The organism is Paraburkholderia sp. GV068 (assembly GCF_003058125.1).
Lineage (GTDB): Bacteria > Pseudomonadota > Gammaproteobacteria > Burkholderiales > Burkholderiaceae > Paraburkholderia > Paraburkholderia graminis.
Genome location: NZ_QBUB01000013.1, coordinates 114255 through 229597, shown reverse-complemented (window position 1 = coordinate 229597; position 115343 = coordinate 114255). Strand labels below are relative to the sequence as shown.

Here is a 115343-nt window from a genome sequence, read left to right as displayed (position 1 = left end):
TACTGGACGGCGGCCAGAATCACCATGAATTCGCCGACAAAACCCGAGGTGCCCGGCAAGCCGCAATTGGCCATCGAGAACAGCATCACGAACGCCGCGAATTTCGGCATGACGTTGACAACGCCGCCGTAGTCCGCGATCTGACGCGAGTGCATGCGGTCGTACAGCACGCCGATGCTAAGGAACATCGCGCCCGACACGAAGCCGTGCGAGATCATCTGAACGATCGCGCCTTCCACGCCGAGCTGATTGAAGATAAAGAAGCCGAGCGTGACGAAGCCCATGTGCGCGATCGACGAATACGCGACCAGCTTCTTCATGTCCGCCTGCACCATCGCGACGAGGCCGATGTAGATCACGGCGATCAGCGACAGCGTAATGACGACCGGCGCGAGGAAGTGGCTTGCGTCCGGTGCGATCGGCAGCGAGAAGCGCAGGAAACCGTATGCGCCGAGCTTCAGCATGATCGCGGCCAGCACGACGGAGCCGCCGGTCGGCGCTTCCACGTGGGCGTCAGGCAACCACGTGTGCACCGGCCACATCGGCACCTTCACGGCGAACGCCATGAAGAACGCTATGAACAGCAACACCTGCGGCGTCATCGCGATCTGCGCATGCTGCCAGGTGGCGAGATCGAACGTGCCGGTCTGGACGTACAGATAGAGCAACGCGACCAGCATCAGGAGCGAGCCCATCAGCGTGTACAGGAAGAACTTGAACGCCGCGTACACGCGGTTCGCCCCGCCCCACACGCCGATGATGATGTACATCGGAATCAGCGTCGCTTCGAAGAACACATAGAACAGCATGCCGTCGGCCGCGCTGAACACGCCGACCATGATGCCCGACAGGATCAGGAACGAGGCCAGATACTGGCCCACGTTCTTCGTGATGACTTCCCATCCGGCGATCACCACGATCACCGTGATCAATGCGGTCAACACGACGAACCACATCGAGATGCCGTCGACACCGAGGTGATACGTAATGTTGAATCGTTCGATCCAGTTGGCCTGTTCGACGAACTGAAGATCGGCGCTGCTCGAATCAAAACCGGTGATCAGCGGAATCGTGACGATGAAGCTGACGATCGAGCCAATCAGTGCGACCCAGCGCGCGGGGCCGGGGTTACGGTCGGAGCCGATGGCCAGAACCAGCAGGCCGCAAAGGATCGGCAACCAGATGGCGAGACTGAGAATCGGATAAGCGTGCATTAGTGTCCCTCGCCTTATTTGCCGCCGAGCGTTACAAACAGGGTCAGGAGCCCCAACATGCCGATAATCATGGCGAACGCGTAGTGGTAGATGTAGCCGGATTGGAGGAAGCGGATCACGCCGGCGAACCAGCCGATAAAGCGTGCGCTGCCGTTGACGATGCCGTCGATCACGACGACGTCGCCCTCCTTCCAGAGACCACGGCCAATCGCCACGGCGCCCCGCGCAAACACGACTTCGTTGATCTTGTCCATGTAGTACTTGTTATCGAGCAGCGTGTAGATCGGCCCGAACGCGCGCTTGATGGTAGCCGGCAGTTCAGGACGAACCAGATACAGGAACCACGCGACGAGCACACCCGCGAGCGCGAGCCACACCGGCAGGCCCGCGACCGAGTGCAGGCCCATTGCCGCCCAGCCGTGGAACTCTTCGGCCATCTCATGCAGCGCCGGATGGTTTTCGCCGATGAAGATCACCTTCTCGAACGCCACGCCGTGCTGGAAGAAGTCGCCGAACAGCATCGGGCCGACCGCGATCGCGCCGATCACGACAGACGGAATCGCCAGCAGCACCAGCGGCAGCCACACGACCCACGGCGTTTCATGCGGTTCGTGCGCGTGACCGTGATCGTCGTGACCATGCGCGTCGTGACCATGTGCGTCATGGCCGTTGCCATGACCGTGGGCCGCGGCTTCGGCGCCCATCGGTGAATCCGGATGCTTCGGATCGCGGAAGCGCTCCTTGCCGTGGAACACCATGAAATACATACGGAACGAATACAGCGCGGTGACGAACACGCTTGCCACCACGGCGAAATAGGCAAAGCCCGAACCCGGCAGATGCGACAGCTTCACTGCGTCGATGATCGAATCTTTCGAGTAGAAGCCCGAGAAGAACGGCGTGCCGATCAGCGCCAGCGAACCGATCAGCGACGTGATCCACGTGATCGGCATGTATTTGCGCAGGCCGCCCATGTTGCGCATGTCCTGATCGTGGTGCATGCCGATGATCACGGAACCCGCACCGAGGAACAGCAGCGCCTTGAAGAACGCGTGCGTCATCAGGTGGAACACGCCGACCGGATAAGCCGACACGCCGAGCGCGACCGTCATGTAGCCGAGCTGCGAGAGCGTGGAGTAAGCCACCACGCGCTTGATGTCGTTCTGGACAATCCCGAGGAAGCCCATGAACAGCGCGGTAATGGCGCCGATCACCGTGACGAACGACAGCGCACTATCCGACAGTTCGAACAGCGGCGACATGCGCGTGACCATGAAGATACCGGCCGTCACCATGGTTGCCGCGTGAATCAGCGCGGAAATCGGCGTCGGGCCTTCCATCGAATCCGGCAGCCATACGTGCAGCGGAAACTGCGCCGACTTACCCATTGCGCCGATGAAAAGGCAGATACACGCCACCGTCAGCAGGCCCCAATCGGTACCCGGAAAGCTCAATGCGGCCAGTTCAGTGCGCTTGGCAAACACGTCGCCGTAGTTCATCGAACCGGCAAACGCGAACAGCAGGCCGATACCCAGCAGAAAGCCGAAGTCGCCGACGCGGTTCACGATGAACGCCTTCATGTTCGCGTAGATCGCCGACTCGCGCGTGTAGTAGAAACCGATCAGCAGGTACGACACGAGACCCACTGCTTCCCAGCCGAAGAACAGCTGCAGGAAGTTGTTGCTCATCACGAGCATCAACATCGAAAACGTGAAGAGCGAGATGTACGAGAAGAAGCGCTGGTAGCCGTCGTCGTCGGCCATGTAGCCGATCGTATAGATGTGCACCATCAGCGACACGAAGGTCACGACGCACATCATCATGGCCGTGAGCGAATCGACGAGGAAGCCGACTTCGAACTTGGTCTTGCCGATGGACATCCATTCGTAGACGGTGGCGTTGAAGCTCGCGCCGTCCAGCACCTGGAAGAACACCATCATCGACAGAACGAACGAGATGGCAACGCCGAGGATCGTGACCGAGTGCGCACCCGCGCGCCCTACCGCCTTCCCGAACAGCCCCGCGATCAGGCAACCGGCCAGCGGTGCCAGCGGAATCGCCAGCAGCAGGTTTTCATTGAGTATCGTGGACATAACCGCTTTTCCTGAGATTAACCTTTGAGCTGATCGAGATCTTCGACATTGATCGTGTCGAGGCTACGGAACAGGGTCACCAGAATTGCGAGGCCGATCGCTGCTTCCGCTGCCGCTACGGTCAGCACGAAGAACACGAAAATCTGGCCATGCACGTCGCCGAGATAATGCGAGAAGGCGACGAAATTGGTATTCACCGCGAGCAGCATCAGTTCGATCGCCATCAGGATGATGATGACGTTGCGACGGTTCAGGAAAATACCGACGATGCTGATCGCAAACAGAATCGCGCCGAGCACGAGGTAATGGGCAAGGGTCAACATGATTTCTATCTCCTGTCCGCTCAGCTGTTCTTCGCAGACGCCGATTCGGCTGCTGCGGCCGCCGCTGCGGCTTCTTCCGCCGCGACGGTCGCCGGGCTCTTTTCCGACGGCATCTTCACGACGCGCACGCGATCCTGCGCACGCACCTTGACCTGGTCGCTGATCTTCTGGCGCTTGCTGTCCTTCTTGTGGCTCGTGGTCAGCGCGATAGCCGCGATGATCGCCACCAGCAGCACGAGGCCGGCCACTTCGAACGCGAAGATGTAGTCGGTGTAAATCACTTTGCCGATCAGGCGGGTGTTCGACCAGTCGCCCATGCCGCCCGCCGCGGCGGTCGTGTCGGGCACCACCGTGCTCGTCGCACCGTAGCCGTGCCACAGGATCAGCGCGGTTTCGAGCACGATGATCGCGCCCACCACCGTGGCCATCGGCACAAAGCGCCTGAAGTCCTTGCGCAGCACGTCGAGGTTGATGTCCAGCATCATCACGACGAACAGGAACAGCACCATCACCGCGCCCACATAGACCAGCACCAGCAGGATGGCGAGGAACTCGGCCTGCAGCAGCATCCAGATAGCCGCTGCGTTGAAGAACGCCAGCACGAGAAACAGTGCGGACGACACCGGGTTGCGCGAGGTGATCACCTTCAGCCCTGAAACCACCAGGAGCAGCGCGAAGATGTAGAACAGTACGGTCGTGAATTCCATGATTACCGGTTCATCGTTAGGCCATCGTCAGGCATTTTCTTTGGCACGGGCGTCCGGCCACAGCGTGACAACCGCCGGAACAGACGCACGCGTGCGCCGTGCCGCGGCTTGCATACCGCGGCGCTCGGCCCGACAACAGGCCGTATTACTGCTGCATTGACTTGATGCGCTACTGCCGCACCTACTGCTTGTACTTGGACGCTTTAACGATACGGTGCGTCGGCAGCCTTGTTCGCGGCGATCTCCGCTTCGTAACGATCGCCCACGGCCAGCAGCATGTCCTTCGTGAAGTACAGATCGCCGCGCTTTTCGCCGTGATATTCGAGAATGTGCGTCTCGACAATCGAATCGACCGGGCAGCTTTCTTCGCAGAAACCGCAGAAGATGCACTTGGTCAGGTCGATGTCGTAACGTGTGGTGCGGCGCGTGTTGTCTTCGCGCGTTTCCGACTCGATCGTGATGGCGAGCGCCGGGCACACCGCTTCGCACAGCTTGCACGCGATACAGCGCTCTTCGCCATTCTCATAACGTCGCAGCGCATGCAGTCCGCGAAAACGCGGCGAAATGGGCGTCTTCTCTTCCGGGAACTGCACGGTCACCTTGCGCTGGAACGTATAACGTCCGGTCAACGCGAGGCCCTTGATGAGTTCCGTCAAAAAGAAGGTCTTGAAAAAATTTTGGATTGCGGTCATGAGTTCATCCGCCCTTTATTTCCAGATATTCCACGGCGACATGATCCAGAAGCCGACCACCACCAGCCACACCACGCACACCGGAATGAAAATCTTCCAGCCGAGACGCATGATCTGGTCATAGCGGTAGCGCGGGAACGTGGCACGCGCCCAGATGAACACCGACAGCAGCAGGAAAACCTTGAGGACGAGCCAGAAGATGCCGGGGATAAACGACAGGAAGCCGAACGGAGCACTCCAGCCGCCGAGAAACAGCGTCGACGCCAGCGCCGAGATCACGATCATGTTGATGTACTCGGCGAGGAAGAACAGCGCGAACGCCATACCCGAGTAATCGATCATGTGACCCGCGACGATTTCCGATTCGCCTTCCACCACGTCGAACGGATGGCGGTTCGTTTCCGCGATGCCCGAGATGAAGTACACGACGAACATCGGCAACAGCGGCAGCCAGTTCCACGACAGGAAGTTCAGGCCGTGTGCGGCGAAGAAGCCGCGTTCCTGCGAACCGACGATGTCCGACAGATTCAGCGTGCCCGCCGTCATCAGCACGACGACCAGCGCGAAGCCCATCGAAATTTCGTACGACACCATTTGCGCCGCGGCCCGCATCGCGCCGAGGAACGCGTACTTCGAGTTCGACGCCCAGCCGGCCAGAATCACGCCGTACACGCCGATCGACGAAATCGCGATCGCATACAGCAGACCCGCGTTGATGTCGCCGAGCACCGCGCCCGCCTGGAACGGAATCACCGCCCAGACCGCGAAAGCCGGCACCACCACCATGATCGGCGCGATCATGTAGATCCAGCGGCTTGCCTGGGTCGGCTGAATCACTTCTTTCAGCAACAGCTTCAGCACGTCGGCGATAGGCTGCAAAAGACCTGCGGGGCCGACGCGGTTCGGGCCGAGACGCACGTGCATCCAGCCGATCAGCTTACGCTCCCACAGAATCAGGTAAGCCACGCACAGCAGGATCACGACGGCCACCACCAGGATGCGCACCAGTGCCCACACCGTGGGCCATGCCACACCGAGAAGCTGGGTGCCGCCCGAGTTGATCGTATCGAACAAGCTCATTTACGCCTTCTCCACCACCAGTTCACCGAACAGGCTGCCCAGCGCTGCACCGGCAGGCGTGGCCGCCGATACGCGGACGACCGTCTCCGCAAGATTCGCGTCGCGCACGGCCGGCAACTGCACCGATTGCTCGCCCTGGCGCACGCGCACCGCGTCGCCTTCCTTCAAACCCAGTTTGTCGAACAGCGCGGCCGGCAGGCCGACGTTGTTCGCGGCACGCGCGGCTGCGGTCAGATGCAGCGATTCCGCGCGACGAACCAGCGCGTCGGCATGGTAGATCGGCACGTCGGCGATGCGCTCGAACTTGCCTTCCGCTGCCTTCGCCGTCTTGCCGCGAGCAACCGTTACGCCCGTGCGGTTCGACAGGCGCGATTGCAGTTCGCCGTCGCCGAGCGCCGCGTTGCGCACTTCTTCCGCCGTGTCGTACTCGAAGCCGGGCGCGCCCAGCAGGCTGCCCAGCACGCGCAACACCTTCCATGCGGGGCGCGTCTCGCCAAGCGGACGCACGACGCCGTTAAACGTCTGCACCGTGCCTTCCGCGTTGACGAACGTACCGGCCGTTTCAGTGAACGGCGCGATCGGCAGCAGCACGTCCGCGTATTCGGCGCCCGTCTGGAACGGCGACATCACGACGACCATCTCAGCCTGGTTCAACGCAGCCAAAGCCTGCGCCGGATTGGCCGTGTCGAACTCCGGTTCGAAGTTCATCAGCACATAACCCTTGCGCGGTTGTTCGAAGACTTCGCGAGCGTTCAGGCCGCCTTCGCCCGGCAATGCGTTCACCAGATGCGCGCCGACCGTGTTCGCGCCTTCCGTCAGGAAGCCGAGCGTTGCGCCGGTTGCGTCTGCGATCCACTGAGCCGCTGCATGAATGACCGCGAAATCCGGATGACGCACCGCGCCGTTGCCGAGCAGCACCAGGCGACGCTCGCCCGTAGCCAGCGACCTGGCGACTTCCTTGTCGGCGTCCGACGCTTGTGCGCCAGAGAACGCTTCCGGCAGCGCCGTGCCGTTCGCTTGCGAGACCGCCGACGCGATGCCGGCGAGTGCCTCGAGCCATGCCGACGGCGCCGCAGCGATACGCCGCGCTTGCGGGATCAGCGCGTCGTCGCCGGTGGCTTGCACCAGCGTGAGCTTCGCGCCGCCCTTGGCCGCCTGACGCAGACGCGCGGCGAACAGCGGATGATCGCGGCGCAGATCGGAACCGATCACGAGCGCCGAGTCGATATTCGACAGGTCCGCAATAGCAGTGCCGAGCCACGGCGTGCCGTTGACCGGCGCCGAGAAGTCCGACTGACGCAGACGGAAGTCGACGTTAGGCGTGCCGACCGCTTGCGCCAGTTGCTTCAGCAGGAACAGTTCTTCGACCGTGCTGTGCGCGCTGCCAAGCGCGGCCAGCGCGTTTGCGCCGTGGTCGCCCTTGATGCCCTTCAGACCTTTGACCACGTAGTCGAGCGCGGTCTGCCAGTCGGTCTCGACCCACTTGCCGCCCTGCTTCAGCATGGGCTGCGTCAGACGTTCGGGGCTGTTCAGGCCTTCGTACGAGAAGCGGTCCTTGTCCGAAATCCAGCATTCGTTGATTGCTTCGTTTTCGAACGGCAGAACCCGCATCACGCGGTTGTTCTTCACCTGCACGACGAGATTGGCGCCGACGGAATCGTGCGGGCTTACCGACTTGCGGCGCGACAGTTCCCACGTACGCGCGCTGTAGCGGAACGGCTTGCTGGTCAGCGCGCCGACCGGGCACAGGTCGATCATGTTGCCCGACAGTTCGGAGTCGACCGTCTTGCCGACGAACGACGTGATTTCCGAATGCTCGCCGCGGCCCAGCATGCCCAGTTCCATCACGCCGGCCACTTCCTGGCCGAAGCGCACACAGCGCGTGCAGTGGATGCAACGGGACATCTCTTCCATCGAGATCAGCGGGCCGACGTTCTTGTGGAACACGACGCGCTTTTCTTCGCTATAACGCGACGACGACTTGCCGTAGCCCACCGCCAGATCCTGCAACTGACACTCGCCGCCCTGATCGCAAATCGGGCAATCCAGCGGGTGGTTGATCAGCAGGAATTCCATCACGGATTGCTGGCCCTTCACCGCCTTTTCGGACCTCGTGCGCACGATCATGCCGGCCGACACGGGCGTCGCGCATGCGGGCACGGCCTTCGGCATCTTTTCGACATCGACGAGACACATCCGGCAGTTGGCCGCAATCGACAGCTTCTTGTGATAGCAGAAGTGAGGAATGTACGTGTCGACCTTATGCGCAGCCTGGATCACCATGCTGCCTTCGGGCACTTCTACTTTCTTGCCGTCTATTTCAAGTTCAACCATGATGGTCAATCTTCCTTAACCTGTTACCGCTCAATCGTTCGCCCCGTTCATCGCCCGCTCGGCAATGAATCCCGTGGTTGACGTGTTCTGGTGCATACCTGTCCGGCGTGCCGCTTGTCCGGGAGCTTGCCCGAGCGCCTGTCCGTGCGCGCCTCGGGCGACTTGCGAGGTCGCTCAGCAACCTCGCTCAGGCAGCCACTGTTTCCGCTGCCGCCGCAGCGCCCGCATGACCGCCGACGAGGCAATGCTTGTGGGCGACGTGATATTCGAATTCGTCCCAGTAGTGCTTGAGCATGCCGCGAACCGGCATGGCCGCCGCATCGCCGAGCGCGCAGATCGTGCGGCCCATGATGTTTTCCGCGACCGAGTTCAGTAAATCCAGATCTTCCGGACGGCCAAGACCGTGCTCGATACGATGCACGACGCGATACAGCCAGCCCGTGCCTTCGCGGCAAGGCGTGCATTGACCGCACGACTCTTCGTAATAGAAGTACGACAGACGCAGCAGCGAACGCACCATGCAACGCGTTTCGTCCATGACGATGACCGCGCCCGAGCCGAGCATCGAGCCCGCCTTGGCGATCGAGTCATAGTCGAGGTCGGTCTGCATCATGATGTCGCCCGGAATGACCGGTGCCGACGAACCGCCAGGAATCACGGCCTTGATCTTGCGGCCGCCGCGCATGCCGCCGGCGAGATCCATCAGCGTGGCGAACGGCGTGCCGAGCGGAACTTCGTAATTGCCCGGACGTTCAACGTCGCCCGAGATCGAGAAGATCTTCGTGCCGCCGTTGTTCGGCTTGCCGATTTCCAGGTAATTTTGCGGGCCGATGGCGAGCAGGAACGGCACCGCGGCAAACGTCTCGGTGTTGTTGATCGTGGTCGGCTTGCCGTACACGCCGAAGCTCGCCGGGAACGGCGGCTTGAAGCGCGGCTGGCCTTTCTTGCCTTCGAGCGACTCGAGCAACGCGGTTTCTTCGCCGCAGATGTAGGCGCCGTAACCGTGATGCGCATGTAGCTCGAACGAGAAGCCCGAACCCATGATGTTTTCGCCGAGGAACCCGGCGCGGCGAGCTTCGTCCAACGCTTCTTCAAAGCGTTTGTAGACTTCCCAGATTTCGCCGTGGATGTAGTTGTAGCCGACCGTAATGCCCATTGCGTACGCGCCAATGGCCATGCCTTCGATCAGCGAATGCGGATTGAAGCGCAGGATGTCGCGGTCTTTGAACGTGCCCGGCTCGCCTTCGTCCGAATTGCAGACGAGGTACTTCTGGCCCGGGAACTGACGCGGCATGAAGCTCCACTTCAGGCCGGTCGGGAAGCCCGCGCCGCCACGGCCGCGCAGACCCGACGCCTTGACGTCGGCGATCACCTGCTCGGGCGGAATTTTTTCTTCCAGAATGCGGCGCAGCTGGGCGTAACCGCCGCGCGCCACATAGTCTTCGAGATGCCAGTTGTCGCCGTTCAGGCCGGCGAGAATCAGCGGTTTGATGTGACGATCGTGTAAAGACGTCATTTCGAAAGTTCCTCGAGCAGCTGGTCGATCTTCTCGCGGCTCATGAAGCTGCACATGCGATGGTTGTTCACCAGCATCACCGGCGCGTCGCCGCACGAACCCATGCATTCGCCTTCTTTCAAGGTGAATTTGCCGTCGGCCGTGGTTTCGCCGAAGTCGATGCCGAGCTTCTGCTTCAGATATTCAGCGGCGCTGTCCGAGCCGCCGTCCGGGCCGAGTTGACACGGCAGGTTCGTGCAGAGCGTGATCTTGTGCTTGCCGACCGGCGACGTCTCGTACATCGTGTAGAAGGTGGCGACCTCCTGCACGGCGACTGCCGGCATGCCGAGATAGTCCGCGACGAACTGCATGAGTTCGGGCGACAGCCAGCCATGCTCTTCCTGAGCAGTGGCCAACGCCGACATCACGGCGGACTGTTTCTGATCGGCGGGATACTTCGCGATCGCACGATCGATTTCTTTCAGGCCTTCAGCTGAGATCATTTTCAGACACGACTCTTTCAATTCCTACCGAACGAAAACCCGTCGCTCACTTCGTGCTGCGACAGACCCGGCGTTCCTTTGCTTGACGCGCGCTTCGGACCTGCATGAAGACGCGCGCCGATGAATACGTCCTAGCGATCTACTTCGCCGAACACGATGTCTTGCGTGCCGATGATCGTCACGGCGTCGGCGATCATGTGGCCGCGCGCCATTTCGTCGAGCGCGGACAGATGCGCATAGCCCGGCGCGCGAATCTTGAGGCGATACGGCTTGTTCGCGCCGTCGGAAATCAGGTAGATGCCGAATTCGCCCTTCGGATGCTCGACGGCGGCATACGACTCGCCTTCCGGCACGTGGAAGCCTTCAGTGAACAGCTTGAAGTGGTGAATCAGCTCTTCCATGTTCGACTTCATGCCCACGCGCGACGGCGGCGCAACCTTGTGATTGTCGATCATCACAGGGCCCGGATTCTTGCGCAGCCACTCAATGCACTGTTTCACGATGCGCGTGGATTGACGCATTTCTTCGACACGGACCAGATAGCGGTCGTAGCAGTCGCCATTCACGCCGACCGGAATGTCGAAGTCCAGCTTTTCGTACACTTCGTACGGCTGCTTCTTGCGCAGATCCCACTCGATACCCGAGCCGCGCAGCATTGCGCCGGACATGCCCATTTGCAGCGCGCGCTCCGGGCTGACCACGCCGATGCCGACCAGACGCTGCTTCCAGATCCGGTTGTCGGTGAGCAGCGTTTCGTATTCGTCGACGCACTTCGGGAAGCGCGTGAAGAAGTCGTCGATAAAGTCGAGCAACGAGCCCTGACGGTTCTCGTTCATCCTCGACAATGCCTTCGCATTGCGAATCTTCGACGCCTTGTATTGCGGCATTGCGTCAGGCAGATCGCGATAAACGCCGCCCGGGCGGTAATACGCCGCATGCATGCGCGCGCCGGACACCGCTTCGTACACGTCCATCAGATCTTCACGCTCGCGGAACGCGTACAGGAACACGGCCATTGCGCCAACGTCGAGCGCGTGCGCGCCGATCCACATCAGGTGGTTCAGCACGCGCGTGACTTCGTCGAACATCACGCGGATGTATTGGGCGCGCACCGGCACGTCGATGCCGAGCAGCTTTTCGATCGCCATCACGTAGCCGTGCTCGTTGACCATCATCGACACATAGTCGAGACGGTCCATGTACGGCACCGACTGAATGAACGTTTTCGTTTCGGCGAGCTTTTCAGTCGCGCGATGCAGCAGGCCGATGTGCGGATCGGCGCGCTGGATGACTTCGCCGTCGAGTTCCAGCACGAGGCGCAGCACGCCGTGCGCTGCCGGGTGCTGAGGGCCGAAGTTGAGCGTGTAGTTCTTAATCTCTGCCATGGCGTTCTCTTAGTGTTTCAGACCGCCATAGCGATCTTCGCGGATCACGCGCGGCGTGATTTCCCGCGGCTCGATCGTCACAGGCTGATAGACGACGCGCTTCTCTTCCGGGTCGTAACGCATTTCGACGTAACCGGAGACGGGGAAATCTTTACGGAACGGGTGACCAATAAAACCGTAGTCGGTCAGAATGCGGCGCAGATCCGGGTGGCCTTCGAAGACGATGCCGTAAAGGTCGAACGCCTCGCGCTCGTACCAGTTCGCCGAATTCCAGATATCGACGACGGACGGCAGAATGGGCATGTCGTCATTCGGCGCGAACACGCGAAGCCGCAGACGCCAGTTATTCTGCACCGACAACAAATGCAGAACGGCCGCGAAACGCGGACCGTCGTAAGCGCCGTCGGCATAGGTTTGATAGTCGACGCCGCACAGGTCCATCATCTGCTCGAAACCGAGCGAGCGGTCGTCGCGCAGACGCGTTGCCACGTTGAGGTAGTCGCTCGCTTTCACGACGATCGTCAACTCACCGATTGCCTCGGTAGTGCTCAACAGGAGGCCGCCAAAGGCCGCCTCGAGGTTCGCTTTCAGGGTCTCGAGTTTGCTTGCCATATTGTGGGGAGAGGCGTTGCCTTATTGACGGGCGATTGTGTTGGTGCGGCGAATCTTGGCCTGCAACTGGATCACGCCGTAGACCAGCGCTTCCGCTGTCGGCGGGCAACCCGGCACGTAGACGTCGACCGGCACGATGCGATCACAACCGCGCACTACCGAATACGAGTAGTGGTAATAGCCGCCGCCGTTCGCGCACGAACCCATCGAAATCACCCAGCGCGGCTCGGCCATCTGGTCGTACACCTTGCGCAGAGCCGGCGCCATTTTGTTGCACAGCGTGCCGGCGACGATCATCACGTCCGACTGACGCGGACTCGGACGAAACACCACGCCGAAACGGTCGAGGTCATAACGGGCCGCGCCCGCATGCATCATCTCGACCGCGCAGCACGCCAGACCAAACGTCATCGGCCACAGCGAACCGGTGCGCGTCCAGTTGATCAGTTTGTCAGCCGTCGTGGTGACAAACCCTTCCTTCAAGACCCCTTCGATACTCATTTGCTTTCCACTCCAGACGGGGCGGCAAGCCTTGGCCACCCACGCAAACCGGCGATTAAACCATCATTCCCAGTCGAGGCCGCCCTTCTTCCAGATATAGGCGAAGCCCAGCAGGAATTCGAGCAGGAAAATCATCATCGCCATGAAGCCAGGCCAGCCGATGTCGCGCAGGGCGACGCCCCACGGGAACAGGAACGCGGTTTCAAGATCGAAAATGATGAAGAGAATGGCGACGAGGTAATAGCGCACGTCGAACTTCATGCGCGCATCTTCGAATGCTTCGAAGCCGCACTCGTACGGTGCGTTTTTCTCGGTATCGGGCTTGTTGGGACCGAGGATCTTGCCGATACTGACCAGTGCTACGCCTAAACCGGTGCCCACAACGAGGAACATCAAGACGGGGAAATAGGCTGCGAGGTTCAAGACTATCCTCAATCGGTTGGTTCTGAATGCCGTCAGGAGCATAGCACCCCTGACGCGAAATCACTTCTGAGACGTACACGCCGCAGACCAACGCAAACCGCGCGCCAGAAGTGAAAATGCCAGCCGAAGCGAAGCAAGCGGCTGGCATTAGATAACATTTGGTGCCGACGGCGAGACTCGAACTCGCACAGCTTTCGCCACTACCCCCTCAAGATAGCGTGTCTACCAATTTCACCACGTCGGCACTGTATGCAATCCGGGAAAACAACTTATAAAACCCGCGAATCGCTTCAAGACTTAGATTCTAACCGGTTCAAACAGTTTGTTCAACGCACAAAAGCACTTTCTACGAAAAATTTTATTTCGGTACGTCGGTGGCCGGGACCGATGCAGCCGACGCCGCGAGCGCAGCCGAACCGCCTGCCGGAGCGGACCCAGCCGGTGCCGCCGAAGCCGCCACGGGCGCGGTAACCGCGGCGCCCAGCACGCCGGCTGAAGGCTTGGCCCGATAAGCGCCGAGGTACGTGAGCGTCAGCGTGGTGACGAAAAACACCGCGGCGAGCACTGCGGTTGTACGCGACAGGAAGTTTGCCGAGCCGGTCGCGCCGAACAGGCTGCCCGATGCACCGCTACCAAAAGCCGCGCCCATATCGGCGCCTTTGCCGTGCTGCAGCAAAACGAGGCCGATGACCCCGAGTGCCGACAACAGCTGAACGACGATAATCAAAGTTTTCAAATACAGCATTGCACTCACCTGAGTCTTTTATTTAGCCGAAACCCGCGGACTGCGGGCCCGGAATGGGTCATTCCGAGAGGCGCCCTGCTCAACCAGCGGCTGTCGTTGCAGCCGCCGCCTTGCAGATCGCCAGAAAATCCTGGTCCTTCAGCGACGCGCCGCCGATCAGGCCGCCGTCGATGTCCTGCTGACGGAATAATTCTTCCGAGTTGTCCGGCTTCACGCTGCCGCCGTACAGCAACGGCACGCTTGCAACCTCCGCGCCCTTGGCCGCGAGACGCCCGCGCAGGAACGCATGCACCGCTTGCGCCTGGCCGGCCGTCGCGCTCTTGCCGGTGCCGATCGCCCAGACCGGCTCGTATGCGACAACGATACGCGCCGCTTCCTGCACCGACAATTTGGCCAGCACTTCGTCCAGTTGCGCGCCGACCACCTGCTCTGTCGCCCCGGCCTCGCGCTCGTCGAGCGTTTCGCCGACGCAGACGATCGGCGTCAAACCGGCTTCGAGCGCACGCTGCGTCTTCACTGCGACAAGCTCAGCGCTTTCACGGTGATACGCGCGGCGCTCCGAATGCCCGACGATGGCAAACGTCGCGGCAAAATCCGTCACCATTTGCGCCGAGACTTCGCCGGTGTACGCGCCTTGCGTGAACGCGGAAACGTCCTGCACGCCCCACATCACCCGGCTGCCATCGAGCAACGACTGCGCTTGCGCGAGATACGGCGTCGGCACGCACACACCTACGCGCACATCAGCCGGCAGTTCACCCGCGCCTTTCGCTACGGCCTGCAGCAGCGCCGCGTTTTCGGCGAGGCGCCCATGCATCTTCCAGTTACCGACTACCAGTTTGGCTCGTTGTGTCGACATCGTCTCGTCTTGTCTTGGCGGCGGGCCGTATTGCGCTAGTCGTTCGCGCTTACAGTCCGCCTATCGGATTCATGCGGCGCGCGCAAAACGCGCAATTTTACTTCGTGGGGGAGATCGGGTCAAACAAACCGGCGCGCACCGACTCCCGCCGACGGCCGCGCATCAGGCGTCGTCGCCCCAGGTCAGCACGATCTTGCCGACGTGCGTGCTGCTCTCCATCAGCGCGTGGGCGTCGGCGGCCTGCGCGGCCGGAAACACGCGATGCACGACAGGCTTGATCCGCCCGCCCTCGAGATGGGGCCACACCTGCTCCTTGAGCTGTGCGGCGATTTTCGCCTTGAATTCGATTGGCCGCGGACGAAGCGTCGAACCGGTCACGGTCAGACGGCGGCGCAGCACCTCGTTCAAATTCAGTTCCGCCTTCGCGCCGCCCAGAAGCGCAATCAGCACGATGCGTCCGCCGTCCGCCAGCGCGGTCAACTCGCGCGACACGTAGCTGCCCGCCACCATGTCGAGGACCACGTCGACGCCGCGGTCGTTGGTCAACGACTTGATGACTTCGACGAAATCTTCCGTCTTGTAGTTGATCGCCCGCTCGGCGCCCAGCGCTTCGCACGCGCGGCACTTGTCGTCCGAGCCGGCGGTTGCGAACACACGAAAGCCCAGCGCATGCGCAATCTGGATCGCGGTCACGCCGATGCCGCTCGAGCCGCCCTGCACCAGCAAGGTTTCGTTCGGCCCGCCCTCGCCCTTGCCGAGCTGCGCGCGATCGAACACGTTGCTCCAGACCGTGAAGAAGGTTTCCGGCAGCGACGCCGCCTCGACATCCGACAAACCGCCCGGCACCGGCAAGCATTGCAATAGGGGCGCGACGGCATACTCGGCATAGCCGCCGCCCGCCAGCAGCGCGCACACGCGATCGCCGATTTTCAGACCGAACGGATTATTCTTCCCGTCGATGTCGCCGCCGACGATTTCCCCCGCCACTTCCAGCCCCGGCAGGTCCGACGCGCCCGGAGGCGGCGCATACGCGCCCTTGCGCTGAAACACGTCGGGACGGTTGATGCCGGAAGCCGCCACCTTGATCAGCACCTCGCCCGCTTTCGGCTGCGGCGTGGGCCGCTCCGCGAGCTTGAGAACTTCCGGCGCTCCGAATTCCGTGATTTCGATCGCTTTCATCTGCGTCAACTCCAAGATTGGATTGCGTTGCCTACTGCGTTCGTCCGCGCTTGCCGGGACCTCATTCGCATTGTCGCCGGATCGCGGCAATCACGTGCGACACGCGCGAAAAGCGCGATTTTCGAGAGGCCACGCGATGCAAGCAGCGTACCCCTTGCACCACGCTTCAGCATCCATTTGCAACGCAATCCACCCTGTCCACCATGAAAAACGGCCGGCGCGCATTCGCGCTGCCGGCCGTTGTCCCTCTACCGCTTTACTGCGGCGTCGGTTCGCCTTGCGGCGCGCTCGACGCGCCGTCGTTCAGCAACGCCTTCGCCGACAAACGCACACGACCCTTCTCGTCCGTCTGGATGACCTTGACCTTCACTTGCTGGCCGTCCTTCAGGTAGTCGTTGATGTCCTTGATGCGCTCGTTCGCGATCTCGGAGATATGCAACAGACCGTCCTTGCCCGGCAGAATGTTCACGATCGCGCCGAAATCCAGCAGCTTCAGCACCGTGCCTTCGTACACCTGGCCCACTTCGACTTCGAGCGTGATGTTCTCGATACGCTTCTTCGCTTCGGCCATGCCTTCGCTGCTCGTGCTGGCGATGGTCACGACGCCGTCGTCGGAAATATCGATCGTCGTGCCGGTTTCTTCCGTCAGCGCGCGGATCACCGAACCGCCCTTGCCGATCACGTCGCGGATCTTTTCCGGATTGATCTTGATGGTGATCATGCGCGGCGCGAACTCGGACAGTTGCGTGTTAGCACCCGACACGGCCGACGTCATCTTGCCGAGGATATGCATGCGGCCTTCCTTCGCTTGCGCGAGAGCGACCTGCATGATTTCCTTCGTGATGCCCTGGATCTTGATGTCCATCTGCAGCGCGGTCACGCCTTGTTCCGTGCCCGCCACCTTGAAGTCCATGTCGCCGAGGTGATCTTCGTCGCCGAGAATGTCGGTCAGCACGGCAAACTTGTTGCCTTCGAGAATCAGGCCCATCGCGATGCCGGCGACGTGCGCCTTCATCGGCACGCCGGCGTCCATGAGCGCGAGGCAGCCGCCGCACACTGAAGCCATTGACGACGAACCGTTCGATTCCGTGATTTCCGACACGACGCGAATCGAGTAGCCGAATTCGTCGGCGCTCGGCAGGCATGCGGCCAGCGCGCGCTTGGCGAGACGGCCGTGACCGATTTCACGGCGCTTCGGCGAACCGACGCGGCCCGTTTCGCCGGTCGCGAACGGCGGCATGTTGTAGTGGAGCATGAAGCGCTCGCGGTACTCGCCTTCGAGTGCGTCGATGTTCTGCTCGTCGCCCTTCGTGCCGAGCGTGGCCACCACCAGCGCCTGCGTTTCGCCGCGCGTGAACAGCGCCGAACCGTGGGTACGCGGCAGCACGCCGGTACGGATTTCGATCGGGCGCACGGTGCGCGTGTCGCGGCCGTCGATACGCGGTTCGCCGTTCAGGATCTGCGTACGGACGATCTTCGCTTCGATGTCGAACAGCACATTGCCGACCGTTGCCTTGTCGGCCGCCACGGTGCCGCTTGCCGCGGCTTCTTCTTCCAGCTTCGCCGAAACGGCTGCGTAGACTTCCTTCAGCTTGCTCGAACGTGCCTGCTTGTCGCGAATCTGGTAAGCCGCGAGCAGTTCGGCTTGCGCCAGTTCCGTCACGCGTGCGATCAGCGGCTCGTTCTTCGCGGCCGGCTGCCAATCCCATTCCGGCTTGCCGCCTTCACGGACCAGATCGTGGATCGCGTCGATCGCGATCTGCATTTGCTCGTGGCCGAACACCACGCCGCCGAGCATCACTTCTTCGCTCAGTTGCTGCGCTTCGGATTCCACCATCAGCACCGCGCGTTCCGTACCGGCGACGATCAGGTCGAGCGCCGATTCCTTCATTTGCGGACGCGTCGGATTCAGCACGTATTCGTTGTTGATGTAAGCCACGCGCGCTGCGCCGACCGGGCCGTTGAACGGCAGACCGGACACGGCCAGTGCCGCCGACGCGCCGATCAGCGCGGGAATGTCAGCGGGAACGTCCGGATTCAGCGACAGAACGTGAATCACAACCTGGACTTCGTTGTAGAAGCCTTCCGGGAACAGCGGACGCAGCGGACGGTCGATCAGGCGCGAGATCAGCGTTTCGCCTTCCGACGGACGGCCTTCGCGACGGAAGAAGCCGCCCGGAATCTTGCCGGCGGCGTAAGTCTTCTCGAGATAGTCGACGGTCAGCGGGAAGAAGTCCTGGCCCGGCTTGGCGGTCTTGGCGCCGACCACGGTCGCCAGGATAACGGTGTCTTCGACGTCGACGATCACCGCGCCGCTCGCCTGGCGAGCGATTTCGCCGGTTTCCAGGCGAACGTTATGTTGTCCCCACTTAAATTCTTTGACGATCTTGCTGAACATAGTCATTGCTTTTCCTCATCGTAATGCCGCGCGGACCAGAAGCGGCGCGGCAACGCCAGAACCGGCGCCGCATGGGAAGAGGTGTGTTATGCCATTCCAGAGAGCCACGCGCCGCGCCGCCTGCATGGCGAACGCGCGCGAACCGCTGGAATGACACAAAGCTCCGCCCTGAAGCCCGGCCATGTTTCTATTTCTGCTTCTTCTGCTTGCTCTACTGCTGCTTTTCTACTGCATTTGTCGTGCTTATTACTGCATTTACCGCTTCCTGCCCCGCCGCGCGAACCAGCACGCCGCCGCGGAATTCAGGCAGTGCGCGTCACACGAAGCGCACCGTGCAAAAACAAAATGCCTGCATCAGCGGAACTGACACAGGCATCTTGCTGAACGACTGGCCGATTACTTACGCAGACCCAGCTTCTCGATCAGTGCGCGGTAACGATCCGCGTCCTTACCCTTCAGGTAGTCGAGCAGCTTGCGACGGCGGCTCACCATGCGCAGCAGACCGCGGCGGCTGTGGTGATCTTTCGCGTGTGCCTTGAAGTGAACGGTCAGTTCGTTGATGCGGGTCGTGAGCAGCGCGACCTGAACTTCGGGGGAGCCGGTGTCGTTAGCTGCGCGTGCGAATTGCGCGACGACTTCGGACTTCTTGCTTGTATCAACTGCGGACATGTCGATTTCCTTGAGAACTAGACAGGCGGTCACGGAAGAAAGGCCGTGCCGTGGGTTACCCGTGCAACCGGCGCCGCAAAGCGCTCTTTTGGAGAGCTTGCCGACGTCCAGCACCGCAACGGGACGCGTATTGTAGCACAGTGCGATCCCGCCGCGAATCCCGCGGCGCCGGGCTCAGTGGCGGTTCCAGACGGCCTGGCGACGACGCAGCGCAGCGGCCGATCTGGCCACTCACGGCCTTTTCATCTTGCAGACGGTCGGCGGCACCGTGCGTTCCGCCGGCAACGCCAGCACCGTGCGAAACCCGAAGCCCGAGCCTTCGTTATCGAAATGCACGCCGCGCGTGCCGGCTTTATCCATCTCCATCACGTAAAGGGGCTGGATCAGTTGATGATCGTCCGCCCTCATCCACGATGCGTGAAAGCCGTTGTCGAAGCGGATGCCTTCGAGCGCCCGCGCAACCGCCGTGGGATCGGCGCTCTGCGCGCGGTTCATCGCGGCGGCGAGCGTTTCGATCATCAGCGGCATGCGCAATACCGGGTAGTCGTCCTGCGCGGCCGGGAAACGCGCGCGGAACGCTTCGTACCACGCATCAGAGGCCGCGCCGCCCGCGTTCGGATGCCAGTCGGCCACGGCGATCACGCGTCCCACGCCCGCCTCGCCGAGCGCCGCCGGCGCGCCGAGACTGTTGCCATAGAACGTGTAGAACTTCGCATCGAAACCTTGTTCGCGCGCCGCCTTCACGAGCAGCGTCAGGTCGTTGCCCCAGTTGCCGGTGATCACCGCATCGGCGCCGCTCGCGCGCATTTTCGCGACGTACGGCGCGAAGTCCTTGACGCGGCCAATCGGATGGAATTCGTCGCCGACCACGGCGATGTCCGGGCGCTTCGCTCGCAGCGCGAAACGCGCCAGGCTGCTGACGTCATGGCCGAAACTGTAGTCCTGGTTCAGCAGATACACCTTCTTCACGGCCTTGTCGCGCTGGATCACGTCGGCGAGCGCGTCCATGCGCATGCCCGCGTGCGCGTCGAAGCGAAAGTGCCAGAAACTGCAGTTGGCGTTGGTCAGCGCGGGGTCGTCGGCGGAATAATTGAGAAACAGCTCGCGGTTGCCCGGCTCGCGGCTGTTCTGCTTGTCGATCGCGCCGATGAGCGCCGCCGCCACCGCCGAGCTGTTGCCCTGCAGGATGTAGCCGATGTGACGATCCGCCGCCGCGCGCAGTTGCGTGAGTGCCTCTTCGGTACCGCCCTTGCTGTCGAGCACGACGAGTTCCAGCGGATGCGCGCCGTCGGCGAGCTTCACGCCGCCGCGCGCGTTGACCTGCTCGACGCCAAAGCGCAGATTGCGCTCCACGGCCGCGCCGGCGTTCGCGAACGGACCGGACATGCCCTCGATCAACGCGAGCTGGATCGGCGCGCCGGCGGGCCTGGGCGCCGTTTCGGCCGCGACGGCGCAGGTTGCCGACATCGCCGAGATCGCCGCCATTGCCACCGACATTGCCACCGATACCGCCGCCGTCTTGCTGTGCCAGTTCGCCATCGTCCGCATCCGTCTGATTCGTCAAAGCGCGGATCATAGGGCGCGCGCGATGGAATAAGCAAGCCGCGCGAGCCGTTATCGTGCAAGCCGGCCAACCGGCGCGCGGGCGGGCACATGTTCCCGGCGCCGCGTGTCAAAATGTTCTGTATCGACAAGAAAAACCGCCACTCAAGCCATTGGAGGAAGTCATGTTCAACCGCCATCACCGCAAGGCGGCCTCGACCGGGGCGCCCGCTGACGCGCGCGGGCGCGGGCGCGTGCGCCGCGCGGCGCTCGTGTGCCTGAGCGTGCTCGCGCTCGCCGGCTGCGCGCAGCCCTGGCAGCAATATCAGGCCGGCGCGGATGAATCGACGATCGTCGCGCGCCTCGGCCCGCCGCGCGAAAGCTACGACCTGCCGAACGGCGGCAAGCGGCTGATGTGGCCCACGCAGCCGATGGGCGAAACCACCACCGCGGCCGACATCGACGCGTCCGGCAAGATCGTCAATGTGCGCCAGGTTTTGCAGCCGAACGAGTTCTACCGCGCCGAAGTCGGCAAATGGACGAGGGGCGAGGTGCTGGTGAATTTCGGCCGCCCGGTGGAAACGTCCTACTTCCCGTTGATGAAGCGCGAGGTCTGGACCTATCGCTATCTCGAGGACAACTACTGGTACATGATGTTCAGCTTCTATTTCGACGACCAGGGTGTGCTGCGTCTCACGCAGAAAACGCCCGATCCGCTGCACGATCCAGATCGCCGGAACCTGTTCTAGCCCGCGCTGTCATTCACTACGCACGAATCTCCAAAAGCCGCTCATCCAAGCGGCTTTTTTTTATTTATTTCGCATCACGACGAATTTTATTTCACACACAGACGATTAATTTTTTGATAGAAAGGCTTTTGTAAGCATTGAACCGGTGCTGGTCGATCTGCTCAACGACGAGCGCGACCACACGGCACGGCCGTGATTCCTGCACCGGACGATGCGCCCCTTTTTGGAGCCGCTATCGATGAATCGTCCTAAACGTCTTCTCGTCGCCAACGTCGCATGGGCACACGACACCGCCGAGCGCAACCCCGAGTTCTTCCGTGAACTGGCGCGCGGTCAGAATCCGCATGTGCTGTGGATCGGCTGCTCGGACAGCCGCGTGCCCGCCGAAACCATCACGCATTGCGAGCCGGGCGACCTGTTCGTCCATCGCAATATCGCCAACCTCTTCAATCCCGACGACGACAACTCCGCCAGCGTTCTCGAATACGCGGTGCGCGTGCTGAAGGTCGCTCACGTGATCGTCTGCGGACATTACGGCTGCGGCGGCGTGCGTGCGTCGCTGCTGCCGCCCGATCCGAGCCTGCCGCATGTGAACCGCCGCATCGCGCCGCTCTGCTCGCTCGCGAGGACCCATCACGACGAACTGGACGCGCGCGCAAGCGAACGTGAGCGCGTCGACCGCCTGGCCGAACTGAACGTGCTCGAACAGGTGCGCCAGCTTCGCGCGAATCCGATCGTGCGCGACGCGGAGCAGGCGCCGCTTGTGCACGGCTGGATCTTCGCGCTCGAAGACGGACGCCTCAAGGTGCTCACGTCCGGCTACGAGGCCGACGACGCGATGACCTGCGAGACAGCCGCCCACAGCGCGGCGTAGCGCGCAGCGCAAGCGTGGCACGCGTCCGTGCCGCCGCCGCGCGCATGCCTATCCGGTTCAGCCTTCGCCTCTTACCAGGCCTCACCTATTTCTGCACCGACACCATGAATCTTCGAGCTTATTTTTCGACATTTCAGCGCGACATGCTTGCGGGCATCGTCGTTTTTCTGGTGGCTCTACCGCTATGCCTCGGCATTGCGAACGCGTCGGGCGTCGAGCCGTTTGCCGGGCTCGTCTCGGGCATCGTCGGCGGGCTGGTCGTCGCGGTTCTGAGCGGCTCGCGCCTGAGCGTGAGCGGACCGGCGGCGGGTCTTGTCGTGATCGTCGTCGACGGAATCGCGCAGCTCGGCAGCTTTTCCGCGTTCCTCGCGGCCGTGCTGTTGTCCGGCGCGATCCAGTTCGGCTTCGGCGTGCTGAAGGCGGGGCGCTTTGCCGCGTATGTGCCGTCGCCGGTCATCAAGGGCATGCTTGCCGCGATCGGCATTCTGCTGATCGTCAAGCAGTTCCCGCTCGCGCTTGGGCTCGTCAACGGCCAAGCGCCGGGCGCCGCGCCAGCAGGCGGCACGATCATGGCGCCGTTCGGCGCGGTGTCGCTGGTCGCGTGCGTGATCACGCTGCTGTCGCTCGCGATCCTGATGGCCTGGGAAACGCGGCCGATGCGCCGCTTCGCGCTGGTGCGCATCGTGCCCGCGCCGCTTGCGGTCGTCCTGCTCGGGATCGGCGCAACGTTGCTGCTGACGATGCTCGCGCCGTCGCTCGCGCCGGCCGCCGAGCATCGCGTGGCGTTGCCGTCGCTCGAATCGTTCGCGGCGTTGAGCGTGGCGCTCGAGTGGGCCGATTTCGGGCCGCATTTCGCGCAGCTCGTCAATCCGGACGTGTGGCGCGTCGCGATCACGCTCGCCATCGTCGCCAGTCTCGAAACCTTGCTGAGCCTCGAGGCGGTCGAGCAGATCGACCCCGAACGCCGTCCCGCGCCGCCGGATCGCGAGCTCAAGGCACAAGGCGTGGGCAATCTGATTGCGGGTGCGATCGGCGGGCTGCCGATCACCGCGGTGATCGTGCGCAGTTCCGCGAACGTGCATGCCGGCGCGCAAAGCCGTCTGTCGGCGATCATTCACGGCGTACTGCTGCTGGTCAGCGTGTTTGCGTTGACGAGCGTCATCAACCTGATTCCGCTCGCCTGTCTCGCGGCCATTCTTATTTTCACGGGCGTGAAGCTCGCCAAGCCGTCGCTGTTCGTCGCGGTCGCGAAGCAAGGGTTCGCGCCCTTCGCACCGTTTATCGTCACGCTGGTCGGCGTGCTCGCGACCGACCTGCTGATCGGCATCGTGCTCGGCATTCTGTGCAGCGTGCTGCTCGCGCTGTATGCGAATCTGCGCCGCCCTATCGTGCTCGCGCAACACGGCGATCATTTTCTGCTGTCGTTTCGCAAGGACGTGTCGTTTCTCGGCAAAGTGCCGCTCAAACACTACCTGCAGCAGATTCCCGACGGCGCGACGCTGATCGTCGATGCGACGCGCGCGGATTTCGTCGATCACGACGTGCGTGAACTGCTCGACAGCTTCGTCGAGGATGCGCCTCGCCGCGGCATTTCCGTCGAAGTGCGGCATCAGGTGCGCACGCAGGCGCGCGCGGCGCGCGGCTGGTCGATGCGGCGCCCCGCCACGGAGTAACGTGGGGAGACCGCGGCGTGCGAGCGGCATGCGCACGCCGCATTAAAAAAGCCCCGCGCCATTGAAGGCGCGGGGCTTCATCTTTCTATCTATCGACAAGCACTCTGTGCGAGCTCACTCCGACCGCTGCGGATTCAGCTTGTCCGAGTTCGAATGCAGTTTGTTGAGCGCCGAGATATACGCCTTCGCCGACGCAGCCACGATGTCCGGATCGGTGCCGACGCCATTGACGATACGCCCGCTCTTCGAAAGCCGCACCGTCACTTCGCCCTGCGCCTGCGTGCCGGTGGTGATCGCGTTCACCGAGTAAAGCAGCAACTCCGAACCGCTGCCGACTTCGGTTTCGATTGCGTTGAGCGTGGCATCCACGGGACCGTTGCCGCGCGCCTCGCCGGTGATCTCCTTGCCGTCCACCGCGAACACGATCTTCGCGTGCGGCTGCTCGCCGGTCTCCGAATGCTGCGACAGCGACACGAACTTGTAGTGCTCTTTCTGCTGCGCCTCAGCCGATTCCTCGGTGACGATCGCAATGATGTCCTCGTCGAAAATCTCCGACTTGCGGTCCGCGAGTTCCTTGAAGCGTGCGAATGCCGTGTTGAGTTCAGATTCGCTGTCGAGCGCGATACCCAGTTCCTGCAGACGCTGCTTGAACGCATTGCGGCCCGACAATTTGCCGAGCACGATCTTGTTCGCACTCCAGCCCACGTCTTCCGCGCGCATGATTTCGTAGGTGTCGCGCGCCTTCAAAACACCGTCCTGGTGGATGCCAGACGCGTGCGCGAACGCGTTTGCGCCGACCACAGCCTTGTTCGGCTGCACGACGAAACCGGTGATTTGCGACACAAGCTTGGAAGCCGGCACGATCTGCGTCGTATCGAGGCCGAGTTCGAGCCCGAAATAATCCTTGCGCGTTTTCACGGCCATCACGATTTCCTCGAGCGACGTATTGCCCGCCCGCTCGCCGAGACCATTGATCGTGCACTCGACCTGACGCGCACCGCCGATCTGCACGCCCGCAAGCGAATTGGCAACCGCCATGCCGAGGTCGTTATGACAATGCACCGAGAACACCGCCTTGTGCGAGTTCGGAATGCGCTCGCGCAGCGTCTTGACGAGATTGCCGTACAGCTCCGGCACGCCGTAACCGACCGTATCGGCGATATTGATGGTGGTTGCGCCTTCCGCAATCACCGCTTCGAGCACGCGGCACAGGAAGTCCATGTCCGAGCGGCTGCCGTCTTCCGGCGAAAACTCCACGTCGTCCGTGAATTTGCGTGCGAAGCGCACGGCAAGCTTCGCTTGCTCGAACACCTGGTCGGGCGTCATGCGCAGCTTCTTTTCCATGTGCAACGGCGACGTCGCGATAAACGTGTGAATGCGGAAACGCTCGGCGGGCTTGAGCGCGTCGGCCGCGCGCTGGATGTCCTTGTCGTTCGCGCGGGCGAGCGAGCAGACGGTGCTCTCCTTGATCAACCCGGCGATGGTCTGGATCGAGTCGAAGTCGCCGTTCGAACTCGCCGCGAAGCCTGCCTCGATCACATCCACTTTCATCCGCTCGAGTTGCTTGGCGATGCGGATTTTTTCTTCTTTCGTCATCGATGCGCCAGGCGATTGTTCGCCGTCACGCAGCGTCGTGTCGAATATGATCAGTTTGTCGGACATGAGGAGTCTCCTGCGGAGTCGTTCGATTGTGGGAGTCGGATATTGGAATGGATGCGGTTGCCGTTAGCGCTCCGAGGCACTCGACCGCGGACCGCGAGCCGCGACTCTAGCGGTTGGCGCGTCGACACACGGCGCACGCACGGTTAGCTGACTTTATTCTGCGATTCAAACTGCGGCTTGCATTACGCTCGGCGCGCACTGCACTGCCATTCGCCGAACCGCCTGGCCTCGCGCCGTTGCTGCGGAAGAAAGCATCGCCGGCACAGTCATCCAACGACTATAGCGGCATTCCACCCGCCGTGCAATTCACGCCAGGCGCGGCTGGCAAGCGCCTCGCCGGTGTCCGCGGACAGCATCGCAATGGTGGCTTGCCAAAGAACAAACGGCGCCCCGAAGGACGCCGTTCTCTCATGCAGCACAAGCTTCGAGCGACACGCGCGCGAGGCGGCCGGCTACCTGTCGTGCGCGACCGAACGAGCGGGATTGCCCCGGCCACGCAGCACCTGGTAACCCCAGAACACATAGCCGGACAAACCGTACAGCACGAACAGGCCGAACAGCATCAGCGGCGGATCGGACGAAACCAGCACGAACGCGACCACCACGAGCAGAATCACGCCGAACGGCACGCGATGCCGCACGTCGAGCGCCTTGCCGCTATAGAACGGCGCGTTCGAGACCATGGTCACGCCCGCATAGATGGTCAGCACGAACGCGACCCACGGCAGCCAGACGAGCTTGAGCGGCACGCGGTTGTCGGTGGCGAGCCACACGAAGCCCGCAATCAGCGCCGCCGCCGCCGGGCTCGGCATGCCCTGGAAGAACCGCTTGTCGACCACGCCGATGTTCGTGTTGAAGCGCGCGAGGCGCAACGCCGCGCCCGAGCAATAGACGAACGCCGCGAGCCAGCCCCATCGGCCGAGGTCTTTCAGAATCCACTCATACATGACGAGCGCCGGCGCGACGCCGAACGACACCATGTCGGACAGACTGTCGAACTGCTCGCCGAATGCGCTTTGCGTATGCGTCATACGGGCGACGCGGCCGTCCATGCCGTCGAGCACCATGGCCACGAAGATCGCGATGGCCGCGATTTCGAAGCGCACGTTCATGGCCTGCACGACGGCGAAGAAACCGCAGAACAGCGCGGCCGTGGTGAACGCGTTCGGCAGCAGATAAATGCCGCGCTTTCTCAGGAATTGCTGACGCTGCGCGCGCCGGCTGTCCACCGCCGGCGACTCCGCGACGATCGGCTTGTTGCGACGGAACGGACGCGGCAGCGGTCCACTGTTGCGCGGTCGGCGCGGTTTGAATGCGGCCATTCGGACAATCTCCTTTGTGCCGCTTTACAGGTCAGCGAGAATCGTGGACGACGCCGACACCTTCTCGCCGATCGACACACGCGGACGGCTGCCCACCGGCAAATAAACGTCGACACGCGAGCCGAAGCGGATAAAGCCATACCGTTGACCGCGCGTAAGCGGCTCGCCTGCACGGACGTAGCAAAGAATACGCCGCGCGATCAAACCGGCAATCTGCACGGACGTCACCGTTTGCCCGCCGGCCATTTCGATCACGATCGCATTGCGCTCGTTTTCGAGCGAGGCCTTGTCCACCGCGGCGTTCAGATACGCGCCGGGGAAATATTCGACCTTCGAGATCGCGCCGTCCACGGGCGAGCGCTGCGAATGCACGTTGAATACGTTCATGAACACGCTGATTTTCAGCGCTTCACGATTGGCATACGGATCGTGCGCGGTTTCCACTGCGACGATGCGGCCGTCCGCGGGACACAGCACGGCATTGGCCTGCGTCGGAATCGGGCGCGCCGGATCGCGGAAGAACTGCACGACGAAGATCAGGATCAGCCAGAAGATCCAAGCAAAGCCGAACCCCGCGAAAGCGTGAACCAGTAAGGCAACAACGGCCGCGATGGCGATAAACGGCCAGCCTTCTCGCGCGATGATCGGATGTGGGTAATTCATGGATGGCTTCAGTATTTTTGTAAAACCGTAGGATAGCAAAAGCCGCCCGGGGTTCAGCACCCTCGGGCGGCTTTTTGCATGACCGGCGCATGCGGCGGTGCGCCGCGCCGGTTTCAGGCGATAAAACGGACTTCTTAGTTCTTCGACTGGTCGACCAGCTTGTTCTTCGCGATCCACGGCATCATGGCGCGCAGCTTCGAGCCGACCTGCTCGATCTGGTGCTCGGCCGTCAGACGGCGGCGCGATTGCAGCGTCGGTGCGCCGGCCTTGTTCTCGATGATGAAGCTCTTCGCGTACTCGCCCGTCTGGATGTCGGTCAGCACGGCCTTCATCGCCTTCTTCGTTTCAGCCGTCACGATGCGCGGACCCGTCACGTACTCGCCGTATTCGGCGTTGTTCGAGATCGAGTAGTTCATGTTCGCGATGCCGCCTTCGTAGATCAGGTCGACGATCAGCTTCAGTTCGTGCAGGCATTCGAAGTACGCCATTTCCGGCGCGTAGCCCGCTTCCACCAGCGTTTCGAAGCCGGCCTTGATCAGGTCGACCGTACCGCCGCACAGCACGGCTTGTTCGCCGAACAGGTCGGTTTCCGTTTCTTCGCGGAAGTTCGTTTCGATGATGCCGGCACGGCCGCCGCCGTTCGCCGCCGCGTACGACAGCGCGATGTCACGTGCTGCGCCCGACTTGTCCTGCGCAACCGCGATCAGGTGCGGCACGCCGCCGCCTTGCGAGTAGGTGCCGCGAACCGTGTGGCCCGGCGCCTTCGGCGCGATCATGATGACGTCGAGGTCGGCGCGCGGAATCACCTGGCCGTAGTGCACGTTAAAGCCGTGCGCGAATGCCAGCGCTGCGCCTTGCTTGGCGTTTGCGTGCACTTCCTTTGCGTAGACTTCTGCGATCTGCTCATCGGGCAGCAGCATCATGACGACGTCCGCGCCCTTCACGGCTTCCGCCACTTCCTTGACTTGCAGGCCGGCATTCTCAGCCTTGCTCCACGATGCGCCGCCCTTGCGCAGACCGACCGTGATGTTCACGCCGCTTTCCTTCAGATTCAGCGCGTGCGCATGGCCTTGCGAGCCATAGCCGATGATGGTGACCTGCTTGCCCTTGATGAGGGAGAGATCGGCGTCCTTGTCGTAGAAAACTTTCATGTCGGTTCCTTGGCTAAATTCGATGATTCGAGAGATTCAGATACTGCGAATGTTGTGCTGCAAGGCCGGATAGTGATGAGCGCCACCGGCCCGGATCGGACGCTGCGCGTTACACCTTCAGAATGCGCTCGCCGCGGCCGATGCCCGAACTGCCCGTGCGGACCGTTTCGAGAATTGCCGTGGAGTCGAGTCCTTCGATGAAGGCGTCGAGCTTGTCGCTCGCGCCCGTCAGTTCGATCGTGTAGGTCTTTTCGGTGACGTCGATGATGCGGCCGCGGAAAATATCCGACATCCGCTTCATCTCTTCACGTTCCTTGCCGACCGCCCTCACCTTGATCAGCATCAGCTCGCGCTCGATGTGGGCGCCCTCGGTAAGGTCGACCACTTTCACCACCTCGATCAGGCGGTTCAGATGCTTCGTGATCTGTTCGATCACGTCGTCCGAGCCAATGGAGACGATGGTCATGCGCGACAGCGAACGGTCTTCGGTCGGAGCCACCGTCAAGGTTTCGATGTTGTAGCCGCGTGCCGAGAAGAGACCGACGACGCGCGACAACGCGCCCGGTTCGTTTTCGAGCAGGACGGAAATAATGTGTCTCATGATTCGCTTCTTCCAGATGTTTTGTCGATGTCTGCGAACAGTACGGCGCCGCTTCGTCCGACTGCGTCTTTTTTGAAGACGTTCGTGACGAAGCCGGCGCTACAAACCGTCGTTATAGATCTTCCGAACCCATGAGCATCTCGGTGATGCCCTTGCCGGCCTGGACCATCGGCCAGACGTTTTCGGTGGGGTCGGTCTGGAAGTCGAGAAACACGGTGCGATCTTTCAGGCGCAGCGCTTCCTTGAGCGCCGGCTCGACGTCGGCCGTGCGTTCGATACGCATGCCCACGTGGCCGTACGCTTCGGCGAGCTTCACGAAATCGGGCAGCGCGTCCATGTACGAATGCGAATAGCGCTTGCTGTACTCGATCTGCTGCCACTGGCGCACCATGCCCAGATAGCGGTTATTCAGCGAGATGATCTTCACGGGCGTGGCGTACTGCTTGCAGGTGGACAGCTCCTGAATGCACATCTGAATGGAGCCTTCGCCCGTGATGCACAGCACGTCGTCGTCCGGGTGCGCCATCTTCACGCCCATCGCCGCCGGCAGGCCGAAGCCCATCGTGCCCAGGCCGCCCGAGTTGATCCAGCGGCGCGGCTTGTTGAAGCGATAGAACTGGGCCGCCCACATCTGATGCTGGCCGACGTCGGAGCAGACGAACGCGTTGCCGTCAGTCAGTTCCCACGCCTTTTCCACCACGTACTGCGGCTTGATGATGTCGCTCTTGCGGTCGAACTTCAGGCAGTCTTTCGCGCGCCAGGCTTCGATGTCCTTCCACCAGTCGGCGAGCGCCGCGGTGTCCGGGCCATGCTCGGCTGTTTGCAACTGCTCGATCAGCTCCTTCAACACTTCCTTCACGTCGCCGACGATAGGAATGTCGACCTTGACGCGCTTGGAAATGGAAGAAGGATCGATGTCGATATGGATGATCTTGCGCGGACGCGACGCGAAGTGCGCCGGGTCGCCGATCACACGGTCGTCGAAGCGCGCGCCGATGGCGATCAGCACGTCGCAGTGCTGCATGGCCATGTTGGCTTCGTACGTGCCGTGCATGCCGAGCATGCCGAGGAATTTCTTGTCGCTCGCGCGGTAGCCGCCCAGACCCATCAACGTATTGGTGACGGGATAGCCGAGCAGATCGGCGAACTGGTTCAACTCACGCGATGCGTCCGCGAGAATGATGCCGCCGCCGGTGTAGATGTACGGGCGCTTCGCCGACAGCAGCAGCGACACGGCCTTGCGAATCTGGCCGGAGTGGCCCTTCGTGACCGGGTTGTACGAGCGCAGCGACACGCTCTTGAGCGGCTCGTACTGGCAAGGCGCCTTCGACACGTCTTTCGGAATGTCGATCAGCACCGGGCCGGGACGGCCGGTACGGGCAATATAGAAGGCTTTCTTGACGGTGGCGGCGAGGTCGCGCACGTCCTTCACGAGGAAGTTGTGCTTCACGCAAGGACGCGTGATGCCGACCGTATCGCACTCCTGGAACGCATCCTGGCCGATCGCGGCAGTCGGCACCTGGCCGCTGATCACGACCATCGGGATCGAATCCATATAGGCGGTGGCGATGCCGGTCACCGCATTGGTGACGCCGGGGCCGGAGGTCACGAGGCACACACCGACCTTGCCGGTGGAACGCGCATACGCGTCGGCGGCGTGAACCGCGGCCTGTTCGTGGCGCACGAGGATGTGCTCGAACTTGTCCTGCTTGTACAGCTCGTCGTAAATGTAGAGTACCGAGCCGCCGGGATAGCCCCAAACAAATTCGACGTCTTCGTCGGCCAGTGCCTTCATGAGCACGGTGGCGCCGATAGAGTCAGCTTCGTGTTGTGGAGTGGTATCCGACGTGGAGAATTCCGCGCTGGGCATATTCATTTGATTCACCTTTCGAATTTTCGGCAAAAAATTGATCGGGTGCTCTCTGCCGGGCTTGTGGCTCGGGTTCAAGCGGCGCGTCCAGTTGACAGGTGAGCTTCTTGGGCCACACCTCAATGAGACAAGTCACTTATATTGCGAACCAGCGACGATAGCGGCAGACGTCCGCGCGGTCAAGCAAATATTGCCCCAACGCCCGCCGGGACGCCCTTTAATGACCGACGCGCCGCCTCGCGACGACAGCGGCGGTCCCACGTTTCGCCCCTGCTCGCGCAAAAATTTGTTAGCATCCGCGGGTTTTACGACATTTTTCGACCGATTACGCGCACGCTCGCTGCGCCGACCCCCAAACGGATGGCATCAGACAAGGAACTCGCCGACTTTCTGGCGGGCGTCGAAAGGCGCGCATTCAAGCAGACGGTCTACGCCGTGCGGGACGACGACGCCTCGCTGGATATCGTGCAGGACGCGATGATCAAGCTCGCCGAAAAATATGGCGACCGTCCCGCGGCCGAGCTTCCGCTGCTGTTTCAGCGTATTCTGCAGAATGCGATGCACGACTATTTCCGTCGTGCGAAAGTGCGCAATACGTGGGTGAGCCTGTTTTCGTCGTTCGGTAATGCCGACGACGACGAATTCGATCCGCTGGAAACCTTCGAGGCGCAGCAAGGCTCGGCCGGCGCCGAGAGCAACGAGCAGAAACTCGAGCGCGAACAGGTCTTGCAAATGATCGACGACGAGATCCAAAAGTTGCCGGCACGTCAACGGGAGGCGTTTCTCATGCGTTATTGGGAAGATATGGATGTCGCCGAGACTGCCGCCGCCATGGGCTGCTCCGAAGGCAGTGTGAAGACGCACTGCTCGCGGGCCACCCACACGCTGGCGCAAGCGCTCAAGGCCAAAGGAATCACGCTATGAGCTCCCTCGAAACAAAAGAACTCGAGTTCGCCCGCCAGGTGCGCCGCGCGCTCGACGAAAACGCGGCCGGCATTCCGTCCGCCGCCGTCGACCGGCTGGCCGCCGCCCGCCGTGCCGCGCTTGCCCGCAAGAAGCCCGAAACCGCCGCCGCGCCGGTGTTCGTCCCGTCGTTTGCGGGCGTGCCGTCCGGTCTGCCGGATGAACAACGCCCAGAGCGCCGCCGTTCGCCGCTGCGCCGCTTCGCGCTGGCGTGGCCGCTCGCCGCGCTGGTCGTGAGCCTCGTCGGCATTGCCTACTGGGAAGACCAGCAACGCACGGCCGAACTCGCCGATATCGATGCCGCCATGTTAAGCGACGACCTGCCGCTCAATGCCTATCTCGACCACGGCTTCAACGCGTATCTTTCGCGCGCCCACTGAGCGGGAGATCGTTCGGGTGAGCTACAAGCGCGGTCTGGCCGTTGTTTTCGGATGTGCGATAGCGGCGCTCGTGTCGTTTGCCGCCACGTATCCGCGCTTCTACCCGAGCCCCTCGCCCGCCGGCGCGCCCGTTGCGAACAGCAACGGCGCGGCGCCCGCGCCCGCACCCACGCTCGGCGTCGAATTGCCGAGCCTGCCCGGCAGTAAAAGCCCGATGGCCTGGTCGCGCCTGAGCGCGGCCGAGCATATCGCGCTCGCGCCGTTCGAGGCGCAGTGGGATTCGTTCAGCGACGAGCGCAAGCGCAAGTGGCTGAAAATCGCGTCGCGTTACTCGAAGCTGTCGCCCGAAGCACAAAAACGCCTGCACGACCGGATGACCGAATGGGTCCGCATGACGCCCGATCAGCGGCGCGTTGCGCGCGAGAACTATCAGGTCTCGAAGCAGTTGCCGCGCGAAGCGCGTCAGAACGCGTGGAAGGCGTATCAGGAACTGCCCGAGGAACAGAAGCAGCGGCTCGCCGCAAGCGAGCATAAGCGGCGTCCGAGTGTGGTGAGCGCACCGCCGTCGGGCCGCAGCGAGATCAAGGGGCTCGACCGTCTGGTCAATGCGCGTGAGCGCGCCGCGAGCGGCACGCCGTCGGCGAGCGCGGCCGCTGCGGCCGCGTCGTTGCCGAGCCCGGCGTCGCTGCCGGGCATTCCGGCGGCCGGCAGCTTCGTGCCGGCCACGCCGCTGCCGGTTTCGCCGGCGGAAGCGCCGTCCATCTTCAACGGTTCGTGAGCGGCGCTGCCCGTGTCCGAGCCGCGCGCCACTTCCGCCACCGTCAATCCCGATTCGGGCACCGCGTCCAGCGCGAGTTCGCCCGCGGCCGTGTCCGCTTTACCAGGCAAATCGCCGAGCGTTCGCCGCCGCCTCGCCGCGCTGCTTTACGAAGCGCTGCTGCTGTTCGGCGTCGTGTTTATCGCGGGCTATCTGTTCAGCACGCTCACGCAGCAGCGCAACGGGCTCACGCATCACAACGTGATGGCGGCGTGGATCGGGCTCGTCGTCGGCCTGTATTTCGTCTGGTTCTGGACCCACGGCGGCCAGACGCTGCCGATGAAAACCTGGCGCCTGCGCGTCGTCACAGCGAATGGCGCGCCGCTCTCCGCGTGGCGCGCCGTCGCGCGATATGGGCTGGCGTGGCTATGGTTTCTGCCGCCGCTCGCGCTTCATCCGCTGCTCGGGCTGCGCTTGCCGCAAACTCTTGCGATCGCCGGAATCTGGTTCGTGCTGTGGGCGGCCACGGGGCGCCTCGGCGCGAGCCGCCAGTTTCTGCATGACCGGCTCGCCGGCACGCGCGTGATCGAAGTCGCGCGCTAGACATTGCGAGCCGCGCGTCGCGCAGTCGACCGCGCACTGAACCGCGCATCCACCACGCGAAGCAAACGCTTCGCCATCGCCTCATCTCGCCTCATCTCGCATCACATCGCCTCACCTCCCATCGCTCCCGCAGTAATAAGAACTTCTCGTGACTGTCACGGCACCGTCACGCGTGGTAGGCCCAATACGGGCACTGCAACTCGACGCGTGAGCCATGGACTCCAAAACGTCCGCGACTTCCCTGTTCCGCCAGACCGGCCCGAGCGTCGACCCTGTCGCGTTCCGTCCGGAATCCAGCCCTAGCCACGGCTTCGCGCTGCCCGCCGTGCCCCAGCCGATCGACACCGAGACGCCGCAGCACGACGACGAGCACGCCGAGCCGCACCGCTACCGCACGATCTGGCTGTCGGACATCCACCTCGGCTCGAGCGGCTGCCAGGCGCCGTATCTGCTCGACTTCCTGCGCCATAACGAGTCGGAATACCTGTATCTGGTGGGCGACATCATCGACGGCTGGCAGTTGAAGAAAGGCTGGTACTGGCCGCAGGCGCACAACGACGTCGTGCAGAAGGTGCTGCGCAAGGCGCGCAAAGGCACGCAAGTGATCTACGTGCCCGGCAATCACGACGAAGCCGCGCGTCAGTTCTGCGACCTCGCGTTCGGCGACATCCACGTGCGCGGCGAGGCGTTTCACACGACGCTCGCCGGCAAGCGCCTGTGGATCGTCCACGGCGATCTGTTCGACGGCGTGATCCAGCACGCGAAATGGCTCGCGTATCTCGGCGACACGCTCTACACGATGATCCTGATCCTGAACCGCTGGTTCAACCGGATCCGCAGCCGGCTCGGCTTTCCATACTGGTCGCTGTCGCAATACCTGAAGCACCAGGTCAAGAACGCGGTGAACTTCATCTCGTCGTTCGAACGCGTGATGACCGACGAAGCGCGCCGCCGCGGCTGCGACGGCGTGGTCTGCGGACACATCCACAAAGCCGAGATTCGCGACATCGACGGCGTGCTGTATTGCAACGACGGCGACTGGGTCGAAAGCCTGTCGGCGCTCGTCGAAACCTATGAAGGCGAACTCAAGGTGATCTACTGGACCGCGATGCGCAGCCCGCAAGCCGGCGTGCAAAAAGCCCGGGCGACCGCCTGACGCAACGCCGCACTCCAATCCGCTGGGCTGAATCGACGAACCATCCGAGGAGCAAACCGATGAAGATCATGATCGTCACCGACGCATGGGAACCGCAGGTCAACGGCGTCGTGCGCACGCTCAAGAACACCACGCGCGAGCTGACCGAACTCGGCCATCGCGTCGATCTGCTGACGCCGCTCGAATTCAGGACGATTCCGTGCCCGACGTATCCCGAGATCCGCTTGTCGCTGATGCCGCGCCGCAAGCTGCGTCAGCGTATCGGCGAGTTCGCACCGGACGCGCTGCATATCGCCACCGAAGGTCCGCTCGGCATGGCCGCGCGCGCCTACGCGATCCAGCACAAGCTGCCGTTCACGACCGCTTATCACACGCGCTTTCCCGAGTATGTGCAGGCGCGCTTCGGCATTCCGCTCGCCGCGACGTACAAGTTCCTGCACTGGTTCCACAAGCCGTCGCTCGCGGTGATGGCGCCGACGCCCGTGGTCAGGAACGACCTCGAGAAATTCGGCTTCACGAACGTCGTGCTGTGGACGCGCGGCGTCGATCTCGAGATTTTTCATCCGATGGACTCGAAGGTGCTCAACACCGCACGGCCGATCTTTCTGTATGTGGGGCGTGTGGCCGTCGAGAAAAACGTCGAGGCATTCTTGAAGCTCGATTTGCCCGGCTCGAAGTGGGTCGCCGGCGAAGGCCCCGCGCTCGCGGAACTGAAGTCGCGCTATCCGCAAGCGAATTATCTCGGCGTGCTGTCGCAGGCTGAACTCGCGAAAGTCTACGCGGCCGCCGATGTATTCGTGTTCCCGAGCCGCACCGACACGTTCGGTCTCGTGCTGCTCGAGGCGCTCGCCTGCGGCACGCCGGTGGCGGCGTATCCGGTCACCGGCCCGATCGACGTGCTCGGCGACGGCGGCGCCGGCGCGATGGACGAAGACCTGCGCGAAGCCTGTCTCGAAGCGCTGAAAATCGACCGCGCGCATGCACGCGCGTGGGCCGAGCGCTTCTCGTGGGCCGCGGCCTCCGAGCAGTTCGCCGCGCATCTAAAGCCGTTGCCGCGCGCGTCGTATCGCGAGGAAAGCGCAGCCGCGTGACGCGGCGCGCCGGGTTGTCCATGCGAAGCCGATCTTCTCCTGCAAGCCGCGCGTCCGTGAACGGCGCGCTGCGCGCCGCGCACGCCGGCAGCGATGCTCACGACGCTCGCGTCAACCATGATGACCGCGACGATCATGATGACCACGAAGCCGCGAGCGTCGAGCCGTTCGATAGCATTAGCGAGTCCGCCGCCATGAACCATGCAGAAGCCCATCGCATGAGCGGCCACGAAGGCCACGCGCGCCACAGCCGTGTCGACGGCGACGGCGATGAAAGCGCGGGCATCAACCGGCACGGCTCACACGCCGCAGCCGAGATCCAGCACGAGCCGCTCAGCCCCGACGATCCGCTCGCGCCGCTGCCGTTCAATCCGTACAAGGGCAATCGCGGCCTCACCCGCGCGTGGCACGCGATGAAAAACTCGCTCGCGGGTTTTCGCGTGGCGATCCGCGAGGAAAGCGCGTTTCGTCAGGAGCTGACGCTGGCCGCGATTCTGCTGCCGTGCGGCGTGCTGGTTCCGGTTGAGCCCGTCTCGCGCGTGTTGCTGCTCGGCTCGGTGCTGCTCGTGCTGATTGTCGAACTGCTGAATTCGAGCGTGGAAGCGGCCATCGACCGTATCTCGCTCGAGCGGCACGAGCTGTCGCGCCGCGCGAAAGACCTGGGCAGCGCCGCGGTGATGGTCGCGCTCGGCATGTGCGTGATGACGTGGGGGCTGATCGTCGGCCCGCTCGGCGTTGATTGGGTGAAAGCGTGGCTGTGAAGCTCATGGAAACCCTGAGTACCCGCTAGAGATTCGAACGCTCGGTTTATAATCGTCCGGCAGTCTTAAAAAACAGCAACCGCGTCCGGGTGGACCTACAGCAGCGGCACGCCGCCGCGCGCCCAACCCGGCGTAACCAGGGCCGGACGACATGGAAGCCAAACCTCCCCGCCGCACGCGCGAACGGATACTCGAACTGTCGTTGAAACTGTTCAACGAAATCGGCGAGCCGAACGTCACGACGACGACGATCGCCGAGGAAATGGAAATCAGTCCAGGCAACCTGTACTACCACTTCCGCAACAAAGACGACATCATCAACAGCATCTTCAGCCAGTTCGAGCAGGAGATCGAAAAGCGTCTGCGTTTTCCCGACGACCATCGCGCGACCATCGACGAAATGTGGTCCTATCTGCAGTACATGGTCGATTTCACGTGGCGCTACCGCTTCCTGTATCGCGATCTGAACGATCTGCTCGCACGCAACCGCACGCTCGAAACGCACTTCAAGCAGATCATCAGCCATAAGGTGCGCTTTGCGAGCCAGTTCTGCGATCAGCTCGTGGCCGACGGCGAAATGGTCGCCACGCCGGACGAGTTGCAGGTGATCGCCACGAACATCGGTGTGATCGCAACGTACTGGCTGTCGTATCAGTTCGTGATGAATCCGCGCAAATACAACGAGCAGGAGACGATTCGCGCGGAACTGCATCAGGTGAGCGTGCAGATCGTGTCGTTGATGGCGCCTTATCTGCGCGGCCGCTCACGGCAAATTTTCGACGATCTCGTATCGGGCAAGCTCGAGAAACGCGAGTTCTACGACTATCTGCCGCCGAAGGAAGGCGCCGCGCCTCGCAACGAATAGGACGTTTTTCATGAAGTCGGTGTGTGTGTATTGCGGCTCCGCGAATGGAGCCAAACCGTTGTATGCGGAGGCCGCGCGTGCGTTCGGCCGCGCGCTGGTCGAAGCCGATCTGGCGCTTGTGTATGGCGGCGGCAAGGTCGGGCTGATGGGCGTGATCGCCGACACGGTGATGGCCGAAGGCGGCCGCGCGATCGGCGTGATTCCCGAGCTGCTGGTCAACAAGGAAGTCGGTCATAACGGCCTGACGGAGTTGCACGTCGTGCCCGACATGCATCATCGCAAGAAGATGATGGCCGATCTCTCGGATGCGTTTGTCGCGATGCCGGGCGGCGCGGGCACGCTCGAAGAGTTCTTCGAGGTCTACACGTGGGCGCAGCTCGGCTACCACCACAAACCGGTGGCGCTCCTGAATATCGACGGCTTTTACGATCCGTTGATGAAGCTCTTGCAGCACACCGTGGACGAAGGCTTCATGCGGCAGACGTATGTCGACATCCTGCAGATCGACTCCGATGCGGCCACGCTGATCGGCAAGCTCCAACGGTATCAGCCGCCGGTTGCGGATAAGTGGGCGGTTAAGCGGGAAGCGGTTTGAGCGGGGGCGGCGGCGCTTGCGGCTGAGAGCGCCGCGGGTTTCTCCGCGCGTTCTCGGCTTTGCTCTCGTTTTTTAGCTTCGCTTTCTGCCTCGCTTTTCGTTGGTTTTTTTCCCGCTGCGTTTTTTCCCGCTGCGTTTCCAGCGCTCACCCTACTTTGCATGTCGAGGTTGCGATGACTCAGACCGTTCTCATCACCGGCGGCAGCCGCGGCATCGGCCGCGCGACCGCGCGCTTGCTTGGCGCGCGCGGCTGGTCGGTGGGCGTGAACTACGCGCGGAATCTCGCGGCCGCCGAGGAAACCGTCGCTGAAGTCGAGCGAGCCGGCGGACGCGCGCTGCCGATTGCCGGCGACGTCGCGAACGAAGCCGACGTCATCGCCATGTTCGACGCGGTTGTGCAGAAGTTCGGCCGGCTCGACGCGCTCGTCAACAACGCGGGTATCGTCGCGCCGTCCATGCCGCTTGCCGACATGGATCTCGCGCGCCTCACGCGCATGTTCGACGTCAACGTGCTCGGCGCTTATCTGTGCGCGCGCGAAGCCGCGCGGCGCATGTCGACGGATCGCGGCGGCGCGGGCGGCGTGATCGTGAATGTGTCGTCGGCGGCGGCGCGTTTGGGTTCGCCCAACGAATACGTCGACTACGCAGGCTCCAAAGGCGCAGTCGATACGATGACGCTCGGTCTCGCGAAGGAACTCGGGCCGCGCGGCGTGCGTGTCAATGCAGTGCGGCCTGGTCTCATCGATACCGAAATCCACGCGAGCGGCGGCAAGCCCGAGCGTGCGGCGCAACTCGGAGCGGCCACGCCATTGGGCCGTCCGGGCCGGGCTGATGAAGTGGCTGAGACCATCGTGTGGTTGTTGAGTGATGCCGCGTCGTATGTCACTGGGGCGCTTGTGGATGTCGCTGGGGGGCGTTAGGCGGGGCGATTGGTCTGCTGTTGTTCGGCGTTCGTTCTTTCGCCTTCGTTCTTTCGCCTTCGTTCTTCTGCATTCGTTCTTTCGCCTTCGTTCCGCATTTCTTCCGCGTTTCGTTGCAATCTTTCCGGTTTTTTTTCGCCTTACTTCGGCGCTCTTTCTGCAATGCATTCGGCTTTTCTCCGCCTCCGTTAAGCGCTCCTTCCTCATCCCTTCCGCCCTCTTTCCGCTCTCCGTCCGTCGGCTCACGCGGCGCTCCTAGATAAGCCTCGCGTTGCTTCCACTGCCCGCTATATCCACCGCCACGGCAGGCGCAATCGCCGCATCCGTGCGCCGTCGCACGTGTAATCGGTCGTAATAATCGGAGACTACAATCGCGGGAATCGCGCGGCCTCGTGCGACGCAAGCCAGAACATCGTGCGCGCGATGCTGCCGCGCACCGCGACCAGAGATTCGTTTCATGCAAGAAAAACCTTCCGCACCGTGGCGCAACGGGAACGCCGCGGCAGCGGTGTCCGCGCCGGCCGGCGTTGTCGATAGCGCGCAGCAAGTGCGCGTGGCCGGCCTGATCGATAGCGCGCAGCAAGCGCACATGACCGGCGCCATCGACAGCGCACAGCAGGCGCACATGGCCAGCCTCATCGACAACGCGCCGCAAGCGCACATGGCCGGTCTCATCGACAGTGCCGAGCATGCGCGCTCGGCCGACCTTGCCGCAAACAGTCCCAATACGGCCCAAGCCCTGACCGCCGAGGCCGCGGCCCCAGCCCGACCAGCCAAGCCCTCCAAACCTCACGCACCCGCCGCAGGCAACGAACCCACCATCGGCTCACCGCCTGCGGACCACTCAAACGACAGCAACAGCAACGGCAACAGCCGCGCCCCGCGCTGGCACACGCTCAGCGCCTCACGCCCGCTAACGTACCTGATCGCCCTCGCCATCCTCTGCGCGTGGCTGCTGCCCGGCACCCTGGGACACGATCCCTGGAAACAGGACGAGACGTACACGTTCGGCATCGTCCAGCACATGCTCGACACCGGCGATCTCGTCGTGCCGACCAACGCCGGGCAGCCGTTCGTCGAAAAACCGCCTGTCTACGACTGGGTGGCCGCGAGCTTCGCGTGGATGTTCGGCCGCTACCTGCCCTTGCACGACGCGGCGCGGCTCGCGAGTGCGCTGTTCGCGGGCCTGACGGTCTACTACACGGCCCGCGTCGCGCGCCGCGCGGTGAATGCGCCGAGCTGGTTCGACCTGCGCGTGATCGGCACGCTGGCGCTGTTCGGCGGCACGCTCGTCGTCGTCAAGCATGTGCACGACATGATGACCGACGTCGCGTTGATGGCCGGCGCGGCGATCGGCTTCTGCGGATTGTTCGAACTCGTGCTCGCGCATCTTCGTTACGACGGCCATCAAGAGCGCCTTTCCGCCGACGCCGCGCGCGAGCGCCGGCACGCGATTCTGAGCGGCGCGGCGATGTTCGGCGCGGGCGTCGGCGTATCGTTTCTCGCCAAGGGCCTGTTCGTGCCGCTGGTTTTCGGCGCGACCGTCTGCGCAGTGTTCGCGCTCTACCGCGCGTGCCGCAGCCGCAGTTTCGCCGCCGCGCTCGGCGTCGCGGCGCTCGTCTGCACGCCGTTCGCGCTGATCTGGCCGATCTGCTTCTATCTGCGCTCCGAGGCGCTCTTCAAGGTCTGGCTGTGGGATAACAACGTCGGCCGCTTTTTCGGTTTTTCGGTCGCCGAACTCGGCTCCGAAAGCGAAAGCCGGCTGTTCGTGCTGCGCACGGTCCTAAGCGTCGGCTTCCCAGTCGCGCCGCTTGTGCTGGCCGCGCTCGGCGGCGGCGCATGGCAGCGCTGGCGCGATCCGCGCGTCGCCTTGCCGGCGATCTTCGCGGGTGTCGGCTTCGCCGTGCTGCAAAGCTCGGCGACGATCCGCGAGCTGTACATCCTGCCGTTCATCGCGCCGCTCGCATTGCTGGCGATGCAAGGCGTCGAGCGCCTGCCGCCGCGTCTGCATGTGGTGTGGGACATGGCGAGCCGCGTGCTGTTCGGCAGCGTGGCGGCGCTCGCGTGGATCGTGTGGTCGATCATGAGCAGTCCGGCGAACACGCATGCTTCGCTGCACCGGCTCGGCCGATGGCTGCCGCTCGACTGGGTCTTGCCGATGAAACCCGCGCTGATCGCCGCGGCATTAGTGATGACGCTCGGCTGGCTCTGGCTGCTGCCCGCCTTCAAGTACGCGGGCAAATGGCGCGGTGTGCTGAGCTGGTGCGCGGGCGCGATCGTCGCGTGGGGACTCGTGAGCACGCTGCTGCTGCCGTGGCTCGACTACGCGAAAAGCTACCGCTCGGTGTTCGAGAACCTCGGCGCCGCGCTGAGCGCGCAATGGAACGACGGCGATTGCATGGCGAGCGTCGGGCTCGGCGAATCCGAGGCGCCGATGCTCGACTACTACACGGACATCGAGCATCAGCCGACCGCGAACCCGCGCACGACCGAGTGCACATGGCTGATCGTCGAAAGCCGCCGCAACAACGCACTTCAACCGACGGGCGACTGGCGGCTATTCTGGTCGGGCGCGCGTCCCGGCGATACCGACGAGTTGTTGCGCGTCTTTGTGCGCACGCCGACGGTGCCGGCTGTGGTTGATGGTCGGTAACCTGACGCCGGGTGGCGCTGCGCGGCACGCCGCTAACTACCGCGCGCCCGCTTCCTCGCCCGCCGCGACTGAAACGACGACCCTGGCTCGCGCAAAAACGCGATTTCCTCCGCCGTCGATTCCCGCCCAAGCACCGCATTGCGATGCGGAAAGCGCCCAAAGCGCTCGACGATCTCCGCATGCCTAACGGCGAACGAATAATACGACTCGCCACCAGGCTCCCCGGCGAGCGCTTTAAAAAGACGCAGCGACTCCCGCTGGCTCGCCGGCGCCTCGTCGTGTTCGAACGGCAGATAGGCAAACGCGCGATGATGCGCGCTCGGCAACAGCCGATCCGCGCCGCTCGCCACCATCTGCTGCGCGATCTCCACCGCTTTGTGATCCGCTGCAAACGCACGCGCCGTGTCGCGATGGCAGTTGCGCGAAAACTGATCGAGCACGATCACGAGCGCAAGCGCGCCGAGCGGCGTGGCCGTCCAACTGTCGAGGCGCGAGTCGCGCGCCGCATCGATAAGGGTTCCGAAACGTTCGCGCAGCATCGCGTCGAACGATTCGTCGGCGGAAAACCACTGCTTGCGCGCCTCGCCGAAGCCCGGCACATCGGGCACGCCGAACCAGCAGTCGAGCACCTCGCGCGCTCGCGGATCGAGCGCGCTGTAAGCAGCGAGATCCGCCGGCGTGCGAGGCGGCGCCGCACGTTCAGCGTCAACCATTGCGATTGCGCATCCAGTCGGCTGTTTCAAAGAACGAACCAAGCAGGCGCTCTCTGAGCGGCTCGTCAAGCCCGATGTCTTCCATCGCCCAGGCCATGCAGCGCAGCCACTGATCGCGTTCGCTCGATGCAATCGCGAACGGCAAATGCCGCGCGCGCAACCGCGGATGCCCGAAGCGGCTGATGTAATGATCAGGGCCGCCCAGCCATCCGCACAGAAACCAGAACAGCTTGTCGCGCGAACCGTCCATCGATTCGGGATGCAGCGCGCGAATGCCGGCGAACTCGGCTTCAAGGTCCATCAGGTCGTAAAAACGGTCGACGAGTTCGCGCACGCGCGCTTCGCCGCCGACCAGTTCGAAGGCCGTCGGCTGCGCCGCGGAGACTTCGTTGTCGATCTCACTCATAACCACTCATCAACGGAAAATAATCAGGCGTCCCGCAGCGATTGCAACGCGGGACGCGACAACACATGCCGCAAGCTCAGCCAGCCGCCGACCGCCGCACACGCGATGCCGGCCGCGACTCCCGCCGGCAGCAGCCACGGGTTGAAGTCCAGATAGAACTGGAACACGCGCGTGGCCAGAATCCAGCCGATCACCTGCGCGCCGATCGCGGCCATCAGGCCGGCGAGCGCGCCGACCGCGACGAACTCGGCGATCTGCACCGCGCGCACCTGGCGATGCGACGCGCCCAGCGCCCGCAGCAGCGCGGATTCTCGCATACGCTCGTCGCGCGTGCCGGCGAGCGCGGCGTACAACACCAGCACGCCCGCGGCGAGCGTGAACGCGAACAGGAACTGCACCGCGCCGATCACCTGCTGCAGCACGCGCTGCACCTGCGCGAGAATCGGACCGGTGTCGATGGCCGTCAGGTTCGGATAGGCGGCGATCAGACCGTCGATAGTCGCGCGTTTTTCCGGGGGCAAATGGAAACTGGTGATGAACGTAGCCGGGAAATCCTGCAACGCGGCGGGCGGCATCAGCACGAAGAAGTTGACCTTGAACGAACCCCAGTCGAGCTTGCGCACGCTCGTCACCGGTGCATCGATCTGCAAGCCGGTCACGTCGAAACGCAGCACATCGCCGGGCTTCACGTTGATGAGCTTGGCGAGCCCCTCTTCGATCGAAATCTGCGGAGCCTTCGTGTCGCCATACCAGGTGCCGGCGGAAATGCGATTGTCGTCCGGCAACTGCGTCGTGTACGACAGATTGAATTCGCGGTCGACGAGCCGTCGCGCGTCGTCGCCCTTGAACGAATCCGGATTGACCGGCTTGCCGTTGATCGCGGTGAGCCGGCCGCGCACCATCGGCGAGAGCACCGTGCCGGGCACGCCGTGCGTGTCGAGATAGTGCGTGACCGGTTCGCGCTGATCCGGCTGAATGTCGATGATGAATTCGTTCGGCGCATCAGGCGGCGTCGATTTGCGCCACCCGGCCACGAGGTCGTTACGCGTCATCGCGATCAGCAGCAGGCACATCAGGCCGATGCCGAGCGCCGTGATCTGCAGCGCGCTCGCGCCGCTGCGCCGCTCCAGCGACGCCAGCGCGTAACGCCAGCCGATTCCCGCGTTCACGCGCTCGCTGCGCACCGCGCGCGCCGCCGCCCACAACGCGAGCCGCGCGATGCACGCAAACACCAGCAGCCCGCCCGCGAACCCGCCCGCGACGATGCCGCCGAGCTTCAACTCGCCCGCCGCGACGATCAGGAGCGCCGCGAACAACACGATGCCGAGCGCGTACGCGGCCCACGCGGTGCGCCCCGCCTCGCCCCACTCGCGGCGCAGCACGCGCACCGGCGGCACGCGCGTCAGCGGCAGCAGCGGCGGCAGCGCGAAACCGAGCAGCAGCACGAGACCGGCCGCAATGCCCTGGAGCGCGGGCCATGCCGTCGGGTACGGCAATTCGACGTCGATCAGACTGCCGAGCGACGTCAGCAACGCGAGATGGCCGAGAAAGCCGAGCGCCACGCCGAGCGCGCCGCCCGCCACGCCGACGCCCACGAATTCCAGCGTAAACAGCGCCCGCAGTGTGGACTGACTGACGCCGAGACAGCGCATCGCCGCGCAGCCGTCCAGATGGCGGCGCATGTACCGATGCGCGGCCATCGCAATCGCCACGGCCGCGAGCAGCGCGGTCAACAGCGACACGAGCGTGAGGAAATGACCGGCGCGATCGAGCGTCTGACGCACTTGCGGCTGGCCGTCCTGCAACGATTCGAGCGCGACGCCGCGCATCTTGCCGCCGTCCACCCTGCCGTGTGCGAACTGCGCGAAACGCGCGACCGCTGGATCCGCGCCCGCCACCAGCAGCCGGTACGTCACGCGGCTGCCGAACGTGATGAGGCCGGTGGACTGCGCGTCATCGGCGCGCATCATCAGGCGCGGCGAGAAGTTGACGAACGAGAAGCCGCGGTCGAGTTCGCGCGTGATCATCGCGCCGATCGTGAAGCTGCGGTTGCCGACCTTCACGGTGTCGCCAACGCGCACCTTCAGCGCGTCGAGCAATTGCTGATCGACCCACACGGTACCCGGCGGCGGAATGGATTGCGCGGCGCGATCCGGAGCGCCCGGTCCCGGCGCGATGCGCAGCGCGCCGCGCAACGGATAACCCGGCGACACGGCCTTGATCGCGGCGAGCCGCGACACCGGCTGCGCGCCGCTCGAGTTGATCATGCTGGGGAAAATCGCCGTGGTGGCGGTGTTCAGGCCGAGCGCCGCGGCCTCGCGCGCGAACTGCGGATCGACCGGATGATCGGCGCGCACGATGAAGTCGGCGGCGATCATGCGTCTCGCGTCGCGCTCCAGGCCCTGGTGCAAGCGGTCGGCGAGAAAGCCGACGCTCGCGAGCGCCGCCACGGCGAGCACGAGCGCGAGCAGCAGCATCGTGAGTTCGCCGGCGCGCCAGTCGCGCGCCGTCATGCGCAGCGCCTGGCGCAGCAGATCGCCGACGCTAAAGCGGCGCGCCGCAGGGACGGCGACCCGCGCCGTGGAACGTCCGGCCGTATCGCTCAATCGTGCCTGCTCCTCGCAAGGCGCGACACCATATGCGTCGCCATGCCGCGAAAACCGCCCTGCACGCCGCGCCACAGACGCGGCAAAACCCAGCCGGCGAGCACCAGAAAGCCCACGATCAGCACCAGAAACAGCAGCGGCACAAATAGCGCGAGCAGAATGCCGCCGAACACGAAACCATCTTCAGCCGTCGACGTGACGACGTTCGACACCGGTTCCGGCGACAGATTGATGAGCGCGCGCGTGCCCGCTTTCGTCAGATGCGCGGTGCCCGCCAGTGTGCCGCCCGCGAGCGCGGCGACCGTCAGCAGCGCCGGATCGGCATGGCCCAACGCGCCGGCTGCGAGCACGGCGCCGGCCGGAATGCGGATGAAGGTGTGAATCGCGTCCCATAGCGAATCGAACGCGGGAATCTTGTCGGCGAGAAATTCGGTGACGGTCAGCACGCCCGCCACGCCGATCACCCACGGCGAGGACAGCGCGGACAACGTATCGGGAAGATGAATCAGACCGAGGCGCTCGAACACGCCGGCCAGCAGAACCGTCAGATAGAGGCGCAGGCCGCTGCCCCATGAGAGCCCCGCAGCAAGCGAAAGTGATTCAAGCATGGCCGCCTCCAGGCGCGCTGTGCGTGCCGGGCGCTTCGGGGGCAATCAGGGATGAGCCGCCGCACCGAAGTCGTCAGACCCGCGCCAAGCCGGCCGCGCCGGGCAGGCCGCGGGCAATTTCAGATTGGTTTCCATCTCATTATAGCCACGTTAATTCGCAGAACGCAGAGTGGCTTGCAAATTGGCGGACTATGCAGCAGAGGCAAAGGCCGCGCCGGTGGCGGCCGGCGCGTGAGTATGCCGATGCGCGTTCTGATGCAGCGCGCTTAATGCCCGGACGAGAGCTTGAGCCCGATCAGCCCGACGACGATCAGCGCCGCGCTCGCCACGCGCGCGGCCGTGAGCGCTTCACCCATCATCACGATGCCGAAAACGAAGGCGCCGACGGCGCCGATGCCGGTCCAGACCGCGTAGGCGGTGCCGAGCGGCAACTGCCGCATCGCCATCGCAAGCAGGATAAAGCTGCCGAGCGCCGTGACGATGGTGAAGACAGAAGGCCACAGCCGGGTGAAACCGTCGGAACTCTTGAGACCGGCCGCCCAGGCGACTTCGAGCAGACCGGCGATGAACAGAAGAATCCAGGACATGAAACAGCTCCATGATCAGATGGGGCCGTCCCCGTTTGTAAATGGCGTAAGGTCGTCCTTACGGTCCGTAATTATAACGACGCCTGCACCATCTTGCTGCGCGGCCGCAAGTCGCCGCCTGCTCACAGGACGCCGACCAGCCGATAGCCGACGCCCGTCTCCGTGACGATATGCTCGGGCTGCGCCGGATCGCGCTCGAGCTTGCCGCGCAGATGCGCCATGTAAATGCGCAGATAGTGATAGCTCTCCACGTGCGACGGCCCCCACACGTCGCGCAACAGTTGCCGGTGCGTCAGCACGCGGCCGGCGTGGCGCACCAGCGTCGCGAGCAGCCGGTATTCGATCGGCGTCAGATGGACCGCCGCGCCGTCGCGCGTGACCTGGCGCAACGCGAGGTCGACGCTCACCGCGCCGAAGCGCACCTGCGGCGATTCGTTCGCGCCGCCCTGATTGCGCCGCCGAAGGTGCGCGCGAATCCGCGCGAGCAGTTCCGAGACGCCGAACGGCTTGGTCAGGTAATCGTCGGCGCCGGCATCGAGCGCCGCGACTTTCTCGCTTTCCTGCGTGCGCGCCGACAGCACGATCACCGGCAGTTCGCTCCAGCCGCGCAATTCGCGGATCACGTCCAAGCCGTCGGTGTCGGGCAGGCCGAGATCGACGATCACGAGGTCGGGCTTGCGCGTCGCGGCCTCCACGAGACCCTGCTTGCCGGTCTCGGCGTCATGCACGACGATGCCCTCGTCTTCGAGCGCGGTCCGCACGAAACGGCGGATCTGCTTTTCGTCTTCGATCAGAACGACGGTGATGCTCGGGTCACTCATGGGTCGGTTTGGCAAGCGGGTTCGGGTTCATGTTGTCGGCGGATTGGTCTTCGGCGGATTGGTCTTGCAGTGCGTCGGGCGCATCTGGCGCGTCGGCGGCTTCGGGCAGATCGGGCACGTCCGGCGGCGTTTCAACCGGCAGCGTAAACCAGAAACGCGCGCCTTCGACGCGGCTTCTAGCCGCCTCGTCCGTTGCTGCCGACATGCGATTCACCGCCCCAATGCTGCCGCCATGCGCTTCGACAATCGCGCGGCAAATCGCGAGACCGAGCCCGATGCCCGGCTTCGCCGATTCCTTCTCGCCGCGCGTGAACTTCTCAAACACGCGAGTCTCCATGCCGGCGGGCAAACCCGGCCCATTATCGTCGATGGTCACGCGCACGAACGACTTGCCGTCCGCGTCGAAACGCTGCGCGCCGATCGTCAACGGCGTGCCCGTCGACGTGTATTTCGCCGCGTTCTCGAAGAGGTTCGAGAAGAGCCGCTCCATCAGCACGGCGTCGAGCTGCAGCAGCGGCAAATCCGCGGCGAGTTCGACCCGCACCGGATGCCCGCTCAGCACGCGCTTGCACGCACGCAGCGCGGCGCCCACGGTTTCCTCGAGCAGCGTCCATTGCCGGTTCAATTGCAGACTGCCCGCCTGCAGGCGCGCCATGTCGAGCAGATTGGTCACGATGCCGGTCATGCGCAGTGCTTCTTCATGGATCGCGTCCACGAGCTCGTCGTCGCGCCGCGCGTCGGCCGCGTGTTCGCGCGATTGCGCCAGCATCGACGAAAAGCCGACGATGGTCGTGAGCGGCGTACGCAAATCGTGCGAAATCGCGGACAGCAACGAGTTTCGCAAACGTTCGGATTCCATATTGACGAGCGCGTCGCGTGCGATGTCCACGTAATGCACGCGCTCGAGCGCGAGCGCGATTTGCGCGGCGAACGCGTCGAGCATGCGCTGCTGCTCGGGCGCGTTCAGCTCGCGCTCGTCGCGCAGCACGGCCGCGAGCACGCCGCGCGTGCGCATCGGCGCCTTCAGCGGCAGATACAGCGCGGCGGCCGCCGGCAGCGTGTCGGTGCCGTGACCGGCCGGCTTCTCGTGATCGTAGACCCACTGGCCGACATCGGTATCGAGCAGTTCGCCTTCGAGCGTGATGGCCGCGTCGGGGTCTTCGATCTTCTGCTTCACGCGGTCCGCGCTGTCCGGCAACAGGATCGCGACGCGCGCGCCGAACACTTCGCTCACGTGACGGCTGCCGATGCCGACGATCTGCTCGGTGGTCAGCGCCGCCGCGAGTTCGCGCGCCATCGCATACATCGCGCCGGTGCGCTGCTCGCGACGCCGCGCGATCCGCGCTTCGCGCCGCAAGCTCGACGTGAGATGGCTGATCACGAGCGAAGTCAGCAACATGCCGAAGAACGTCAGCAGATATTGCGTGTCCGACACCGACAACGACAGGCGCGGCGGCACGAAGAAAAAGTCGAACGCGGCGACGCTCATGAACGACAGCAGCACGCCGGGCCCGCGTCCGAGTTTCACCGCCGCGAAGATCACGCCGAGCAGATACAGCATGACGAGGTTCGTCAGATCGATGCGCTCGTTCAGTTGGCTCGCCACCGCGGTGATGCCCGCGCATATCGCGAGCGCCCAACCGTACGCACGCGGCGGCGAGCGGCGCTCGCGCGCGGCGCTCAACGCGTCGCGCCATGCGTTGGCCGTCGTACTCAGCAGGCGGCGCTCGTGGTCGCCGCCGCTATCGGACGAAGCGCGGATCAGCGTGACGTCCGCATGACCGCCGTGTTCGGCGAGACGCTCGCCAAGCGGCCGGCGCAGCCAGCGCCGGATGCCGGTGCGTGCCGATGCGCCCGCCACCAGCTTCGACACATTGCGCGCCTGCGCATAACCGGTCAGCGCGGCCACCGCGTCAGCGCCGGCGAGCGTCGCGGTTTCCGCGCCGAGTTCCGCGGCGAGCTTCAATGCGTTGAGCGTGCGTTCGCGGCGCGCGTCGGGCAAACGCTGCAGCGCGGGCGTTTCGACATAGACGGCGATCCAGTCGGCCTTGAGGCTCGCGGCAAGACGCGCCGCCGCGCGCACCAGCATCGGCGCTTCGGGACCGGGGCCGACGCACACCAGCAAGCGCTCACGCGCCTGCCAGATTCGCTCGATCGAACGGTCCGCGCGATATTCACGCATTTGCGCGTCGACGCGATCGGCCGTACGGCGCAACGCAAGCTCGCGCAGCGCGATCAGATTGCCTTTGCGAAAGAAGTTGCGCACCGCGCGCTCGGCCTGCTGCGCGAGATACACCTTGCCGTCGCGCATGCGGTCGAGCAGCTCTTCGGCGGGCAGATCGACCAGCGTGACTTCGTCGGCGCGATCGAACACGCGGTCGGGCACCGTCTCCCACACGCGAATGCCGGTGATCTGCCCCACCACGTCGTTAAGGCTCTCGAGGTGCTGAACGTTGACGGTCGTGTACACATCAATGCCGGCGTCGAGCAGTTCATACACGTCTTGCCAGCGCTTCAGATGCCGCGCGCCTTGCACATTCGAATGCGCGAGTTCGTCGACGAGTATCAGTTGCGGCTTGCGCGCCAGCGCCGCGTCGAGGTCGAACTCGCCGAGCTTGCGACCGCGATATTCGATGTGCGCGAGCGGCAGCACGTCGAGACCTTCGAGCAGCGCCGCCGTTTCGCCACGCCCATGCGTTTCGGCGATGCCGACCACCACGTCCGCACCTTCGTCGCGACGGCGACGCGCCGCCTGCAACATCGCATACGTCTTGCCGACGCCCGCCGATGCGCCGAAGAAAATCTTCAGCTTGCCGCGCTGACGCTTTTGTTCGTCGCGCTGCAGCTTGTCGAGCAGTTCGTCAGGATCGGGGCGGTTCATGCGTGAATGCTTTGATGTTTTGATGGTGGGCGCGCGGCGGTGCGTGCAATGGTGGCACGGCGGCGGCCCGGCCGCAAATCAGATGCGAATGGGCTTGGGCGACGCCGCGTGCAACCGCCGGCATTGTGCGTCAACGACGCGCTCAGCCGCGCTTCATCTCATCCAGCGCAAGATTCAGTTGCAGCACGTTCACGCGCCGCTCGCCGAGCATGCCCAATTGCCGCCCGCTCGTATAACGGTCGACCAGCGCCTCTACTTCGTTCGGCGCAAGTCCGCGCGCTTTCGCGACGCGTCCGATCTGATACGCGGCAGCCGCCGGGCTGATCTCAGGATCGAGTCCGCTTCCCGACGATGTCACAAGATCGACCGGCACGGGTGCCGACATGTCGGTGCCCGCTGCCTTCAACGCGTCGATGCGGCCTTTGACTTCATCGAGCAACGCCGGATTCGTCGGCCCGAGATTCGAGCCGCCCGAAGCCTGCGCGTTATACGGCATCGGGCTCGTCGCCGACAGACGTCCCCAGAAGTACTGCGGCGCGTCGAACTGCTGACCGATCAGCTTCGAGCCGACGACCTTGCCGTCGCGCTCGATCAGACTGCCGTTCGCCTGGTCGCGAAAGAGCGTTTGACCCACTGCGGTCATCACCGCCGGATAAGCGAGACCGGTCACGGCGCTCAGCACCGCAAAAATAACGAGCAACGGACGCAACGAATTCTTCATGACGATCACTCCTTCAAGACAAGCCGCTTCAAACCCAGCCGAATGCGGCCAGCACCATATCGATCAACTTGATGCCGATGAACGGCACCACGATTCCGCCGAGTCCGTACACGAGCAGATTGCGTCGCAACAGAACGGCCGCGCCGAGCGCGCGATAGCGCACGCCCTTTAACGCGAGCGGAATCAGCAGCACGATGATCAGCGCATTGAAAATCACCGCCGACATGATCGCGGACGCGGGTGTCGCGAGATGCATGACGTTCAGCGCATTGAGCGCCGGGTAGGTGGTCGCGAACGCGGCCGGAATGATCGCGAAGTACTTCGCGAGATCGTTGGCAATCGAGAACGTGGTGAGCGAGCCGCGCGTCATCAGCATCTGCTTGCCGATCTCGACGATCTCGATCAGCTTGGTCGGATTCGAATCGAGGTCGACCATGTTGCCCGCTTCTTTCGCGGCCTGCGTGCCGGTGTTCATCGCGACGGCGACGTCGGCCTGCGCGAGCGCGGGGGCGTCGTTGGTGCCGTCGCCAGTCATCGCGACGAGCCGGCCTTCCGCCTGATGCGCGCGAATCGTCGCGAGCTTCGCCTCGGGCGTGGCTTCCGCGAGGAAATCGTCGACGCCGGCTTCCGCCGCAATCGCCGCAGCCGTCAGCCGGTTGTCGCCCGTCACCATCACGGTCTTGATGCCCATTTTGCGCAGCTCGGCAAAGCGCTCCTTGATGCCGCCTTTCACCACGTCCTTCAGCTCGATCACACCGAGCACGCGCGCGCCCTGCTCGCCTTTCTCCGCGACGACAAGCGGCGTGCTGCCGCGCCGCGCGACTTCGGCCACCGCCTGACTCACTTCGTTCGGAAAACGGCCGCCGTTGGCTTCGACGTAATGCTTGACCGCGTCCGCGGCGCCCTTGCGAATCTCGCGGCGAGACGCATCGGCAGACGTGCCTTTTGGTGCAAGATCGACGCCGCTCATCCGTGTTTGCGCGGTGAACGCGAGAAACTCCGCGTGCAGCGAGGCCATATCGCGCTGCCGGATATTGAAGCGCTGCTTCGCCAGCACGACGATGCTGCGGCCTTCAGGCGTTTCGTCGGCCAGCGACGAAAGCTGCGCCGCGTCCGCGAGCGCTTCTTCGGTCAAACCCGGCGCAGGAATAAAGAGCGACGCCTGACGGTTGCCGAGCGTGATCGTGCCGGTCTTGTCGAGCAGCAGCACGTCGACGTCGCCGGCCGCTTCGACCGCGCGGCCCGAGGTCGCGATCACGTTCGCCTGCATCATGCGGCTCATGCCGGCCACGCCGATGGCCGACAACAATCCGCCGATGGTGGTCGGAATCAGGCACACGAGCAGCGCGACCAATGCGGTAATCGTCACCACGTGGCCCGCCGAATTGGGCAGATGCGCGGCTTCCACGGAGAAGATCGAGAACGGCAACAGCGTCGCGGTCGCGAGCAGCATCACGATCGTCAGCGCGACCAGCAGGATGGTCAGCGCGATTTCGTTCGGCGTCTTCTGACGCTTCGCGCCTTCGACCATCGCGATCATGCGGTCGAGAAACGCCTCGCCGGGATTCGCCGTGACGCGCACGACGATCCAGTCGGACAGCACGCGCGTGCCGCCCGTCACCGACGAAAAGTCGCCGCCCGACTCGCGAATCACGGGCGCGGATTCGCCCGTAATCGCCGATTCGTCGACCGAAGCGACGCCGTCGACCACTTCGCCGTCGGCGGGAATCACGTCGCCGGTTTCGATCAGCACCACGTCGCCACGGCGCAAGTCCGAGGCCGTGACAATGCGGATCGGCGACTTCGGATGCGGCTCGTTGAGCTTTTTCGCCATCACGTCTTTCTTCGCGCTGCGAAGCGACGCGGCCTGCGCTTTCGAGCGGCCTTCCGCGAGGGCTTCGGCGAAGTTCGCGAACAGCACCGTGAACCACAGCCACAGCGTGACCGCGAGAATGAAACCCGCGGGCGCCTCGGCCTGGCCGGCGAGCGCGGCGATCCAGAGAACCGTCGTCAGAATACTGCCCACGTACACGCAGAACATCACCGGGTTGCGGAATTGCGTGCGCGGCGTGAGCTTCCTGAATGAATCCGCGATCGCCGGGCGCAGCAGCGCCGGGTCGAACATGGACATCGTTGCATTGTGTTCAGTCATTGAATCCTCGAATGTCGCGTTGACTCATGGCCGCGTCAATGCGCGCCCATCATCATCAGATGTTCGACGCCGGGCCCGAGCGCAAGCGCGGGCACGTACGTCAGCGCGCCGACCAGCAGCACCGTGCCGAGCAGCAGCACGACGAAGAGCGGTCCATGCGTCGGCAGCGTGCCGCCCGTCACGCCGATGCGCTTCTTTGCGGCGAGCGAGCCGGCAATCGCGAGCACGGGAACGATCGTGCCGAAGCGGCCGAACCACATCGCGATGGCGGTCAGCCAGTTGTAGAACGGCGTGCCCACCGTGAGGCCCGCGAACGCGCTGCCGTTGTTGTTCGCCGCCGAACTGAACGCGTAGAGGATTTCGGAGAAGCCATGCGGGCCCGGATTGGCGATACCGGCCTTGCCCGCTTCGCTCAGCACCGCGATCGACGTGCCCACCAGCACGAGCAACGGCGTCAGCAGCACGACGATGGAGACCATCTTCATCTCATACGCTTCGATCTTCTTGCCGACATACTCGGGCGTGCGGCCGATCATCAAACCCGCGACGAACACCGCGAGCAGCGCGAACACGAGCATGCCGTACAGACCCGAGCCGACCCCGCCGAAGATGACCTCGCCAAGCTGCATCAACAGCAGCGGATAGAGGCCGCCGATCGGCGTCAACGAGTCGTGCGTATTCGCGACTGCGCCGCACGAAGCCGCCGTCGTCGCAATCGTGAAGATGCCGGATTGCGCGATGCCGAAGCGCGTTTCCTTGCCTTCCGCGTTGCCGCCCGACTGCATCGCGTTCGCCGACTGATCGACGTGCAACGCGGCAAACGCCGGATTGCCGCTCTGTTCGGCGCCGATTTCGCCGAACACGCAGACGCCGAATGCAATCGTCATCGCGGCCAGCACCGCGACGCCCTGCTTGCGATCCGCGATCATGCGGCCGAACACCAAAGCGAGCGCCGATGGAATGATCAGGATGGCGAATATTTGCAGGAAGTTCGATAACGGCGTCGGGTTCTCATACGGATGCGCCGAATTGCCGTTGAAGAAACCGCCGCCATTCGTGCCGATCATCTTGATCGCTTCCTGCGACGCAACCGGGCCCATCGCGATGGTCTGCGTTTTAACCGGCGTGTCGACGGTCAGCGCATTGCCCTTGGCATCCTTCAACGGATTGCCTTGTGCATCGAGTTTCGGCGCGGCGTAAGTCGTCGCCTGCAACGTGGGAATGTCTTCGTAACTCTTGAAGTTCTGGATCACGCCCTGGCTCATCAGCAGCGCTGCAAACACGACCGACATCGGCAGCAGCACGTAAAGCGTCACGCGCGTCAGGTCGACCCAGAAGTTGCCGATGGTTTGCGCGGTATGGCGCGCGAAGCCGCGAATCAGCGCGATCACGACGACGATGCCGGTTGCCGCCGACAAAAAGTTCTGCACGGTCAGGCCGAGCATCTGCGTGAGATAACCGACTGTCTGCTCCGGCGTGTAGTCCTGCCAGTTCGTGTTGGTCACGAAACTGACCGCCGTATTGAACGCACCGTCGACGGTCATCGCGCCAAGCTGCTGCGGATTGCCGGGCAGCCAGCCCTGCACGCGCAACAGCGCATACAGAAACACGACGCCCAGCACGTTGAACGCGATCACGGCGACCGCGTAGTGCTTCCAGCTCATTTCGCTCGACGGATCGACGCCGGCCGCGCGATACAACAGGCGCTCGATTGGTCCGCCGACGCGCAGCACGCGCGAACTCCCGTCCATCACGCCGCAGAGATAGCGCGACAGCGGCACGGCCGCAGCGAGCAGCACGACGATAAAGAGCCCGGCTTGCAGGACATTGTTCGAATTCATTCGATGTCCTCCGCGCGCAACAGCGCATAGACCAGGTACGCGAACAGCAGCGCGGTCGCCGCACCCGACATCCACAGCATCCAGTTCATGAGCGCGCTCCCTGTCTGCGGGAGAGCAGCAGCTTCTCGCAACCGGCGATCAATGCAAAGGTCAGCGCGGCAAAGAGCGCGATGGCTCCGACGTACAGCACATCCATTGTTGTTCTCCATTGACGGACTTTGGATAGCCGCAACGATAGGCGCGCGCGCGTAAAGGCCCGATCAAAGCTTGTACAGGCCGTATAAAAATCGCGTAAACGGAGAGACTCGCAATGCAAAGGGCCGCTCCATCGCGAGATGGAGCGGCCCTTCCTGTGAAACGCGAAACTTCGGGAAAACTAAAACTACGGCAGCAGTATCGTCGAACCCGTGGTCTTGCGCGCCTCGAGGTCCGCATGCGCCTGACCGACGTCGGCAAGCGCGTAGCGCTGGTTGATGTTCGTCTTCACCTTGCCGGAGACCAGCACGTCAAAGAGTTCGGCGGCCATCGCTTCGTAGTCGCTGCGTTTGCCCATATACGTGAACAACGTCGGGCGCGTGAAGAACAGCGAGCCACGTCCGGCGAATTCCGACGAGTCGATCGGCGGCAACGGCCCCGACGCATTGCCGAAGCTCACGAACATGCCGAGCGGCGCGAGGCAATCGAGCGAGCCGGCAAACGTATCTTTACCGATGGAGTCGTACACCACCGGCACGCCCGCGCCGTTGGTGATCTCGCGCACGCGCTTCGTGAAGTTTTCGCGCGTATAGACAATCGCATGGTCACAGCCGTGCGCTCTCGCGATCTCCGCTTTCTCGTCCGAGCCGACGGTGCCGATCACCGTCGCGCCGAGCGCCTTCGCCCACTGGCACACCAGGAGCCCGACGCCGCCCGCCGCGGCCTGGATCAGGATCGTGTCGCCGGCCTTCACCCGATACGTGCGCCGCAGCAGATATTGCGCGGTGAGACCTTGCAGCATCACCGAGGCGGCCTGTTCGTCGCTGACCGCATCCGGCAGTTTGATGACCTGCGCCGCCGGCAGCACGCGCTCCTGCGCATATGCGCCGGGCGGCCTCGCCACGTAGGCGACGCGGTCGCCCGTTTTCAGATCGCTCACGCCCGAGCCGAGCGCGATCACTTCGCCGGCGGCTTCCATGCCGAGGCCGCCCGGCAACGGCAGCGGATACAGGCCGGTGCGGAAGTACACGTCGATATAGTTGAGCCCGACCGCCGTTTGACGAATGCGAATCTCGCCGGGGCCGGGGTCGCCCACTTCGACGTCGACCCATTTCATGACCTCGGGACCGCCGGTTTGATCGAATCGGATTGCCTTGACCATTCACGTCTCCTTGATGGAATGCCGGCTATTTATGTTGCCGTTGAATGTTGCCAATGAGTGTTTGCCGATCAGCCGCGCGCGTGCGGCGTCAAACCTGCTGCGTGATACGCAGCGTGAGCGCGTCGAGCACCATGCGCGCCGTCGAAATGTTCGTCGCGCACGGAATGTTGTGCACGTCGCACGCCCGCACGAGCGCGTTGATGTCCGGCTCGTGCGGTTGCGGCGTCATCGGATCGCGCAGAAAGATCACCATGTCCACGCGCCCTTCCGCGAGTTGCGCACCGATCTGCAAGTCGCCGCCGTGCGGGCCCGACAGCATGCGCTCGACCTGCAGCCCATGCGCGTCGCTGATGCGTCCGCCCGTCGTGCCGGTCGCGATGATGTCGCAGCGCCGCAGCGTGTCGACGTATTCGCCGGCCAGCGCGACGATGTCGTCCTTCTTGTGATCGTGCGCGATCAGCGCAATGCGGGTGGTCATGTCGTAAGACTCCTGAAACCGTTGTGATTGTCGTTGTTGTGATGCTGCTTGAATTGCTGACTGCTGGGCTGCTTGTCGGGCAGGCGCTGCGAAGAAGACGACTGCACGCGCCTAGAAAGTGCCCGGATACGCGCCGCCGTCGATCAGCCAGTTCTGTCCCGTGATGTAGCCCGCATGCACGCTGCACAGAAACGCGCAGGCGCGGCCGAACTCGTCGCGCGTGCCGAAGCGGCCCGCGGGAATCGCTTTCATGCGCTGCTCGCGCGCCTGATCGACGGAAATGTTTTGCGATTTTGCGGTCGCCGCCATCGTGACGGCGATGCGATCCGTGTCGAACATGCCCGGCAGCAGGTTGTTGATCGTGACGCCGGTCGGCGCCATCTTGCGCGCGAGGCCCGCGACGAAACCGGTCAGGCCCGAACGCGCGCCGTTTGAGAGGCCCAGCACGTCGATAGGCGCCTTCACCGCCGAACTCGTGATGTTGACGATGCGCCCGAAGCCGCGCGCGCTCATCGAGTCGATGGTCGCGCGGATCAGTTCGATCGGCGTCAACATGTTGCTTTCGAGCGCGCGAATCCAGTCGTCGTGCGTGAAGTTGCGGAAGTCGCCCGGCGGCGGGCCGCCCGCATTGTTGACGAGAATGTCGGGCTGCGGACAGGCGGCGAGCGCCGCGGCCCGGCCCTCGGGCGTGGTGATGTCGCACGCGACCGTGTTCACCTGCACGCCGCTTTGCCGGCGAATCTCGTCGGCCGTCGCCTCGAGCGTCTCGGCGGTGCGCGCGACGATCGTCAGGTTGACGCCTTCGGCGGCGAGCGCTTCCGCGCAGCCGCGCCCCAGGCCCTTGCTCGCCGCGCAAACCAGCGCCGTGCGTCCTGCGATTCCCATGTCCATGTGTGCGTTCTCCTCGCTGGCGTCTTGCCGATGGTTGCAAAGTTTCCCCCGATTCTAGAAGAATCGGTGCCAGGCTGCGCCGGCCCGCTGCAATCTTCGGTATCTTCGGGTGGCACTCTTTCGGTAAACTTGCGCCGTGGCGCGTTCGCCGGTCGTCGCAAGTTGTGTTTGCCGGCCGGGCGAAGCGCCGAACCGATCTCCGAATCGGCCTCGAATCGATCTCTTACCCGCCGCGTGTGCCCCCGCCATGACTCAGGACAGCCGTTTCCCCAATCTTTTCATCCTCGATCACCCGCTGATCCAGCACAAGCTGTCGCACATGCGCGACCGGGACACGTCCACGCGCACGTTCCGCGAGCTGCTGCGCGAGATCACGCTTTTGATGGGCTACGAAATCACCCGCAATCTACCGATGACCACGCGCCGCCTGAACACGCCGCTCGTCGAGATCGACGCGCCGGTGATCGCCGGCAAGAAGCTCGCGATCGTGCCGGTGCTGCGCGCGGGCATCGGCATGTCGGACGGTTTGCTCGAACTGGTGCCGTCGGCGCGTGTGGGCCACATCGGCGTGTATCGGGCCGAGGACCATCGGCCGGTCGAATATCTGGTGCGTCTGCCCGATCTCGAAGACCGCGTGTTCATTCTGTGCGATCCGATGGTCGCGACCGGCTACTCCGCCGTGCATGCGGTCGACGTGCTCAAGCGCCGCAACGTGGCCGGCGAGAACATCCTGTTCCTCGCGCTCGTCGCCGCGCCCGAGGGCGTGCAGGTGTTCCAGGACGCGCATCCGGACGTGAAGCTCTTCGTCGCGTCGCTCGATTCGCATCTGAACGAGCACGCGTACATCGTGCCGGGCTTGGGCGACGCGGGCGACCGGCTGTTCGGCACGAAGAACTGAACGTTGTCGAAAAAGCCGGTGCGCGGCGCCTGGTTCGCGCCGCGCACGCATACTTTTCCTGCAATGTCGGGCCATCCCGGGCGACGGCGGCCGCTGCCGCACCCCCGCGGCGTGATAAAATTCGAATCCACTCGAAGCGCGGCCTCGCGCGCAGCGCGAGGCGCGGCGGGCATTTCGGTGCGCCATGCAGCGCAGGCAATCAGCCAGGACCGGCGGCGCGCAGCCGGGCAGAACGGCCGGCACGAATTTGACATCGAGGCGCCTTGACGAGCGCCTGAAAAATCGCAACGACAATTGCACACTGCGCGCCCCGCTGGCGCGCGCGACGGAGAAAGGTATGGCGGGTCATTCGAAATGGGCCAACATCAAGCATAAGAAAGCAGCGGCCGATGCCAAGCGCGGCAAGGTCTGGACGCGGCTCATCAAGGAAATTCAGGTCGCGGCGCGCATGGGCGGCGGCGACATCGACTCGAATCCGCGTCTGCGGCTCGCCGTCGAAAAGGCGTACGACGCCAACATGCCGAAAGACAACGTCAACCGCGCGATCCAGCGCGGCGTGGGCGGCGTCGACGGTGCGAACTACGAAGAAATCCGCTACGAAGGCTACGGCATCGGCGGTGCGGCGGTGATCGTCGACACCATGACCGACAACCGCACGCGCACGGTCGCGGAAGTGCGTCACGCGTTCTCGAAGAACGGCGGCAACATGGGCACTGACGGCTCGGTGTCGTTCATGTTCGACCACGTCGGCCAGTTCCTGTTTGCGCCCGGCACGCCCGAAGACAAGCTGATGGAAGCGGCGCTCGAAGCCGGCGCCGACGACGTGGTGACGAACGAGGACGGCAGCATCGAAGTGCTCTGCCCGCCGAACGATTTCCCGAAGGTGAAGACCGCGCTCGAAGCCGCGGGCTTCAAGGCCGAAGTGGCCGAGGTCACGATGAAACCTCAGACGGAAGTCGAGTTCACCGGCGACGACGCCGTGAAAATGCAGAAGCTGCTCGACGCGCTGGAAAATCTGGACGACGTGCAGGAAGTCTATACAAACGCCGCGATCGCCGACGAATGAAGCCGCTGGCCGGGCAAGCCGCCTTTGTGCGCATGCCGCCGGCCGGTTTCAACGTTGCTGCTGAACGGGCCTGGCCGGGACGGCGCTGAGGCGTCCTGTCGCGCTGCCCTCGTCCGGGTTCGCCATGCGTTGCGCCGCCACAACCGGCTGCGAACATGGCGGAACTCACTGTTATTGCACGGCTCGCCGCCGCACAGGGCGGCCGCCGTTTTTGGTTTTTAAGTCTCGGGGATTCACATGAAGTTACTCGTCGTCGGTTCCGGCGGTCGCGAACATGCGCTCGCATGGAAGCTCGCGCAATCGCCGCGGGTCCAGCTCGTCTACGTGGCTCCTGGCAACGGCGGCACCGCCCAGGACGAGCGCCTGCGCAACGTCGACATCACCGAGCCGGCTGCGCTCGCCGATTTCGTCGAGAAGGAACAGATCGCCTTCACGCTGGTCGGGCCGGAAGCGCCGCTCGCCGCGGGCATCGTCAATCTGTTCCGCTCGCGCGGTCTGAAGATTTTCGGACCGACGAAGGAAGCGGCGCAGCTCGAAAGCTCGAAAGACTTTGCGAAGGCGTTCATGAAACGCCACGCGATTCCGACGGCCGAGTACGAAACGTTCGCCGATGTCGCCGCCGCGCACGCGTATCTCGATGCGAAGGGCGCGCCGATCGTCATCAAGGCCGATGGCCTGGCTGCCGGCAAGGGCGTGGTCGTCGCGCAGACGCTGGAAGAAGCGCACGCCGCCGTCGACATGATGCTGTCGGACAACAAGCTCGGCGACGCCGGCGCGCGCGTCGTGATCGAAGAGTTTCTGGCGGGCGAGGAAGCGAGCTTCATCGTGATGGTCGACGGCAAGCATGTGCTGCCGCTCGCGTCGAGCCAGGACCACAAGCGTTTGCTCGACGGCGATCAGGGCCCGAACACCGGCGGCATGGGCGCGTACTCGCCCGCGCCTATCGTCACGCCGCAACTGCACGCGCGCGTGATGCGCGAAATCATCCTGCCGACAGTGCGCGGCATGGAGAAGGAAGGCATCCGCTACACGGGTTTCCTGTACGCCGGTCTGATGATCGACGCGCAAGGCAATCCGAAGACGCTCGAGTTCAACTGCCGCATGGGCGACCCGGAAACGCAGCCGATCATGGCGCGTCTGAAGGGCGACTATTCGAAGGTGGTCGAGCAGGCGATTGCCGGCACGCTCGATACGGTCGAACTGGAGTGGGACCGCCGCACCGCGCTCGGCGTGGTGCTCGCCGCGTACAACTATCCGGACACGCCGCGCAAGGGCGACCGCATCAACGACATTCCGGCCGAAACGGCGGATTCGGTCACCTTCCATGCGGGCACGACTTACGCGGACGGCAAGCTGGTCACGTCGGGCGGCCGTGTGCTGTGCGTGGTGGGTCTGGCCGATTCCGTGCGCAGCGCGCAGTCGGTCGCGTACGAAACGATCAACCAGATTTCGTTCGACGGCATGCAGTACCGGCGCGACATCGGCTATCGCGCATTGAACCGCAAGCACGACGCCAGGACCGAAGGCAAGCACTGAAGCGCCAGTCCGCCATGCCGCCCTGCCCGTGTGCCGCGCCAACGGCGCTACACTGCGGGTTGGCGGCGGCTCGTTGCCGCGCGGCGGCAATCCGCACTGAACGGCCGCACCTTTGCGGCAACCTCCGCCCCACCCAGCGCGGCGCTTCACGACGAACCCGCGGCACCGGCGTGCCGCCTTCAGCACCTGCATTGATGACCGATTCGAGCTACGACGCACAAGCCGTGCGCACCTGGCTGCAAGGCCTGCAAACGCAGATTGCGGACACCCTGGGCGCCTTCGACGGCAAGCCCTTCGCCACCGACGCATGGCAGCGCACGCCCGGCGAAAAACTGCGCGGCGGCGGCTGCACGCGGATTCTCGAAGGCGGCGACTTCTTCGAGCGCGCGGGCATCGGCTTTTCGGACGTCGCGGGCGACGCGTTGCCGGGCTCCGCGAGCGCGGCGCGTCCGCAACTGGCCGGGCGCGGCTTCGAGGCAATGGGCGTGTCGCTCGTGCTGCACCCGCACAATCCGCACTGCCCGACCGTGCATATGAACGTGCGCCTGCTGATCGCGACCAAGCCCGGCGAAGAGCCGGTGTTCTGGTTCGGCGGCGGCATGGACCTGACGCCGTACTACGGTTACGAAGACGACGCGCGGCATTTTCATCGCGTGTGCCGCGATGCGCTCGAGCCTTATGGCGCCGACCTCTATCCGAGTTTCAAGCGCTGGTGCGACGAGTATTTCTTCCTCAAGCACAGGAACGAGCCGCGCGGCATCGGCGGGATTTTTTTCGACGATTACTCGGCGCCGGGCTTCGATCAATCGTTCGCGATGATGAGAAGCGTGGGTGAGGGATTCCTCAAAGCCTACCTGCCGATCATCGAAAAGCGCCGCAACATTCCGTACGGCCAGGCCGAGCGCGATTTCCAGGCTTACCGGCGCGGACGCTACGTCGAGTTCAATCTGGTCTTCGACCGTGGCACACTGTTTGGGCTGCAGAGCGGCGGACGCACCGAATCGATTCTGATGTCGATGCCGCCTGTGGTGAACTGGCGCTACAACTGGCAGCCCGAGCCGGGCACGCCGGAAGCGCGCCTTTATAGCGATTTTCTCGTGCCGCGCGAGTGGGTTTGAGTGCTGTGAGCGCCCCGCAATTCCGGAAGCCCGCACTGCCCGCCACGTCACGACAAAGGATCTTTACCTGAAGCCGAACGCTCATCCCGTTGCGCTGCCTCGCCGGATCGGTCTGCTCGGCGGCACCTTCGACCCGATCCACGACGGCCACCTCGCGCTCGCGCGGCGTTTCGCCCACGTGCTGCGCCTGACCGAGCTCGTGCTGCTGCCGGCCGGCCAGCCGTGGCAGAAAGCGGACGTGTCGCCCGCCGAGCATCGGCTTGCAATGACGCGCGCGGCGGCAAGCGAACTGAAGCTGCCCGGCGTCGAGGTGCGAGTCGCCACCGACGAAATCGAGCACGAAGGCCCGACGTACACCGTCGACACGCTGCAACACTGGCGCGAACGCGAAGGCAACGAGACGTCCATTGCGTTGCTGATCGGCGCGGATCAACTGGTGAAGCTCGACACATGGCGCGACTGGCGGCGCCTGTTCGACTTCGCGCACATCTGCGCGGCCACGCGGCCCGGATTCGATCTCGCGTCGATTCCGCCCGCCGTCGCGCAGGAAATCGACGCGCGCCGCGCCGGCGCCGAGGTTCTGCAAGCCACGCCTTGCGGCCACTTGCTGATCGACACGACGCTCGCGTTCAACGTTTCGGCCACCGACATTCGCGCGCATCTGCGCGAACAGGTGAGCCAGCGGCTTGCCCATGTAGGCGGCGAACAGCACGGCGAGGCCGCAAGCCACGTCCCCACCGCGGTGTGGGACTACATTCTTCAACATCATCTGTACCACCGGTAACCTCATGGATATTCGCAAACTGCAACGCGTGATCGTCGACGCTCTCGAAGACGTCAAGGCGCAAGACATCAAGGTGTTCAACACCAGCCACCTGACCGCGCTGTTCGATCGCGTGATCGTCGCGAGTGGCACCTCGAACCGGCAAACCAAGGCGCTCGCCTCGAGCGTGCGCGAAGGCGTGAAGGAAGCCGGCGGCGACATCATCAGCACCGAGGGCGAGGACATCGGCGAATGGGTGCTGGTGGATTGCGGCGACGCGATCGTCCACATCCTGCAACCGGCGCTGCGCCAGTACTACAACCTCGAGGAAATCTGGGGCGACAAGCCGGTGCGTCTGAAGCTGTCGACGCCTGATCCGTTCGGCGGCGCGCGTTCGAGCGAGCCCGACGAAGAAGACGAGGACGACGAAGCGCCGGCCGTCAAAAAGCCCGCGCGCAAGACCGCCACGCGACGCAAGTGAGCGGGCTTTGCCCGGTTCTCTTCGATCCGTTCACTGTAGACGTCCGCGAGCAGCGCTCTAAAGCTCGATGAAACTGCACATTCTCGCCGTCGGCCACAAGATGCCGGACTGGATCGCGACGGGCTTCGACGAATACGCGAAACGCATGCCGCCCGAGCTGCGCATCGAACTGCGCGAGATCAAGCCGGAGCAGCGTTCGTCCGCGCGCTCGGCCGAAAGCGTGATGGCCGCCGAGCGCGTGAAGATCGAAGCCGCGCTGCCGAAGAACGCGCGCATTGTCGCGCTCGACGAACGCGGCAAGGACTGGACCACCATGCAGCTTGCGGGCGCCCTGCCCGGCTGGCAGCAGGACGGCCGCGACGTCGCGTTTCTGATCGGCGGCGCTGACGGACTCGACCCCGAACTGAAGGCGCGCGCCGACCTGCTGCTGCGCGTGTCGAGCCTCACGCTGCCTCACGCGATGGTGCGCGTGCTGCTCGCCGAACAGCTTTACCGCGCGTGGACCATCACGCAAAATCACCCCTATCATCGCGTGTGAGCAGACGCGGACGGTGACGCGCCACGTCCCGCGCCGCATCGTATTGCATCACCACTCGGCGCACGCGACGCATTGCTTCAATGGCGTCCGTCCCCGCGCCTTTGCACGCGAGCGCAGCGCGATAACGCCTGTCCGCACTTCGCGCCCGACATCATCGCGCTACCGCTAATCCGTTCCAACGAGACTCGTTATGCCAACGTCCGCTGCCTCGCTGCATCCTTTCGTCTATCTCGCGTCGCAGAGTCCGCGCCGTCAGGAGTTGTTGCAACAGATCGGCGTGCGCTTCGAGTTGCTGCTGCCGCGCCCCGACGAAGATGCCGAAGCGCTCGAAGCCGAACTGCCAGGTGAGCGTGCGCGCGACTATGTGCAGCGCGTGTGCGTGGCTAAAGCGCGCGCCGCGCATGCGCGTCTCGTAGCCGGCGCTCATGCCGCGCGACCGATTCTGGTTGCGGATACAACGGTCACCATCGACGACGCGATTCTCGGCAAACCGCTCGACGCCGACGACGCCGCCGCGATGCTCACGCGCCTCGCGGGCCGCGATCACGAAGTGCTGACCGCGGTTGCCGTCGTCGATGCACAGGGTGAGTTGTTGCCGGCCGCGCTGTCCGTGTCGAAGGTGCGCTTTGCTGCGCTGCACGCGGACGCGATTCGCCGCTACGTGGCGAGCGGCGAACCGCTCGGCAAGGCGGGCGCCTATGGCGTGCAAGGGCGCGCCGCGGAGTTTATCGAGCATATCGACGGGTCCTATTCAGGTATCATGGGTTTGCCGCTTTTTGAAACCGCTGCCCTTCTGCGTGCAGCGCGCATCGACTTCTAGAACAACACCATGAATGAAGAAATCCTGATTAATGTCACGCCGCAGGAAACGCGCGTCGCGCTCGTCCAGCAAGGCGCCGTCCAGGAACTTCACGTCGAACGAACGCTGTCGCGGGGCCGCGTCGGCAACGTCTATCTCGGCAAGGTCGTGCGCGTGTTGCCGGGTATGCAATCGGCGTTTATCGACATCGGTCTCGAACGTGCCGCGTTTTTGCATGTCGCGGATATATGGCATCCGCGCATTGCCGGTGAGCCGCAACATCAAACGCCGCACCAGCCGATCGAAAAGATCGTGTTCGAAGGTCAGACGCTGATGGTCCAGGTGGTGAAGGACCCGATCGGCACGAAGGGCGCGCGGCTTTCCACGCAAGTGAGCATTGCCGGCCGCACGCTCGTGTATCTGCCGCAGGAACCGCATATCGGCATTTCGCAAAAGATCGAGAGCGAAGCCGAGCGCGAAGCGGTGCGCGCGCGTCTGACCGCCGTGCTGCCCGCCGATGAGAAAGGCGGCTACATCGTTCGCACCATTGCCGAAGATGCGACGAGCGAAGAGCTTGCCGCGGACGTCGCGTATCTGCGCAAGACGTGGGCGACGATTCTGTCGCAAGGTCAGCGCATGCCGCCGACCAGTTTGCTCTATCAGGATCTGAATCTCGCGCAACGCGTGCTGCGCGATTTCGTCAACGACGAGACGTCGCGCATCCAGGTCGATTCGCGCGAGACGTATCAGATGCTGGCCGATTTCGCTGCCGAATTCACGCCTGCCGTGTCCTCGAAACTGCACCACTACACGGGCGAGCGGCCGCTCTTCGATCTGTACAACATCGAGGCGGAAATTCAGCGCGCGCTATCGCGCCGTGTCGACCTGAAGTCGGGCGGCTACCTGGTGATCGACCAGACCGAGGCGATGACCACCATCGACGTGAATACGGGCGGCTACGTCGGCGCGCGCAATTTCGACGACACGATCTTCAAGACCAACCTCGAAGCGGCGCATACCATTGCGCGCCAATTGCGGCTGCGCAATCTGGGCGGCGTGATCATCATCGACTTCATCGACATGGAAAACGTCGAGCATCGCGACCAGGTGCTGAGCGAGCTGAAGCGAGCGTTGTCGCGCGACCGTACGCGCGTGACCGTGAACGGTTTTTCGCAACTTGGGCTCGTTGAGATGACGCGCAAGCGCACACGCGAGTCGCTCGCGCATGTGCTGTGCGAACCCTGCCCCGTTTGCCAGGGCAAGGGCCAGGTGAAGACGCCGCGCACGGTCTGCTACGACGTGCTGCGCGAGATTTTGCGCGAGTCGCGGCAGTTCAATCCGCGCGAGTTTCGCGTGGTGGCGTCGCAGCAGGTGATCGATCTTTTCCTCGAGGAAGAGTCGCAGCATCTGGCGATGCTGATCGACTTTATCGGCAAGCCGGTGTCGTTGCAGGTGGAGTCGAATCTGAGTCAGGAGCAGTACGATATCGTGCTGATGTAGCTCCACCTACGGCCGAGGCGTTCCGCGCAGACATCGAAAAACTGCGCGCACTGCGGCCAGCGCAGCAGTTCCAGCAAGGCTGCCCGCTCGCGAGCCTTCACACAGACACACTGTGCCGCGTTTCAATCGTCGGTCAGAAAGTCCGGATGACTGGTGCGAATCTGCTCGATCTGATGCAGGGTTCCCGACAGATGCCCGCGCAGCGCCGCCTGCGCCGCGGTCGCGTCGCCGCGTTCGATAGCATCGACAATTTCTGTGTGCTCCTGCACCACCGCCATCGTCTTGCCCTCGACGGGCAAATGCAAACGACGCAACCGGTCGATATGGCCGCTCAGCCTGCGCACCAGGTCCCACAACTGCGGCACGCCCGCGGCCTCGTACATCTGACGATGAAACGTCTGGTCGAATAACGCGAACCGCTCGTAGTTGTTCAGGTCCAGTAGTTCGGTTTGCCTCGCGATGGTGGCGCGCAACGCCGCGATAAGCGCGGCATCGTGCTGCTCGGCGAGGGTCCGCACCACTTCCAGTTCTATCGAACGGCGCAGGAAATGCGCCTGCAACGCGGAGCTCACGTTGATCTGACTGACGACGGTCGCGTGCTGGGGAAAGATGTCGACGAGGCCTTCTTCACCGAGCTTCATCAGCGCGTCGCGCACCGGCGTCTGGCTCAAACCATAGCGGTTTGCGAGCTCAGCGCGCGAGAGCACCGTGCCCGGTGTCAGTTCGAGTGAAAGGATCATTTCGCGCAGTCGTTCGAATACTTGCGGCGCGGCATGGCGGGACCGGTCGAGCCGGGTCACCACGGAAGAGCTGGCGTTGTTTTTCATGGCAAACCGAAGCGCTAAAAGCGGGAAAGCGGGCGCAGCCGGCAAAGGACACTGGCTAAGACATTAGTACTATAGCCGACGCCCGCCCCTTCCAGTAAGGCCTCGGCGCGTTGCCGCGCCGGCCGCGCCTGAGTAGTTACCCTACTGACGCACTAATACATTAGTGCTTTACCATCGCGTCACCTTGTTCGCTTTCTTCATTGAAGACCTTCACGCCATGACTCGCGACATCACCATCACGCAGGTTCGAATCACTCCGATCGCCTTTCGCGACGGCCCGCTGCTGAACGCCGCCGGGATTCACGAACCTTGGGCGTTGCGCGCCATTCTGGAACTGGAAACGAGCGACGGCCGCGTCGGCATCTCCGAAACTTACGGCGACGAGCCCATGCTGCGCGTGCTCGAAGAGGCCAGGGCGCTCGTGACTGGCCTCTCGCCGTTCGACCTGAACCGCCTGGAAGAACGCGTGCGAGGCGCGATCAAGGCGAGTCCCGGCGCGGTTGAGTTCGAACTGGCGCCCGGCTCCCATTCGGCGAAAAACGCGCCAAAAGTAATCAGCGCGCTCGAAGTCGCCATGCTCGACCTGCAAGGGCAGATTGTCGGCGCGCCGGTCGTGGATCTGCTGGGAGGCAAGGTTCGCGATGCCGTCCCGTACAGCGCCTACCTCTTCTTCAAGTACGCGGAGCACGTCGATAAACCCTATGCGCCCGACGCCTGGGGCGAAGGCCTGAGCCCGGAGCAGATCGTCGCGCAGGCGCGCCGCATGATCGGCCTGTACGGTTTTCAGAGCATCAAGCTGAAGGGCGGCGTATTCGAGCCGAAGCACGAAATAGCATGCATGCGCGCGCTGCACGACGCGTTCCCCGGCATGCCGCTGCGGCTCGACCCGAATGCGAACTGGACGCTCGAAACGAGCATCGCGGCCGCGCCTGAACTCGACGACCTGCTCGAGTATTACGAAGATCCGTGCCCCGGCCTCGCCGGCATGGCGGAACTCGCCAGGCACACGCGCCTGCCGCTCGCGACCAACATGGTGATCACGACCATGGAAGATTTCCGGCGCGGCGCCGAAATGGGCTCGGTCAAGGTGCTGCTGTCGGACCATCACTACTGGGGCGGGCTGCGCGCAACACAGACGCTCGCGCGCATGTGCAAGCTGTGGGATCTCGGCATGTCGATGCACTCGAACTCGCATCTCGGCATCAGCCTGATGGCGATGACGCATGTCGCCGCAAGCATCCCGAACCTGACCTACGCGTGCGATACGCACTATCCGTGGCAGGAAGAAGAAGTCATCAAGGGCGGCCGCGTGAAGTTCGATAACGGCACGGTCCACGTACCGGACACGCCGGGCCTTGGCGTCGAACTCGACCGCGAGCGGCTCGCGGAGTTGCACGCGCAGTACCTGTCGTGCGGCGTGCGCAATCGCGACGACCTGGCGCAGATGCGAAAGTACGACCCGGCCTTTAGCGGCAAGAACCCGCGCTTTTAAAGGACCGTTCGCACCGTGCGTTATGCGGCTTTCCCGACCGCGCGCCGGCGCAACCATCCTCAAGACCTCCGGAGACACAATGAAAATAATGGAAGCCCAAGCCGCCGGCGCGCAAAGCGCGGTCGGCCGCTATAGATGGACGATCTGCGCGCTGATCTTCTTTGCGACGACGATCAACTACATGGATCGTCAGATGCTCGGCCTGCTCGCGCCGCTGCTGCAGAAGGACATCGGCTGGAATCAGGTTCAGTATGCGCAGACCGTCATGGTGTTCACTGTCGCCTATGCGGTCGGCCTCGCGATTTTTGGCCGGATCGCGGACCGCTTCAGCACGAAGGCCGTGTACGGCAGCGCAATGGCAATGTGGAGTCTCGCCGCAATGCTGCACGCGGTGGCGTCGAGCGTACCGGGCTTTGCGGCTGTGCGAGGTCTGCTCGGTTTTGGCGAAGCGGCCAACTTTCCGGTCGCGATCCGCACCACGGCCACGTGGTTTCCGAAGAAAGAGCGCGCGTTGGCGACGGGCCTCTGGAACATGGGCGCCACCATCGGCGGAATCGTCGCGCCGGCTTTCGTGCCGATCGCCGCGGTAATGTGGGGCTGGCGCGCGACCTTCATCGCGGGCGGCGCCACGGGTTTCATCTGGCTCGCGGTGTGGCTGTTCGTGTACCGGCAGCCTGCGCAGCATCCGTCGGTGTCGAAGAGCGAACTCGATTACATCAATTCGGACCGCGACGAAGCCGTCGAACAATCGGTCAGTTGGCTTTCCGTGCTGAAGTATCGGGAGACGTGGGCTTTTATCGTCGGCAAGCTGCTGACCGATCCCGTGTGGTGGTTTTATCTGTTCTGGCTGCCCAAGTGGCTCAATGAATCGAGGCACATCGACATCCGCAATCTGGGCTTGCCGCTGATCGCGATCTACACGATGGCGTCGGTCGGCAGCGTGGCCGGCGGGTGGCTCTCGTCGCACCTGATGGCGCGATATAACAAGCCCAACTTTGCGCGCAAGATCTCGATGGGAATCTGCGCGGTGTGCGTCGTGCCGATTGCCACCCTCTCACATTTCCAAAGCCTTTGGTACGCGGTCTTCGCAGTGGGTCTGGCCGCCGCGGCGCACCAGGGATGGTCGGCGAACCTCGTCACGCTGGTAGGTGATGTGTTCCCGCGCCGCCTGGTGGGCACGGTGGTCGGCATCGGCGGCGTCGCGGGCATGGTCGGCTCGTTCTTCTACTCGGGCGTGATCGGCGAGACGCTGCAGCGCACCGGCCAGTATTGGGCGCTCTTCGCGGTTGGCGCATCGGCCTATCTGGTCGCGCTCGGCATCATCCATCTGCTCATGCCACGCATGGCGCCGGTGAAATTGCGCGATTGAAAAACCCTTTGCAGTAAAACGCGGAGCCTGTGCGGCATGTCGATTCCCGCACTGGTTCCGTTTCGCGACTGGTCAGCAAGCGGCGCGCATATCGAGCGTGCGCGCCGTCGCCTGAATGAATGAGTGAATGAATGGCAGCGTCAGATCGCGAGCCCGCCTGACACCTCGATGCGTTGAGCGTTGATCCAGCGATTGTCCTCCGACAGAAGCGAGGCAATCATCGGGCCGATGTCGTCGGGCACGCCGGGGCGGCCGAGCGCGGTCATCTCCCCGATGCGCCGGTTCATCTCCGGGTTGTCGCGCACGATGCCGCCGCTGAAGTCCGTCTCGACAGCGCCCGGCGCGACCACATTGACCGCGATGCGGCGCGGCCCGAGTTCCTTCGCCAGATACCTGGTCAGCGTTTCGACGGCGGCCTTCATCGAACCGTAGGGCCCGCTCTCCGGTACGATGATGCGCGTGAGTCCGCTCGAAACGTTGACGATTCTGCCTCCATCGCGAATCAGCGGCAGCAGCTTCTGCGTCAGAAAGAACACGCCCTTGAAGTGGATGTTGTAGAGTGCGTCCAGCTCGGCTTCAGTCGTGTTTTCGATGCGGTTATGATGCGAGTTCCCTGCATTGTTGACGAGGTAGTCGAAGCGGTCGGCGCCCCATTCCCTCAGCGTGTCGCGCAGCGTCGTGACGAATGCATCGAACGCACTGGCGTCGCCGGTATCGAGCTTCAAGGCCGCCGATCTGCTCCCCGTGGCGCGGGCTTTGGCGAGCACTTCGTCGGCGGCCGCGCGATTCACGTGATACGTAAAGACAGTGTCGATGCTGCGCTCCGCGAGCCTCAGCACCGTGTTGCGGCCTAGGCCCCGGCTGCCGCCGGTGACGATTGCGATCTTACTTGCTGGCATGGCGATTCCTCCATTGAACATGCGTCGATCGTAATGACCGGCATGCCGGACGATAAGCCTGCGCACACCGCACGGGCTGTGCGGAATAGACGAACAATGACCATTGCACCGAACATCAAGGATTTGACGGCGTTCGTCGCCGTGATAGAAGCTGGCGGTTTCCGCGACGCTGCGCGCGCAATCGGCAGCAGTCCGTCCGCCGTCAGCGAAGCGGTGCGCCGCCTCGAAACGCGCACCGGCGTGCGGCTGCTGCATCGCACGACGCGCAGCGTCGCTGCGACTGAAGCGGGCACGCGCCTGCTGTCGCAGCTCAAGCCCGCACTCGACGGACTGGAAGCGGCGCTCGACGTGGTCAATCAATTCCGCGACAAGCCGTTCGGCAAGCTCAAGCTGAACGTGCCGGTGGTCGCCGCGCGGCTCATCCTGCCGCGGATACTGCCGGCGTTCCTGTCGATGTATCCGGAGATCGAACTGGAAGTCGTCGCTGACGACAGCTTCGTCGATCTGTTGTCCGCAGGCTGCGACGCGGGCATCCGGTACGGTGAAAGCCTCCAGCAGGACATGATCGCGGTGCCTATCGGCCCGCGCGAGCAGCGCATGGCGCTCGGCGCCTCACCGGCGTATCTGGCACGGCACGGACGGCCCGAACATCCCGACGATCTTGTGCGGCATGCCTGTCTGCGGCACCGCTTCTCAAGCGGCGCAATAGCCGAATGGCTCTTCGAACGCGACGGCAAAACCGTGCGGATCGAGCCGCAGGGGCCGTTGATCGTGCGCACGGGGAGCTCCGCAGAACTGTCGGTCGACGTCGCGCTCGCGGGCAACGGCATCGTGCAGTTATTCGACGACTGGCTCCGTCCGCACTTTGAAAGCGGCGCCCTCGAACCGGTGTTGGAGCCGTGGTGGTTGCGCTTTCCCGGGCCCTATCTTTACTATCCGGGACGCCGCTACCTGCCCGCGCCGCTGCGCGCGTTCGTCGACTTCGTCAAGGCCGAATGCGAGCGCGCATGAATGTAGTTGATGGTTCGATGAGCCGCGAACGCGGCGACCGAATCGGGCTCGCCATATCGCCCGAGATATTGCGGAGATGCGCAGGTCGCATCTAAAACTGAACAGTACGATATCGTGCTGATGTAGCTCCGCCCGACCAATAGTTCGCGATTTCCGAAGCCAACAGGACTACACTTGAGGTACTGAATTCCGGGAGCAGCGCAATGGACGACTCTACCTCTCGAGGCACCTTTCGCGGTCTCCCATTGACTCCCGAGCAGGACGCGGAAGTCAGGCACTATATAAAGACGAAAAGCCGGCGAGGCGAGCCGTGGGACACGCCGGAGCTGGAGCTTCTACTCAAAGACATGCTTGTGCCGCCGTTAGACGAAGACACAGAAGCCGGCGCGACCGTCGACGAAGTGAGATCCGCCGCCGAACGCGCGACAACCTTTTCCGACGAAACAATGGACCCGATTGAAGCAAGCGAGGAGCGCAATGCCGCTATGGAAGCGGAGGGAATGAAAGGCCCGAGGCACTGATCCTGGCTCACGCCGGTAATGCGCGTGGCAATTAAATTGGTGAATCGACAGATACCTGCATATCTGCACGCGTCGAGTCGAACACTGTGAAAGTCTTACATAAAAAAGGAAGTCATCATGAGCAAAGCCCACGACGCGAAAAAGACGGAAAAGAAAGTCGCTACAAAAACGCCGAAGGAAAAGAAAGACGCGAAGAAGCTGAAGAAGGAGGCTTCGAAGCGTCAATAAGTATGACTATGCCAGGAGCACCGCTGAACTCACACTCACGGCGGGTTAAGCGGCGCTCCTGCCAGCATTGGTGCCGCGACGGTAAAAACGGCAGCAGCCGTTACGGTCGCCTGGGCGGTGTACTGCCACTCTGCGAGCCCCGATTGTAGGGCTGTGGTTGGGACGATCGGCCGTCCGCTCCTTCGTCCTTGCGCGTGCTGTTATCGGCGGCATTATTCTTTTTGTTTGGCGCAGCAGTCGGGGCCGTGCGGTTCAAGGTTTGCAGTTGCAGCAGCTTCAAGAGGCGGTCGTCCGCGTGCGCAGTGGCCGTAGCGGCCATGCAGCTCGCGACAAGCAGTCCCATCGTCACTCGTGATCTAAGTATCGTAGTCATCGACGTCTCCCATCGAACGGCAATCGCCAGCGTATTCATCAGGAATGCCGCGCATGAACCGCGCCTGCCCGCTGACGACCGTTTGCCAGTTCCGCTTTCCATAGTACTCGCTGATGTAACCGGTGCAGCAGCACCGCGGAAATTCATCGCTTGCTATTAATCACATAGCCGATGCCGCGGACCGTCTGAATAGCATGTGGTCGACATGTGAGGGAAAAAACACGCGGGCATTTTCACGTGCATGTTTTGTTCGTGACAGACATTGCCGTCGTAATCGACGATCTGTCCGCGAGTAACCGGATCGCGCGTCGCCGGGTGCCTCACATCCTGTGCCGCGCAACCAGTCAGGATCACTACGCATTGCAGCGTAATCAGGAAGCGCTTCATTTCGTGTTTGGTAACTCGCGGCTCTTATTGAGCGTGAGCGCCCGACGCAATGCGGGCTGACGGCGCGGCGGTGCCCGAGCTCGACACGCCGTGCACCATCCCGTCATACTGTTCCTTCGATACCCCGCGCTCGGCGTAGATAAACGCCGCCACCTGCCAGAGCGTCTGGTCAGACTGCGTCTTGCCGAACGACGGCATCGCCGTCATGTTGACGCCATGCTTGATGACCCAGAACATCAGCTCCGGCTTATTGCGGCGTTGCGCAGCCAGCAGCGAGGGCGCGGCCGGCTGAATGCCTTGACCCACCGCGCTCAGCGGACGGTCCGGCGCGCCGTGACAGGTCGCACAGTTGGCGTCGTACATGCGCGCACCGGCCCGAACGTTTTCGAGCGACAGTAGATCGCCAGGTGCGATGTCGCGTCCCCCATGCCGGTGCAGAGACGCTTCGTAGGTCGCATGCAGCGTCGCGGCGAGGTACGGATTGTCTTTCGAACTCGCCGATACGTCGTAAATTCCCGAACGGACGAATGCAAGCGCGCCGCCGCCGATCAGCACGAGCAGACCGACGGCGGTGGCAACAATCTTTGCAAGCGTGGAATGAAGAAAACGCATGACGTGTCTGCCGATAAAGGTTCGAAGACCTCTCATTATCGGCAGCGTTGCTTGCCGGACGCCGTCGTCTGTATTACCGATTTGTCATCAAACCAGCGCGACCGGCCTAGGCACTCCGCGTCGTCACGCGCGCCGCTGCGTCACTGCGTCTTCCCAACCCGTGCGCGCCTCGACCCATTCCGCCAACGCCAGCAAGCCGGCGTCATTCTGCGCGGCGCCCACCAGTTGCGCGCCGAGCGGCAAGCCCGACGGCCCAAATCGCATCGGCACCGTCACAGCGGGCACGCCGAGGAAAGTCCACGGCGCGCAGAACGAGGCGTCGCCCGTATAGTCGAGCCCGCGCGGCGGCTCGCCGGTAGCGGGCGCGACCAGCAGCGCGTCGAGCGTCATGGTTTGCGTCAGCCATGCATGAAAGCGCTGCGCCATCGGCACCTGCGCCGCCTTGATCCGCGCGTAGGTGGTGGCCGGCAACTTGCGCCCTTCATCGACGAGACCGCGCATCGCCGGACTCACGAGTTCGGGCGTGCGCTCGACCAGTTCGCCATGTGTGATCGCGGCTTCCACCGCCATCAGTTGCAGCGCATACGCGGGCGTCGCGAAGACTTCCTCCGGCAAATCCACCGCGACGATCTCCGCGCCGTCGCGCGCGAGTTGCGCCGCCAGCACGTCGAGCGCGGCTTGCTGCGCCGGCTCTATCGCGCCGCCTGCCTGCTTCGACAACACGCCGATGCGCCGCTTGCCTGCGCTATGCGCGACGGCGGCCACATGCGACGCGTGCGGGTCCGCGACGTCGACGCCCGCGACGAGCTTCAGCACATACGCCACGTCGGCGACGCGTCGCGCGAACAGTCCAACGTGATCGAGCGACCACGCCAGCGGCAACACCCCGGTTCGCGCAATCGTGCCGTACGTAGGCTTGAATCCGACGATGCCGCAATAAGCCGCCGGCCGGATCACCGAGCCCTGCGTCTGCGTGCCGAGCGCGAGCGGCACGATACCGGCCGCCACCGCCGCCGCCGAACCGCTGGACGATCCGCCCGGCGTGAACGCGCCATTCCACGGATTAACCGTCGGTCCCGGATGGCGCCACGCGAACTCGGTCGTCACCGTCTTGCCGATAACCGTCGCGCCGGCGGCCCGCAAGCGCGCCACCACCCACGCATCGCGCTCGGGACGCCGTCCCTTGTACGCCGCCGAGTTGAATTCGGTCGGCATGTCGGCGGTATCGATGACATCCTTCACCGCGACCGGCACGCCGGCGAGCGGCGCGGTTGCATCGGCGAACGTATCCGGCGGTGCGTCGGGCAGATAACAGAACGCGTGCAACGTCGCCTGCGAATGCCGCGCGGCCTCGTAAGCGTCCGAAACATATTGCGCAGGCGTGGCGTCACCGGCGGCGAGCGCCGCGCGTATTTCGCCGATGGTCGGTGCTTGATTGAATAGGGTCATGAGAGCGTCGGAAAGCAGTTTATTTCGCGGCAAGCGCGGGCTGGATATAACTGTGGACGACGAACGTATCGTACTTCGGCTGCTGCTTCAGATTGCCAAGCGCGATTTGCGTATCCATTGCAACGGCCAGCGCTTTCGGCGTGATGTCGACGCTCTTCGGATACACGCCTTCGGTCAGCATGCGCTTGACGGCCGCATCCACCACGGCCGCATCGAGCGTCGGGAATTCCTTGCGCGCGATCGCCTGCGTTTCCGCCGGATTGCTTTGCATGTAGCGCAGCGCGTTTTGCAGGCCCTTCACGAAGCGTGCGGCCGCATCGGGATCGACGCCGCGCTTCGCCGAAATCGACGAAAACGCGTACTCGCCATAGAGCTTCGGAAAGCCGAGCACGACTTTCATGCCTTTTGCCACGGCCTGGTCGAGGCCCGGCTCATACATCACCGCGATCTTCGACTGCCCGGCCACGAGCGGTCCAATCTCGGAACCGAGCGGCACCTGGATCAGCTTGACGTCGCTCTGCGACATGCCGTTTTCCTTCAGCAGCTTGAAGAACAAAGAGGTGCTGGTGGTCGGCATCTGTCCGGACACGACGACCTGGTCCTTCACGTCCTTGATGCTGTCGAATTTGACGCCGGGCGCGGTGGCAATCCATACCGCCGCGCCGTTCACGACGTTGGCGATGATGTCGACATCGGCGCCCTTCTCCGCGGCGACCGCCGTCCACTCCGGTCCGTGCAGCGAGAAATCGGCGCTGCCCGACAGCACGGCCGAAAGCGCCGCGCTCGGGCTGCCCGCCGTTTGCTTGGTGACGTCGAGTCCTTCCTTCGTGAAGAAGCCGCCGTCGATCGCGACATAGAGCGGCAGATAAAGCATCGACTGGAACGCCTGCGAAATCGTCACTTTTTTGTCGGCGGCAAATGCCGGCGATGAAACGGATGCAACGCTCAGCGTGAAAACCGTGGTCAGCGCGGCGAGCGCTTTTTTTGCTGTGAATGCCATCGTCCTGTCCTGGGATAAAAGTGATTGGACTGCGGGAATGCGTTTAAACCTTCAGCGTGCTCGTATTCGACGCCTGCCGCCAGGGCAGCAACTTGCGCTCGACGAGATCGATCAGGAAGTACAGCACGAAGCCGATCGCCATCAGCACGAAGAGCCCTTCCCATACGGTGTTGAGGTCGTACAGGCTCGACGCGGTGAAGATCATGTGCCCGAGCCCTTTCTCCGACGAAATGAATTCCCCCACCACGGCGCCGACCAGACCGAAGCCGACGTTGATGCGAAACGTGGAGATCACATACGGCAGCGTGAACGGCACCACGACTTTCATGAACACGTCGTTCTTGTCGGCGCCGAGCGTGACGAGCAGCGCCTGCAGATCGGGATCGGCGTCTTTCGCGGCCTCGTAGGCGGCAATCAACGCGACGATCGCAGTCAGCGAAATCGCCAGCGCGACTTTCGATATCAGGCCGGTGCCGAACCACAAGATCACGATGGGCGCGAACGCGATCTTCGGCACGCTATTGATCGCGACGATGAACGGCTCGATCAGCCGCGCGACGAATGGCGAGTACCAGAGCGCGAGCCCGCACACCGAGCCGACCGCGGTGCCGAACACAAAGCCAAGAATGGCTTCGAAGAGCGTATAGCCGGTGTCGACGAACAACTGATAAGAGCGGATGTCGCGCAGCAGCGCGTCGAAAATTTTCGCTGGCGAGCCGACCAGAAAATTCGATACCCAGCCAAGGCGCGCCGCCCCTTCCCAGATCGCGAAGAAAGCGACCACCGCCGCGAGTTGCAGCAGCGAGCGGCCCCAGCCGCTGTCGAGCACGAGCCGCCGCGCGCGTGCGCGAGGCGCGCGCCGCGCCCCAGCGCTTCTATCGATGGAAACGGATTGCGTCATGCCGCCCTCACCTCGGTCTGAATATCCAGTTCGCCGCACAACGCGTGGAAATAGCCCGCGAAGTTCGGATCGCTGCGCGCGCCGATCGGCGAACGCGCGGCAATGTCGATGTCGTAGACCTTCTTCACCTGCGAAGGCCGACCGCCGAGCACGACGACGCGCTTCGACAACGCGACGGCTTCGTCGATATCGTGCGTGACCAGCACCACGGTCTTGTGGAACGTCTCGACCGCTTCCATCAACACGCCCTCCAGATACAGGCGCGTTTGATAGTCGAGCGCGGAGAACGGCTCATCGAGCAGAATGATGTCGGGATCGTTGATCAACGTGCGGATCAACGCCACGCGTTGGCGCATGCCGCCCGACAACATGCGCGGATAAGCGTTCTCGAAGCCGGCAAGGCCATACGTGTTGAGATACTCCATCGCCATTTCATGCGCTTCGGCCGCCGGCATGCCGGAAAGCTCGGGGCCGATCAGCACGTTCTGCAGCACGGTGCGCCACGGCAACAACAAATCGCGCTGCATCATGTAGCCGACCTTGCCGCGCAATCCGTCCACGGCTTGCCCGCGATAGACGATCTCGCCGCTGTCCGCCTCGAGCAGCCCGGCGATCACATTGAACACCGTCGTCTTGCCGCAGCCCGACGGTCCGATGATGCTGACGAAATCGCGTTCGTGGATGTCGAACGTGAGACCGCCGAGTACGTCCACCGAACCCAGTTTGTTCGAAAACGATTTACGGATATTGCGTAACGCGAGTTGAACTGACATGCATGCTCCTCGATCACGATTCATGGTGCGTCGGCAGAAGCCGCGGCCGTCGCGTCACACACCCTGCGGCGCGGCAAGAAAACGGCGGCGCATCGGTTTGAGCACGGCAATCGCGAGCAGCGCGGTCACGATGTCGAGCGTGATCGCCGTCGAGAACACCGGCACCCAGCTTCCCGCGTGTTGATGCATCAGCGCCGCGAGCGGCCCGCCGAAGATCGAGCCGATGCCCTGCGAGATGTACAGCCAGCCGTAGTTCTCGGTGGCATGACGGGTGCCGAAGGTGTCGGTGAGCGTCGACGGGAACAGCGAAAAAATCTCGCCCCAGCCGAAGAACACCACGCCCGACAGCAGCACGAACAGCACCGCGTTATCGCGCGTGAAAAGCCACAGCGCCATCGCGACGCCTTCAAGCGCGAATGCGATGAACATCGTGTTTTCGCGGCCCAGCTTGTCGGACACCCAGCCGAACAGCGGCCGCGTGAGGCCGTTCGTGAAGCGGTCGATGGTCAGCGCGAGCGGCAGCGCCGCCATGCCGAATACAAGCACCTGGGTCACGCCGAAGTCGGCGGCGAAGGTGGCCATTTGCGAGGTGACCATCAGGCCCGATGTGGACATCATCGTCATCATCGCGAACATCAGCCAGAAGACGGGCGTCTTCAGCGTTTGTGACGGACGCAGATTCGCCACCGCCGAAACGCCGGAGCCGGCTGCGCTCGCAGCGACGCTTTCGTGCGAAGGCGGCACGCGCAACCCTTGCGACGCCAGCAAGCCGACCAGCGCGAACGCAATGCCGAACATCCACAACGTGGCGTCGATGCCGCGAGCCTGCAACGACGTCGCAATCGGAAACGTCGTGACGATCGCGCCCATGCCGTAGCCGGCCGCCACGGCGCCCGCCGCGAAGCCGCGCTGCTTCGGGAACCAGCGCACCATCAGACCCACGACGCCAACATAGACGATGCCGGTTCCCAATCCGCCGACCACGCCATACGTCAGGTAAAGCATCGGCGCGCTGTGCACCTGCGAAGCCAGCACCCAGCTCAAACCCGACATGACCGTGCCGATGGAGATCAGCACACGCGGACCGAAGCGGTCGATCAGCTTGCCCTGGAACGGCGAGAAGAAAGTTTGCAGAATGATCAGCAGCGAGAACGTCACCTGCAGTTCGGGCAGCGCAACGCCCAGCTTCGCGGCGAGCGGTTTGGTCATCAGCGTCCAGACGTATTGCGGGCTCGAGATCGCCATCATGCAGACGAGACCGAGTCCAAGCTGTAGCCAGCGGTTGTGCGCGGCGGACGTCGAGACGTCCCCTATTTCCGCGGATGTCATGGGTTGAGAGCGTGTGTTCATCGTGACTCCGGTTACTGAGCGAATGCCCGCCGGTAATCGGCGGACGTGCAGCGTCCTCCGGGCCGATAGGCCGGACCTGCGGTTCGATTGAAAAAACGCCTGTAGGCTTACCAGCCCGCGGCGGCGCCGTCACTGCGCGGATCGTGGCCCGCTTCGATCAATCCATTGGGATACCGAACGATTGCGCCGGCATGTCCCATTGCTTCGTCGTAAGGCTGCATCGTCTCGACCTCGTGGCCCAGCGCTTGAAGCCGCGCCACGGTGCCCGGTGCAAAGCGCGCCTCCAGCTTGAGCGTGTCAGTCGATTGGCCCCATGTGCGGCCGAGCAGCCAGCGCGGCGCGTCGATCGCGGCCTGCGGATTCCAGCCGAAGTTGGCGATGCGGGAGAACACCGCGCTCTGCGATTGCGGCTGACCGTCGCCGCCCATGTTTCCGTAGACCATCGTGCGGCCGTCGTCGAAACATGCGAGCGCCGGATTCAACGTATGAAATGGCCTGCGCAACGGCGTCAGCGGATTGAGCGCGCCTTCGTCGAGCGAGAAACTGCAGCCGCGGTTCTGCCAGTTGACGCCCGATTCCGGCAGCACGATGCCGCTGCCGAACTCGTGATAAATGCTCTGGATGAAGCTCACCGACACGCCGTCGCTATCGGTGACGCCAAGCCACACCGTGTCGCCCGGTCCGCGGCCGGCGCCCCACGGCGCGGCCTGCGTCGGCGACATGCGCGCGGCCATTGCGTCGAGCGCGGTGGGTTCGAGAAACGCGCGCGGATCGGCGCGCATGTGGTCCGGATCGGTGATCGCGGTGTCGCGCACGGCGAAGGCCAGCTTGGTCGCCTCGACGCACGCATGCACGAACTCGGGACCGAGCGGGTCCATGTCGTTCGTCAGCACGCGGTCGAGCATGCCGAGAATCAGCAGCGACACGAGCCCTTGCGTGGGCGGCGGCATGTTGTAGATCGTTCCGAGCGAGTGCTTGAGCGCAAGCGGCGTACGAAACCGCGCCTCGTGCCGTTCGAGATCCGCGAGCGTGAGCAGCGAGCCGGCCGATTGCAGATCGCCCGCCATGCTGCGGGCGAGATCGCCGCGATAAAAATCGTCGAGGCCGACATCGGCGAGATGCTGCAAGGTCGCGGCAAGGCGCGGCGCAATGAACAACTCACCGGTGGCCGGCACGCGCTCGCCATGCAAAAACGTTTCGGCGAAGCCGGCAACCGGACGCAATTCATCGAGCCGGCTCGCGACGCACTGCGACTGGCTGCGCGTGACCGGCACGCCGTGTCGCGCGTAATGGATCGCGTCTTCGAGCAGACGCTTGACCGGCATCTTGCCGCCGAGCGTGTCCGCCGACCAGCGATGCGCGAGTTGCCAACCCGACACGGTGCCTGCCACGGTATTGGCCGCGAGCGGTCCGCGCGTCGGAATCGCTGTGAGCCCGCGCGAACGGTATTCGTCGATGGTCGCGGCAAGCGCCGCCGCACCGCACGCCTCGATCGCGACCGGCGCCGCGCCTGGGCGCGAGATCAGCCAGAAACCGTCGCCGCCGATGCTGTTCATGTGCGGATAGACCACGGCGATCGTCGCGGCGGCGCAGATCATCGCCTCGACCGCGTTGCCGCCGTCGCGCAGGACCGCGAGCGCGCTTTGGGCGGCGAGCGCGTGCGGCGCGACCGCCATGCCGCGAGTCGCGCGCGTTGAATTCAGTTGTTCGGACGACATGTTTTCCCGGCAGATTTGCTTGTATACATGCAGATCAGATATGCGAGAACCATGCCAATAAGCGCCGCGGAGTGAAACGTCCGCTACATAAGGCTTCCGGCGAATCGGCGCTCAGTAGGTGATGACTAGGTGATGACCCTAGGTAGTGCGGCGCGACCTGGGTGGTGCATACGGAGCGCCGTGCGGCTCCATTGCGGTGCGCGCATGTTGCAGGCGTTCGGCGGTCAGGCCGCGCACTTCCGAGCGGCTGCCTTCTATATGACGGCCGACCAACGCGACGCTCTGCTCGGTCTCGCGATTGCGGATCGCGTCGAGAATCGCAATGTGTTCGTCGTAAGTTTCGTCGATGCAGTCGCCATAGACGAGATCGAGCCGCCGCATCACGCGGATGCGATCCGTCACGCGCTGCATCGCGGCGCTCAGTTCCGCGTTGTCGGCGGCGATCACAAGCGCCTGATGGAAGGCTTCGTCGAGCGCGACCATCTCGCGTCCGTCGCGGATACGCTGTGCACGGGGCACTTTCCAAGTTGCATCGAGCCGATCGAGCACTTGCTGCACGCTGCCCGACAACGACGAATCGGCGGCGACCAGCCGGCCCACCGCGAAGGTTTCGATCAGCTTGCGCATCTCGTACAGGTCTTCGAAGCGCTTGAGATCGATCGGTACGACTTCCCAGCCGCCACGCACATAGCCGCGCATGAGGCCGTCGCTTTGCAGACGCTGCAGCGCCTCGCGCGCGGGCGTGCGCGATACGCCGAAGCGTTCGGCGATGCTGCCTTCCGTGAGCCGGTCGCCCGGCAACAGACGCATCTCGAAGATATCGTCGCGCACGCTGTAGTAGACGTGATCAGCGCGCGATGAGGAAGAGCGGGTTGTGTCGTTCACGCACGGAGCCTGGAATTAACGGATCTTTTGGGCCCCGACTATCGTTCAGTGCGGAAAGATTCGTCAATAGAAAATAAAATCGGGCGCCGGCGTGATCGTCATGCTCCAGTAGATCTTACGAATCGGCTTTGGATACGCTCATCGTCGGCGCCGTTCGACGCACGACACTCGCGCCCGCCTGTCTGCGCCGATAGTGGCTGTCGCGCGAAGCGAGCCAATAATACAGCGGCGACGTCAGCAACAAACCGATTAGCCAGGACAGATCCGCGCCGTCCAGATACTTCGGCACCGGGCCCGCATACATCGGCGTATTCATGAACGGAATCTGCACGACGATGCCCACCGCGTACGCAATCAGCGCCTGCGGATTGAAGCGGCCGTAGATGCCGCCGTCCACCTGGAAGATCGACTGAATGTCGTATTTGCCCTTGTGAATGACATAGAAGTCGATCAGGTTGATTGCCGTCCACGGCACCAGCACCACCAGAAGCGCGAGCACGAGGTCGACCAGGTTGCCGACGAAGTTCGTCGAAGCGCCAATCGCGCCGTAGCAGCATGCAAGCAGAATCACAATGGACAACACCGCGCGCGCCTTCGCCGTGGGAACCCAGCGATAGGCAAACGTCTGCATCGACGTAATCGTAGCCAGCACGGCGCCGTACAGATTGAGTGCGTTGTGGCTGATCACGCTCAACAGGAACAGCACGAGCATCGGCAAGCCGAGCGGGCCGGTGGCCTGCTTGACCGCGTCCATTGCGTCGACGCCGGGCGGCACTGCGAGCACCGCCACCGCGCCGAATGCAAACGCGAGCGTCGAGCCGATCGTGCATCCGAGGTAGGTTGCCCAGAACGTCGACGCGACTCGCACGTTCGCCGGCAAATAGCGCGAATAGTCGGACACGTACGGAGCAAAAGCAATTTGCCAAAGAGCCGACAGCGACACAGTCGCGAGCCAGCCGGCGAAATTGAATCCGCCGCGAGTCAGAAAGTCGCCAGTGGAAATATGCGTGAAGATATAGCCGAAGCCGATAACAATGCCGACGCCGAGCACCCACGTTCCAATGCGGTTCAGGATATGAATGAACCGATAGCCGATGATTCCGATCAGCCCCGAACCCACCGCGCCAATCACAATGCCGATGGGCACCGGCACGCCGGCTTCAATGCCATGCAGGGACTTTCCGGCAAGCACGATATTGGATGCGAAGAAGCCGACGTACATCACACCTGCAATCACAGTGACGAGCAGCGCGCCCCATGAACCGAATTGCGCGCGGCTCTGGATCATCTGCGGAATGCCCATTTGCGGACCTTGCGCGGAATGCAGCGCCATCAGCACGCCGCCCACCGCCTGGCCGACGATAATCGCCACGATGCCCCACCCCAGGTTCAAGTGGAATATCTGCACGCCGAGCGCGCCGGTCACGATCGGCAACGGAGCAATGTTGCCGCCGAACCATAGCGTGAAGAGATCGCGCACCTTGCCATGACGTTCTTCAGGCGGCACATAACCAATGGTGTGCTTTTCAATCAACGGTGATGCGTTCGCTTGCGAAGTATTCAAGTTTGTCTCCTAAGCGGCGGAAAGATGGTCCGCGAGGCGGGTCAACATTGCGTCGCAGGCGCTCAGTTGCTCGCTCGTGATGAATTCATCGGGCTTGTGTCCCTGGTCCATGCTGCCGGGTCCGCAGACCACGGTCGGGATGCCCGCCTCGTCGAAAAGTCCGCCTTCGGTGCCGAACGCGACCGTGCCGAATTCGTTCGATCCGCTAATCAATGCGAGAAGACGCGCCGCTTCGCTATCGGGCGAAGTAGCGAGGCCCGGATAAGCGGACAGCGAATGAAAGCGGATGTCCGCGTCTGACTTCACGGCACGCATTTTCGGCAGCAGTTCGCCTTCGGCGTAGGTCTGCAATTCGTCGGCTACCTGGTGAGCATTGAAGCCCGGCAGCGCGCGCACTTCGAAATCGAATTCGCACTCCGCCGGCACGATGTTCAGCGCGCGGCCGCCTTTGATCACGCCTGTCTGCACGGTTGAAAACGGCGGATCGAAGCGCTCGTCGTGATGCTCGGGCTGCGCCAGTTGTTCGCCAATTTCCTCGAGACGGCCGATCATGCGCGCCGCGTACTGAATGGCATTGACGCCGTAGGGCGCATACGCCGAATGGCACGGCGCGCCCTTCACATGGCAGCGCATTGCGAGCTTGCCTTTATGGCCGAGCACGGGCTTGAGTTCCGTTGGCTCGCCGATCAAACACAAGGCCGGCTTCGGCGTACGCCGCTGGAGTTCCGCGAGCATCGGCCGCACGCCGAGGCATCCGACTTCCTCGTCGTACGAAAAGGCGAGGTGTACGGGCAGCGTCAATTTGCGTTCGAGAAACGTAGGCACTGCCGCCAGTACCGACGCGATAAAACCCTTCATGTCGGCCGTGCCGCGACCATACAGCCGTCCATCGCGCTCGGTGAGACGGAAGGCATCCACGGTCCACGCCTGGCCTTCCACGGGTACCACGTCAGTGTGGCCGGACAGCACGATGCCGCCTCGCTCGCGCGGTCCGATGGTCGCGAACAGATTGGCCTTGGTGCGCTCGGCGTTGTAGAAAAGCTCGCTTTCGACGCCGAGTTCAGCGAGGTATTGTCGAACGAACTCGATCATGTCCAGATTCGATTCGCGGCTGACCGTGTCAAAGCCGATCAACTCGGCGAGCAGCGCGCGGCTGGATCTGTCATTCATTGCCGGGCACTCCGTAGCTCGGCGCGGCGGTCGGGTTCAACGCCCGCATCAGGTAGTCCTGCATTTGCGGCCGATATGCGCGCCACAAACCGTCGAGTTGACCGATAGGATCGTCGTCGGCCCAATCGACCCGCAAGTCGACCATCGGCCAGCTCACGTCGCCCACTATCTTGAGCGCCGCCGAATGCACGGGCCCCGCCTCGCCGCCGGCGGCCATCGCCGCATGCATCGCGGCGAGCAATCTGTCGGCAAGCGCGCCGGAGGTCTGCTCGAACGCCGGGACCATCGCCTCGATCACGTGGACGCCGGCGAGCATGTTGCCCGCGGCGACGCATTGCATTCCCGCGACGGCGTGATACGTGCCCAACGCTTCCTTGCCGCTGAAGAATGCGACGCGGCCCTGGCTATCGACCACCGTCACCTGCCGGTATTCGCTCCACTCGCTCGCGCCGAGCGCGCGGTCGAGCGCGGCGGCGGGATCGAATTGTCCGCTCGCGAGAAGATCGAGAACCTGCGGGCCAAGCGCGGGCAGCGTGACGTTCTGCGTCGCCACCGCGCCGACGCCGGCCCGCACCCACGGGCAGCGCGCGCCTACCGCGATGCTCGAAGAACTGATCGCGATACCGAGTTGCCCCGTTTGCTGACAACGTCCGACAATAGAGAATGTCATGTCCCGCTCCTTACGCTTGCGGCCGCGTCCATCCATCCGGAATCACGGCGATGACGTCGATTTCCATCAGCCATTGCGGTTGCCCCAACGCGACCACGACGAGGCCTGTCGAAATGGGAAACACGCCTTTGAGCCACTTCCCGACTTCCTGATAAACCGGCTCGCGATAGCGGACGTCGGTTAGATACGTCGTCGTCTTGACGACGTGAGAGAGATCGCTGCCGGCTTCTTCCAGCAATTGCTTGAGGTTCTTCATCGCCTGCTCGGCTTGCGCGCGCGGATCGCCGAGTCCGACGAGGCGCCCTTCGAAATCCGTGCCGACCTGGCCGCGCACATAGACGGTGTTGCCGGCGCGCACAGCCTGGCAAAGATCGTTATCGAGCGTCTGGTTCGGATACGTGTCCTTCGTGTTGAACATGCGGATACGGGTATGCGTCGGTTGGCTCATCAATGCACCTTTGAATGCTGGAAATGCAGGGAGAAATGGATCGCGGGTCGGCGTTGGCGTAGCGATCAGCTCACGCCGATCTCGCTGACTTTATGAACGCGTGAAGCGGCGGATGCATCGTTCGAACTATCCGCATCATCCGCGTTGCTGATCGAAGCCTGAGGTTGCGGCCCATCGTAATACGCCAGATATTTGCGCTGCGTGGCGATGTGATCGGCGATGTGCTTCGCGTCGTGCCACACGCCCCAGATAAACGCCGAGCCGCGGCGCGACAACCACGGCAAGCCGAGAAAATAGATGCCCGGCTCTTTCGATACGCCGCGCTGATGCGTCGGCTTACCCTTTTCATCGAACGCGTTGACCTTCAGCCAGTTGAAGTCCACTGCATAGCCGGTCGCCCACACAATCGACGTGACGCCCGCTTCAGCCAGAGCCAGATCGTGCAGCGGATGCGTGACGCACTCCGGGTCGGCGGGAATGATGCGCGCCTCCGGTTCTTGCGGAAGATCGAGACCGTTGCGCTGGGCGTACGCGTCGGCGGCGTCAAGCAGCGACAGATAGTTTTCGTCGCCACGTCTGATGTTTGCTGCGAGATCGTCTTCGAAGGTCACGACGCCGTCGTTGAACGACTTCGTCAGACCAACCAGTGTGACGCCCTGATGCGCGAGACGCCGGAAGTCGACGGTATGACCGCCGCGCGATCCGCTCACCGCAATCGTGACGTGTTCCCGGCCGGGCTTCATCACTTCGGCGTCCCATTCGCCGAGCACGCCCAGCCACCAGCAGAAGTCGCGGCCGCGATAGGCGCGCGGCGGACGATCATGCGCGCCGACCGACAAATAGACGCGCCGGCCCGCACGCTGCAATTCGTCCGCGATCTGCACGCCCGACGATCCCGCGCCCACCACCAGCACGCCGCCTTCAGGCAATTGCGCGGGATTGCGATAGTCGGCGGAATGAATCTGCGTGAGCGCGGCGTCTTGCGGCGCAATCGGCGGAATGACGGGGCGCTGAAACGGACCCGTGGCGACCACCACGCGGTTGGCCTGAATGATTCCGTCCGACGTTTCCACGGTGAAGCCAGGCCGCCCCGCATTGCGCACGACCTGCTTCACTTCCACGCCGGTGCGGATCGGCGCGTCGAACTTTTTTGCATATGCAACGAAATAGTCCGCGACCTGCTCCTTGCCCGCGAACGCGTCGGGGTCGACGTCGGCGAACTCCATATTAGGGAAACGATCGTGCCACGCGGGACCGTTGGCAACCAGCGAATCCCAGCGTCCTGTGCGCCAGCGCTCGGCGATACGCGCACGTTCAAGCACGAGGTGCGGCACGCCGAGCTTGCTCAGATGTTCGCTCATCGCGACGCCGGCCTGGCCGGCGCCGACCACCAGCGTATCGATTGACGTTGTTTCCACTGTCATGACTGTGTCCTTCTGAAGAGGCGGAAATACTTTCGTGAAAATCTACTCGCCGGATCAGAATCTGAAAAACATATTAAAAAAATGCAGCGCATCGGTTTTCCCTATGCAGCACTTTTTGACGACCTCACAATTGGACGATTGAGAACCTTGAAGAGAGGGAGCGTTGTCGATGGAGAGTCACCCGTTGCGCTACTCATTGCGCCAGTTGCGCTACTTCGTCGTCACGGCGGAAGCGCTGTCTTTCACGGCGGCCGCGAAGCGTCTGCACATCTCGCAGCCGTCGATCTCGACGGCGCTCGCGGACCTGGAAGTGTCGTTCGGCGTGCAACTTTTCATACGGCATCACGCGAGCGGTTTGTCGCTCACGCAAGCGGGGCGCGACCTGCTCGGGCAAGCGCGCAATCTTCTGAAGATCGCGGAAGAACTGCAAACCACCGCGAAGGAAATGGACGGCGGCATGACCGGCGCCATCGCGCTCGGCTGTCTCGTGTCGCTTGCGCCGCCGCTCATGCCGGGGCTTATCAGCCGCTTTACCGGCGAGCATGCGGGCATTTCGTTTCGCACGGTGGAGGCGCATCAGGACGGGCTCTTGCGGGGACTGCACGACGGTTCGCTCGATATCGCCCTCACCTATAGCCTGGATCTGACTGAAGACATCGCCTTCACGCCGCTGCTCTCGCTGCCGCCTTACGCGATCCTGCCGCGGACGCATCGTCTTGCACGCGCACGCAAGGTGTCGCTCGCCGACCTGCTGCCCGAGCCTTATGTGATGCTCGATCTGCCGCACAGCCGCGAGTATTTCGCCGCACTGTTCGACGCGGTGGGCAGCCGCCCGGTGCCCGCGTTCCGCTCGTCGCAGCCGGAAGTGGTGCGCGGCATGGTGGCCAACGGTCTCGGCTATAGCCTGCTCAACTTTCCGCTCAAATCGAATCGCACCGTGGATGGCGAAGAGTTTGTCATCAAGCGCTTCAAGGACAACGTCAACGCAACCATGCTCGGCATCGCGCAATCGCGCACGATGAAGCCGCGCCAGGTCGTGCATCGCTTCGCATCGTTCTGCGAAAACTACATTCGCCGGCTGCACATCGACGCATGATTTGAAGCATGCAATCGCCGCCTTCCAGTACGGCGCGCGCTGCATAGTCAAAACCTTTGCTTTGTATCTGAAAACAATATTTCGGCTTCTAAATTGGCTTGATAGATTGGTGTCCATGTCGAGCGCCACACCGCGAGAACCCGCACCGGCGCGCTCTTATCGTGACAAACCGAGGGGAACACCATGACCGACCCGGCAACGACGATCGCAGTGCAAGCGCTGGTCGACGACCTGCAAGCGGGTTGCGAAAGGCCCTTCGGCGATGCGCATTCGATGCCGCCCGGCGTCTACACGTCGCCCGAATTTCTGGCGCTTGAAGAGCGCGCGATCTTCCAGCGCGAATGGCAATGCGTCGGCCGCGCGAGTTCGCTCAAAGCGCCAGGCGATTACCTGACGGCGCGTCTTGGCGCACAACCTGTCGTCGTATTGCGCGACGATCAGATGCAGCTCAAGGCGATGTCGAATGTGTGCCTGCACCGCATGTCGGTGCTGCTCGAAGGACGCGGCAACGTGCGCCGAATCGTCTGCCCTTATCACGCGTGGAATTATTCGCTCGACGGCGCGCTGCAAGGCGCACCGCTAATGGACCGGCAACAGGGCTTCTGCAAGGAGAGCTACCGGCTTCCGTCCGTGCGTTGCGAGGAATGGCAAGGCTGGCTCTATGTAACGCTCGATGCCAACGCGCCGCCCGTGCACACGCAACTCGCCGGCCTGAACGAGCTGATCGGCGCATACGGCATGTCGGACTACATCGAAACCTTCCATGAAGAGCACGTGTGGGACACGAATTGGAAGATTCTCGCGGAAAACTTCATGGAGAGTTATCACCTGCCGATGCTGCATCGCGCGACGGTGGGTCCGCATTCGCGGCTGGACGAAATGGAGTGCCCGCCCGGCAGTCCCGCTTTCAACTATCACTGGATCACGAAGGAAGCGTCCTTGCCCATCGGCAATGCGCATCCGGACAACACGCGTCTCACCGGACATTGGCGCAAGACGACGGCGCTGCTCGCGATCTACCCGACGCACCTCGTCACGCTGACGCCCGGTTACTTCTGGTATCTCGTGCTGCAACCGCAAGGCGTGGGGCGCGTGCACATCCGTTTCGGCGGCGGCCTCGCGCCGGAGTTCATCGCGGACCCTGAAGCGAACGCCCACATGAGCACGCTGAAAAAACTGCTCGACGAAGTGAATGCGGAAGATAAACGCGGCGTCGAAGCGGTCTTTCGCGGCGTGCATGCGCCGCTCGCGAAGCCGGGCCACCTGAGCCATCTCGAGCGCCCCAACTATGACTTCGCGCGCTACCTCGCCGGCCGGATCGCCGCGGCGAAGCTCGCACCTTGATGACGACGCAACAAAGACAGGACGCGATCACGATGTCAAACCCTTCCTTCATCTCGCTCTCGCGCGTGAGCAAAACGTATGACGGCGTTCAGCTTGTCGTGGACGACCTGAATCTCGACGTGAGCAAGGGAGAATTCGTGTCGCTGCTCGGGCCTTCGGGGTCGGGCAAGACGACCACGCTGATGATGCTGGCGGGCTTCGAGTCGCCCACTCACGGCGAGATTCGTCTCGACGGCCGCCGGCTCGACGACAAGCCGCCGCATCAACGCGACATCGGCATGGTGTTTCAGAACTACGCGCTGTTTCCGCATCTGACGATTGCGGAGAACGTCGCATTTCCGCTTTCCGTGCGGCACGTAGGCCGCGCCGAGCAGAAGGCGCGTGTGAAGCGTGCGCTCGAGATGATCGAATTGCCGCATCTGGCGAACCGTCGTCCGGCGCAGCTTTCCGGCGGGCAGCAGCAGCGCGTCGCGCTGGCACGCGCACTCGTGTTCGAGCCGAGCGTGGTGCTGATGGACGAGCCGCTCGGCGCACTCGACAAGCGCCTGCGCGAGACCATGCAATACGAAATCATGCGGCTGCATCGCGAGCTGTCGCTCACGATCGTCTACGTGACGCACGATCAGGCCGAGGCGCTGACCATGTCCGACCGCGTCGCCGTGTTCTCCGATGGACGCATCCAGCAGGCCGCCACACCGAGCGAACTGTACGAGAACGCGCAGAACGCATTCGTCGCCAACTTCGTCGGCGAGAACAATGGCTTGACCGGGCGCGTCGTGAATGCGCACGAAGGCTGGGCCACGCTTGCGCTGTCGAACGGCAGCATGATTCGCGGCCGTTGCGAAAACGGCCTGCACGCCGGCGACGAAGCGATGCTCGCGCTGCGCCCCGAACGCGCGCATATTCCGGGCGCCGAAGGCACGCAGCCGACCGAACATGACAACGTCGTGCGCGCGCGCGTCGACGAACTGGTGTATTGCGGCGATCACCATCGCGTACATCTGACGCTCGGCTCGCGCGATTCGATCGTCGTGAAAGTGCCCAATACGCAGCGTCACGCGTTGCCGACACCCGGCAGCGAGATCGACGTCGCCTGGCGCCATGACGACTGCAAGATTCTCGCGATGAGCGCGCGCAGCAGCGCGCCGGCGATTCACGTATCCACACCGCCCTCCCCTTCCATCATCACGACCGCACCAGCAGGAGCCAACTGACATGCGCACTATCATCAAAGCACAATGCGCCGCACTCGCCGTACTCGCATTCGCCACCGTGACCACGCAGGCAGCGGAGACGCTCTCTGTCGTGACCTTCGGCGGCGCGTACGAAGCAGCGGCGAAGAAGGCCTATTTCGAGCCGTTCACGCAGGCGACGGGCGTCGGCTTCTCGACCGAATCGTATGACGGCGGTCTCGCGAAACTCTCCGCGATGGAACAGGCGAAGAACACCACGTGGGACCTGATCGACCTCGAAACCAACGACGCGATCACCGCCTGCGACGAAGGCCTGCTGCAGAAGTTCGACAAGAAGACGATCGGCAAGACGAGCGACTTCATCCCCGGCTCGATCAGCGATTGCGCGGTCGCGAGCATGGTCTGGTCCACGGTCTATGCGTACGACGCGAGCAAGATGAAGACCGCGCCGAGCACCGTCAACGACTTCTTCGATCTGCAGAAATTCCCGGGCAAGCGCGGCCTGCGCAAGTCGCCGAAGGTATCGATGGAATGGGCGTTGATCGCGGACGGCGTCGCGCCGAAAGATGTGTACAAGGTGCTGGCCACGCCCGCGGGCGTCGACCGTGCGTTCAAGAAGCTCGACACGATCAAGAAGAACATTGTGTGGTGGGAGTCGGGCGCGCAGGCGCCGCAGTTGCTCGCGGACGGCGCGGTCGTGATGACGCAGGCCTACAACGGCCGCATTTCCGATGCCGCGCAGAAGGACAACAAGCCCTTCAAGACCGTGTGGGACGCGCAGGTTTACGACTTCGACTGGTGGGGCGTTCCGACCGGCGCGAAGCATGCGGATCTGGCGGCAAAGTTCATCGCGTCGGCTTCGCAGCCGAAGGCCTATGCGGACCTGTCGAAGTACATCGCGTATGCGCCGCCGCGCAAGGACGCGATCGCGCTCGTCGACAAGCAGCGTCTTGCCGATCTGCCGACCGCGCCCGATAACTTCAAGCGCGCATTGCAGATCAACGCGAACTTCTGGGCCGACAACGCCGACCAGATCAACAAGCGCTTCCAGGTGTGGCTGACGCAGTAACACCATCGCATCGTCCGACGAGAGCCCAACGTGACCACCAGCATGCCCACTGCCGCCCGAGCCACGGCCCCCGGCTCTCCGACGAAAGGCGACGGCCGCGCGTCGTTTAACAACGCGCGCCGCCGCGCATCCATGCAGGCGCTGCTGCTTGCGTTGCCGCTGCTCGTCTTTCTGCTGTCGACGTTCATCGCGCCGATCACGCTGCTGCTGGCACGCAGCGTTCAGAATCGCGAAGTGCCCGACAGCATGCCCGCGCTCACGCGTGCGCTGAATGCGTGGGACGGTAACGGCGTGCCCGACGAACACATGTTCGCTCTACTCGCTGCGGGGCTCGCCGAGGCGCGGCAAAGCGGACAGATCGGCACCGTCGCGCGGCGGCTGAACTTCTCGATGCCCGAGTTTCGCAGCCTGTTGATGCGCACCGCCCGGCAACTGCCAACGGACGCCCCGCCCGCGTGGAAGCCCGCGCTCGTCGAACTCGACGAACGCTGGAATTCGCCGGAGACGTGGCGTTTGCTGAAGCGAGCCGCCGCGTCGCCGACGCCCGACTATCTGCTCGCCGCCGTCGATGCGCAGGTGACGCCGCAAGGCGCCGTCGCGTTCGTGCCGGACAATGCGTCCGTCTATCGGGCGGCGTTCGTGCGAACGGTTTCGATCAGCGCGACGGTCACGCTGCTATGTCTCGTGCTCGGTTATCCGGTCGCGTGGCTGCTCGCGAATCTGCCCGAGAAAAGCAGCAACCGGCTGATGCTGTTCGTGATCGTGCCGTTCTGGACTTCGCTGCTTGTGCGCACGACCGCGTGGTATGTGTTGCTCCAACCGGGCGGCGTGATCAATAGCCTGGTGATGAGTCTCGGGCTCGCGACGCATCCGTTGCCGCTCATCTTCAACCGCACAGGCGTGCTGATCGGCATGACGCATGTGCTGCTGCCTTACCTCATTCTCGCGATTTACTCCGTGATGAAGGGCGTGTCGCCGGTGTATATGCGCGCGGCGCAATCGCTCGGCGCGCATCCGTTCACCGCGTTCATGCGGATCTATGTGCCGCAGACGCTGCCTGGCGTCGGCGCCGGCTGCTTCCTCGTGTTCGTGCTTGCGCTCGGCTACTACATCACGCCGGCGCTGCTCGGCGGCGCGGGCGACGAAATGATCAGTCAGCTCATCGCGATGCAGACCAACACGCAGTTGAACTGGGGCCTTGCCGGTGCGCTGTCGGCCTATCTCGTGATCTTCACGGCGATCTTTTATTTCCTGTTCAACCGCATTGTCGGTATCGACCGCCTGCGCTTCGGTTGAGTCGATGAGTCGAACAATCGACGACTCGATCGAAAAAACAGGCACACGACGAAGGAACGACATGCAAGATCAACGCAACAAGATGCTGACCGAACGCATCGCCGCGCGCTGGGTACGGGTGCATACCGCGCTCGTGCTGCTCTTTCTCGTCGCGCCGATTCTCGCGATCATTCCGCTCTCGTTCAATTCCGGTTCGTACTTCTCGTATCCGATGCAGGGCTTCTCGCTGCGCTGGTACGAGCAGGCGCTGACAAGCCCGGACTGGCAGCGGGCGCTGCTTAACAGCATCGGCATCGGCGCGGCTTCCACGCTGATTGCCACCTGTCTCGGCACGCTCGCGGCGCTCGGTCTTTCGCGCGCGCAGTTTCCACTGCGCTCGCTGATCATGCCGCTCATCATCTCGCCGATGATCGTGCCTATCGTGGTTGTCGCCGCCGGCTTCTATCTGATCTTCGCGCCGCTCGGCCTGGTGAATTCATATCCAGGTGTGGTGCTCGCGCATGCGGCGCTCGGCACGCCATTCGTCGTGATCACGGTGACCGCCTCATTGCTTTCGTTCGATCACAGCCTGTTGCGCGCGGCTTCCGGGCTCGGCGCGCGCCCCTGGGTCGCGTTCAGACGCGTGACCTTGCCGCTCATCACGCCGGCCGTTGCGACCGGCAGCGTGTTCGCTTTCGCGACCTCGTTCGATGAAGTGATCGTCATTCTGTTCATCGGCGGCCCGGATCAAACGACGGTGCCCCGGCGCATGTGGAGCGGCATTCGCGATTCCATCGACCCGTCGATTCTCGCGGTCGCGACCATGCTGATCGTGTTCGCCGTGCTGCTGCTCGCGAGTATCGGCTGGTTGCGCGGGCGTCATGCCGCGGCCGGCGAAGGGCTCTCTTGATGCAGCTTTCCTTTTCAGCATGACACGCGATACCGCAGCCCCGCTGCGCCCCGCCGCCATCAATGGCCGAAGAAGATCGACTTGCCGTTGCCCGATGAATGGTCCGATGACGCGCGCGTGGTCGTCGCGCCCGACTGCGACGAGCCCTCCATTGCAACGCCGCCCTTCGACGTCATGCTGAGCGCCGAATCCGCTGCGGCCACTTTCGCATCGGCAGCCTGAATGTCGGCGGGATACGACGCATCAGAAGCGACCGGCTGGTAGCCTGCCTGTTCGACACGCGTGAGATCGGCCCGCACTTCGGCGCGTGTGACGGGACCATTGGTGGTTTGCGCAAATGCAAGAGCGGGTGCGGCCAATGCGCAGGAGACGAGGACAGCGTTCAAAAGTGCTTTCATGATGGTTCACCTATCGTTGAGTAGCGGCTGCGTTCACGATAAACGGAGCCTTTGAAACCTTCACCGCTAGTCGTGAAGGAGTGGTTGCATTCTGCGCAACCGCTGCTGACTCAATGGTGACTCCCGCATTACATGCTTGTCATCTTTAGCCCTTTATCGGGTTCATACGGTTATCCCAACGCCGATCCATTCGTTACGGCGCTCTCATCTGCATAGATGACGGACTTGTAATGTGTCCGTCACTCGCGAGTAAGTGCCTGCCCGGCACACTGCCTCCCATTACGAAGCCCCGTTTGCGTCGCTTTCGCACAGGGCATTCCGACCGCCATCGTCCAGGAAAACGTTATGTGGATTGTCAGACTCGCGCTGCAGCGGCCGTACACCTTCATTGTTCTGGCCGTGCTGCTATTTATACTCGGGCCACTTGCGATCATTCGCACGCCCACGGACATCTTTCCGAACATCGACATTCCCGTCGTCAGCATTGTCTGGTCGTATAACGGCTTCTCCGCCGAAGACATGGCGCGTCGCATCACGTCGAACTACGAGCGCGCGCTGACTTCCGACGTGGACGACATCGAGCACATCGAATCGCAGTCGTTGAACGGCGTGTCGGTCGTGAAGATCTTCTTTCACCCTGGCGCCGACATCAATCGCGCGATCGCGGAAGCAGCGTCGAACTCGGCGTCGATTCTGCGCGTGCTGCCGCCCGGCACGTTGCCGCCGAACATCATCACGTACAACGCATCGACGGTGCCAGTGCTGCAGCTTGGCCTTTCCAGCGATACGCTGCCAGAGCAGTCTCTTTATGACCTCGGCAACAGTTTCATCCGCACACAACTCGCCACGGTTCAGGGCGCCGCGGTGCCGCTGCCATTCGGCGGCAAGATTCGCCAGATCATGGTCGAACTCGATCCGCGAGCGCTACAGGCAAAAGGACTCGCACCGATCGACGTGGTCAACGCAGTCAACGCGCAGAACCTGATACTGCCGGGCGGCACAGCGAAGATCGGCTCGCGCGAATATAACGTCGAGATGAACGGCAGCACCGACACGGTCGCGAAGCTCAACGATCTGCCGATCAAGACGGTAAAAGGCGGCGTCGTGTATGTGCGCGACGTCGCGCATGTGATCGACGGCTATGCGCCGCAAACCAACATGGTGCGCAGCGACGGCAAGCGTGCCGCCTTGCTGCAAGTCGAAAAAACCGGAAGCGCGTCGACGCTGACGATCATCCAGCAGGTCAAGGCCATGCTGCCCAGGATCGCCGCGGGTCTGCCGAAGGCCTTGAACATCGTGCCGCTGTCCGATCAGTCGGTATTCGTGAAGGCCGCGATTTCCGGCGTTGTGCGCGAAGGTCTGATCGCCGCGTGTCTCACAGCCGCGATGATCCTGCTGTTTCTCGGCAGTTGGCGCGCGACGCTCATCATCGCCGTGTCGATTCCGCTCGCGGTATTGACGTCGCTGATCGCACTGGCCGCGCTCGGGCAAACCATCAACATCATGACGCTCGGCGGACTCGCGCTCGCGGTCGGCATTCTCGTCGACGACGCGACCGTCGCGATCGAAAACATCACGCATCACCTTGAAAAGGGCGCGCCGCTGCATGACGCGATTCTGAACGGCTCCGGCGAAATCGCGGTGCCCACGTTCGTGTCGACGCTGTCGATCTGCATCGTATTCGTGCCGATGTTTCTGTTATCCGGTGTCGCCCGTTACCTGTTCGTGCCGATGGCCGAGGCCGTCGTCTTCGCGATGTGCGCGTCGTACTTTTTTTCGCGCACGCTGATCCCGACGCTCGCCATGTATCTGATGCGCGCGCCTTCGAAAGCGGGTGACTCCGCGCAGCGCCGCAAGAACGTGTTTGCCGGCTTCCAGGCGCGCTTCGAGCAGCGCTTCGAAGCGCTGCGCAATCGCTATCGCTCCGTGCTGCAACGCGCGATCACAAACCGCCGCCGCTTTCTGCCGATTTATCTCGCGCTCTGTCTCGCTTCGCTCGCGCTGATTCCGTTCGCGGGACGTGACTTTTTCCCCGCTGTCGATACCGGAGAAATCCGTCTGCATCTGCGTGCGCCGACAGGCACGCGCATCGAGGAAACCGCGCGCCTGACCGATGAGGTCGAAGCAAAGATTCGAACCGTGATTCCGCAGTCGCAGCAGGCTGCCGTGCTCGACAACATCGGCGTGCCGGTGAGCGGCATCAACCTGACGTACGACTCGTCGGACCCGATCGGCTCCGAAGACGCGGACATCATGGTCACGCTGAAGCCGGATCACAAACCCACCGCGCAATATGTCGCGCAACTGCGCGACGTACTGAACACGGCTTTTCCCGGCGTGACATTCGCGTTCCTGCCCGCCGACATCGTCAGCCAGATTCTGAACTTCGGTTTGCCCGCGCCGATCGACGTGCAGATTGTCGGCAACAAGCTCGCGGCGAATCGTGTCGTCGCCGACCATCTGTTGGCGCAACTGCGCGGCGTGCGCGGACTCGTCGACGCGCGTATCCAGCAGCCCGGCGACGCGCCGGCCATCAACGTCGACGTGGATCGCACGAAGGCGATGCAGGCGGGCCTCACGCAGCGCGATGTCGCGCAGAACCTGTTGATCGCGCTGTCCGGCAGTTCGCAGACCACGCCGAACTTCTGGCTCGACCCGAAGAACGGCGTCAGCTATCCGCTGCTGGCCGAAGTGCCGCAATACGACATTCATTCGCTGCAAACGCTGTCGAACATTCCGTTGACGACGAATCAGCTCGGCGTCGATCCGCAAAATCAGCTCGGCACGCTCGGCACGATGTCGCGCGGCTCGCAACAGGCCGTCGTCTCGCACTACAACGTGCAACCGGTGCTGGACATTTTCGCGTCGACGCAAGGACGTGATCTCGGCGGCGTCGCTGCGGACGTCACGAAGCTCGTCGATGAAGCGCGCGCGCAATTGCCGCCCGGCTCGTCCATCGTGATCCGCGGCCAGGTGCAGTCGATGAACGAATCGTTCGCGGGCCTCGGCGCAGGGCTCGTGTTCGCGATCGCGCTCGTTTATCTGCTGATGGTCGTGAACTTTCAGTCGTGGCTCGATCCGTTGATCATCATCAGCGGTCTGCCTGGCTCGCTGGCCGGCATTGCATGGATGCTGTTCGCGACGCACACGACCTTGAACGTACCCGCGCTGACAGGAACCATTCTTTGTATCGGCATCGCGACGGCGAACAGCATTCTGGTGATCAACACCGCGCGCGAGTCGTTGCAAAACGGCATGGAGCCGCTTGCGGCCGCGCTCGATGCGGGCTTCAACCGCTTTCGTCCTGTGTTGATGACGGCGCTCGCGATGCTGATCGGCATGCTGCCGATGGCGCTCGGTCTCGGCGACGGCGGCGAACAGAACGCGCCGCTCGGACGTGCGGTGATCGGCGGCCTCGCGATCGGCACGCTGTCCACGCTCATGTTCGTTCCCGTCGTGTTCGGGATGGTGCATGCGTGGCTCGCCAAGCGCCGCGCGCACCGTGCCGCCGATGCGTCGCTGACACCACACGCTCAATAAGGAACCGCCATGACTACGTCCGATCTGCCGCCGACGCCCGATGCGGCCACGCGCACCAACGCCCTGCCCGTTTCGCGCGCCGCTGCGAATAACGAAGCCGTGAAGCGCCGTCGCTTGATATTGCCCGTTGCGCTCGCCGCAGTCGCCGCCGCATTGCTGGCACTCGGCATCGTGCCGCGTTTGCATGCAAGCACCGCGCTCACCGAGCAGGTCTACGCGCAGCGCGAAGTGCCCGTCGAAACAGTCGCGCCGACGCGCGCACCGGCATCGCAGGAACTGTTGTTGCCGGGTTCCGTGACGCCGTACGCCGACGCGTCGATCTATGCACGCACGAGCGGCTACGTCCAGCACTGGTACGCGGACATTGGCACGAAAGTCAAAGCCGGGCAGACGCTCGCAGACATCCAGACGCCGGAACTCGACGCGCAACTAAAACAGGCGCGCGCCGACGAAGCCACGGCAAAAGCAAATTACGCGTTCGCGAACAGCACCGCTCAGCGCTGGCAAACGATGCTGAAAACGCAGTCCGTTTCGCAGCAGGACACCGATGCGAAGACGAGCGATAGCGAAGCCAAACTCGCTGCGTTGCAATCCGCGCAGGCGAACGTCGCACGGCTCACCGAACTGGTGTCGTATGAAAAAGTCACCGCGCCGTTCGACGGCGTGGTCACCGTACGCAACGTCGATGTGGGCGCATTGGTGACGTCGGGCGGATCGCCGGGGCTCGCGGGGATGCCTGGCGAACTCTTTCATATCGAACAGACCGACCGCCTGCGTATCTTCGTCAACGTGCCGCAGGACGACGCGAGCAGCATCTCAACGGGCACGCTGCTTTATCTGACGACGCAGCAATATCCCGGACGCCGCTTTGCAGCTACCGTCGCGCGCTCGGCCAATGCGATCGATCCCGTGAGCCGCACGCTGCGTGTCGAAGTCGATGTCGACAATCACGACGGCGCGTTATTGCCAGGTGCGTATGCGCAGGTGCATCTCGCGTTGCAGACCGCGCATCCCGCGCTCGAACTGCCCGTCAGCGCATTGCTGTTCAGGCCCGACGGCGTGACCGTCGCGGTGATCGGCAAGAGCAATACGGTGCAGCTCAAGACGGTAACGATCGGCCGCGATTTCGGCACCTATGTGGAAATCGCTACGGGCGTCGAAGCAACGGATCGCGTGATCAACAATCCCGGCGACGCCATCAGCAACGGTGAAGCGGTACGCGTCGTGGCATCCGCTGCGCTCCACGGCTAAGCGAGGCGCATGACCATGCTCAACGTACCCGTCGCATCCATTCGCAGGAACCTTGCAATCGGCGTTGCGTGCGCGCTGACTGCGTGCTCGACGCTGCCTTCTTATACGCATCCCTCTGTCGATGTGCCCGATCACTATGCAGGCACGGCCGCGCCCGGCTGGGCTGTCGCGGCTCCGGCCGATGCACAGCCGCGCGGCCCCTGGTGGACGCTCTTCAACGACGACGAATTGAACCGTCTCGAAGCCCGCGTCGATGTGTCCAATCAGACCGTGGCCAAGGCAGTGGCGCAGTTGCAGGCAGCGCGCGCGATGATCGACTATCAACGCGCAGGCTACGCGCCGACGATCACCGCCGGCGCCGCACAATCGCGCGCGCGTTTGTCGCAGAACGTCCTCGGCCATTCGCTCGCGGGCAAGACGGTGCCCGATTATTCGGTGGGCGTGTCGGCGAGCTGGGAGCCGGACCTGTTCGGCCGCGTGAAAGATGCGACCGTCAACGCACGCGACAATGCGCAGGCAAGCGAGGCCGATCTGGAATCGGTGCGCCTCTCCATCGCAAGCGATCTCGCGCTCGACTACTTCGATCTGCGCTCGCTCGACCGGCAAAAGAAACTGCTGGACGATTCCGTCACGGCGTACACCGCTGCATTGAAGATCGTGCAGCAGCAGTTGAACGACGGAGCCATCGATGCCTCCGCCGTCGCGCAAGCTCAGACCCAACTCGAAAGCACGCGCACGATGGACAGCGATATCGACGTGCAACGCGCGCAGTTGCAACACGCGATTGCGACGCTGATCGGCGTGCCCGCTTCGTCGTTCGCGCTGCCGCAACAGGTGCGCGACATCGCGCTGCCGCAGATCCCCGCGGGACTGCCGTCGCAATTGCTCGAACGCAGACCCGACATCGCCGCCGCCGAGCGGCGCGTCGCAGCGGCCAATGCGCAGATCGGCGAGGCGCATGCGGCCTTTTATCCGGACCTGACGCTTTCGGCCACCGCGGGACTCGAAAGCACGTTCTTCGCACCGTGGCTCACCGCGCCGAGCCTCTTCTGGTCGATCGGCTCGCAACTCGCCGGCACGCTATTCGACGGCGGCCGCCGCAATGCCGCGCTCAAAGGCGCGAACGCACAGTACGACGGCGCGGTCGCCGATTACCGTCAAACGGTGCTGGTTGCGTTTCAGCAAGTGGAGGACAACCTCTCGGCGCTGACCACGCTCGCCAGTGAAGCGGATAGCGAGCAGCGTGCGACATCAGCGGCGGAACTCGCGCTGAAGCTCACGACGAACCGTTATCAGGCGGGCGCCGTCAGCTATCTCGATGTCGTCACGGCGCAGACCATCGCGCTCACCAACGAGCGCACGGCCGAGCAGATCGACGCGCGCCGCGTCGATGCGAGCGTGCAGTTGCTGAAGGCGCTAGGCGGCGGCTGGGATCGCGCGACGCTTACCGATGCGCAAAGGTCAGAATGAAGCGCGTGCTCTGTGCGTCGCTTTCGGCGTGCGCCGAGCCGCCATGTAACTCCATGATCGTGCGCACGATGGCGAGCCCGAGTCCCGTCGAACCCGTCGACTCGGGATCGCTCTTGCGCGAAGGATCGACGCGATAGAAGCGGTCGAAGATGCGTTCGAGCAACGAAGGGTCGAGCGGCGCACCCTGATTGGCGACGGTCACGCGCAAGCCGTGCGGCGTACCCTGCGCGCCGAGTGTGATCGTGCCGTCACGCGGCGTATAGCGGATCGCGTTCGCGAGCAGATTGCTGACCGCGCGGCGGAACAGCTCGGCATCGGCGTGAACGCGGCCGCCGCCCGTCACTTGCAGATGCACGCCGGCATCGTCGGCGACGCCTTCGAAGTATTCGGCGATGCGCGCGAGTTCCTTCGCGGCATCCAGTTCGCTCAACGTCGTAACGAACTGCGGATGCTCGGCGCGCGCGAGAAACAGCACGCTTTCGATCATGCGCGAAATCCGCTCGCATTCCTCGAGATTCGATGCGAGCAGCGACTGATATTCGTCGGCGGAGCGCGGACGTGCGAGCGCGACTTCGGTCGAGCCGCGCAGATTGCCGAGCGGCGTGCGCAGATCGTGAGCGAGATCGGCCGTGTATTGCGACATGCGTTGAAAGCCGCCATGCAGCCGGTCGAGCATCGCGTTCACCGAGACCACCAGCGTGGCGAGTTCGCTCGGTACGTTATCGACTTTTATGCGCGTGTCGAGCTTGTCGACGGTGATCGTCGCGGCCTTGCCCGCCATTTCGCGCAAAGGCTTCAGCGACTCGCGCACCAGCATCCAGCTCATCAGGAACGCGAGCAGCATGCCGGCCAGGCCCGCGCCATAAAGACGCTCGCGATAGTAATCGAGCAGACGCCAGCGGTCCGTCATATCGCGCGCGATGACCAGCGTGACGGGCGTGCCGTCGCCCAGCACCGCATCCGCTGCGAGCCCGCGCACAGGCACGCCGCGCGCGTTGTGCCATTCCACGATGTTGGTCTCAGCGATACGCTGTGACGCACCAAGCGGATTCGCCAGGGTCGGCGACGGCACGGCCGGATCGGCGATGCCCGCCGTGTTGTGCTCGAACACGAGCTTGCGGTCGGGGCCGCGCACTTCCATCGACATCGCGAGATTGCCCAGCACCTGGCTCGTCAGCCGGTCTTCATGGGCGCGCAAATCGGCAAGCGTCGCGATTTCCTGCGCGAGACGCCGGGTATGGCGCGCGATCAGCACGATGTCGAGATCGTCCTGCTGCTTGACCTCGCGGTCGAGCGCGAAATACAACACGCTGCCGACCAGCGCAAACACCATCAACGTCGTTCCGGCGAAGGCAAGCGCAAGCGTGGTGGTCAGCGAGCGCGCCGCCATCAATCGGTCTCTTTCAATTCGATCACGTAGCCGACGCCGCGCACCGTTTGTATCAGCTTGACCGGGAAGTCGTCGTCGATCTTCGCACGCAGCCGGCGAATCGCCACTTCGACTACGTTCGTGTCGCTGTCGAAGTTCATGTCCCACACATACGACGCGATCTGCGTGCGGCTCAGCACTTCGCCCTGACGGCGCGCGAGCAGTTGCAGCAGCGAGAATTCACGCGGCGTCAGATCGATGCGCGTGTTGCCGCGGCGCACGCGCCGACGGTTCACGTCGATTTCCAGATCGCCCACTTTCAGCAGTTCGCTTTCGCGCGGCGGGCCGCGTCGCGCCAGTGTGCGCACGCGTGCGAGCAGTTCGACGAACGCGAACGGCTTGACGAGATAGTCGTCGCCGCCGAGTTCGAGACCGCGCACGCGGTCGCTCACGTCGTCGCGCGCGGTGAGGAACAGCACCGGCGTGGTGCGCGTGGCGCGCAGGACTTTCAGCACGGCCCAGCCGTCCATGGTCGGCAGCATCACGTCGAGCACGATCACGTCGTAGTCCTGCTCCTGCGCGAGCAGCAGACCATCGGCGCCGTCGTTGGCGACGTCGACGGAATAGCCCGATTCTTCAAGGCCCTTTTTCAGGTAGGCGCCCGTTTTCGGTTCGTCTTCGATAATCAGTATTCGCATGACAGCCTCCGGCGCTTTAACGCACTTCAACGCACTTGGACGCGCTTTAACCGCGCTGAATGCGCGGTGGCGTAGTCGTGCCTTGTGGCGGTTTGACGCCGAGCGCTTCGGCCTTCAGCACGAAATCGGCAAGCGAGCGCGACTCCATCTTCTTCATCGCCTGACCGCGGTGAATCTTGACGGTGATCTCACTCAGGTTCATTTCGGCGGCAATCTGCTTGTTCATCAGGCCGCTCGCGACGAAGGCCATCACTTCGCGCTCGCGCGGCGTGAGCGATGCGTAGCGGCGGCGCAGGTCCGCGACCGAGCGGTCCGCTTCGCGCCGTTCCTCGTCCTTGCCGAGCGCACTCGCCACGGCGTCCAGCATGTCCTGATCGCGAAACGGCTTGGCGAGAAAGTCCATTGCGCCGGCCTTCATTGCCTTGACCGACATCGCGATATCGCCGTGCGCGGTCATGAAGATAATCGGCACGCGCAATTCGCCCGCGGCAATCTGTTCCTGCACGGCGAGGCCGCTTTGCCCTTTGAGCCGTACATCGAGAATCAGACAGCTCGGCACGTCCGGTCTCGGGAACGCAAGGAATTCCTGCGCGGACGCGAACAGTTCAACGCGCAAGCCGACGGAGCGCAGCAACATGCTGACGGCTTCGCGCATCGACGCGTCGTCGTCGACGACATAAACCATCGCGCTAGTCGCGTTGACCGGTTCAGTGCTCATTGCGCTTTGCCTCATCGAGCGGCAGAACGAACTGCATCACGGCACCCTTTCCCCCTTGAGATTCCGCCCAGATCCGGCCGCCGTGCGCCTCGACAATCGAGCGGCAGATCGACAGTCCCATTCCCATGCCTTCCGCCTTCGTCGTGAAAAATGCGTTGAAAAGCCTCCCGGCGTTCTCTTCGCTGATGCCCGTGCCGGAGTCTTCCACGACCACCAATGCGTGCCGCGCGTCGAAAGAGCGCGTGCGAATCCGCAATTCCCGCGGCCGGGCCGTGATGCCCGACATGGCCTGCACGCCGTTCATCACGAGGTTGATCACGACCTGCTGCAACTGCACGCGGTCGGCGCACACCGACGGCGCGGGACTCGCGTAATCGGCATCCACTTCGACGCGGTGCGCATCCAGTTCACGCCGCACGAGTTCGATGGATTCTCTCACTATAGCGTTCAGATCGAGTACCGCGTGGCTCGGATCGCGCTTTTGCGCCATCGACCGTATCTGGCGGATCACATCGCTCGCGCGCCGCGCGTCGTGAATCATCTGGTTAATCGACTGGCCGACTTCCTTCAGATCGGGCTGCGGACGGTTCAGCCAGCGCAGCGCGGCGTCGCCGCACGTGGCGATCGCCGCAAGCGGCTGCGTGACCTCGTGCGCGATCGACGCGGCCAGTTCGCCGAGCATCGTCACACGCGTGACGTGCGCGAGTTCGGCCGTCGAGCGGTCGAGCGCTTCCTGCGCCGCCCGCCGTTCGGTCACGTCCATCAGCGCGCCGACGTATTCGGGATTCGCCGATTGCGGTGCGGCGAGACGCGCGACGTAGTGCACATGTTTGACGCTTCCATCGGGCATCGCGAGGCGATGTTCGAGATCAATCAACGGCACGCCCGCGAGACTCTGCTGATAAGCCTGCCTCATCAGCGCGATGTCTTCCGGATGCGCGCGCGCGAGGATCAATTGGAAGCTGGGCGCGACGTCTTTCGAATAGTCGAAGATTCGATACGTTTCGTCGGACCACCACATCTCGCCGCCGGGCAGTTTCGTCGCGATGCTGCCGGTGCGGCTCAAACGCTGCGCGTCGGACAGAAACGCCTCGCTGCGCGCGAGCGCCTGCTCGGCCTGTTTGCGTTCTTCGATATCGGTGTTCACGCCATACCAGCGCAAAATCTTGCCGGCGCTATCGCGCAGCGGTTCCGCGCCGATATGCATCCACCGGTAGACGCCATCGCTGTGCCGGATGCGCGACACGCTTTCGAACGGCGCGCCCGTTGCAATGGCTTCGTGCCAGGCGTGCTGCATCGCGCCGCAGTCGTCGGGATGAACGATCGAGCGCCAGATGTCGCCGTCGTTCTCCACGCACGTCACGCCCAGTTCGTTCCAGCGACGGTTGATGAAGACGAGCCGCCCATCGCTCGACGAACTCCAGACCATGCCTGGAATCGCGTCGATGGTCGCGCGCAATTCGTCCTTCTGGCGCCGCAACTCGCCTTCCATCTGCTTGCGGACGGTAATGTCGTTGTTGGTGGCGAGCACGGCGCGCGGCTTGCCTTTCGCATCGCGCCACAGCGCCCAGCGGCTCGAAATGACGACCGTTGTGCCGTCATTGCGCACATGCTGCAGTTCGCCTTGCCAGCGCCCGGAACGCAACAACTCGCGGCGAATTTCGTCGAGCGAGACCGACGAGCGCGTTTGCGTCAGCTCATGCACCGGCTGACCGATCGCCTGTTGCGTAGTCCATCCATAGAGTTGTTCCGCGCCCTGATTCCAGAACGTGATCAGATCGTTCATGTCGTACACGACAATCGCGTCATGCGTCAGATCGAGTAACTGCAACTGCTCCTGCAGCGTCGCCGTGCTCTTCTGATTGCGCAGCGCGAGCACCGACGCCGTCGCGATCGCGAGCAGGCTCACGAGACAGCGCGCGACCGGGCCGCCCGAGTAGTGCTCGTCGTGGGACATTGCAAAGGCGATCACCGTGAGCGCCACGCAACCCCATGACGTGAGAATCGCAGCGGGCCGCGAACTCGTCGACGCGACGAGCAACACCACGACCACGTACAGCACGGCGATCGCAATATCGAGTGGCGTGAATGCGTCGATCAGGAATACGACGAGCGCGACTGCCGCCGCGAGAACGTACAGCACGCGTGGGTCATGCCGCATCGGTTCGTCGGCGCGTGAGCGGAATATCATGTCGGCGATTGAGCGCGCCGCGCGAGAAGGAGGGAGACGAAACGAGGCGATGCAGGCATAGGCATTCGAGGTAAACGTTCGTTGACGAGTACCGGGGACCCTGTCTCGCGCCGCCATAACGGCGCATGGAAGTCAGACACGCGGGACGCCGACCCATTTAATCCGGCAGTTATCTTATCTGAGTTTTTCGGTATCCAACCGTTAAGTCCCTTCCCGACGAAGCCTTAATCAAGGCTCGCCGCGTTCCGCCTGCAGCGTTTCGAGGCAACGCAATATCGCCGCGCCATCGACGGGTTTGCTCAGCACGCACAGCGCGCCATCGTCCAGCGCCTGGCGGCGCACCGCGTCCGATGCGAACGCGGAGATAAAGATGACCGGCAGAGTGATTCCGTCGTCGATCAGACGGCGTTGCAACTGAAGCCCGCTCATGCCCGGCATCTGGACGTCGGAGATGACGCACGCGACATCCGCGATCTGGCCGGAGGCGAGAAAATCTTCGGCCGACGCATAGAGCCGCACGTCCCAACCCAGCGAACGAACCAGACTCGATGTGGCGATGCGGACGGATTCGTCGTCGTCGATAATCGAAGCTATCGGATGGGAATGCAAGCGACTGATCCTCTGCCATACATGCGGTTACGGCGGCACGCTGTTGCTTCGCCCGCCGTTCAGGTGTTCCCATCTTAGGGAGAAAAGCCTGCCGGGAAAATTATATGTGTGTATAGGGTGGGTGCGTGGAGTCGGCGTTGCTACCCGAAAAGCCGCGCCCACACCTGCCGCACACGACGCGCGCGGTCTTCGAAAAGATATGACGCAACCAGCGCCAGAAGACCTGAAATAGCCCCCGTCAGGATGTGCTCGACGTAGGGGATTCGGTAGTGACTCGCGTGGGAGTAGGCGTCGCCTATCGCTGTCAGGACGCCGACGACAAGCGCATTGCCGTAGCGATGCCCGTAGAGTTTCGCTGCAGGTGTGAAAGTCAGAAGTATGGCCAGGAGCCCGGTGAGCAAACCGGTGCGGAATGCAATCGTCCAGTGGACAAGGCTCATGATATTGCCCCAGCTACCCGGCATGCAGGTCATGCATGCGCTTGTGGGCTGCCAGAAACGCTGGATAAACAGCCTGATGCGGCGCTTCCACTCGCTTGACATGATCGATGCCCTTGTCACGGCCGACGCCAATATACGGTGGAATACTACACTCGCAACGGCAGCTTCACTTCCCCTTGACGTTACGTTCCTGTCCCGGCGTGACGTCAAAGACCTTCCGATAACACCGCCCCAGATGCGAAGCGCTGGCAAACCCGCACTGCATCGCAATGTCGAAGATGGAAGCGGTCGATTCATGCAGGAGCTTTTGCGCCGCCTTCAGGCGCACGCCCAGATAGAACTGCGACGGTCCCATGTCGAAATGCTTGAGCCACATGCGCTCGAACTGGCGAGGCGAGATACCGACCAGCGAGGCGAGTGTCTGCACAGGAACGGGGCGCTCTATGTTCTGCTCCATCAGCGTGATCGCATTGACGATGCGCCGGTCCTCGATACCGTAGCGCCACTGGATCGCCATTTTCTGGCTTTCCTGCGACGCGCGAATCCGCGTATGCAGGAACTGATCGGCGACATCGGCGGCGAGCCGATGGTTATGCGCGCGCGCGATCACGTCGAGCATCAGATCGATCGCCGCGGTGCCGCCGCCGCATGTCAGCCGGTCGCCGTCGATGCAATAGAGGTCGCGCGTGACCGCGAGCGAAGGGAACTCGTCGGCGAGTGCCTTCAACGCTTCCCAATGAATCGTGCAACGCCGCTTGTCGAGCAGCCCGGCGCGCGCGAGGATCATCGTGCCGAGGCTCACGCCGCCGAGCGGTTTGCCTGTCGCAGCATAGCGGCGCAAAAAGTCGAACACCCGCTCGTTGCGGTAGTTCTCCACACCGATGCTCGCCACCACGAACAACTGGTCCACGGCAATCGACGACGTCATTGCGGATTCAGGCTGCAGCGAAAATCCGGAACTCGACGACACGGGCTCGCCGTCGGCGCTGATGAGATGCCAGCTATACAGCGGCTTGCCCCTCACCCGGTTAGCCGCGCGCAGCGGCTCGCTCGCGGAGCTGAGCGCCATCATCGAGAAGTTGGGTACGAGGAAAAAGCCGATGCGTTCCGTGTCGGGCCGTCGCTCCCGGCTCGAATCCGCCGTGCTTTCCGTGGGCGCGGCGGCGAGTGCGGCGGCCAGTGCGCCCTTTCCCGCCACCGGCCACTTTTGACTGCGGGCGGAAGCCGGTTGCGGACCCTCATCGTTCATTTTCCTGCGCATGTCCATGCTGGATTGGCCAAGGTGAGGAAACTGTCGCATATCGGGCCGCGCCGGTCCATCGCCGCATGAGTGCGCAAGCGCTATCGGGCCCGCCTCAATCGCCGGTGTAATTCGGCGGACGCTTTTCGAAAGTCGCGGCGAGCGCCTCGCGATGATCCTCGGTGCGATGCGCGATGCCCTGAAAAGCCGCCGAGAGTTCCAGCAGGCTCGGCAGGTCCATCCGCTGTCCTTCGCGGATGAGGCGCTTGCTCATGCGCAGCACGTTGGGCGGATTGACGGCGATTCGCGCCGCCAGTTCCTTCGCCGCGGACAGCAGTTCCGCGTCCGGCACCACCCGCGAGACGAGCCCCCACGCGAGCGCGCATTGGGCATCGATAGGCGTGCCCGTGAAAATCATTTCCGCGGCGCGCGAAAAACCGATTGCACGCGGCAGCAGCCACGCGCCGCCGTCGCCCGGAATGATGCCGACCTTGGCGAAGCTCTCCGCGAACAGCGCGCTTTCTGCGGCGATACGGATATCGCACATCAGCGCGAGATCGCAGCCCGCGCCGTGCGCCGGTCCGTTGACCGCGGCGATGCAAGGCACGTCCAGTTCATGAAACGCGCGCGGAATGCGTTGAATGCCGCGCCGGTAGTTCTCGCGTATTCGTGCCGCGTTGCCGGCGAACGTGCCGAGTTCGTCGCGCATGTGTTTGATGTTGCCGCCCGAGGAGAATGCCGGGCCCGCGCCCGTCAGCACGATTGCGCGGACGCTCAGATCGGCTTGCGCGCGCGCGAGGCTCGCTACCAGCGCGTCGACCACTTCCATTTCGGTGAGTGCGTTGCGCGTTGCCGGACGGTTCAGCGTGATCGTAGCGACGCCACCGTCCAGTTCGTAAAGTACCGGTTCGTTCATGTTCATGTTCCCGTGCGCAGAAGTTCTTCGGCAACCGATGCGGCCAGTTCGCGGCGCAGCACCTTGCCGCTCGGGTTCAGCGGCAAGCGGTCCACGAACAGTATTTTCTTTGGCCGCTTGTATGGCGCGAGGTCGTCGCTCGCCTTGCAAAACGCAATGACGGCGTCTTCCGTCAACTGTGCGTCGCTGCGCACGACAAACGCCGTGACCGCCTGGCCCCACTTCGGATCGGGCACGCCGATCACCGCGGCCTCCTGCACGCCGGGACAGTGATACAGCACCTCTTCGACTTCCCGCGGATAGATGTTTTCGCCGCCCGAGACAATCATGTCGTCGGCGCGGCCGTGAAAGTGGAAATAGCCGCCCGAGTCGACGCTGAAGAGATCGCCCGTATAGAGCCAGCCGTCGCGAAACTTCTTTGCCGTTTCGATTGGATTGTTCCAGTACGCGCGCGCCAGTTGCGGGCCGCGTACGATCAGTTGACCGACTTCGCCAGGCGCCACGCTTTCCGTGGATGGCACGACGCGCTCCGTATCGTTCGTCACGACGCGGCAGGTGCTGATCAGCGTCGGCTTGCCGCACGACCCGAGGCGCGACAGCGCATCGCGTGGATGCAGCAGCAGCGTCAGGCTCGCTTCGGTCATGCCGTAGCCGTTGTAGACATTCGGACAGAACTCGTCGATGACGCGTTGCATCGCTGCGGCGGGAATGGCCGCGCCGCCCGTGGTGATCATCCGCAGGCTGCTGTGATCGGTCCGCGTGAACGATGGATGGAACAGCATGTCCTGGATCTGCGTCGGCACGGCAAAGAGCGTCGTAATGCGATGTTCGCCGATCGCGGCGAGCGTGCGCTCGGGATCGTAGCGCGGCAGAACGATGTTGGCCGCACCGACCATCAGGTGCGGCATGAAATACGCCTGCATGCCGCCGACGTGGTACAGCGGCGCGATATGAAGCGCCGAATCGCTGCTCGTCAGGCTGTATTCCATCACGCAGTTCGTGGCGATCGCGACGTCGTTGCTATGCGTATGGATCGCGCCTTTCGGGCGCCCCGTCGTGCCGGACGTGTACACCAGCGCCGAGATGTCCTCGGGCGTGACGGGAGGCAGCGGCGCATCGCGATGACGCGTGCCGTCTATCAGCGAATCGAAGTCGTGATGATGCGATGGCGCATCGCCGTCGCCGGGAAGTTCATCGCCGTGGCCGCCGTGCCCTGTCACACGCACATAGATGCGCAGATCGGGCAAGCCCTGTTCGACCTTCGCGACGACGGCGTGCATCGAATCGTCGTAAATCAGTGCCCGCGCGCCGGCATCGCGGATGATGAACGCCGCGTCGTTCGCGGACATCCGGTAGTTCATTGGAACTGCAATCGCGCCGAGTAACTGACAGGCGAGATACGCGGTGGCCGTTGCATCCGATGTCTTCTGGAAGATGGCTACGCGATCCGTTTGCCGCACGCCCAGATCGAACAGCGCCTGCGCGAGTCCGCGTACGCGCACGTCCCATTGCGCGTAGGTCAAGCGCGCGTCGGCGCAGACCAGCGCGAGACGGTCGGGGTACTTCGCAACCGTGTTTTCGAACAGCGAGGTAATGGTCAGCATGATGGAAATGGAGTGCGCTCAGAGGTTGATCTTCAGATCGGGCAGATCGCGCGAGGCGATCAGGTATTTCGCCATTTCCGACGTTCCGCCGACAATCGTCAGCGCGCGCGCGTCGCGATAGAGCTGTTCGGCCCGGCCGTATTCTTTGGTAAGGCCGTCGCCGCCCAATATCTGCACGGTTTCGTTGACACAGAAATTCGCCGTCTCTGTCGCGACGAGCTTGGCCATGGCCGCTTCCTTCATCAGCGCCTTGCCGTCGGCGCCCGCGTCGTACATCTTCGTGGCGCGGTACGTGAGAAGTTCGGCGGCGTCGATCCGCCAGCTCATCTGCGCGATCCTGTCCCAGATCAGTTGCTTGCAGCCGAGGAGCTGCCCGAACGTCCTGCGGCTTTGCGCATGCGCACGGGCGATGTCGAACGCACTGCGCGCGACGCCGAGGCCCGAGCCGCCCAGAATCGCGCGCTCGAAGTTGAACATGCCGCGCATGATTGCGAAGCCCTCGCCGGCCACGCCCAACAGGTGATCCGCGCCGACCCGGCAATCGTCGAACTTCACTTCGCCGACGATGCAGCCGTGCCGGCCCATGAACGTATAGTTGCGCGGAAAGCTGATCCCGCGCGCGTCTTTGGGCACGGCCACGGCGGTGATGCCCGGCCTTTCCAGGCCATCGCGCGGCGTGATGCCGTAGGCGATATAGACGTCCGCAACCGACGCGTTCGAGATATAGCGCTTGAAGCCGTTGATGACCCATTCGTCGGTGCGGGCGTCGTATTCGACACGCGTTTGCATGTCGGCGGAATCGCTGCCCGTGCCGGGCTCGGTCACGCAAATCGCGCCGATCGCGCGGCCATCCAGAATCGGTTCGAGATACGCTTCGCGCACTTCCCTGCTGGCATGACGATGCAGCGGATAGGCGCAGCTCAGCGCGGTGGCGATGGTGGTCTCAAACGCATAGTTGATGGCGGACGCTTCCTCGGAGAGGATCGTCGCGTGCGTGAGACCGGGCTTTGTCAGCGAGCCGCGATACAGGTCCGCGAACATCAGCCGCAAATAGCCGGCTTCGCCCAGCGCGCGCACCACGCGTTTGACGGCGTCCCAGTCGCGGCGCTCTTCTATGTCCGCGGCGCGCGGCGCGAGTTCGCGTTGCAGGAACGCGCGCGCTTCGGCGCGAAACGCGCGGTCTTCGTCGGTAAGGAGAAAATCTTGCATGGCAGACGACGCTTCAGGTATTGACAGGTGAATGAGCCGCGCGGATGCCCCGCGCCGCATAGACGCGTGCATCGCGCACGGTCGGCAGCAGAAAGCGCGCTTCGCGCAGCGCCGCATAGTCGAGTTCGCCGACCACCAGTTCTTCGTCGGTCGTCGAGCCCATCGCGACTGTGTTGCCGAACGGATCGAGAATGCGCGAGCCGCCCCAGAAACGCAGCATGCCTTCGGTGCCGATGCGATTCGCCATGACCACGGCGACCCCATACGTGACCGCATAGAAGCGCAGATTCAGTTCCCACGCGGACGGATTGTCGAAGCCGCCGCCCACCGCTTCGCGCGCGGAACTGATCGGCGCGGCGAGCAGCGTGACGCCGTCGCACATCAGGTCGTGAACGAGCGCGGGGTTCCACAGGTCGTTGCAGATCGGCGTGGCGACGCGCCAGTCGCGGTCGATGCCGAACGCGCCGAGATCCGCTCCCGGCGCGTAATAAAGGCCATCGCGCAGCTTGCCGTAGGTCGCCAGTTGAATCTTGCGATGCACGTGCACGATTGCGCCTTCCGTCACGCTCGCCTGGCTGTTGTAGAACTGGCCACCAGGCGCTTCTTCGATAAAACCAAACGACGTATGCAGACCAACGCTCGCTTGCGCAAGCGCCGCAATGGCCGGGTGATCGACACGCATTGCAAGCTGCAGCGCGTCCTTGCCCGCGCTATGCCCGCATAGGGACAATTCCGGAAAGAGCAGCATCGCGACGCCGCGCCGGCGCGCTTCGTCGATCATGCTCAGATGCTTGCGGAGGTTGGTGTCGAGATCGCCATACGAACTGTCGATCTGCGCGGCCGCGACTTTTAGCGCGCCGTCTCGCGGCGCTTCGGGGGAAGGCGAAGGCATGTTCTCGTCTCTCTGATCTGATCGGGTCGCGTGCGTTACAGCAGACCGGCTTGCTTCAGGAAATCATGCGAGACCTCGCTGAACGATTTCTTCTGCACGTCGACGGATGCGTTCAGACGCGCCATCGTCGGTGCGTCGAGTTTTGCGGACAGCGAGTTGAGGATCGGCCCGAGCTTCGGATTGGCGTCGAGCGTCGCCTTGCGGATCACCGGCGTGAGCGCATAAGAGGGAAAGAAGCCTTTGTCGTCCTTCAGAATGACGAAGTTGAAGGCGGGCACGCGGCCATCGGTCGCGAAGACGAGCGCGATATCCACCTGACGATCCTTCAGCGCCTGATACGTGAGGCCGGAGTCCATCCGCTTGACCTCGTCCTGCGAAAATTCGAAGCCGTACAGCTTTTGCAGCGGACGCAACCCGTCGGGGCGCGCATAGAACTCCGAATTGGACGCGAAGGTCAGCGTCTTGCCTGCTTTAATCGCCTTGGCAAGATCGCTCAGGGTCGCGATGCCCAGCTTCTTCGCTTCGTCCTGATTCATCGCGAACGAGTACGTGTTGTTCGCACGCGAAGGGTCGAGCCATACCAGGCCCTTGCCTGCATCGAGTTCCTTGACCTTCCTGTAGGTGTCTTCCGGCGACAGGCGGTCATTGATCTTGTTGTACGTAATGAGCGACGTGCCCGTGTATTCCCAGTACATGTCGACCTGTCCATTCTCTTGCGCCGAGCGCAGCACCGCACTGCCCAGGCCGTCCTTCTTCGTGACGGTGAAGCCTTTTGCCTGCAGTAGCTCCGTGGTCATTTCGGCGAGCAGTTGCTGCTCGGTGAAGTTCTTGCCGCCGACCACCACGCTGGCCGCCGCGCAACTGATGGCCCACGAGGACGCAAAAGAGAGAGCGACGAGCGCGCAGGCCCGCTTGAAAAAAGTAGTCTTCATGATTTCCTCGGAAAACGCGTATGCGTGGATGGAACTAGCGTTGGGAAGCGACGCCTCGCGACACGAGATGCACCTGCATCTGTCCGACGAGCACGTCTGTGAGAACCGCGAGGACCGCGGTTGGAATAGCGCCCGCCAGCAGCATCGAAAAGTCGTTCATGTCGATGCCGGTAAAGATCAGCTCACCGAGCCCGCCGCCGCCGACGAGAAACGCGAGCGGCGCGGTGCCGACCGTAATGGCGAGCGCGGTGCGAATGCCCGCGAAGATCACGTACAGCGCATTGGGCAATTCCACCTGCCATAGAACCTGCGCAGGCGTCATGCCCATGCCGGTGGCCGCTTCGATCAGCGCACGCGGAACCGCGCGCAGACCTTCGAGCGTGTTGAGCACGATGGGCAGCAAGGTCGCCACCCACAGCGCGAAGATGGACGGCCATCGTCCAATGCCGAGCACGCTCATGGCGAGCGCGAGCAGCGCGAGTTTCGGCACGGCCTGCCCCATGTTGAGCGTCTGCATGAGTGCCTGAGCGACGCGAGCCTGTTTGCCCGACTCGCGGCTCAGATAGATGCCGAGCGGCACCGCGACGACGATCGCGAGGCTGCCCGCGATGGCGACCATCGTCATCTGCGCGATGGACTGGTAGACGATATCGCTGCGATATTGCGCGATCGACGCGAGCCAGTTGTGCCAGTTGTCCGCGCGGGCCTGCAGCGGCGCAGCGCACGCAAAGAGGACGGCGCAACGTGAAAGCAGTGTTCTCATGTTTTTCATGCACAGACCTCCGCGGGCAAACGCAACATGTCGACGATGTGCGCCTGGTTCACGTAGCCGACGAAGCGGCCCTCGTCGTCGACGGTGGGCAGCCATGCTTGTCCGAGCGCGAACATCGACGAAATCACGCTGCGCAGATCGTCGCAATCGCGCGCCACGCCGCGCATGGGCCTGGCATGCGCCGCCGTCAGCGTGCCGTCTATTGCCGCGAGTTCCGCCGCGCCGAAATACCCTTGCGGCTTGCCCGCGGCATCGAGCAAGACGATCTGCTCGACGCCGTGCCGCTCGAGCAGCGCCCGCGCTCGAACGCTG

The 115343-nt window shown here is 63.4% G+C and carries 107 protein-coding genes and 1 tRNA gene (2 of these 108 cut by a window edge); 37 read left to right on the top strand and 71 right to left on the bottom strand.

Translation table 11 applies throughout. From position 1 onward, the window contains the following. The 20 genes from C8K18_RS24890 to C8K18_RS24795 all read right to left on the bottom strand — a co-directional run. On the bottom strand, positions 1–1214 hold the 5' portion of the coding sequence (locus C8K18_RS24890; protein ID WP_029969790.1) for an NADH-quinone oxidoreductase subunit M. It extends 277 nt beyond the left edge of the window; the window shows 1214 of its 1491 coding nt (coding positions 1–1214); it begins with the start codon at positions 1212–1214; the stop codon falls past the left edge of the window. Between the two features lie 14 nt (positions 1215–1228). Then, a complete protein-coding gene (nuoL, locus tag C8K18_RS24885; RefSeq protein WP_029969791.1) occupies positions 1229–3307 on the bottom strand; it encodes an NADH-quinone oxidoreductase subunit L in 2079 nt (692 codons plus the stop codon). A 17-nt stretch (positions 3308–3324) separates the two neighbouring features. Next, the gene (nuoK, locus tag C8K18_RS24880) at positions 3325–3630 is read right to left on the bottom strand and encodes an NADH-quinone oxidoreductase subunit NuoK (RefSeq protein ID WP_006052894.1); all 306 of its coding nucleotides are present in this window, start codon (positions 3628–3630) and stop codon (positions 3325–3327) included. 20 nt (positions 3631–3650) lie between these two features. Beyond that, the gene (locus C8K18_RS24875) at positions 3651–4337 is read right to left on the bottom strand and encodes an NADH-quinone oxidoreductase subunit J (RefSeq protein ID WP_006052895.1); all 687 of its coding nucleotides are present in this window, start codon (positions 4335–4337) and stop codon (positions 3651–3653) included. Positions 4338–4540: 203 nt separating this feature from the next. Continuing rightward, positions 4541–5029: an NADH-quinone oxidoreductase subunit NuoI gene (gene nuoI / locus C8K18_RS24870; RefSeq protein ID WP_006052896.1), complete on the bottom strand. Its 489-nt coding sequence runs from the start codon at positions 5027–5029 to the stop codon at positions 4541–4543. 15 nt (positions 5030–5044) lie between these two features. Then, complete coding sequence (nuoH, locus tag C8K18_RS24865) at positions 5045–6109, bottom strand: NADH-quinone oxidoreductase subunit NuoH (RefSeq protein WP_006052897.1); 1065 nt, start codon at positions 6107–6109, stop codon at positions 5045–5047. Then, on the bottom strand, positions 6110–8443 hold the full coding sequence (nuoG, locus tag C8K18_RS24860; RefSeq protein ID WP_107710132.1) for an NADH-quinone oxidoreductase subunit NuoG: 2334 nt from the start codon (positions 8441–8443) through the stop codon (positions 6110–6112). It lies immediately after the preceding gene. Between the two features lie 187 nt (positions 8444–8630). Further along, positions 8631–9959, bottom strand: a complete 1329-nt coding sequence (gene nuoF / locus C8K18_RS24855; RefSeq protein ID WP_006052899.1) for an NADH-quinone oxidoreductase subunit NuoF — start codon at positions 9957–9959, stop codon at positions 8631–8633. Next, positions 9956–10441, bottom strand: coding sequence for an NADH-quinone oxidoreductase subunit NuoE (gene nuoE, locus C8K18_RS24850; protein WP_006052900.1), 486 nt, complete (start codon positions 10439–10441; stop codon positions 9956–9958). The genes nuoF and nuoE overlap by 4 nt, the downstream gene beginning before the upstream one ends. Before the next feature lie 131 nt (positions 10442–10572). Next, positions 10573–11826 carry an NADH-quinone oxidoreductase subunit D gene (locus tag C8K18_RS24845; protein WP_006052901.1) on the bottom strand — a complete coding sequence of 418 codons (1254 nt, stop codon included), beginning with the start codon at positions 11824–11826 and terminating at the stop codon, positions 10573–10575. A 9-nt stretch (positions 11827–11835) separates the two neighbouring features. Further along, positions 11836–12438 carry an NADH-quinone oxidoreductase subunit C gene (locus C8K18_RS24840; protein ID WP_006052902.1) on the bottom strand — a complete coding sequence of 201 codons (603 nt, stop codon included), beginning with the start codon at positions 12436–12438 and terminating at the stop codon, positions 11836–11838. A 21-nt stretch (positions 12439–12459) separates the two neighbouring features. Continuing rightward, the gene (locus C8K18_RS24835; protein ID WP_006052903.1) at positions 12460–12939 is read right to left on the bottom strand and encodes an NADH-quinone oxidoreductase subunit B family protein; all 480 of its coding nucleotides are present in this window, start codon (positions 12937–12939) and stop codon (positions 12460–12462) included. A gap of 63 nt (positions 12940–13002) precedes the next feature. Next, positions 13003–13362, bottom strand: a complete 360-nt coding sequence (locus tag C8K18_RS24830; RefSeq protein ID WP_029969798.1) for an NADH-quinone oxidoreductase subunit A — start codon at positions 13360–13362, stop codon at positions 13003–13005. A gap of 159 nt (positions 13363–13521) precedes the next feature. Further along, a tRNA-Leu gene (locus C8K18_RS24825) sits at positions 13522–13606 on the bottom strand. A gap of 114 nt (positions 13607–13720) precedes the next feature. Further along, the gene (gene secG / locus C8K18_RS24820; RefSeq protein WP_006052905.1) at positions 13721–14107 is read right to left on the bottom strand and encodes a preprotein translocase subunit SecG; all 387 of its coding nucleotides are present in this window, start codon (positions 14105–14107) and stop codon (positions 13721–13723) included. A gap of 79 nt (positions 14108–14186) precedes the next feature. After that, the gene (gene tpiA / locus C8K18_RS24815) at positions 14187–14966 is read right to left on the bottom strand and encodes a triose-phosphate isomerase (protein WP_107710134.1); all 780 of its coding nucleotides are present in this window, start codon (positions 14964–14966) and stop codon (positions 14187–14189) included. Positions 14967–15128: 162 nt separating this feature from the next. Further along, entirely contained in the window at positions 15129–16145 is a 1017-nt protein-coding gene (locus tag C8K18_RS24810; protein WP_053857815.1) for an NAD(P)H-quinone oxidoreductase, read from the bottom strand. 256 nt (positions 16146–16401) lie between these two features. After that, positions 16402–18549, bottom strand: a complete 2148-nt coding sequence (gene pnp, locus C8K18_RS24805; RefSeq protein WP_029969803.1) for a polyribonucleotide nucleotidyltransferase — start codon at positions 18547–18549, stop codon at positions 16402–16404. 390 nt (positions 18550–18939) lie between these two features. Beyond that, positions 18940–19212: a 30S ribosomal protein S15 gene (gene rpsO, locus C8K18_RS24800; RefSeq protein WP_006048211.1), complete on the bottom strand. Its 273-nt coding sequence runs from the start codon at positions 19210–19212 to the stop codon at positions 18940–18942. A 231-nt stretch (positions 19213–19443) separates the two neighbouring features. Continuing rightward, complete coding sequence (locus C8K18_RS24795; protein WP_374710225.1) at positions 19444–20697, bottom strand: branched-chain amino acid ABC transporter substrate-binding protein; 1254 nt, start codon at positions 20695–20697, stop codon at positions 19444–19446. Here C8K18_RS24795 and C8K18_RS33805 point away from each other — a divergent pair. From C8K18_RS33805 to C8K18_RS24780, 4 genes are all read left to right on the top strand, one after another. Next, entirely contained in the window at positions 20597–20809 is a 213-nt protein-coding gene (locus C8K18_RS33805; RefSeq protein WP_258196199.1) for a hypothetical protein, read from the top strand. The two genes, C8K18_RS24795 and C8K18_RS33805, sit on opposite strands and share 101 nt — an antisense overlap. A 130-nt stretch (positions 20810–20939) precedes the next feature. Continuing rightward, on the top strand, positions 20940–21503 hold the full coding sequence (locus C8K18_RS24790; RefSeq protein WP_107710138.1) for a hypothetical protein: 564 nt from the start codon (positions 20940–20942) through the stop codon (positions 21501–21503). A 238-nt stretch (positions 21504–21741) separates the two neighbouring features. After that, positions 21742–22377: a carbonic anhydrase gene (locus C8K18_RS24785; protein ID WP_006048214.1), complete on the top strand. Its 636-nt coding sequence runs from the start codon at positions 21742–21744 to the stop codon at positions 22375–22377. A gap of 104 nt (positions 22378–22481) precedes the next feature. Further along, entirely contained in the window at positions 22482–24050 is a 1569-nt protein-coding gene (locus C8K18_RS24780; protein ID WP_053857813.1) for a SulP family inorganic anion transporter, read from the top strand. Positions 24051–24164: 114 nt separating this feature from the next. Here C8K18_RS24780 and C8K18_RS24775 read toward each other — a convergent pair whose 3' ends face one another. From C8K18_RS24775 to C8K18_RS24750, 6 genes are all read right to left on the bottom strand, one after another. Next, positions 24165–25712 carry a 2-isopropylmalate synthase gene (locus C8K18_RS24775; RefSeq protein WP_107710140.1) on the bottom strand — a complete coding sequence of 516 codons (1548 nt, stop codon included), beginning with the start codon at positions 25710–25712 and terminating at the stop codon, positions 24165–24167. Positions 25713–26164: 452 nt separating this feature from the next. Then, on the bottom strand, positions 26165–27034 hold the full coding sequence (gene pssA / locus C8K18_RS24770) for a CDP-diacylglycerol--serine O-phosphatidyltransferase (RefSeq protein WP_006048217.1): 870 nt from the start codon (positions 27032–27034) through the stop codon (positions 26165–26167). A 24-nt stretch (positions 27035–27058) separates the two neighbouring features. Then, the gene (locus tag C8K18_RS24765; RefSeq protein WP_006048218.1) at positions 27059–27697 is read right to left on the bottom strand and encodes a phosphatidylserine decarboxylase; all 639 of its coding nucleotides are present in this window, start codon (positions 27695–27697) and stop codon (positions 27059–27061) included. 134 nt (positions 27698–27831) lie between these two features. Next, the gene (gene ilvC / locus C8K18_RS24760) at positions 27832–28848 is read right to left on the bottom strand and encodes a ketol-acid reductoisomerase (RefSeq protein WP_006048219.1); all 1017 of its coding nucleotides are present in this window, start codon (positions 28846–28848) and stop codon (positions 27832–27834) included. Positions 28849–28957: 109 nt separating this feature from the next. Beyond that, on the bottom strand, positions 28958–29449 hold the full coding sequence (gene ilvN / locus C8K18_RS24755; RefSeq protein ID WP_025602412.1) for an acetolactate synthase small subunit: 492 nt from the start codon (positions 29447–29449) through the stop codon (positions 28958–28960). 112 nt (positions 29450–29561) lie between these two features. Further along, positions 29562–31325: an acetolactate synthase 3 catalytic subunit gene (locus C8K18_RS24750; RefSeq protein ID WP_006048221.1), complete on the bottom strand. Its 1764-nt coding sequence runs from the start codon at positions 31323–31325 to the stop codon at positions 29562–29564. Positions 31326–31679: 354 nt separating this feature from the next. Between C8K18_RS24750 and C8K18_RS24745 the strand changes: the two genes are divergently transcribed. The 11 genes from C8K18_RS24745 (at position 31680) to C8K18_RS24695 (ending at position 42063) form a co-directional block, all read left to right on the top strand. Continuing rightward, the gene (locus C8K18_RS24745) at positions 31680–32243 is read left to right on the top strand and encodes an RNA polymerase sigma factor (protein ID WP_006048222.1); all 564 of its coding nucleotides are present in this window, start codon (positions 31680–31682) and stop codon (positions 32241–32243) included. After that, positions 32240–32662: a DUF3619 family protein gene (locus C8K18_RS24740; RefSeq protein WP_006048223.1), complete on the top strand. Its 423-nt coding sequence runs from the start codon at positions 32240–32242 to the stop codon at positions 32660–32662. Before C8K18_RS24745 ends, C8K18_RS24740 begins: the two co-directional genes overlap by 4 nt. A gap of 16 nt (positions 32663–32678) precedes the next feature. Further along, positions 32679–33440 carry a DUF3106 domain-containing protein gene (locus tag C8K18_RS24735; protein ID WP_006048224.1) on the top strand — a complete coding sequence of 254 codons (762 nt, stop codon included), beginning with the start codon at positions 32679–32681 and terminating at the stop codon, positions 33438–33440. A gap of 90 nt (positions 33441–33530) precedes the next feature. Beyond that, positions 33531–34022 (top strand): RDD family protein, encoded by a 492-nt coding sequence (locus C8K18_RS24730; RefSeq protein WP_107710304.1) that lies wholly within the window; start codon positions 33531–33533, stop codon positions 34020–34022. Positions 34023–34236: 214 nt separating this feature from the next. Further along, positions 34237–35178, top strand: coding sequence for a UDP-2,3-diacylglucosamine diphosphatase (locus C8K18_RS24725; protein ID WP_006048226.1), 942 nt, complete (start codon positions 34237–34239; stop codon positions 35176–35178). Positions 35179–35237: 59 nt separating this feature from the next. After that, complete coding sequence (locus C8K18_RS24720) at positions 35238–36269, top strand: glycosyltransferase family 1 protein (protein WP_029969815.1); 1032 nt, start codon at positions 35238–35240, stop codon at positions 36267–36269. Positions 36270–36289: 20 nt separating this feature from the next. Further along, positions 36290–37030, top strand: a complete 741-nt coding sequence (locus tag C8K18_RS24715) for a diacylglycerol kinase (RefSeq protein ID WP_107710305.1) — start codon at positions 36290–36292, stop codon at positions 37028–37030. A 151-nt stretch (positions 37031–37181) separates the two neighbouring features. Continuing rightward, positions 37182–37895 (top strand): TetR/AcrR family transcriptional regulator, encoded by a 714-nt coding sequence (locus C8K18_RS24710; RefSeq protein ID WP_006048229.1) that lies wholly within the window; start codon positions 37182–37184, stop codon positions 37893–37895. Positions 37896–37905: 10 nt separating this feature from the next. Beyond that, entirely contained in the window at positions 37906–38490 is a 585-nt protein-coding gene (locus tag C8K18_RS24705) for a TIGR00730 family Rossman fold protein (protein ID WP_006048230.1), read from the top strand. 173 nt (positions 38491–38663) lie between these two features. Then, positions 38664–39410 carry an SDR family oxidoreductase gene (locus C8K18_RS24700; protein ID WP_053857809.1) on the top strand — a complete coding sequence of 249 codons (747 nt, stop codon included), beginning with the start codon at positions 38664–38666 and terminating at the stop codon, positions 39408–39410. Between the two features lie 457 nt (positions 39411–39867). Continuing rightward, complete coding sequence (locus tag C8K18_RS24695) at positions 39868–42063, top strand: glycosyltransferase family 39 protein (RefSeq protein WP_107710142.1); 2196 nt, start codon at positions 39868–39870, stop codon at positions 42061–42063. A gap of 32 nt (positions 42064–42095) precedes the next feature. Here the strand turns inward: C8K18_RS24695 and C8K18_RS24690 are convergent, their stop codons facing one another. The 15 genes from C8K18_RS24690 to C8K18_RS24620 all read right to left on the bottom strand — a co-directional run bounded on the left by C8K18_RS24690 (position 42096) and on the right by C8K18_RS24620 (position 58125). Then, complete coding sequence (locus C8K18_RS24690; RefSeq protein ID WP_107710144.1) at positions 42096–42776, bottom strand: DUF924 family protein; 681 nt, start codon at positions 42774–42776, stop codon at positions 42096–42098. Beyond that, positions 42769–43182 carry a group II truncated hemoglobin gene (locus C8K18_RS24685; protein ID WP_006048234.1) on the bottom strand — a complete coding sequence of 138 codons (414 nt, stop codon included), beginning with the start codon at positions 43180–43182 and terminating at the stop codon, positions 42769–42771. Before C8K18_RS24685 ends, C8K18_RS24690 begins: the two co-directional genes overlap by 8 nt. Positions 43183–43205: 23 nt before the next feature. Then, positions 43206–45788: an ABC transporter permease gene (locus C8K18_RS24680; RefSeq protein ID WP_107710146.1), complete on the bottom strand. Its 2583-nt coding sequence runs from the start codon at positions 45786–45788 to the stop codon at positions 43206–43208. Beyond that, positions 45785–46396, bottom strand: coding sequence for a DUF4126 domain-containing protein (locus tag C8K18_RS24675; RefSeq protein WP_006048236.1), 612 nt, complete (start codon positions 46394–46396; stop codon positions 45785–45787). The genes C8K18_RS24680 and C8K18_RS24675 overlap by 4 nt, the downstream gene beginning before the upstream one ends. Positions 46397–46662: 266 nt before the next feature. Next, positions 46663–46983: a quaternary ammonium compound efflux SMR transporter SugE gene (gene sugE / locus C8K18_RS24670; protein ID WP_006048237.1), complete on the bottom strand. Its 321-nt coding sequence runs from the start codon at positions 46981–46983 to the stop codon at positions 46663–46665. Positions 46984–47105: 122 nt separating this feature from the next. Beyond that, positions 47106–47804, bottom strand: coding sequence for a two-component system response regulator KdpE (gene kdpE / locus C8K18_RS24665; RefSeq protein ID WP_053857805.1), 699 nt, complete (start codon positions 47802–47804; stop codon positions 47106–47108). Then, on the bottom strand, positions 47797–50685 hold the full coding sequence (locus tag C8K18_RS24660; protein ID WP_107710148.1) for a sensor histidine kinase KdpD: 2889 nt from the start codon (positions 50683–50685) through the stop codon (positions 47797–47799). Before C8K18_RS24660 ends, kdpE begins: the two co-directional genes overlap by 8 nt. A 142-nt stretch (positions 50686–50827) precedes the next feature. Beyond that, a complete protein-coding gene (kdpC, locus tag C8K18_RS24655; RefSeq protein WP_107710150.1) occupies positions 50828–51406 on the bottom strand; it encodes a potassium-transporting ATPase subunit KdpC in 579 nt (192 codons plus the stop codon). A 28-nt stretch (positions 51407–51434) separates the two neighbouring features. Beyond that, the gene (gene kdpB / locus C8K18_RS24650; RefSeq protein WP_107710152.1) at positions 51435–53558 is read right to left on the bottom strand and encodes a potassium-transporting ATPase subunit KdpB; all 2124 of its coding nucleotides are present in this window, start codon (positions 53556–53558) and stop codon (positions 51435–51437) included. 35 nt (positions 53559–53593) lie between these two features. Beyond that, complete coding sequence (gene kdpA, locus C8K18_RS24645) at positions 53594–55399, bottom strand: potassium-transporting ATPase subunit KdpA (protein WP_107710154.1); 1806 nt, start codon at positions 55397–55399, stop codon at positions 53594–53596. Further along, complete coding sequence (gene kdpF, locus C8K18_RS24640; protein WP_006048244.1) at positions 55396–55488, bottom strand: K(+)-transporting ATPase subunit F; 93 nt, start codon at positions 55486–55488, stop codon at positions 55396–55398. The genes kdpA and kdpF overlap by 4 nt, the downstream gene beginning before the upstream one ends. Further along, the gene (locus C8K18_RS24635; RefSeq protein WP_006048245.1) at positions 55485–55595 is read right to left on the bottom strand and encodes a hypothetical protein; all 111 of its coding nucleotides are present in this window, start codon (positions 55593–55595) and stop codon (positions 55485–55487) included. Before C8K18_RS24635 ends, kdpF begins: the two co-directional genes overlap by 4 nt. Positions 55596–55781: 186 nt before the next feature. Beyond that, entirely contained in the window at positions 55782–56756 is a 975-nt protein-coding gene (locus tag C8K18_RS24630; RefSeq protein ID WP_029969831.1) for a quinone oxidoreductase, read from the bottom strand. A gap of 88 nt (positions 56757–56844) precedes the next feature. Next, on the bottom strand, positions 56845–57234 hold the full coding sequence (locus C8K18_RS24625) for a methylglyoxal synthase (RefSeq protein WP_006048247.1): 390 nt from the start codon (positions 57232–57234) through the stop codon (positions 56845–56847). 111 nt (positions 57235–57345) lie between these two features. Continuing rightward, on the bottom strand, positions 57346–58125 hold the full coding sequence (locus C8K18_RS24620) for an SDR family oxidoreductase (RefSeq protein ID WP_006048248.1): 780 nt from the start codon (positions 58123–58125) through the stop codon (positions 57346–57348). A 247-nt stretch (positions 58126–58372) separates the two neighbouring features. On the opposite strand from C8K18_RS24620, the gene upp reads away from it, so the two are divergent. The 9 genes from upp (at position 58373) to rng (ending at position 66824) form a co-directional block, all read left to right on the top strand. Beyond that, a complete protein-coding gene (gene upp / locus C8K18_RS24615) occupies positions 58373–59023 on the top strand; it encodes a uracil phosphoribosyltransferase (protein WP_006048249.1) in 651 nt (216 codons plus the stop codon). Between the two features lie 337 nt (positions 59024–59360). Beyond that, a complete protein-coding gene (locus tag C8K18_RS24605) occupies positions 59361–60089 on the top strand; it encodes a YebC/PmpR family DNA-binding transcriptional regulator (protein ID WP_027776629.1) in 729 nt (242 codons plus the stop codon). 237 nt (positions 60090–60326) lie between these two features. Then, positions 60327–61625, top strand: coding sequence for a phosphoribosylamine--glycine ligase (gene purD, locus C8K18_RS24600; RefSeq protein WP_006048251.1), 1299 nt, complete (start codon positions 60327–60329; stop codon positions 61623–61625). Positions 61626–61819: 194 nt separating this feature from the next. Next, positions 61820–62743, top strand: coding sequence for an oxygen-dependent coproporphyrinogen oxidase (hemF, locus tag C8K18_RS24595; protein WP_107710159.1), 924 nt, complete (start codon positions 61820–61822; stop codon positions 62741–62743). A gap of 67 nt (positions 62744–62810) precedes the next feature. After that, positions 62811–63527: a nicotinate-nucleotide adenylyltransferase gene (locus C8K18_RS24590; RefSeq protein WP_107710161.1), complete on the top strand. Its 717-nt coding sequence runs from the start codon at positions 62811–62813 to the stop codon at positions 63525–63527. 4 nt (positions 63528–63531) lie between these two features. Then, complete coding sequence (rsfS, locus tag C8K18_RS24585) at positions 63532–63987, top strand: ribosome silencing factor (protein WP_006048254.1); 456 nt, start codon at positions 63532–63534, stop codon at positions 63985–63987. A 67-nt stretch (positions 63988–64054) separates the two neighbouring features. After that, the gene (gene rlmH, locus C8K18_RS24580) at positions 64055–64525 is read left to right on the top strand and encodes a 23S rRNA (pseudouridine(1915)-N(3))-methyltransferase RlmH (protein ID WP_006048255.1); all 471 of its coding nucleotides are present in this window, start codon (positions 64055–64057) and stop codon (positions 64523–64525) included. A 190-nt stretch (positions 64526–64715) separates the two neighbouring features. Continuing rightward, positions 64716–65345 carry a nucleoside triphosphate pyrophosphatase gene (locus C8K18_RS24575; RefSeq protein WP_029969840.1) on the top strand — a complete coding sequence of 210 codons (630 nt, stop codon included), beginning with the start codon at positions 64716–64718 and terminating at the stop codon, positions 65343–65345. Positions 65346–65354: 9 nt separating this feature from the next. After that, positions 65355–66824: a ribonuclease G gene (gene rng, locus C8K18_RS24570; protein ID WP_029969842.1), complete on the top strand. Its 1470-nt coding sequence runs from the start codon at positions 65355–65357 to the stop codon at positions 66822–66824. A 122-nt stretch (positions 66825–66946) separates the two neighbouring features. Here rng and C8K18_RS24565 read toward each other — a convergent pair whose 3' ends face one another. Then, entirely contained in the window at positions 66947–67651 is a 705-nt protein-coding gene (locus tag C8K18_RS24565; RefSeq protein WP_006048258.1) for a GntR family transcriptional regulator, read from the bottom strand. Between the two features lie 217 nt (positions 67652–67868). On the opposite strand from C8K18_RS24565, the gene C8K18_RS24560 reads away from it, so the two are divergent. Together C8K18_RS24560 and C8K18_RS24555 are read left to right on the top strand one after the other, a co-directional pair. Continuing rightward, a complete protein-coding gene (locus tag C8K18_RS24560) occupies positions 67869–69143 on the top strand; it encodes a glucarate dehydratase family protein (protein WP_107710307.1) in 1275 nt (424 codons plus the stop codon). 79 nt (positions 69144–69222) lie between these two features. Next, on the top strand, positions 69223–70512 hold the full coding sequence (locus C8K18_RS24555; RefSeq protein WP_006048260.1) for an MFS transporter: 1290 nt from the start codon (positions 69223–69225) through the stop codon (positions 70510–70512). Positions 70513–70652: 140 nt separating this feature from the next. Here the strand turns inward: C8K18_RS24555 and C8K18_RS24550 are convergent, their stop codons facing one another. After that, positions 70653–71411 (bottom strand): SDR family NAD(P)-dependent oxidoreductase, encoded by a 759-nt coding sequence (locus C8K18_RS24550; RefSeq protein ID WP_107710163.1) that lies wholly within the window; start codon positions 71409–71411, stop codon positions 70653–70655. Between the two features lie 96 nt (positions 71412–71507). On the opposite strand from C8K18_RS24550, the gene C8K18_RS24545 reads away from it, so the two are divergent. After that, positions 71508–72422, top strand: a complete 915-nt coding sequence (locus tag C8K18_RS24545; RefSeq protein WP_006048263.1) for a LysR family transcriptional regulator — start codon at positions 71508–71510, stop codon at positions 72420–72422. Between the two features lie 203 nt (positions 72423–72625). Beyond that, the gene (locus C8K18_RS24535) at positions 72626–72943 is read left to right on the top strand and encodes a hypothetical protein (protein WP_006048264.1); all 318 of its coding nucleotides are present in this window, start codon (positions 72626–72628) and stop codon (positions 72941–72943) included. Positions 72944–73955: 1012 nt separating this feature from the next. Here C8K18_RS24535 and C8K18_RS24525 read toward each other — a convergent pair. The 13 genes from C8K18_RS24525 to C8K18_RS24465 form a co-directional block, all read right to left on the bottom strand. After that, the gene (locus C8K18_RS24525; RefSeq protein WP_107710164.1) at positions 73956–74543 is read right to left on the bottom strand and encodes a cytochrome c; all 588 of its coding nucleotides are present in this window, start codon (positions 74541–74543) and stop codon (positions 73956–73958) included. Between the two features lie 123 nt (positions 74544–74666). Then, entirely contained in the window at positions 74667–75992 is a 1326-nt protein-coding gene (locus C8K18_RS24520) for an amidase (protein ID WP_107710166.1), read from the bottom strand. Positions 75993–76011: 19 nt separating this feature from the next. Further along, the gene (locus tag C8K18_RS24515; protein WP_107710168.1) at positions 76012–76992 is read right to left on the bottom strand and encodes an ABC transporter substrate-binding protein; all 981 of its coding nucleotides are present in this window, start codon (positions 76990–76992) and stop codon (positions 76012–76014) included. 43 nt (positions 76993–77035) lie between these two features. Continuing rightward, positions 77036–77893: an ABC transporter permease gene (locus C8K18_RS24510; protein WP_107710170.1), complete on the bottom strand. Its 858-nt coding sequence runs from the start codon at positions 77891–77893 to the stop codon at positions 77036–77038. Continuing rightward, positions 77890–78666, bottom strand: coding sequence for an ABC transporter ATP-binding protein (locus C8K18_RS24505; RefSeq protein ID WP_006048271.1), 777 nt, complete (start codon positions 78664–78666; stop codon positions 77890–77892). Before C8K18_RS24505 ends, C8K18_RS24510 begins: the two co-directional genes overlap by 4 nt. A gap of 54 nt (positions 78667–78720) precedes the next feature. Beyond that, on the bottom strand, positions 78721–80016 hold the full coding sequence (oxlT, locus tag C8K18_RS24500; protein WP_107710172.1) for an oxalate/formate MFS antiporter: 1296 nt from the start codon (positions 80014–80016) through the stop codon (positions 78721–78723). 107 nt (positions 80017–80123) lie between these two features. Next, positions 80124–81734, bottom strand: a complete 1611-nt coding sequence (locus C8K18_RS24495) for a gamma-glutamyltransferase family protein (RefSeq protein ID WP_107710174.1) — start codon at positions 81732–81734, stop codon at positions 80124–80126. 138 nt (positions 81735–81872) lie between these two features. Continuing rightward, on the bottom strand, positions 81873–82619 hold the full coding sequence (locus C8K18_RS24490) for a GntR family transcriptional regulator (RefSeq protein WP_107710175.1): 747 nt from the start codon (positions 82617–82619) through the stop codon (positions 81873–81875). A 115-nt stretch (positions 82620–82734) separates the two neighbouring features. Continuing rightward, entirely contained in the window at positions 82735–84183 is a 1449-nt protein-coding gene (locus C8K18_RS24485) for a cytosine permease (protein ID WP_107710177.1), read from the bottom strand. Positions 84184–84192: 9 nt separating this feature from the next. Continuing rightward, a complete protein-coding gene (gene argE / locus C8K18_RS24480) occupies positions 84193–85353 on the bottom strand; it encodes an acetylornithine deacetylase (RefSeq protein WP_107710179.1) in 1161 nt (386 codons plus the stop codon). After that, the gene (locus tag C8K18_RS24475; RefSeq protein WP_107710181.1) at positions 85346–86023 is read right to left on the bottom strand and encodes a DUF1028 domain-containing protein; all 678 of its coding nucleotides are present in this window, start codon (positions 86021–86023) and stop codon (positions 85346–85348) included. Before C8K18_RS24475 ends, argE begins: the two co-directional genes overlap by 8 nt. A 10-nt stretch (positions 86024–86033) precedes the next feature. After that, positions 86034–86471, bottom strand: coding sequence for a RidA family protein (locus C8K18_RS24470; RefSeq protein ID WP_006048278.1), 438 nt, complete (start codon positions 86469–86471; stop codon positions 86034–86036). 65 nt (positions 86472–86536) lie between these two features. Then, positions 86537–87895, bottom strand: a complete 1359-nt coding sequence (locus C8K18_RS24465; RefSeq protein WP_107710183.1) for an NAD(P)/FAD-dependent oxidoreductase — start codon at positions 87893–87895, stop codon at positions 86537–86539. A 169-nt stretch (positions 87896–88064) separates the two neighbouring features. Here C8K18_RS24465 and C8K18_RS24460 point away from each other — a divergent pair, with 169 nt between their 5' ends. From C8K18_RS24460 to C8K18_RS24435, 6 genes are all read left to right on the top strand, one after another. Beyond that, on the top strand, positions 88065–88991 hold the full coding sequence (locus C8K18_RS24460; RefSeq protein ID WP_029969870.1) for a LysR family transcriptional regulator: 927 nt from the start codon (positions 88065–88067) through the stop codon (positions 88989–88991). 183 nt (positions 88992–89174) lie between these two features. After that, positions 89175–90335, top strand: coding sequence for an SRPBCC family protein (locus C8K18_RS24455; RefSeq protein WP_006048281.1), 1161 nt, complete (start codon positions 89175–89177; stop codon positions 90333–90335). 32 nt (positions 90336–90367) lie between these two features. Next, a complete protein-coding gene (locus C8K18_RS24450) occupies positions 90368–91549 on the top strand; it encodes an ABC transporter ATP-binding protein (RefSeq protein WP_107710311.1) in 1182 nt (393 codons plus the stop codon). 1 nt (position 91550) lies between these two features. Beyond that, positions 91551–92597, top strand: coding sequence for an ABC transporter substrate-binding protein (locus C8K18_RS24445; protein ID WP_006048284.1), 1047 nt, complete (start codon positions 91551–91553; stop codon positions 92595–92597). A gap of 42 nt (positions 92598–92639) precedes the next feature. Next, positions 92640–93893 (top strand): ABC transporter permease, encoded by a 1254-nt coding sequence (locus tag C8K18_RS24440; protein ID WP_107710185.1) that lies wholly within the window; start codon positions 92640–92642, stop codon positions 93891–93893. 61 nt (positions 93894–93954) lie between these two features. Next, positions 93955–94782, top strand: coding sequence for an ABC transporter permease (locus tag C8K18_RS24435; protein WP_006048286.1), 828 nt, complete (start codon positions 93955–93957; stop codon positions 94780–94782). A gap of 59 nt (positions 94783–94841) precedes the next feature. On the opposite strand, the gene C8K18_RS24430 is transcribed toward C8K18_RS24435, so the two are convergent. Further along, positions 94842–95180 (bottom strand): DUF4148 domain-containing protein, encoded by a 339-nt coding sequence (locus C8K18_RS24430; RefSeq protein ID WP_107710186.1) that lies wholly within the window; start codon positions 95178–95180, stop codon positions 94842–94844. Between the two features lie 345 nt (positions 95181–95525). Here C8K18_RS24430 and C8K18_RS24425 point away from each other — a divergent pair, with 345 nt between their 5' ends. From C8K18_RS24425 to C8K18_RS24415, 3 genes are read left to right on the top strand one after another with little or no spacing between them, the layout of a single operon-like run. Further along, positions 95526–98720 carry an efflux RND transporter permease subunit gene (locus tag C8K18_RS24425; RefSeq protein WP_107710188.1) on the top strand — a complete coding sequence of 1065 codons (3195 nt, stop codon included), beginning with the start codon at positions 95526–95528 and terminating at the stop codon, positions 98718–98720. Between the two features lie 9 nt (positions 98721–98729). Continuing rightward, positions 98730–99971 (top strand): efflux RND transporter periplasmic adaptor subunit, encoded by a 1242-nt coding sequence (locus tag C8K18_RS24420; RefSeq protein ID WP_107710190.1) that lies wholly within the window; start codon positions 98730–98732, stop codon positions 99969–99971. A 15-nt stretch (positions 99972–99986) separates the two neighbouring features. Beyond that, positions 99987–101441 (top strand): efflux transporter outer membrane subunit, encoded by a 1455-nt coding sequence (locus C8K18_RS24415; protein WP_107710313.1) that lies wholly within the window; start codon positions 99987–99989, stop codon positions 101439–101441. Here C8K18_RS24415 and C8K18_RS24410 read toward each other — a convergent pair. From C8K18_RS24410 to C8K18_RS24345, 14 genes are all read right to left on the bottom strand, one after another. Further along, a complete protein-coding gene (locus C8K18_RS24410) occupies positions 101416–102831 on the bottom strand; it encodes a heavy metal sensor histidine kinase (protein ID WP_107710192.1) in 1416 nt (471 codons plus the stop codon). The two genes, C8K18_RS24415 and C8K18_RS24410, sit on opposite strands and share 26 nt — an antisense overlap. Further along, entirely contained in the window at positions 102831–103508 is a 678-nt protein-coding gene (locus C8K18_RS24405; RefSeq protein ID WP_006048292.1) for a heavy metal response regulator transcription factor, read from the bottom strand. Before C8K18_RS24405 ends, C8K18_RS24410 begins: the two co-directional genes overlap by 1 nt. A 46-nt stretch (positions 103509–103554) precedes the next feature. Continuing rightward, on the bottom strand, positions 103555–104226 hold the full coding sequence (locus C8K18_RS24400) for a response regulator transcription factor (RefSeq protein WP_006048293.1): 672 nt from the start codon (positions 104224–104226) through the stop codon (positions 103555–103557). Further along, positions 104216–106387: a PAS domain S-box protein gene (locus tag C8K18_RS24395; protein ID WP_258196187.1), complete on the bottom strand. Its 2172-nt coding sequence runs from the start codon at positions 106385–106387 to the stop codon at positions 104216–104218. The genes C8K18_RS24400 and C8K18_RS24395 overlap by 11 nt, the downstream gene beginning before the upstream one ends. A 258-nt stretch (positions 106388–106645) precedes the next feature. Further along, entirely contained in the window at positions 106646–107026 is a 381-nt protein-coding gene (locus tag C8K18_RS24390) for a response regulator transcription factor (RefSeq protein ID WP_006048295.1), read from the bottom strand. 140 nt (positions 107027–107166) lie between these two features. Beyond that, complete coding sequence (locus C8K18_RS24385; RefSeq protein ID WP_107710198.1) at positions 107167–107568, bottom strand: hypothetical protein; 402 nt, start codon at positions 107566–107568, stop codon at positions 107167–107169. Between the two features lie 64 nt (positions 107569–107632). Further along, positions 107633–108715, bottom strand: a complete 1083-nt coding sequence (locus C8K18_RS24380; RefSeq protein ID WP_258196188.1) for a GlxA family transcriptional regulator — start codon at positions 108713–108715, stop codon at positions 107633–107635. A 106-nt stretch (positions 108716–108821) separates the two neighbouring features. Further along, positions 108822–109622, bottom strand: a complete 801-nt coding sequence (locus C8K18_RS24375; RefSeq protein ID WP_107710203.1) for a crotonase/enoyl-CoA hydratase family protein — start codon at positions 109620–109622, stop codon at positions 108822–108824. 2 nt (positions 109623–109624) lie between these two features. Continuing rightward, on the bottom strand, positions 109625–111226 hold the full coding sequence (locus C8K18_RS24370; protein WP_107710205.1) for a class I adenylate-forming enzyme family protein: 1602 nt from the start codon (positions 111224–111226) through the stop codon (positions 109625–109627). An 18-nt stretch (positions 111227–111244) separates the two neighbouring features. After that, on the bottom strand, positions 111245–112435 hold the full coding sequence (locus C8K18_RS24365; RefSeq protein WP_107710208.1) for an acyl-CoA dehydrogenase family protein: 1191 nt from the start codon (positions 112433–112435) through the stop codon (positions 111245–111247). Between the two features lie 13 nt (positions 112436–112448). Then, complete coding sequence (locus C8K18_RS24360) at positions 112449–113327, bottom strand: nitrilase-related carbon-nitrogen hydrolase (protein ID WP_107710210.1); 879 nt, start codon at positions 113325–113327, stop codon at positions 112449–112451. Positions 113328–113362: 35 nt separating this feature from the next. Next, entirely contained in the window at positions 113363–114259 is an 897-nt protein-coding gene (locus C8K18_RS24355) for a glycine betaine ABC transporter substrate-binding protein (protein ID WP_107710212.1), read from the bottom strand. Between the two features lie 34 nt (positions 114260–114293). Further along, positions 114294–115031, bottom strand: a complete 738-nt coding sequence (locus C8K18_RS24350; RefSeq protein ID WP_006048303.1) for an ABC transporter permease — start codon at positions 115029–115031, stop codon at positions 114294–114296. Next, positions 115028–115343, bottom strand: the 3' portion of a protein-coding gene (locus tag C8K18_RS24345; protein ID WP_006048304.1) for an ABC transporter ATP-binding protein. It continues 803 nt past the right edge of the window; only the last 316 of its 1119 coding nucleotides appear in the window; the start codon falls outside the window, past its right edge; it ends in the stop codon at positions 115028–115030. The genes C8K18_RS24350 and C8K18_RS24345 overlap by 4 nt, the downstream gene beginning before the upstream one ends.

What these genes read in the sequence shown, in the direction of transcription:
- C8K18_RS24660 (WP_107710148.1), bottom strand. Translation starts at nt 50,685, where the DNA reads ATGAACCGCCCCGATCCTGACGAACTGCTCGACAAGCTGCAGCGCGAC.
- kdpB (WP_107710152.1), bottom strand. Translation starts at nt 53,558, where the DNA reads ATGACTGAACACAATGCAACGATGTCCATGTTCGACCCGGCGCTGCTG.
- C8K18_RS24375 (WP_107710203.1), bottom strand. Translation starts at nt 109,622, where the DNA reads ATGAACGAACCGGTACTTTACGAACTGGACGGTGGCGTCGCTACGATC.
- rsfS (WP_006048254.1), top strand. Translation starts at nt 63,532, where the DNA reads ATGGATATTCGCAAACTGCAACGCGTGATCGTCGACGCTCTCGAAGAC.
- secG (WP_006052905.1), bottom strand. Translation starts at nt 14,107, where the DNA reads ATGCTGTATTTGAAAACTTTGATTATCGTCGTTCAGCTGTTGTCGGCA.
- C8K18_RS24495 (WP_107710174.1), bottom strand. Translation starts at nt 81,734, where the DNA reads ATGTCGTCCGAACAACTGAATTCAACGCGCGCGACTCGCGGCATGGCG.
- C8K18_RS24795 (WP_374710225.1), bottom strand. Translation starts at nt 20,697, where the DNA reads ATGGCGGCGATCTCGGCGATGTCGGCAACCTGCGCCGTCGCGGCCGAA.
- C8K18_RS24715 (WP_107710305.1), top strand. Translation starts at nt 36,290, where the DNA reads ATGCGAAGCCGATCTTCTCCTGCAAGCCGCGCGTCCGTGAACGGCGCG.
- C8K18_RS24835 (WP_006052903.1), bottom strand. Translation starts at nt 12,939, where the DNA reads ATGAGTATCGAAGGGGTCTTGAAGGAAGGGTTTGTCACCACGACGGCT.
- pssA (WP_006048217.1), bottom strand. Translation starts at nt 27,034, where the DNA reads ATGGCCGCATTCAAACCGCGCCGACCGCGCAACAGTGGACCGCTGCCG.
- C8K18_RS24725 (WP_006048226.1), top strand. Translation starts at nt 34,237, where the DNA reads ATGGACTCCAAAACGTCCGCGACTTCCCTGTTCCGCCAGACCGGCCCG.
- C8K18_RS24395 (WP_258196187.1), bottom strand. Translation starts at nt 106,387, where the DNA reads ATGCGGCATGACCCACGCGTGCTGTACGTTCTCGCGGCGGCAGTCGCG.
- C8K18_RS24360 (WP_107710210.1), bottom strand. Translation starts at nt 113,327, where the DNA reads ATGCCTTCGCCTTCCCCCGAAGCGCCGCGAGACGGCGCGCTAAAAGTC.
- kdpC (WP_107710150.1), bottom strand. Translation starts at nt 51,406, where the DNA reads ATGAAGAATTCGTTGCGTCCGTTGCTCGTTATTTTTGCGGTGCTGAGC.
- C8K18_RS24430 (WP_107710186.1), bottom strand. Translation starts at nt 95,180, where the DNA reads ATGAAAGCACTTTTGAACGCTGTCCTCGTCTCCTGCGCATTGGCCGCA.
- C8K18_RS24385 (WP_107710198.1), bottom strand. Translation starts at nt 107,568, where the DNA reads ATGTCAAGCGAGTGGAAGCGCCGCATCAGGCTGTTTATCCAGCGTTTC.
- C8K18_RS24420 (WP_107710190.1), top strand. Translation starts at nt 98,730, where the DNA reads ATGACTACGTCCGATCTGCCGCCGACGCCCGATGCGGCCACGCGCACC.
- nuoI (WP_006052896.1), bottom strand. Translation starts at nt 5,029, where the DNA reads ATGACCGCAATCCAAAATTTTTTCAAGACCTTCTTTTTGACGGAACTC.
- C8K18_RS24535 (WP_006048264.1), top strand. Translation starts at nt 72,626, where the DNA reads ATGGACGACTCTACCTCTCGAGGCACCTTTCGCGGTCTCCCATTGACT.
- C8K18_RS24365 (WP_107710208.1), bottom strand. Translation starts at nt 112,435, where the DNA reads ATGCAAGATTTTCTCCTTACCGACGAAGACCGCGCGTTTCGCGCCGAA.
- C8K18_RS24470 (WP_006048278.1), bottom strand. Translation starts at nt 86,471, where the DNA reads ATGAGCCAACCGACGCATACCCGTATCCGCATGTTCAACACGAAGGAC.
- C8K18_RS24605 (WP_027776629.1), top strand. Translation starts at nt 59,361, where the DNA reads ATGGCGGGTCATTCGAAATGGGCCAACATCAAGCATAAGAAAGCAGCG.
- kdpA (WP_107710154.1), bottom strand. Translation starts at nt 55,399, where the DNA reads ATGAATTCGAACAATGTCCTGCAAGCCGGGCTCTTTATCGTCGTGCTG.
- ilvN (WP_025602412.1), bottom strand. Translation starts at nt 29,449, where the DNA reads ATGAGACACATTATTTCCGTCCTGCTCGAAAACGAACCGGGCGCGTTG.
- C8K18_RS24775 (WP_107710140.1), bottom strand. Translation starts at nt 25,712, where the DNA reads ATGTCCGACAAACTGATCATATTCGACACGACGCTGCGTGACGGCGAA.
- nuoG (WP_107710132.1), bottom strand. Translation starts at nt 8,443, where the DNA reads ATGGTTGAACTTGAAATAGACGGCAAGAAAGTAGAAGTGCCCGAAGGC.
- C8K18_RS24560 (WP_107710307.1), top strand. Translation starts at nt 67,869, where the DNA reads ATGACTCGCGACATCACCATCACGCAGGTTCGAATCACTCCGATCGCC.
- C8K18_RS24440 (WP_107710185.1), top strand. Translation starts at nt 92,640, where the DNA reads ATGCCCACTGCCGCCCGAGCCACGGCCCCCGGCTCTCCGACGAAAGGC.
- oxlT (WP_107710172.1), bottom strand. Translation starts at nt 80,016, where the DNA reads ATGAACACACGCTCTCAACCCATGACATCCGCGGAAATAGGGGACGTC.
- C8K18_RS24350 (WP_006048303.1), bottom strand. Translation starts at nt 115,031, where the DNA reads ATGAAAAACATGAGAACACTGCTTTCACGTTGCGCCGTCCTCTTTGCG.
- C8K18_RS24465 (WP_107710183.1), bottom strand. Translation starts at nt 87,895, where the DNA reads ATGACAGTGGAAACAACGTCAATCGATACGCTGGTGGTCGGCGCCGGC.
- C8K18_RS24510 (WP_107710170.1), bottom strand. Translation starts at nt 77,893, where the DNA reads ATGACGCAATCCGTTTCCATCGATAGAAGCGCTGGGGCGCGGCGCGCG.
- C8K18_RS24460 (WP_029969870.1), top strand. Translation starts at nt 88,065, where the DNA reads ATGGAGAGTCACCCGTTGCGCTACTCATTGCGCCAGTTGCGCTACTTC.
- C8K18_RS24710 (WP_006048229.1), top strand. Translation starts at nt 37,182, where the DNA reads ATGGAAGCCAAACCTCCCCGCCGCACGCGCGAACGGATACTCGAACTG.
- C8K18_RS24380 (WP_258196188.1), bottom strand. Translation starts at nt 108,715, where the DNA reads ATGAACGATGAGGGTCCGCAACCGGCTTCCGCCCGCAGTCAAAAGTGG.
- C8K18_RS24700 (WP_053857809.1), top strand. Translation starts at nt 38,664, where the DNA reads ATGACTCAGACCGTTCTCATCACCGGCGGCAGCCGCGGCATCGGCCGC.
- argE (WP_107710179.1), bottom strand. Translation starts at nt 85,353, where the DNA reads ATGAATGACAGATCCAGCCGCGCGCTGCTCGCCGAGTTGATCGGCTTT.
- C8K18_RS24845 (WP_006052901.1), bottom strand. Translation starts at nt 11,826, where the DNA reads ATGGCAGAGATTAAGAACTACACGCTCAACTTCGGCCCTCAGCACCCG.
- C8K18_RS24555 (WP_006048260.1), top strand. Translation starts at nt 69,223, where the DNA reads ATGAAAATAATGGAAGCCCAAGCCGCCGGCGCGCAAAGCGCGGTCGGC.
- C8K18_RS24785 (WP_006048214.1), top strand. Translation starts at nt 21,742, where the DNA reads ATGAATCGTCCTAAACGTCTTCTCGTCGCCAACGTCGCATGGGCACAC.
- tpiA (WP_107710134.1), bottom strand. Translation starts at nt 14,966, where the DNA reads ATGTCGACACAACGAGCCAAACTGGTAGTCGGTAACTGGAAGATGCAT.
- C8K18_RS24410 (WP_107710192.1), bottom strand. Translation starts at nt 102,831, where the DNA reads ATGGCGGCGCGCTCGCTGACCACCACGCTTGCGCTTGCCTTCGCCGGA.
- pnp (WP_029969803.1), bottom strand. Translation starts at nt 18,549, where the DNA reads ATGACTATGTTCAGCAAGATCGTCAAAGAATTTAAGTGGGGACAACAT.
- C8K18_RS24635 (WP_006048245.1), bottom strand. Translation starts at nt 55,595, where the DNA reads ATGGATGTGCTGTACGTCGGAGCCATCGCGCTCTTTGCCGCGCTGACC.
- ilvC (WP_006048219.1), bottom strand. Translation starts at nt 28,848, where the DNA reads ATGAAAGTTTTCTACGACAAGGACGCCGATCTCTCCCTCATCAAGGGC.
- rng (WP_029969842.1), top strand. Translation starts at nt 65,355, where the DNA reads ATGAATGAAGAAATCCTGATTAATGTCACGCCGCAGGAAACGCGCGTC.
- C8K18_RS24425 (WP_107710188.1), top strand. Translation starts at nt 95,526, where the DNA reads ATGTGGATTGTCAGACTCGCGCTGCAGCGGCCGTACACCTTCATTGTT.
- sugE (WP_006048237.1), bottom strand. Translation starts at nt 46,983, where the DNA reads ATGTCCTGGATTCTTCTGTTCATCGCCGGTCTGCTCGAAGTCGCCTGG.
- C8K18_RS24405 (WP_006048292.1), bottom strand. Translation starts at nt 103,508, where the DNA reads ATGCGAATACTGATTATCGAAGACGAACCGAAAACGGGCGCCTACCTG.
- C8K18_RS24780 (WP_053857813.1), top strand. Translation starts at nt 22,482, where the DNA reads ATGAATCTTCGAGCTTATTTTTCGACATTTCAGCGCGACATGCTTGCG.
- C8K18_RS24625 (WP_006048247.1), bottom strand. Translation starts at nt 57,234, where the DNA reads ATGACCACCCGCATTGCGCTGATCGCGCACGATCACAAGAAGGACGAC.
- C8K18_RS33805 (WP_258196199.1), top strand. Translation starts at nt 20,597, where the DNA reads ATGCCCTCGATCAACGCGAGCTGGATCGGCGCGCCGGCGGGCCTGGGC.
- C8K18_RS24720 (WP_029969815.1), top strand. Translation starts at nt 35,238, where the DNA reads ATGAAGATCATGATCGTCACCGACGCATGGGAACCGCAGGTCAACGGC.
- nuoF (WP_006052899.1), bottom strand. Translation starts at nt 9,959, where the DNA reads ATGACGTCTTTACACGATCGTCACATCAAACCGCTGATTCTCGCCGGC.
- kdpE (WP_053857805.1), bottom strand. Translation starts at nt 47,804, where the DNA reads ATGAGTGACCCGAGCATCACCGTCGTTCTGATCGAAGACGAAAAGCAG.
- C8K18_RS24675 (WP_006048236.1), bottom strand. Translation starts at nt 46,396, where the DNA reads ATGCTTGAATCACTTTCGCTTGCTGCGGGGCTCTCATGGGGCAGCGGC.
- purD (WP_006048251.1), top strand. Translation starts at nt 60,327, where the DNA reads ATGAAGTTACTCGTCGTCGGTTCCGGCGGTCGCGAACATGCGCTCGCA.
- C8K18_RS24435 (WP_006048286.1), top strand. Translation starts at nt 93,955, where the DNA reads ATGCAAGATCAACGCAACAAGATGCTGACCGAACGCATCGCCGCGCGC.
- rpsO (WP_006048211.1), bottom strand. Translation starts at nt 19,212, where the DNA reads ATGTCCGCAGTTGATACAAGCAAGAAGTCCGAAGTCGTCGCGCAATTC.
- rlmH (WP_006048255.1), top strand. Translation starts at nt 64,055, where the DNA reads ATGAAACTGCACATTCTCGCCGTCGGCCACAAGATGCCGGACTGGATC.
- C8K18_RS24545 (WP_006048263.1), top strand. Translation starts at nt 71,508, where the DNA reads ATGACCATTGCACCGAACATCAAGGATTTGACGGCGTTCGTCGCCGTG.
- C8K18_RS24810 (WP_053857815.1), bottom strand. Translation starts at nt 16,145, where the DNA reads ATGAAAGCGATCGAAATCACGGAATTCGGAGCGCCGGAAGTTCTCAAG.
- C8K18_RS24630 (WP_029969831.1), bottom strand. Translation starts at nt 56,756, where the DNA reads ATGGTCAAGGCAATCCGATTCGATCAAACCGGCGGTCCCGAGGTCATG.
- C8K18_RS24875 (WP_006052895.1), bottom strand. Translation starts at nt 4,337, where the DNA reads ATGGAATTCACGACCGTACTGTTCTACATCTTCGCGCTGCTCCTGGTG.
- C8K18_RS24765 (WP_006048218.1), bottom strand. Translation starts at nt 27,697, where the DNA reads ATGAATTACCCACATCCGATCATCGCGCGAGAAGGCTGGCCGTTTATC.
- nuoE (WP_006052900.1), bottom strand. Translation starts at nt 10,441, where the DNA reads ATGATCTCAGCTGAAGGCCTGAAAGAAATCGATCGTGCGATCGCGAAG.
- C8K18_RS24455 (WP_006048281.1), top strand. Translation starts at nt 89,175, where the DNA reads ATGACCGACCCGGCAACGACGATCGCAGTGCAAGCGCTGGTCGACGAC.
- C8K18_RS24370 (WP_107710205.1), bottom strand. Translation starts at nt 111,226, where the DNA reads ATGCTGACCATTACCTCGCTGTTCGAAAACACGGTTGCGAAGTACCCC.
- C8K18_RS24445 (WP_006048284.1), top strand. Translation starts at nt 91,551, where the DNA reads ATGCGCACTATCATCAAAGCACAATGCGCCGCACTCGCCGTACTCGCA.
- C8K18_RS24415 (WP_107710313.1), top strand. Translation starts at nt 99,987, where the DNA reads ATGCTCAACGTACCCGTCGCATCCATTCGCAGGAACCTTGCAATCGGC.
- upp (WP_006048249.1), top strand. Translation starts at nt 58,373, where the DNA reads ATGACTCAGGACAGCCGTTTCCCCAATCTTTTCATCCTCGATCACCCG.
- C8K18_RS24745 (WP_006048222.1), top strand. Translation starts at nt 31,680, where the DNA reads ATGGCATCAGACAAGGAACTCGCCGACTTTCTGGCGGGCGTCGAAAGG.
- C8K18_RS24400 (WP_006048293.1), bottom strand. Translation starts at nt 104,226, where the DNA reads ATGAGCACTGAACCGGTCAACGCGACTAGCGCGATGGTTTATGTCGTC.
- C8K18_RS24550 (WP_107710163.1), bottom strand. Translation starts at nt 71,411, where the DNA reads ATGCCAGCAAGTAAGATCGCAATCGTCACCGGCGGCAGCCGGGGCCTA.
- nuoH (WP_006052897.1), bottom strand. Translation starts at nt 6,109, where the DNA reads ATGAGCTTGTTCGATACGATCAACTCGGGCGGCACCCAGCTTCTCGGT.
- C8K18_RS24685 (WP_006048234.1), bottom strand. Translation starts at nt 43,182, where the DNA reads ATGAGTGAGATCGACAACGAAGTCTCCGCGGCGCAGCCGACGGCCTTC.
- C8K18_RS24840 (WP_006052902.1), bottom strand. Translation starts at nt 12,438, where the DNA reads ATGGCAAGCAAACTCGAGACCCTGAAAGCGAACCTCGAGGCGGCCTTT.
- hemF (WP_107710159.1), top strand. Translation starts at nt 61,820, where the DNA reads ATGACCGATTCGAGCTACGACGCACAAGCCGTGCGCACCTGGCTGCAA.
- C8K18_RS24575 (WP_029969840.1), top strand. Translation starts at nt 64,716, where the DNA reads ATGCCAACGTCCGCTGCCTCGCTGCATCCTTTCGTCTATCTCGCGTCG.
- C8K18_RS24565 (WP_006048258.1), bottom strand. Translation starts at nt 67,651, where the DNA reads ATGAAAAACAACGCCAGCTCTTCCGTGGTGACCCGGCTCGACCGGTCC.
- C8K18_RS24515 (WP_107710168.1), bottom strand. Translation starts at nt 76,992, where the DNA reads ATGGCATTCACAGCAAAAAAAGCGCTCGCCGCGCTGACCACGGTTTTC.
- C8K18_RS24695 (WP_107710142.1), top strand. Translation starts at nt 39,868, where the DNA reads ATGCAAGAAAAACCTTCCGCACCGTGGCGCAACGGGAACGCCGCGGCA.
- C8K18_RS24690 (WP_107710144.1), bottom strand. Translation starts at nt 42,776, where the DNA reads ATGGTTGACGCTGAACGTGCGGCGCCGCCTCGCACGCCGGCGGATCTC.
- C8K18_RS24790 (WP_107710138.1), top strand. Translation starts at nt 20,940, where the DNA reads ATGTTCAACCGCCATCACCGCAAGGCGGCCTCGACCGGGGCGCCCGCT.
- C8K18_RS24705 (WP_006048230.1), top strand. Translation starts at nt 37,906, where the DNA reads ATGAAGTCGGTGTGTGTGTATTGCGGCTCCGCGAATGGAGCCAAACCG.
- C8K18_RS24520 (WP_107710166.1), bottom strand. Translation starts at nt 75,992, where the DNA reads ATGACCCTATTCAATCAAGCACCGACCATCGGCGAAATACGCGCGGCG.
- C8K18_RS24620 (WP_006048248.1), bottom strand. Translation starts at nt 58,125, where the DNA reads ATGGACATGGGAATCGCAGGACGCACGGCGCTGGTTTGCGCGGCGAGC.
- C8K18_RS24450 (WP_107710311.1), top strand. Translation starts at nt 90,368, where the DNA reads ATGTCAAACCCTTCCTTCATCTCGCTCTCGCGCGTGAGCAAAACGTAT.
- nuoK (WP_006052894.1), bottom strand. Translation starts at nt 3,630, where the DNA reads ATGTTGACCCTTGCCCATTACCTCGTGCTCGGCGCGATTCTGTTTGCG.
- C8K18_RS24525 (WP_107710164.1), bottom strand. Translation starts at nt 74,543, where the DNA reads ATGCGTTTTCTTCATTCCACGCTTGCAAAGATTGTTGCCACCGCCGTC.
- C8K18_RS24505 (WP_006048271.1), bottom strand. Translation starts at nt 78,666, where the DNA reads ATGTCAGTTCAACTCGCGTTACGCAATATCCGTAAATCGTTTTCGAAC.
- C8K18_RS24750 (WP_006048221.1), bottom strand. Translation starts at nt 31,325, where the DNA reads ATGAATATGCCCAGCGCGGAATTCTCCACGTCGGATACCACTCCACAA.
- C8K18_RS24740 (WP_006048223.1), top strand. Translation starts at nt 32,240, where the DNA reads ATGAGCTCCCTCGAAACAAAAGAACTCGAGTTCGCCCGCCAGGTGCGC.
- C8K18_RS24475 (WP_107710181.1), bottom strand. Translation starts at nt 86,023, where the DNA reads ATGACATTCTCTATTGTCGGACGTTGTCAGCAAACGGGGCAACTCGGT.
- nuoL (WP_029969791.1), bottom strand. Translation starts at nt 3,307, where the DNA reads ATGTCCACGATACTCAATGAAAACCTGCTGCTGGCGATTCCGCTGGCA.
- kdpF (WP_006048244.1), bottom strand. Translation starts at nt 55,488, where the DNA reads ATGAACTGGATGCTGTGGATGTCGGGTGCGGCGACCGCGCTGCTGTTC.
- C8K18_RS24355 (WP_107710212.1), bottom strand. Translation starts at nt 114,259, where the DNA reads ATGAAGACTACTTTTTTCAAGCGGGCCTGCGCGCTCGTCGCTCTCTCT.